112 protein-coding genes, 1 tRNA gene, 1 pseudogene and 1 other annotated feature (1 of these 115 running past the window's edge) are annotated in these 115,343 nt (G+C 33.2%); of the genes and pseudogenes, 95 read left to right on the forward strand and 19 right to left on the reverse strand.

Annotation, left to right across the window (positions count from 1 at the left end):
* From mgtE to Q0410_RS03395, 6 genes are all read left to right on the forward strand, one after another.
* On the forward strand, positions 1–1,056 hold a 1,056-nt coding region (gene mgtE / locus Q0410_RS03370), incomplete at its 5' end, for a magnesium transporter (RefSeq protein ID WP_299032831.1).
* A gap of 289 nt (positions 1,057–1,345) precedes the next feature.
* Positions 1,346–1,579: a binding site (T-box leader), on the forward strand.
* Between the two features lie 57 nt (positions 1,580–1,636).
* On the forward strand, positions 1,637–2,827 hold the full coding sequence (locus Q0410_RS03375; protein ID WP_299032833.1) for an ABC transporter substrate-binding protein: 1,191 nt from the start codon (positions 1,637–1,639) through the stop codon (positions 2,825–2,827).
* Positions 2,828–2,919: 92 nt separating this feature from the next.
* Positions 2,920–3,807 carry a branched-chain amino acid ABC transporter permease gene (locus Q0410_RS03380; protein WP_299032835.1) on the forward strand — a complete coding sequence of 296 codons (888 nt, stop codon included), beginning with the start codon at positions 2,920–2,922 and terminating at the stop codon, positions 3,805–3,807.
* 124 nt (positions 3,808–3,931) lie between these two features.
* Complete coding sequence (locus Q0410_RS03385) at positions 3,932–4,786, forward strand: branched-chain amino acid ABC transporter permease (protein ID WP_367178697.1); 855 nt, start codon at positions 3,932–3,934, stop codon at positions 4,784–4,786.
* Complete coding sequence (locus tag Q0410_RS03390; protein ID WP_299032839.1) at positions 4,779–5,561, forward strand: ABC transporter ATP-binding protein; 783 nt, start codon at positions 4,779–4,781, stop codon at positions 5,559–5,561. Before Q0410_RS03385 ends, Q0410_RS03390 begins: the two co-directional genes overlap by 8 nt.
* 8 nt (positions 5,562–5,569) lie before the next feature.
* Entirely contained in the window at positions 5,570–6,283 is a 714-nt protein-coding gene (locus Q0410_RS03395) for an ABC transporter ATP-binding protein (RefSeq protein ID WP_299032841.1), read from the forward strand.
* 195 nt (positions 6,284–6,478) lie between these two features.
* Here Q0410_RS03395 and Q0410_RS03400 read toward each other — a convergent pair whose 3' ends face one another.
* Complete coding sequence (locus tag Q0410_RS03400; RefSeq protein ID WP_299032843.1) at positions 6,479–7,846, reverse strand: leucyl aminopeptidase; 1,368 nt, start codon at positions 7,844–7,846, stop codon at positions 6,479–6,481.
* A gap of 94 nt (positions 7,847–7,940) precedes the next feature.
* Between Q0410_RS03400 and Q0410_RS03405 the strand changes: the two genes are divergently transcribed.
* From Q0410_RS03405 to Q0410_RS03440, 8 genes are read left to right on the forward strand one after another with little or no spacing between them, the layout of a single operon-like run.
* A complete protein-coding gene (locus Q0410_RS03405) occupies positions 7,941–8,642 on the forward strand; it encodes an alpha/beta fold hydrolase (RefSeq protein WP_299032845.1) in 702 nt (233 codons plus the stop codon).
* The gene (locus Q0410_RS03410) at positions 8,639–10,417 is read left to right on the forward strand and encodes a phosphatidylglycerol lysyltransferase domain-containing protein (RefSeq protein ID WP_299032847.1); all 1,779 of its coding nucleotides are present in this window, start codon (positions 8,639–8,641) and stop codon (positions 10,415–10,417) included. Before Q0410_RS03405 ends, Q0410_RS03410 begins: the two co-directional genes overlap by 4 nt.
* Positions 10,418–10,424: 7 nt before the next feature.
* Positions 10,425–10,700: a DUF503 domain-containing protein gene (locus Q0410_RS03415; RefSeq protein ID WP_299033013.1), complete on the forward strand. Its 276-nt coding sequence runs from the start codon at positions 10,425–10,427 to the stop codon at positions 10,698–10,700.
* Between the two features lie 38 nt (positions 10,701–10,738).
* Complete coding sequence (locus Q0410_RS03420) at positions 10,739–11,089, forward strand: Spx/MgsR family RNA polymerase-binding regulatory protein (RefSeq protein ID WP_299032849.1); 351 nt, start codon at positions 10,739–10,741, stop codon at positions 11,087–11,089.
* A 56-nt stretch (positions 11,090–11,145) separates the two neighbouring features.
* Positions 11,146–12,489, forward strand: coding sequence for a branched-chain amino acid transport system II carrier protein (gene brnQ / locus Q0410_RS03425; protein WP_299032851.1), 1,344 nt, complete (start codon positions 11,146–11,148; stop codon positions 12,487–12,489).
* Between the two features lie 50 nt (positions 12,490–12,539).
* The gene (locus Q0410_RS03430; RefSeq protein WP_299032853.1) at positions 12,540–13,427 is read left to right on the forward strand and encodes a DegV family protein; all 888 of its coding nucleotides are present in this window, start codon (positions 12,540–12,542) and stop codon (positions 13,425–13,427) included.
* Positions 13,428–13,473: 46 nt separating this feature from the next.
* Entirely contained in the window at positions 13,474–14,100 is a 627-nt protein-coding gene (trmB, locus tag Q0410_RS03435; protein WP_299032855.1) for a tRNA (guanosine(46)-N7)-methyltransferase TrmB, read from the forward strand.
* Between the two features lie 54 nt (positions 14,101–14,154).
* Positions 14,155–14,751 carry a DUF4230 domain-containing protein gene (locus Q0410_RS03440; protein WP_299032857.1) on the forward strand — a complete coding sequence of 199 codons (597 nt, stop codon included), beginning with the start codon at positions 14,155–14,157 and terminating at the stop codon, positions 14,749–14,751.
* A 72-nt stretch (positions 14,752–14,823) separates the two neighbouring features.
* Here the strand turns inward: Q0410_RS03440 and Q0410_RS03445 are convergent, their stop codons facing one another.
* Complete coding sequence (locus Q0410_RS03445) at positions 14,824–14,955, reverse strand: glycerol-3-phosphate transporter (protein ID WP_299032859.1); 132 nt, start codon at positions 14,953–14,955, stop codon at positions 14,824–14,826.
* A 71-nt stretch (positions 14,956–15,026) separates the two neighbouring features.
* The gene (locus Q0410_RS03450; RefSeq protein ID WP_299032862.1) at positions 15,027–15,734 is read right to left on the reverse strand and encodes a heparan-alpha-glucosaminide N-acetyltransferase; all 708 of its coding nucleotides are present in this window, start codon (positions 15,732–15,734) and stop codon (positions 15,027–15,029) included.
* Between the two features lie 62 nt (positions 15,735–15,796).
* Here Q0410_RS03450 and Q0410_RS03455 point away from each other — a divergent pair, with 62 nt between their 5' ends.
* From Q0410_RS03455 to Q0410_RS03475, 5 genes are all read left to right on the forward strand, one after another.
* Positions 15,797–17,071, forward strand: coding sequence for a folylpolyglutamate synthase/dihydrofolate synthase family protein (locus tag Q0410_RS03455; protein ID WP_299032864.1), 1,275 nt, complete (start codon positions 15,797–15,799; stop codon positions 17,069–17,071).
* 77 nt (positions 17,072–17,148) lie between these two features.
* Positions 17,149–18,222 carry a BMP family protein gene (locus tag Q0410_RS03460; RefSeq protein ID WP_299032865.1) on the forward strand — a complete coding sequence of 358 codons (1,074 nt, stop codon included), beginning with the start codon at positions 17,149–17,151 and terminating at the stop codon, positions 18,220–18,222.
* Positions 18,223–18,314: 92 nt separating this feature from the next.
* Entirely contained in the window at positions 18,315–19,844 is a 1,530-nt protein-coding gene (locus Q0410_RS03465) for an ABC transporter ATP-binding protein (RefSeq protein ID WP_299032866.1), read from the forward strand.
* On the forward strand, positions 19,837–20,946 hold the full coding sequence (locus tag Q0410_RS03470; protein ID WP_299032867.1) for an ABC transporter permease: 1,110 nt from the start codon (positions 19,837–19,839) through the stop codon (positions 20,944–20,946). The genes Q0410_RS03465 and Q0410_RS03470 overlap by 8 nt, the downstream gene beginning before the upstream one ends.
* Positions 20,939–21,877, forward strand: coding sequence for an ABC transporter permease (locus Q0410_RS03475; RefSeq protein ID WP_299032868.1), 939 nt, complete (start codon positions 20,939–20,941; stop codon positions 21,875–21,877). The genes Q0410_RS03470 and Q0410_RS03475 overlap by 8 nt, the downstream gene beginning before the upstream one ends.
* A 51-nt stretch (positions 21,878–21,928) precedes the next feature.
* Here the strand turns inward: Q0410_RS03475 and Q0410_RS03480 are convergent, their stop codons facing one another.
* Complete coding sequence (locus Q0410_RS03480) at positions 21,929–23,725, reverse strand: ATP-dependent helicase (protein ID WP_299032869.1); 1,797 nt, start codon at positions 23,723–23,725, stop codon at positions 21,929–21,931.
* A 95-nt stretch (positions 23,726–23,820) separates the two neighbouring features.
* On the opposite strand from Q0410_RS03480, the gene Q0410_RS03485 reads away from it, so the two are divergent.
* The 5 genes from Q0410_RS03485 (at position 23,821) to Q0410_RS03505 (ending at position 29,223) form a co-directional block, all read left to right on the forward strand.
* Positions 23,821–24,618 (forward strand): nitroreductase family protein, encoded by a 798-nt coding sequence (locus tag Q0410_RS03485; RefSeq protein WP_299032870.1) that lies wholly within the window; start codon positions 23,821–23,823, stop codon positions 24,616–24,618.
* Positions 24,619–24,659: 41 nt separating this feature from the next.
* Entirely contained in the window at positions 24,660–25,478 is an 819-nt protein-coding gene (map, locus tag Q0410_RS03490) for a type I methionyl aminopeptidase (RefSeq protein ID WP_299032871.1), read from the forward strand.
* Positions 25,479–25,604: 126 nt separating this feature from the next.
* Complete coding sequence (licT, locus tag Q0410_RS03495; protein ID WP_299033015.1) at positions 25,605–26,465, forward strand: BglG family transcription antiterminator LicT; 861 nt, start codon at positions 25,605–25,607, stop codon at positions 26,463–26,465.
* A 65-nt stretch (positions 26,466–26,530) separates the two neighbouring features.
* Entirely contained in the window at positions 26,531–28,387 is a 1,857-nt protein-coding gene (locus Q0410_RS03500) for a beta-glucoside-specific PTS transporter subunit IIABC (RefSeq protein ID WP_299032873.1), read from the forward strand.
* Positions 28,384–29,223 carry a PHP domain-containing protein gene (locus Q0410_RS03505; RefSeq protein ID WP_299032874.1) on the forward strand — a complete coding sequence of 280 codons (840 nt, stop codon included), beginning with the start codon at positions 28,384–28,386 and terminating at the stop codon, positions 29,221–29,223. The genes Q0410_RS03500 and Q0410_RS03505 overlap by 4 nt, the downstream gene beginning before the upstream one ends.
* Before the next feature lie 50 nt (positions 29,224–29,273).
* Here Q0410_RS03505 and Q0410_RS03510 read toward each other — a convergent pair whose 3' ends face one another.
* Positions 29,274–29,897, reverse strand: a complete 624-nt coding sequence (locus tag Q0410_RS03510; protein WP_299033017.1) for a thymidine kinase — start codon at positions 29,895–29,897, stop codon at positions 29,274–29,276.
* Complete coding sequence (ychF, locus tag Q0410_RS03515; protein WP_299033019.1) at positions 29,890–30,987, reverse strand: redox-regulated ATPase YchF; 1,098 nt, start codon at positions 30,985–30,987, stop codon at positions 29,890–29,892. Before ychF ends, Q0410_RS03510 begins: the two co-directional genes overlap by 8 nt.
* 196 nt (positions 30,988–31,183) lie before the next feature.
* Here ychF and Q0410_RS03520 point away from each other — a divergent pair, with 196 nt between their 5' ends.
* From Q0410_RS03520 to Q0410_RS03570, 11 genes and pseudogenes are all read left to right on the forward strand, one after another.
* The gene (locus Q0410_RS03520; protein ID WP_299032875.1) at positions 31,184–32,953 is read left to right on the forward strand and encodes an aminopeptidase P family protein; all 1,770 of its coding nucleotides are present in this window, start codon (positions 31,184–31,186) and stop codon (positions 32,951–32,953) included.
* Positions 32,950–34,800 (forward strand): excinuclease ABC subunit UvrC, encoded by a 1,851-nt coding sequence (gene uvrC / locus Q0410_RS03525; RefSeq protein WP_299032876.1) that lies wholly within the window; start codon positions 32,950–32,952, stop codon positions 34,798–34,800. Before Q0410_RS03520 ends, uvrC begins: the two co-directional genes overlap by 4 nt.
* Before the next feature lie 2 nt (positions 34,801–34,802).
* Entirely contained in the window at positions 34,803–35,804 is a 1,002-nt protein-coding gene (gene hprK / locus Q0410_RS03530) for an HPr(Ser) kinase/phosphatase (protein ID WP_299032877.1), read from the forward strand.
* 125 nt (positions 35,805–35,929) lie between these two features.
* Positions 35,930–39,430: pseudogene (gene nifJ, locus Q0410_RS03535) on the forward strand (pyruvate:ferredoxin (flavodoxin) oxidoreductase).
* 306 nt (positions 39,431–39,736) lie between these two features.
* Complete coding sequence (gene nifJ / locus Q0410_RS03540) at positions 39,737–43,264, forward strand: pyruvate:ferredoxin (flavodoxin) oxidoreductase (RefSeq protein WP_299032878.1); 3,528 nt, start codon at positions 39,737–39,739, stop codon at positions 43,262–43,264.
* 194 nt (positions 43,265–43,458) lie between these two features.
* A complete protein-coding gene (locus tag Q0410_RS03545; protein ID WP_299032879.1) occupies positions 43,459–43,812 on the forward strand; it encodes an Asp23/Gls24 family envelope stress response protein in 354 nt (117 codons plus the stop codon).
* A gap of 7 nt (positions 43,813–43,819) precedes the next feature.
* A complete protein-coding gene (locus Q0410_RS03550; RefSeq protein ID WP_299032880.1) occupies positions 43,820–45,388 on the forward strand; it encodes a DAK2 domain-containing protein in 1,569 nt (522 codons plus the stop codon).
* A complete protein-coding gene (locus Q0410_RS03555) occupies positions 45,381–47,372 on the forward strand; it encodes an ATP-dependent DNA helicase RecG (protein WP_299032881.1) in 1,992 nt (663 codons plus the stop codon). The genes Q0410_RS03550 and Q0410_RS03555 overlap by 8 nt, the downstream gene beginning before the upstream one ends.
* Complete coding sequence (gene rsmD, locus Q0410_RS03560) at positions 47,372–47,914, forward strand: 16S rRNA (guanine(966)-N(2))-methyltransferase RsmD (RefSeq protein WP_299032883.1); 543 nt, start codon at positions 47,372–47,374, stop codon at positions 47,912–47,914. Before Q0410_RS03555 ends, rsmD begins: the two co-directional genes overlap by 1 nt.
* Complete coding sequence (gene coaD / locus Q0410_RS03565; protein ID WP_299032885.1) at positions 47,911–48,393, forward strand: pantetheine-phosphate adenylyltransferase; 483 nt, start codon at positions 47,911–47,913, stop codon at positions 48,391–48,393. Before rsmD ends, coaD begins: the two co-directional genes overlap by 4 nt.
* 8 nt (positions 48,394–48,401) lie before the next feature.
* Positions 48,402–48,887, forward strand: coding sequence for an ATPase (locus Q0410_RS03570; RefSeq protein WP_299032887.1), 486 nt, complete (start codon positions 48,402–48,404; stop codon positions 48,885–48,887).
* 13 nt (positions 48,888–48,900) lie between these two features.
* Here Q0410_RS03570 and Q0410_RS03575 read toward each other — a convergent pair whose 3' ends face one another.
* Positions 48,901–50,067, reverse strand: a complete 1,167-nt coding sequence (locus Q0410_RS03575; RefSeq protein WP_299032889.1) for a nucleotidyltransferase family protein — start codon at positions 50,065–50,067, stop codon at positions 48,901–48,903.
* A gap of 156 nt (positions 50,068–50,223) precedes the next feature.
* On the opposite strand from Q0410_RS03575, the gene efp reads away from it, so the two are divergent.
* From efp to Q0410_RS03705, 26 genes are all read left to right on the forward strand, one after another.
* On the forward strand, positions 50,224–50,781 hold the full coding sequence (gene efp, locus Q0410_RS03580) for an elongation factor P (RefSeq protein ID WP_299032891.1): 558 nt from the start codon (positions 50,224–50,226) through the stop codon (positions 50,779–50,781).
* 9 nt (positions 50,782–50,790) lie between these two features.
* Positions 50,791–51,120, forward strand: coding sequence for an Asp23/Gls24 family envelope stress response protein (locus tag Q0410_RS03585; RefSeq protein ID WP_299032893.1), 330 nt, complete (start codon positions 50,791–50,793; stop codon positions 51,118–51,120).
* Positions 51,120–51,506 carry a transcription antitermination factor NusB gene (locus tag Q0410_RS03590; RefSeq protein ID WP_299032895.1) on the forward strand — a complete coding sequence of 129 codons (387 nt, stop codon included), beginning with the start codon at positions 51,120–51,122 and terminating at the stop codon, positions 51,504–51,506. Before Q0410_RS03585 ends, Q0410_RS03590 begins: the two co-directional genes overlap by 1 nt.
* Entirely contained in the window at positions 51,503–52,687 is a 1,185-nt protein-coding gene (xseA, locus tag Q0410_RS03595; RefSeq protein ID WP_299032896.1) for an exodeoxyribonuclease VII large subunit, read from the forward strand. The genes Q0410_RS03590 and xseA overlap by 4 nt, the downstream gene beginning before the upstream one ends.
* Positions 52,680–52,865 carry an exodeoxyribonuclease VII small subunit gene (xseB, locus tag Q0410_RS03600; RefSeq protein ID WP_299032898.1) on the forward strand — a complete coding sequence of 62 codons (186 nt, stop codon included), beginning with the start codon at positions 52,680–52,682 and terminating at the stop codon, positions 52,863–52,865. Before xseA ends, xseB begins: the two co-directional genes overlap by 8 nt.
* Complete coding sequence (locus tag Q0410_RS03605; protein WP_299032900.1) at positions 52,855–53,685, forward strand: polyprenyl synthetase family protein; 831 nt, start codon at positions 52,855–52,857, stop codon at positions 53,683–53,685. The genes xseB and Q0410_RS03605 overlap by 11 nt, the downstream gene beginning before the upstream one ends.
* An 8-nt stretch (positions 53,686–53,693) precedes the next feature.
* Positions 53,694–54,146: an arginine repressor gene (locus Q0410_RS03610; RefSeq protein ID WP_299032901.1), complete on the forward strand. Its 453-nt coding sequence runs from the start codon at positions 53,694–53,696 to the stop codon at positions 54,144–54,146.
* Complete coding sequence (recN, locus tag Q0410_RS03615; protein ID WP_299032903.1) at positions 54,146–55,834, forward strand: DNA repair protein RecN; 1,689 nt, start codon at positions 54,146–54,148, stop codon at positions 55,832–55,834. The genes Q0410_RS03610 and recN overlap by 1 nt, the downstream gene beginning before the upstream one ends.
* Positions 55,827–56,375, forward strand: a complete 549-nt coding sequence (locus Q0410_RS03620) for an NUDIX hydrolase (protein WP_299032905.1) — start codon at positions 55,827–55,829, stop codon at positions 56,373–56,375. The genes recN and Q0410_RS03620 overlap by 8 nt, the downstream gene beginning before the upstream one ends.
* Positions 56,365–57,060 (forward strand): ScpA family protein, encoded by a 696-nt coding sequence (locus tag Q0410_RS03625; protein ID WP_299032907.1) that lies wholly within the window; start codon positions 56,365–56,367, stop codon positions 57,058–57,060. The genes Q0410_RS03620 and Q0410_RS03625 overlap by 11 nt, the downstream gene beginning before the upstream one ends.
* A 2-nt stretch (positions 57,061–57,062) precedes the next feature.
* Positions 57,063–57,587 carry an SMC-Scp complex subunit ScpB gene (scpB, locus tag Q0410_RS03630; RefSeq protein WP_299032909.1) on the forward strand — a complete coding sequence of 175 codons (525 nt, stop codon included), beginning with the start codon at positions 57,063–57,065 and terminating at the stop codon, positions 57,585–57,587.
* Positions 57,574–58,269 (forward strand): pseudouridine synthase, encoded by a 696-nt coding sequence (locus Q0410_RS03635; protein WP_299032910.1) that lies wholly within the window; start codon positions 57,574–57,576, stop codon positions 58,267–58,269. The genes scpB and Q0410_RS03635 overlap by 14 nt, the downstream gene beginning before the upstream one ends.
* Before the next feature lie 27 nt (positions 58,270–58,296).
* Positions 58,297–59,511: an NAD(P)/FAD-dependent oxidoreductase gene (locus tag Q0410_RS03640; protein ID WP_299032912.1), complete on the forward strand. Its 1,215-nt coding sequence runs from the start codon at positions 58,297–58,299 to the stop codon at positions 59,509–59,511.
* Complete coding sequence (cmk, locus tag Q0410_RS03645) at positions 59,508–60,161, forward strand: (d)CMP kinase (RefSeq protein ID WP_299032914.1); 654 nt, start codon at positions 59,508–59,510, stop codon at positions 60,159–60,161. The genes Q0410_RS03640 and cmk overlap by 4 nt, the downstream gene beginning before the upstream one ends.
* Positions 60,151–60,756 carry a 1-acyl-sn-glycerol-3-phosphate acyltransferase gene (locus Q0410_RS03650; protein WP_299032916.1) on the forward strand — a complete coding sequence of 202 codons (606 nt, stop codon included), beginning with the start codon at positions 60,151–60,153 and terminating at the stop codon, positions 60,754–60,756. Before cmk ends, Q0410_RS03650 begins: the two co-directional genes overlap by 11 nt.
* Positions 60,743–62,809 carry a bifunctional 4-hydroxy-3-methylbut-2-enyl diphosphate reductase/30S ribosomal protein S1 gene (locus tag Q0410_RS03655; RefSeq protein ID WP_299032918.1) on the forward strand — a complete coding sequence of 689 codons (2,067 nt, stop codon included), beginning with the start codon at positions 60,743–60,745 and terminating at the stop codon, positions 62,807–62,809. Before Q0410_RS03650 ends, Q0410_RS03655 begins: the two co-directional genes overlap by 14 nt.
* Before the next feature lie 56 nt (positions 62,810–62,865).
* On the forward strand, positions 62,866–64,221 hold the full coding sequence (gene miaB, locus Q0410_RS03660) for a tRNA (N6-isopentenyl adenosine(37)-C2)-methylthiotransferase MiaB (protein WP_299032921.1): 1,356 nt from the start codon (positions 62,866–62,868) through the stop codon (positions 64,219–64,221).
* Positions 64,222–64,366: 145 nt separating this feature from the next.
* Positions 64,367–65,347: a V-type ATPase subunit gene (locus Q0410_RS03665; RefSeq protein ID WP_299032923.1), complete on the forward strand. Its 981-nt coding sequence runs from the start codon at positions 64,367–64,369 to the stop codon at positions 65,345–65,347.
* 2 nt (positions 65,348–65,349) lie between these two features.
* A complete protein-coding gene (locus Q0410_RS03670) occupies positions 65,350–66,231 on the forward strand; it encodes a hypothetical protein (protein WP_299032925.1) in 882 nt (293 codons plus the stop codon).
* On the forward strand, positions 66,232–67,593 hold the full coding sequence (locus Q0410_RS03675) for a V-type ATP synthase subunit I (protein ID WP_299032927.1): 1,362 nt from the start codon (positions 66,232–66,234) through the stop codon (positions 67,591–67,593).
* 11 nt (positions 67,594–67,604) lie between these two features.
* The gene (locus Q0410_RS03680) at positions 67,605–68,036 is read left to right on the forward strand and encodes an ATP synthase subunit C (protein WP_299032929.1); all 432 of its coding nucleotides are present in this window, start codon (positions 67,605–67,607) and stop codon (positions 68,034–68,036) included.
* Between the two features lies 1 nt (position 68,037).
* A complete protein-coding gene (locus tag Q0410_RS03685) occupies positions 68,038–68,274 on the forward strand; it encodes a V-type ATP synthase subunit F (protein ID WP_299032931.1) in 237 nt (78 codons plus the stop codon).
* An 11-nt stretch (positions 68,275–68,285) separates the two neighbouring features.
* A complete protein-coding gene (locus tag Q0410_RS03690; protein WP_299032933.1) occupies positions 68,286–68,891 on the forward strand; it encodes an ATPase in 606 nt (201 codons plus the stop codon).
* Positions 68,875–70,617, forward strand: a complete 1,743-nt coding sequence (locus Q0410_RS03695) for a V-type ATP synthase subunit A (protein ID WP_299032935.1) — start codon at positions 68,875–68,877, stop codon at positions 70,615–70,617. Before Q0410_RS03690 ends, Q0410_RS03695 begins: the two co-directional genes overlap by 17 nt.
* Before the next feature lie 4 nt (positions 70,618–70,621).
* Entirely contained in the window at positions 70,622–71,995 is a 1,374-nt protein-coding gene (locus Q0410_RS03700) for a V-type ATP synthase subunit B (RefSeq protein WP_299032937.1), read from the forward strand.
* On the forward strand, positions 71,988–72,614 hold the full coding sequence (locus Q0410_RS03705) for a V-type ATP synthase subunit D (RefSeq protein ID WP_299032939.1): 627 nt from the start codon (positions 71,988–71,990) through the stop codon (positions 72,612–72,614). The genes Q0410_RS03700 and Q0410_RS03705 overlap by 8 nt, the downstream gene beginning before the upstream one ends.
* A 34-nt stretch (positions 72,615–72,648) precedes the next feature.
* Here Q0410_RS03705 and rodA read toward each other — a convergent pair whose 3' ends face one another.
* Positions 72,649–73,815, reverse strand: coding sequence for a rod shape-determining protein RodA (gene rodA, locus Q0410_RS03710; RefSeq protein ID WP_299032941.1), 1,167 nt, complete (start codon positions 73,813–73,815; stop codon positions 72,649–72,651).
* Positions 73,816–73,916: 101 nt separating this feature from the next.
* On the opposite strand from rodA, the gene nth reads away from it, so the two are divergent.
* The 12 genes from nth (at position 73,917) to Q0410_RS03770 (ending at position 84,544) form a co-directional block, all read left to right on the forward strand.
* On the forward strand, positions 73,917–74,561 hold the full coding sequence (nth, locus tag Q0410_RS03715) for an endonuclease III (RefSeq protein ID WP_299033022.1): 645 nt from the start codon (positions 73,917–73,919) through the stop codon (positions 74,559–74,561).
* The gene (locus Q0410_RS03720; RefSeq protein WP_299032943.1) at positions 74,554–75,396 is read left to right on the forward strand and encodes an HAD family hydrolase; all 843 of its coding nucleotides are present in this window, start codon (positions 74,554–74,556) and stop codon (positions 75,394–75,396) included. The genes nth and Q0410_RS03720 overlap by 8 nt, the downstream gene beginning before the upstream one ends.
* Positions 75,389–75,847, forward strand: a complete 459-nt coding sequence (locus Q0410_RS03725) for a tRNA (cytidine(34)-2'-O)-methyltransferase (protein WP_299032945.1) — start codon at positions 75,389–75,391, stop codon at positions 75,845–75,847. The genes Q0410_RS03720 and Q0410_RS03725 overlap by 8 nt, the downstream gene beginning before the upstream one ends.
* 11 nt (positions 75,848–75,858) lie before the next feature.
* Positions 75,859–76,785, forward strand: coding sequence for a thioredoxin-disulfide reductase (trxB, locus tag Q0410_RS03730; protein ID WP_299032947.1), 927 nt, complete (start codon positions 75,859–75,861; stop codon positions 76,783–76,785).
* A 65-nt stretch (positions 76,786–76,850) separates the two neighbouring features.
* Positions 76,851–77,858: a type I glyceraldehyde-3-phosphate dehydrogenase gene (gene gap / locus Q0410_RS03735; RefSeq protein WP_299032949.1), complete on the forward strand. Its 1,008-nt coding sequence runs from the start codon at positions 76,851–76,853 to the stop codon at positions 77,856–77,858.
* Between the two features lie 49 nt (positions 77,859–77,907).
* Positions 77,908–79,104 (forward strand): phosphoglycerate kinase, encoded by a 1,197-nt coding sequence (gene pgk, locus Q0410_RS03740; RefSeq protein ID WP_299032951.1) that lies wholly within the window; start codon positions 77,908–77,910, stop codon positions 79,102–79,104.
* Between the two features lie 10 nt (positions 79,105–79,114).
* Positions 79,115–79,867 carry a triose-phosphate isomerase gene (gene tpiA / locus Q0410_RS03745; protein ID WP_299032953.1) on the forward strand — a complete coding sequence of 251 codons (753 nt, stop codon included), beginning with the start codon at positions 79,115–79,117 and terminating at the stop codon, positions 79,865–79,867.
* Between the two features lie 12 nt (positions 79,868–79,879).
* Positions 79,880–81,172 (forward strand): phosphopyruvate hydratase, encoded by a 1,293-nt coding sequence (gene eno, locus Q0410_RS03750; protein WP_299032955.1) that lies wholly within the window; start codon positions 79,880–79,882, stop codon positions 81,170–81,172.
* A gap of 112 nt (positions 81,173–81,284) precedes the next feature.
* Positions 81,285–81,512 carry a preprotein translocase subunit SecG gene (gene secG, locus Q0410_RS03755; protein WP_299032958.1) on the forward strand — a complete coding sequence of 76 codons (228 nt, stop codon included), beginning with the start codon at positions 81,285–81,287 and terminating at the stop codon, positions 81,510–81,512.
* A gap of 51 nt (positions 81,513–81,563) precedes the next feature.
* On the forward strand, positions 81,564–83,687 hold the full coding sequence (gene rnr / locus Q0410_RS03760) for a ribonuclease R (RefSeq protein ID WP_299032960.1): 2,124 nt from the start codon (positions 81,564–81,566) through the stop codon (positions 83,685–83,687).
* Entirely contained in the window at positions 83,665–84,105 is a 441-nt protein-coding gene (gene smpB, locus Q0410_RS03765; RefSeq protein ID WP_299032962.1) for an SsrA-binding protein SmpB, read from the forward strand. Before rnr ends, smpB begins: the two co-directional genes overlap by 23 nt.
* Before the next feature lie 4 nt (positions 84,106–84,109).
* Positions 84,110–84,544 carry a GNAT family N-acetyltransferase gene (locus Q0410_RS03770; protein ID WP_299032964.1) on the forward strand — a complete coding sequence of 145 codons (435 nt, stop codon included), beginning with the start codon at positions 84,110–84,112 and terminating at the stop codon, positions 84,542–84,544.
* A 46-nt stretch (positions 84,545–84,590) separates the two neighbouring features.
* On the opposite strand, the gene Q0410_RS03775 is transcribed toward Q0410_RS03770, so the two are convergent.
* The 4 genes from Q0410_RS03775 to Q0410_RS08505 are packed head-to-tail and all read right to left on the reverse strand — an operon-like array spanning position 84,591 to position 86,669.
* Positions 84,591–85,478 (reverse strand): mechanosensitive ion channel family protein, encoded by an 888-nt coding sequence (locus Q0410_RS03775; RefSeq protein ID WP_299032966.1) that lies wholly within the window; start codon positions 85,476–85,478, stop codon positions 84,591–84,593.
* Complete coding sequence (locus Q0410_RS03780; protein WP_299032968.1) at positions 85,478–86,125, reverse strand: M20 family metallopeptidase; 648 nt, start codon at positions 86,123–86,125, stop codon at positions 85,478–85,480. Before Q0410_RS03780 ends, Q0410_RS03775 begins: the two co-directional genes overlap by 1 nt.
* Positions 86,122–86,283, reverse strand: coding sequence for a M20/M25/M40 family metallo-hydrolase (locus Q0410_RS08500; RefSeq protein WP_367178700.1), 162 nt, complete (start codon positions 86,281–86,283; stop codon positions 86,122–86,124). Before Q0410_RS08500 ends, Q0410_RS03780 begins: the two co-directional genes overlap by 4 nt.
* A gap of 35 nt (positions 86,284–86,318) precedes the next feature.
* On the reverse strand, positions 86,319–86,669 hold the full coding sequence (locus tag Q0410_RS08505; protein ID WP_367178701.1) for a M20/M25/M40 family metallo-hydrolase: 351 nt from the start codon (positions 86,667–86,669) through the stop codon (positions 86,319–86,321).
* Positions 86,670–86,751: 82 nt separating this feature from the next.
* Here Q0410_RS08505 and Q0410_RS03790 point away from each other — a divergent pair, with 82 nt between their 5' ends.
* The gene (locus tag Q0410_RS03790; protein ID WP_299032970.1) at positions 86,752–87,681 is read left to right on the forward strand and encodes a serine hydrolase; all 930 of its coding nucleotides are present in this window, start codon (positions 86,752–86,754) and stop codon (positions 87,679–87,681) included.
* Positions 87,671–87,973 (forward strand): DUF4298 domain-containing protein, encoded by a 303-nt coding sequence (locus tag Q0410_RS03795; RefSeq protein WP_299032973.1) that lies wholly within the window; start codon positions 87,671–87,673, stop codon positions 87,971–87,973. Before Q0410_RS03790 ends, Q0410_RS03795 begins: the two co-directional genes overlap by 11 nt.
* Before the next feature lie 36 nt (positions 87,974–88,009).
* Here the strand turns inward: Q0410_RS03795 and Q0410_RS03800 are convergent, their stop codons facing one another.
* From Q0410_RS03800 to Q0410_RS03810, 3 genes are all read right to left on the reverse strand, one after another.
* Entirely contained in the window at positions 88,010–88,747 is a 738-nt protein-coding gene (locus Q0410_RS03800; RefSeq protein WP_299032975.1) for an ECF transporter S component, read from the reverse strand.
* 138 nt (positions 88,748–88,885) lie between these two features.
* Positions 88,886–88,961: transfer RNA gene (locus tag Q0410_RS03805), tRNA-Lys, on the reverse strand.
* A 57-nt stretch (positions 88,962–89,018) separates the two neighbouring features.
* The gene (locus Q0410_RS03810) at positions 89,019–89,894 is read right to left on the reverse strand and encodes a C39 family peptidase (protein ID WP_299032977.1); all 876 of its coding nucleotides are present in this window, start codon (positions 89,892–89,894) and stop codon (positions 89,019–89,021) included.
* Positions 89,895–90,019: 125 nt separating this feature from the next.
* Between Q0410_RS03810 and Q0410_RS03815 the strand changes: the two genes are divergently transcribed.
* On the forward strand, positions 90,020–90,520 hold the full coding sequence (locus Q0410_RS03815) for a QueT transporter family protein (RefSeq protein WP_299032978.1): 501 nt from the start codon (positions 90,020–90,022) through the stop codon (positions 90,518–90,520).
* Positions 90,521–90,561: 41 nt separating this feature from the next.
* Here Q0410_RS03815 and Q0410_RS03820 read toward each other — a convergent pair whose 3' ends face one another.
* Genes Q0410_RS03820 through Q0410_RS03830 form a run of 3 tightly spaced genes read right to left on the reverse strand, consistent with a single transcriptional unit; the run spans position 90,562 to position 93,845 of the window.
* A complete protein-coding gene (locus Q0410_RS03820) occupies positions 90,562–90,978 on the reverse strand; it encodes an Asp23/Gls24 family envelope stress response protein (RefSeq protein WP_299032979.1) in 417 nt (138 codons plus the stop codon).
* A gap of 50 nt (positions 90,979–91,028) precedes the next feature.
* Positions 91,029–91,304, reverse strand: a complete 276-nt coding sequence (locus Q0410_RS03825; protein ID WP_299032980.1) for a metal-sensing transcriptional repressor — start codon at positions 91,302–91,304, stop codon at positions 91,029–91,031.
* Complete coding sequence (locus tag Q0410_RS03830) at positions 91,305–93,845, reverse strand: heavy metal translocating P-type ATPase (RefSeq protein WP_299032981.1); 2,541 nt, start codon at positions 93,843–93,845, stop codon at positions 91,305–91,307. It abuts the gene before it with no gap.
* Positions 93,846–93,936: 91 nt separating this feature from the next.
* Between Q0410_RS03830 and Q0410_RS03835 the strand changes: the two genes are divergently transcribed.
* Genes Q0410_RS03835 through Q0410_RS03895 form a run of 13 tightly spaced genes read left to right on the forward strand, consistent with a single transcriptional unit; the run spans position 93,937 to position 107,826 of the window.
* A complete protein-coding gene (locus Q0410_RS03835) occupies positions 93,937–94,206 on the forward strand; it encodes an acylphosphatase (RefSeq protein ID WP_299032982.1) in 270 nt (89 codons plus the stop codon).
* Positions 94,207–94,243: 37 nt separating this feature from the next.
* Entirely contained in the window at positions 94,244–95,566 is a 1,323-nt protein-coding gene (locus Q0410_RS03840) for a MurT ligase domain-containing protein (RefSeq protein WP_299032983.1), read from the forward strand.
* A gap of 5 nt (positions 95,567–95,571) precedes the next feature.
* A complete protein-coding gene (locus Q0410_RS03845) occupies positions 95,572–96,204 on the forward strand; it encodes a type 1 glutamine amidotransferase (RefSeq protein ID WP_299033025.1) in 633 nt (210 codons plus the stop codon).
* An 11-nt stretch (positions 96,205–96,215) separates the two neighbouring features.
* Entirely contained in the window at positions 96,216–96,530 is a 315-nt protein-coding gene (locus Q0410_RS03850; RefSeq protein ID WP_299032984.1) for a YerC/YecD family TrpR-related protein, read from the forward strand.
* 55 nt (positions 96,531–96,585) lie between these two features.
* On the forward strand, positions 96,586–98,781 hold the full coding sequence (locus Q0410_RS03855) for an ATP-dependent helicase (protein WP_299032985.1): 2,196 nt from the start codon (positions 96,586–96,588) through the stop codon (positions 98,779–98,781).
* Between the two features lie 2 nt (positions 98,782–98,783).
* Entirely contained in the window at positions 98,784–100,784 is a 2,001-nt protein-coding gene (gene ligA, locus Q0410_RS03860) for an NAD-dependent DNA ligase LigA (protein ID WP_299032986.1), read from the forward strand.
* A 1-nt stretch (position 100,785) separates the two neighbouring features.
* Positions 100,786–101,064 (forward strand): Asp-tRNA(Asn)/Glu-tRNA(Gln) amidotransferase subunit GatC, encoded by a 279-nt coding sequence (gene gatC / locus Q0410_RS03865; protein WP_299032987.1) that lies wholly within the window; start codon positions 100,786–100,788, stop codon positions 101,062–101,064.
* 8 nt (positions 101,065–101,072) lie between these two features.
* A complete protein-coding gene (gene gatA / locus Q0410_RS03870) occupies positions 101,073–102,485 on the forward strand; it encodes an Asp-tRNA(Asn)/Glu-tRNA(Gln) amidotransferase subunit GatA (protein ID WP_299032988.1) in 1,413 nt (470 codons plus the stop codon).
* Positions 102,475–103,893 carry an Asp-tRNA(Asn)/Glu-tRNA(Gln) amidotransferase subunit GatB gene (gene gatB, locus Q0410_RS03875; protein ID WP_299032989.1) on the forward strand — a complete coding sequence of 473 codons (1,419 nt, stop codon included), beginning with the start codon at positions 102,475–102,477 and terminating at the stop codon, positions 103,891–103,893. The genes gatA and gatB overlap by 11 nt, the downstream gene beginning before the upstream one ends.
* A gap of 31 nt (positions 103,894–103,924) precedes the next feature.
* The gene (locus Q0410_RS03880) at positions 103,925–105,187 is read left to right on the forward strand and encodes an amidohydrolase (protein WP_299032990.1); all 1,263 of its coding nucleotides are present in this window, start codon (positions 103,925–103,927) and stop codon (positions 105,185–105,187) included.
* Complete coding sequence (locus tag Q0410_RS03885; protein ID WP_299032991.1) at positions 105,187–106,365, forward strand: NAD(P)H-hydrate dehydratase; 1,179 nt, start codon at positions 105,187–105,189, stop codon at positions 106,363–106,365. Before Q0410_RS03880 ends, Q0410_RS03885 begins: the two co-directional genes overlap by 1 nt.
* A 2-nt stretch (positions 106,366–106,367) precedes the next feature.
* Positions 106,368–107,486 (forward strand): alanine racemase, encoded by a 1,119-nt coding sequence (gene alr / locus Q0410_RS03890; RefSeq protein ID WP_299032992.1) that lies wholly within the window; start codon positions 106,368–106,370, stop codon positions 107,484–107,486.
* Positions 107,476–107,826 carry a type II toxin-antitoxin system PemK/MazF family toxin gene (locus Q0410_RS03895; RefSeq protein WP_299032993.1) on the forward strand — a complete coding sequence of 117 codons (351 nt, stop codon included), beginning with the start codon at positions 107,476–107,478 and terminating at the stop codon, positions 107,824–107,826. Before alr ends, Q0410_RS03895 begins: the two co-directional genes overlap by 11 nt.
* Before the next feature lie 45 nt (positions 107,827–107,871).
* Here the strand turns inward: Q0410_RS03895 and murC are convergent, their stop codons facing one another.
* On the reverse strand, positions 107,872–109,278 hold the full coding sequence (gene murC / locus Q0410_RS03900; protein WP_299032994.1) for a UDP-N-acetylmuramate--L-alanine ligase: 1,407 nt from the start codon (positions 109,276–109,278) through the stop codon (positions 107,872–107,874).
* Positions 109,279–109,424: 146 nt separating this feature from the next.
* On the opposite strand from murC, the gene rpiB reads away from it, so the two are divergent.
* The 6 genes in view from rpiB to mfd are tightly spaced (at most 45 nt apart) and all read left to right on the forward strand, a layout consistent with a single transcriptional unit that may run on beyond the window.
* The gene (gene rpiB / locus Q0410_RS03905) at positions 109,425–109,868 is read left to right on the forward strand and encodes a ribose 5-phosphate isomerase B (protein WP_299032995.1); all 444 of its coding nucleotides are present in this window, start codon (positions 109,425–109,427) and stop codon (positions 109,866–109,868) included.
* A 45-nt stretch (positions 109,869–109,913) separates the two neighbouring features.
* The gene (gene deoD / locus Q0410_RS03910) at positions 109,914–110,633 is read left to right on the forward strand and encodes a purine-nucleoside phosphorylase (protein WP_299032997.1); all 720 of its coding nucleotides are present in this window, start codon (positions 109,914–109,916) and stop codon (positions 110,631–110,633) included.
* A gap of 1 nt (position 110,634) precedes the next feature.
* On the forward strand, positions 110,635–112,020 hold the full coding sequence (glmU, locus tag Q0410_RS03915; protein WP_299033000.1) for a bifunctional UDP-N-acetylglucosamine diphosphorylase/glucosamine-1-phosphate N-acetyltransferase GlmU: 1,386 nt from the start codon (positions 110,635–110,637) through the stop codon (positions 112,018–112,020).
* Positions 112,021–112,022: 2 nt separating this feature from the next.
* A complete protein-coding gene (locus tag Q0410_RS03920) occupies positions 112,023–113,006 on the forward strand; it encodes a ribose-phosphate pyrophosphokinase (RefSeq protein WP_299033002.1) in 984 nt (327 codons plus the stop codon).
* A complete protein-coding gene (gene pth, locus Q0410_RS03925; RefSeq protein WP_299033004.1) occupies positions 113,006–113,593 on the forward strand; it encodes an aminoacyl-tRNA hydrolase in 588 nt (195 codons plus the stop codon). The genes Q0410_RS03920 and pth overlap by 1 nt, the downstream gene beginning before the upstream one ends.
* On the forward strand, positions 113,586–115,343 hold the 5' portion of the coding sequence (mfd, locus tag Q0410_RS03930; RefSeq protein ID WP_299033006.1) for a transcription-repair coupling factor. Its footprint extends 1,734 nt past the window's final position; only the first 1,758 of its 3,492 coding nucleotides appear in the window; it begins with the start codon at positions 113,586–113,588; its stop codon lies beyond the right edge, outside the window. The genes pth and mfd overlap by 8 nt, the downstream gene beginning before the upstream one ends.

Consider the following 115,343-nt stretch of genomic DNA (forward strand, 5'->3'; position numbering starts at 1 on the left):
CAAGAGCTACCTGCTAATATGGTTAAGAAGCTTATGACAAGCCATATTGATAGTGCCAGAAGAGAAGTCATAAACGAACTTCTTGGTTATCCGGAAGATTCTGTTGGTTCTATAATGACAGTTAACTTCCTGTCAGTTAAGTCTAGTGAGACTCCAGTAGAAGCTATGAAAAAGGTAATGGAAAGTGACCTCGATGCGGAAAAACTGGAACAAATTTGGGTAACCAATGACTCTTTGGTCCTAACTGGTTTTGTATTTATAGCTGATCTTATTAGAAATAAAAAAGGAACTATAGATGATATTACCCAACAAATCACAGCGGCTGTTAGCCCAACTGATGATCAAGAGGTTGTAGCTAAGCTATCTATCAAGTACGACCTAGGAGAGGTACCAGTAACTGACTCTGAGGGTAGGCTTATAGGTATAGTACCAGCAGAAGACGTAATTGACGTAGTTCATGAAGAGTTACAGGAAGACTTTGCTAATATAACAGGTATTTCAGACCAGGCAGAATCTTATATAGATGAATCATCTGCAAAAATTGCCAAGAACAGGACAACTTGGCTTGTAATCTGTCTTATAACTGCGACTATGACGGGTTTTATCATTCAAAGATATGAAAGCCTCTTAGCTCAGGCAGTAGTCCTTACTGCTTACATACCTATGCTGATGGACTCAGGTGGTAATGCAGGAAGCCAAGCTTCAACAACTATTATGACCCAATTATATTCTGGACATCTTACAGCCAAGGATTTTTTGAGAGTCATTTTTAAGGAAGCAAGGGTGGGCAGCTTAGTTTCGCTAGTGCTTGTTGTTATTAACTTTGTAAGGATTCTTATAGTTGATAATGTAAGTCTAGCAGTAAATCTAACAGTGTCCATGACCTTGTTTTTGACTATAGTTATTTCAAATATAGTTGGTGGCCTCTTGCCACTTTTGGCTGATAAGTTAAATATAGACCCAACAGTAATGGCAGGTCCACTTATAACAACAATAGTAGATACAGGTGTACTTTTAATTTATTTTGAAGTAGCATCTTTACTGCTAGGTATATAAATTATTGGGGCTGTTGCAAATTATGAATAATTATCGTCCCATCATCATGAGGTTCTCTCTCAAAGTTTCATGTTTAGCCCGCCGGCTCAAGGAGGTGAAACTTCACGAGAGGTTCTCATGATGATATTGGGACGATTTATTCATTCTGCAACAGTCCCTTTTTTATTGGAGATATTGGAAAATAGTCTTTTTTAAGAGAGGATATTTATAATAATCAAGAAATTTTCATAAATATCAAAAAAATATTTGACAAGGAATATTTTTTGGTGTATATTTTACCTAACAACAAACAAAAGCTACGACATGGAAGAGTAGTTAGGAAAATCTTTTTAGAGAGGTATCGGTTGGTGGAAGATACCAGGATATCCTGATGAAAATCACCATGAAGCTGCCCACTGAGATGTAAGTGGTTGCCGGGAGCTCCCGTTACAGAGCTATTCATTAAATGAAAAAGTGCATCATTAGATGAAGAAGAGTGGTACCGCGGATGGTAAAAATATGTATATTACCCTTCGTCTCTTTATCCAAGTGGAGTGAAGAGACGAAGGTTTTTTTATTCCCAAAAATTTAGGAGGAAATTATGAAATTAAGAAAAAAATTAGCAGTTGGAATGTTACTTGCAGGTTTGTTTTTAACAGCTTGTTCAAATGATGGTGGAAATGAAGGTAAAAAAGCCGATGACGGTGCAAAAAAAGAAGCGAGTGAAACTGTTAAACTTGGAAACTCTGCACCATTAACTGGTCCAGTTTCAGTTTATGGTATCACAACCAACAATGGTATCAAGCTTGCGGTTGATGAAGTAAATGCAAACGGTGGAATCCTTGGCAAACAAATTGAATGGTTTGAATATGACGATAAGGGTGAGATCACAGATGCTGTTACAAACTACAACAACCTTATGCAAGATGAGGTAGAGGCAATTTTCGGTGGAGTGCCATCTAAGCCTTCCCTAGCCATAGCAGAGTCAGCAGCCAATGACGAGGTTGTCTATATAACACCTACAGGTACCCAAGCAAATATCACTGAGGGTAAGGAAAATGCCTTTAGAACCTGCTTTACAGATCCTTTCCAAGGAGAAGTACTAGCAAACTTTTCTAAAAATAATTTAGATGCTAAAAAAGTCGCTATCCTAAGAAACCAATCTTCAGACTTTTCTATGGGAGTAGCTGACGTTTATAGCAAAAAAGCTAAAGGCCTTGGTATGGAAGTTGTAGCTGATGAATCCTACGGCGATAGTGATACAGATTTTAAGGCTCAGTTAACAAAGGTTAGGAAAGAAAATCCAGATGTCTTATTTATACCAGATTATTATGAAAAAGTAGCCCTAATAGTGCCACAAGTTAGAGAAGCTGGAATAGAGGCTACCCTAGTTGGGGCAGATGGTTGGGATACAGTCTTATCTGTCATGGATAAATCAAACTTTGATGCTATAGAAGGTTCATACTTTGCCAACCAATTTACCCTAGAAGATCCAAGCGAAAAAGTACAAAACTTTGTAAAAGCCTATGAAGAAAAATACGGTGATAAACCATCAACATTTGCAGCAGAAGGTTATGACACAGTTTACCTTTATAAGCAAGCTGTAGAAGAAGCTGGCACAACTGAGTGGGATAAGGTGATAGAAGCCCTTAAAAATATCAAATTTGACGGTATAACAGGTTCCTTTACCTATGATGAAAACCACAACCCAATCAAAACTGCCAAGATGATGAAAATCGTAAATGGCGAGTACAAGTTTGACAGTGATGCTGGAGTAGAAGAAAGTAAGTAAAAAATCTCCCTTGCCGAAATTAAAATTTTCTTTTGAAATTGGCAAGGGAAAATTTTGCTAGTAGATTTATCCAAATTTTAAAGGAGATTTAAATGGATTTTATAACCCAATTATTTAATGGCCTCCAACTAGGTAGTATATACGCCCTGGTGGCCCTAGGATATACAATGGTTTATGGAATAGCTAAGTTAATTAACTTCGCCCATGGGGATATCATCATGGTTGGAGGTTACACAGTTTTTTTAGCAATCCAATTACCATTATTTAAGGCAGGCCTTCCATTATGGCTTGCTATAGTACCAGCAATCATAGTTTGTACCCTCTTAGGTGTAGTGATAGAAAGGGTGGCCTATAAGCCACTTAGAAATTCGTCAAGGATTTCTCTACTGATAACAACCATAGGTGTATCCCTATTTTTACAAAACCTCTTTGTTAAAATATTTACATCTAGTGCTAAACCTGTACCAGCACTTTTCCCACAAATATCTATAAACTTTGGGGGAGTTCATCTATCTTTTGCAACAATTATTACAATTTTAACAACAATTATTTTGACTTATGCCTTAAGTTTATTTGTTCATAAGAGTAAGCACGGCAAGGCGATGCTAGCAGTAAGTGAAGACTATGGAGCAGCAGAGCTTGTGGGTATAAATGTAAATCAAGTCATGACTATGACCTTTGCTATAGGATCTGCCCTTGCAGGTGTTGCATCTGTCTTATATGTGGCAAGCTACCCACAAATCCAACCCTTCATGGGATCTATGTTAGGGATTAAGGCTTTTACTGCAGCAGTCTTAGGTGGGATAGGTTCTATACCGGGAGCTGTTGTTGGTGGTCTTATCCTTGGTATAATAGAAGTTTTAACCAGGGCCTACCTATCAAGCGCCTATGCAGATGCTATAGTATTTGTAGTTTTGATAGTAGTTTTACTTGTAGAGCCTAATGGTTTATTTGGTAAATTAGAGAAAGAAAAGGTGTGATTATATGTCAAAAAACAGAAGAAAAACTTATTTAATCACAACAGGCTTAATAATATTATTATTTGTTATAATTCAGGGCTTAATATCTGCTAAACTTATAAGCAGGTATTGGCAGGGATTATTTATGTTGATATGTATAAACATGATCATGGCAGTAAGCCTAAACTTAACTGTAGGAGTCCTTGGTCAAATCAACCTAGGTCATGCAGGATTTATGGCTATTGGAGCCTACTCAGCAGCCTTATTTCTTAAAAGCGGGATTGTAAGCGGGTTTCCTGCCTTTATTCTAAGCCTAATAGTAGGTGGTCTTGTGGCAGCAGTATTCGGTGTTATAATAGGTCTACCGGTTTTAAGGTTGACAGGGGACTACCTAGCTATAGTTACTCTGGCCTTTGGCGAGATTATCAGAGTTTTGATAGAAAATTTAGACTTTACTGGAGGAGCTCAGGGACTTGCTGGTATACCTACTAGCAACGAGTTTGGCAGGTATTATTTCTTAGCAGTTTTTGTAATAACTATGATCTTTACCTGGGCGTCAAGTCGTCAAGGTAGGACAGTTTTATCAATAAGGGACAATGAGCTAGCAGCAGAGGCTTGTGGGGTAAACATAACCAAGTATAAGACCCAGGCTTTTACCCTATCGGCAGTTTTTGCAGGTATAGCTGGCGCACTTTATGCCCAAAGCATAGGAGTTCTTGCAGCAAATATCTTTAACTACAACAAGTCTTTTGACTATTTGGTAATGGTAGTTTTAGGGGGGATGGGTTCCATAACTGGGGCAATATTTTCTTCAATTGGTCTTACAGTTTTACCTGAGCTTTTAAAACCACTTGCTGAATGGAGGATGGTAATCTATGCTGTGATCCTAATAGTGGTAATGATTTTTAGACCTCAAGGTCTACTAGGTAGGAAGGAATTTTCTATAAGAAGACTGCTTAAAATAGATAAGTACAAGAAAGGAGATGTAGAAGGTGAATAGTAAAGAAGTTATAAGTGAAAATGTTCTTGAGATAAATAATCTTAGCATCTCTTTTGGTGGACTTAAGGCAGTAGATGATGTAAGTTTTAAGTTAAAAAATGGAGAACTACTTGGTCTAATTGGACCAAATGGAGCTGGAAAGACCACGCTATTTAATATGCTATCAGGAGTCTATACACCAACTAGTGGGGAAATTATCCTTGATGGAGAAAAGGTAAATGGAACAAGGCCTGATAAGCTTTCTAAGCTTGGTGTAGCTAGAACATTTCAAAATATAAGGCTTTTTGATAACCTAACTGTTCTTGATAATGTAAAACTTGCCATGAACCAATATATGGAATATGGCATCCTAACTGGTATGTTTAGGCTGCCGGCTTTCTGGAAGGAAGAAAATGATGCAACAGACAGGGCTATGGAAATCCTAAAATTATTTGACCTTGAAAAATACTTTAGGGCCTTTGCTGGATCTCTCCCATACGGGGCTCAAAGAAAGTTAGAAATCGCAAGAGCCATGGCCACTCGTCCAAAAGTCCTCCTTCTTGATGAACCTGCTGCAGGTATGAATGAGTCAGAAACAAGGGATTTGATGGATTCTATAAGGATAATAAGAGAGAAAACAGGAGTTTCAATCCTTCTAATAGAACACGATATGAACTTGGTTTTGGGCATTTCAGAAAGACTTATAGTACTAAACTATGGAGAAATCCTTGCAGAAGGTAATCCTCACGAAGTTATATCGAACGAGCAAGTTGTGAAGGCCTATTTAGGTAGTTAGGAAAGAAAATGAGTATATTAAAAGTAGAGAATTTAAGCGTTTCCTATGGAAATATCAAGGCTCTAAAGGGGATAAATCTGAGAGTTGAAGAAGGTGAAGTTGTGTCCCTAATAGGGGCAAATGGGGCCGGCAAAACAACTACCCTCCAAACAATATCTGGCCTACTTCCTGTTGGGGATGGAGATATTTTCTTTAATGGAAAATCGATAAAAAAAGAAAAATCTTATAAAATCACGAGAGACGGTCTGGCTCAAGTTCCTGAAGGCAGACGAGTTTTTCAAGGTTTGTCAGTTGAAGATAACTTGAGATTGGGTTCTCACTCTGTAGATAGGAGTCCAGAAGATTTGAAAAAAGAACTGGATAAGATTTATAAGCTATTTCCAGTGCTCAAGGAAAGAAAGGGTCAAAAGGCTGGCACCCTATCAGGTGGGGAGCAGCAAATGCTTGCTATGGGTAGGGCACTTTTAACAAATCCCAAAGTCCTCCTTTTAGATGAACCTTCTATGGGACTTTCTCCTTTATTTGTAGATAAGATTTTTGATACAATTAGGATTTTAAAAAAAGAGGGTAGGACAATTTTACTAGTTGAGCAAAATGCCAATCTTGCCCTAGATGTAGCAGATAGGGCCTATGTCCTAGAGACAGGTAAGATTGTAAAAGAAGGTAGGGCAGCTGACCTTAAGACAGATCCTGATGTAAAGGCAGCCTACCTAGGTATATAAAAAAATGGGGATGTTGCAGAATGAATAAATCGTCCCAATATCATCATGAGGTCTCAATGAGCCGACGGGCTTTTTTCTCGTGAAGTTTCGCCTCTATGAGCCGGCGGGCTAAACATGAAACTTTGAGAGAGAACCTCATGATGATGGGACGATAATTATTCACAATTTGCAACAGCCCCATTTTTATAGCAAAAATTAATATTTTTTAGCTAGTTCGTATAGAGTTTTTACATGGACCCCTGTGGCTCCCTTGCCATTTATGCCTTGTGGCGCTGAAAGATAGGCAGTACCTGCTATATCTAGGTGAATCCAAGGTGTATCTTCGATAAAGTTTTCTATAAATTGACCTGCTGTGATAGAACCTGCTAGAGGGCCGCCGGAGTTTTTGACATCTCCGTCTTCTGATTTGTTGTAAGTTTTAAAGAAAGGATCATTTGGCATTAGCCAAATTTTTTCGTCCATCTTCTTACTAGCTTCAAGGATTTTTTTGAAGGCCTCTTGGTCATTTGTAATAGACGCAGTGTAGGTTTCACCAAGGGCACCTAGGGCTGCTCCTGTAAGGGTTGCAAGGTCTACAAGTAGGGCTGGTTTATATTCTGTAGCGGCGTAGTTTACAGCATCAGCCAGGGTGATTCTTCCCTCTGCGTCAGTGTTATCTACATCTATAGTCATACCATTTCTCGCTTTTATAATATCACCTGGTTTGTAGGCTCTGCCAGAGATTAGGTTTTCACAAGCTGCTACTATAGCCACCACATTTACCTCAAGCTTATTTAAGGCAATAGCCTTCATAGCCCCTATTACAGATCCTGCTCCGCCCATATCTGAGTTCATGGTCTTCATGCCCTTGGATGTTTTTATTGAATAACCACCAGCATCATAAGTTAGACCCTTGCCAACTAGGGCAAGTGGGGCCTTATCTTTTTGTCCATGGAGGTATTCCATAACTATAAACTTTGGTTCCTTATCTGAACCCTTGGCTACCTCATAGTAGGCAGTAAGACCCATATCTAGGATTTGGTCCTTGTCGTAGATTTTAACTTCTACACCTAGGTCAGAGAGGTTTTCGTTTGCTTTTTGGGCAAGAGTAGCTGGATAAATATCATTTGACCTTAGATTTACAAGGTCTCTAGCTAAAAATTGTCCCTCTAGGATATTTTTTAGCTCCTCTATATCCTCTTCGTAGATTTTGAATTTCTCATCTAGATAAACTTCTTTAAATAAGTTTTCCTTCTTATCTGACTTATAATAGGAAAAGTCATAGGAAGCAACAATGATTGCTTCAACAAGTCTTAGGGCAAAGTCCTTATCGTTTAGCCCTGTAGGATTGTCTTTGATAGAAATACTTGGTACATCCTTATCTTTTAGAAAGTTTGCTAGACTAAGGAGAGCTTCTTTGAAAACTTCCTTATCAAACTTATCTTCACAGCCAAGACCTAAAATGATCTTGCCGTCATTAGCCTTTATTTCTCCCTTAGAACCTTTAAAATACTCACAATCTATTTGATCTTTAAAGGCAAAGAGTATCTGGTTTTTATCATTTGTTTTAAAATTAACTTGCATACTATCCTCCTTCTTTTATCATACAAGTAAAAAAATAATATTCATTTATTTATTAGATTAAAATAATAGGATATAATAGGAGCAAGGAGTTCTTATGGGAAGTGAAATAATTTTAAATGATGAGACAAGGATATATTATAAGGAGTACGGAAAGGGAAAAGACCTTTTTTTGCTCCACGGTAATGACGGAGATATGACTTACTTTGAGTACCAAATAGGCTATCTTTCTAGGTATTTTCACCTAATTCTAATTGACTTTAGGGACCATGGTTTTTCTACAAATACAAAAGATAAGCTTGATTTTAATATCCTGGCCAATGATCTAAAGGAAGTCTATGACAAACTTGGGATAAAAAAAGCAAGTTTATTGGGATTTTCTGGTGGGGCCAACCTTTGTCTGATTTTTAATAAATTATATCCCGACTACGTAGATAAGATGGTTTTAAATGCACCCAATGCAAGGTTTAAGGGGGTTACCCTACCTACAAAGATTGCCATGCTTATCGAAAACATATTTTGGTCTATCCTTCCTTTTTTTAAAAGAAATAAGAGGGTAGCAAGGCTTTTGCTAACAGATCTAAAAATAGACATCAAAGACTTAAGAGATATAGATAAGCCTTGCCTAATTATAGCAGGTTCTTACGACTTAATCAGGATAAGTCATATAAAAAACATAGCGAAAAATATAAAAGATTCTAAGTTAATTATAGTTAAAAACCAGGGTCACAGGCTAGCCAGGACTAGTCCAGAAATCTTTAATAAGGTGGTTTTTGACTTTTTGAAGGGAGATTTATGAAAAAATTACTAAAGTATAAACATAATTTAATTAATTTATTTATTTTATCCCTACTAGCCATAGGGCTTTATTTTGTAGGAAAATCTACCATAAATATATACCTAAGGGTCATTATAGGCCTTATCCTTGGTGGATTTTTTATAAGTGTATTTCTAAATTTTAAGGATGTTTTTCTAAAAATCAAAGAAAACTATGGAGATATGGCAGCGAGGCTTTTTAAGGAAGCCATACAAAAAATAAATTCGGTCTTTATAGGATTTTACGGTCTTAGCTTTATTTTAAGTGCGGATGTAAGCGAATACTTATCTTACTTTCCTTTTGATGAATTTTCCTTCGTGACAGTGGGTTTATTTAGATCTTTTGTAGAATTAATGATAGGTTTTATCTTTATAGTAGCAGCTAGGCTTTCTTTAGCCAGGCAAAAAAAGTTTGTAAATATTTTATATCCGACATTAATCTTTACTGGGATTTATCTATGTTTACTAGGAGAGCCTTTGATATCTCTCTTACCCCTAGCTATAATTACTTTAACTACCCATGTGACAAGGGATATCCTTATTAAGGAAAGTTTTATTTATAGTATAGAGGAGATCTCAATAGATTTACTTTTTGGTGTATTTTGGCTTATAATTTATTTTAAAAATACCTTTACTACAAGGCCCTTAACAAATTTTCCCCTAGTCTATAAAAGTCTATTTTTTGCCCTAACTTTTGCCGCTATGGCACTTAGCCTAAGGTTGATACTTTTATATATGAAGGGTAAAGAGAGTTTTTTTGAAAAACCTAACCTAGATGAGTACAGGGAATTTTTAGCAAATAATAATAAAAACTCATCTACAGCTGCAGGTCTGGGTCTTTTAGGAGATAAGTATATTTACTATTATGAAAAAGAAGATGAAAAAGTTTTAGCCTTCATATATCAGATAGTAAATAATAAGATAATAGTAATGGGAGAGCCAGTCGGGAAGAAGGAATTTTTAGAAGAGGGGCTTAATGACTTTATAAATAAGTGTCGTATTCTGTCTTTAAATCCTATATTTTATGAGGTAGGTAGGAATTTCACTCTCCTTCTTCATGATTATGGATTTGATTTTATGAAATTTGGAGAAAATGCCCTCTTAGATTTGGAAGGATTTTCTCTAGCCGGTAGGAAAAAATCTAGTCTTAGAAATATCTTAAATAGGTTTGACAAGGACGGATATGAGTTTAAGATAGTAAGTCCACCCTTGGATAGCTATACCCTTGATAGGTTGGAAGAAATCTCTAATATATGGCTTAAGGGTCGTGAAGAGAAGGGATTTTCTATGGGCTTTTTTGATAGGGACTATTTAAATATGTCAGAGATAGGCCTAGTGTTAGATAAGGATGGAGAAATAACAGCTTTTACAAGTCTTATGCCAAATTATGATGAAAAAATCCTAACCATTGACCTAATGCGTTATGATCTAGACATGAAGGCCAATTCTATGATGGACTACTTATTTTTGAACCTATTTATCTATGCCAAAGATAAGGGATATAAGTATTTTAATCTAGGCATGGCACCTCTTTCGAATGTAGGTATATATAAGTCGGCCTACCTGTCTGAAAGGATTGCCTCTTTTATATTTAAGTATGCAGATAGCCTTTATCCTTTCAAGGGTCTTAGAAATTATAAGTCTAAATATGCTACAAAGTGGAAGGCCAGGTATACCTGCTTTGGCAAGGGTAATTTTATTATTACTTCGATATTTGCTATAATGGCAGCAGATAAGGGAAAAATCAAGGAGGACTAATATTTATATATATCTATTAGAAATGAGAATCAGGATCTATGATAGTTTTTCGCTAAAGGATAAAAGGAAGACTGTAAAAGGTATCTTAGATTTTGGTAAAAATTTTAATGTGTCAGCTGCAGAAGTAGCTGATCAAGACATGCTAAACCTAGCAGGCCTTGCCTTTGTGGCAGTATCAAGTGACAACAAGGTGGCTAGGTCAATTCTTGAAAAAATAAGCATAAAGATTGAGCAAAGATACCAGGTCGAAATTTTAGAAAATCACATATCTAGATTAGGCTAAGTAAGCTAAGGGTAAGAGATTAATATATAGGAGGAAATATGAAAATAATTTGTTATAGCAAGTGTCAAACTTGTAAAAATGTACTAAAGACTATGGATGAGAAAAACTTATCTTACGAAATAAGGGATATAAAGGAAGATAATCCTAAGAAAGATGAGATTAAAAAGTGGCATGAGTCAACAGACTATGATATTAAGAGATTTTTTAATACTTCTGGGATGATTTATAGGCAGGAAAATCTTAAGGATAAGCTAAAAGATATGACTCTTGAAGAAAAGTACGAGAAGCTTTCCACAGATGGTATGCTTGTAAAAAGACCAATTCTTTTCTTAGATGACGGTAAAATCCTTGTTGGCCCTGACGTAAGAAAATACGTTGAAGCCCTATAAATTATTGCAAAATACATGATAAAGGCGTATCATATAAAAAACTTTAGGGGTTGGATATGAGAAAAAAATTAACTTTATCAGAAAACTTATTGATTGGCTCCTTGCTTTTTGGACTATTTTTTGGTGCTGGAAATTTGATTTTCCCACTAGAACTAGGCCAAAGATCTGGGGCCAATATTTCTTTAGTAACTATAGGATTTTTGCTATCGGCAGTAAGTCTACCAATTTTAGCTGTAGTTGCAACTGCGGCGAGTGATAGCGAGAGTTTATTTGACCTATCAAAGGCCGCTGGCAAGAAGTTTGCTTACTTTTTTACAACGATTTTGTATTTAACTATAGGACCGGGCTTTGCTATACCAAGGACTGCGACAACTACATATGAAGTAATATTTGAGGGAAGCAAGAGTTTTTATAATTCACTTGGTTTATTAATATTTTCCTTGGTATTTTTCGCTTTAGTATTATATTTTTCAATCAAAAAAGCGAAGCTTATGGATACAATTGGTAAATTTTTGACACCATTATTTTTGATATTACTATCATTTTTACTTTTATTTACGATATTTAAACCAATGGGTCCAGTTGGGGTAAACCCACCAGCTGCCAAATATACGTCAAGCCCTGTAGCTGTAGGGTTTGTAGATGGCTACAATACTTTAGATGCACCAGCTGGTCTTGCTTTTGCTATCATTATTATATCTAGTATAAAAGAGCTTGGTGTTACAGATAAGAAGTCCATGGCACTTGAAACATTAAAGTCAGGTCTTGTTTGCCTTATCGCAATGTCTATAATATATGCAGGTCTCTCCTTTATGGGTGGGGCTGCAGCAAATATTTTAGATGAATTTGAAAATGGGGCTGTTATTTTAGCAAGAATTTCTGAGTATTACTTAGGTAACCTTGGCCACATACTCTTGTCTATAATTGTTTTTACTGCTTGTCTTAAAACTGCAATCGGACTTGTATCAGCTTGTTCAGAAATGTTTGAAGATATGTTCAACCACAGGCATTCTTATAAAACATATTGCATAATCTTTTCCTTTGTATCTTTGCTTATAGCAAATTTAGGATTAAAGCAAATTATAGCCTTGTCCCTACCAGTATTGATGTTTATCTATCCTATATCTATAGTCTTAATAAGTTTATCTATTATTTCTATATTTATTGGTAAGAGAAAATTTGTCTACCAACTTAGTTTAGGGGTGACAGCAATTTTTGCCTTTTTAGACTTTTTAAAGGCAAGTCCTGACTTTATTAGCAAAGCAGGATTCGTTACAAAAATACTAGATTTTGCAGGTGGTTTTCTACCAGGGTTTGAAATAGGATTTGCATGGTTTATACCTGCCCTTCTAACTTTTCTTATAGCCGTTTTAATAGATAAGAAGCGTCTAAGAAATTGAATTTAAATTTATTATCAGTATGATATTATTTAGATTTATGAGAGGTAAATATGAGTGATTTTATACTAAGCGCAAGCTCTACTGTCGATATACCAAGAGAAGAGCTAGAAAAAGAAAATATTAAATGGATAGGATTTCCTTACCAAATCGACGGTGAGGATTTTATAGATGATTTAGGACAAACTATAAGCTATGATGAGTTCTACCAAAGATTAAATGATGGTGCCATAGCTAGAACTAGTCAGATAAATTATCTAACCTATATAGACTATTTTGAAAAATTATTAGAAGAAGATAAGGATATACTTCATGTCTGCCTATCATCTGGGCTTACAAGTGGAGTTCAACAAGCTTATATGGCTCAAAAAAATCTTGAAGAAAAGTATCCTGATAGAAAGATTTATATAGTAGATAGCCTTACTGCTACAGCTTGTGAGGGTTTATTTCTACTTGGAATAAATGAGATGCGTAAGGAAGGACATTCTATAGAAGAAGTTTACAAGTGGGCTCTTGATAATAGGCTCAAGGTAAATTCTATATTTTTCGTTTCAGACCTATCTTACCTTGTTAGGGGAGGTAGGGTATCAAAGGCTGCAGGATCTTTTGGCAATCTTTTAAATATTTGCCCTATTATGGATACAAACACAGAGGGTAAGATAATTGTAAGGGATAAGATAAGGACTAAGAAAAAAGCTATGAAGGCCTTAACTAAGAAAATAGCTGATCGTTTGATAAAAGATTTCCCATATAAAAATGAAATCTATTTAATCCATGCCAATGCGGTTGATGATGCAGAAGAGCTTAGGCAAAGGCTTTGGGATGTATTAGATGATTACCAAGGCGATATAAAAATATATGAAGTAGGAACAACAGTAGGAAGCCACGTGGGACCAGGCCTTGTTGGAGCTGGTTTCTGGGGTAAAGAGAAAGATGAGTAAGATAGTCGCTTAAAGCGACTTTCTTTTTTTACGAGGAGATATATATATGAGATTAAGACATAAACCAAATGCTATACCCATTATGAAGGAAAGCTCGTACATAATATTTGATCCAGAAAATCATAAGGGAAGCTTTAAGGACTTATTTAAAAATGATAATGATATAGAGCTAGAAATAGGAGCAGGTAAGGGTGATTTTATAGTAAATAAGGCAATTAGTGAGCCAGACAAAAATTTCCTTGCCCTTGAAATGAATACCAATGCCTTTGTATCTGCCTGTAGGAAAATTGAAGAAAATGAACTTTCTAATGTCTATGGCATAGTAGGTAAGGCAGAAGAGCTTAGTGAGATGTTTGATGAAAGAGAAATTTCAAAAATTTATTTAAACTTCTCTACTCCTTGGCCTAAAAAACGCCATCATAAAAGGAGACTTTCCCACGAGAACTTTCTAAAACTCTACCAAGTTATTTGTAATAAAGGTGCTGAAATAGAACTAAAGACTGATAATGAGGACTTTTTTGATTCTAGTCTAACTTATATGAAAGAGTTTGGTATGGATATAGTAGAGGTAGATAGAGATCTAAAAGAAGAAGATTCCGTAGTTACAGAATACGAGAGGAAATTTAGGGACAGAGATATGCCAATTTTCTTTCTAAAAGCAAAGTTTAAATAGAAGTTTATAAAAAAGAAAGTAAGGTTTTAGTAAATAAATAATAAAGGAGAAAAAATGAAAAAAACCGAGAAATGGATTTTAAGACTCTTACTTCTTGTAGCTATAGTTTTCGTTTCGTATTTTTTGGGAATGAAAGGTGGAGTTTTAAATTCAAAAACTAAAGTATCATCAGATATTATTAAAAATCAGATTCTTTCGGTAAAGGAACTCACAACACTAAAGTATAAGTATACCAATGTAGGATCTTTTGAAAATCAATCTGGATTTTATGGAATGAAGCTGCCTTTTACTCAAAAGAAATTTATTATTTCTTATGATGGGGAAGTAAATGCAGGTATAAACTTAGAAGAAGCCAAAGTGAGCTTAAATGATGAGACTAAGAAGATAGAAATTGAAATACCTAAGGCAGAAATTTTAAACCATGTGATAGATGAAGATTCTCTAACAATTTTTGATGAGAAAAATTCAATTTTTAATCAATTAGAGATAAAAGATTTTTCTGATTTTAGGAAAGATGAGATGAAAAAGGTCGAAAAAGACCTAGAAGCAAAGGGCTTTTTAGAAGAGGCTGATGAAAAAACCAAGGAAGCTATAGTGGATATACTAAAGATAAATCCACAGCTTGAAGAATATGAAGTCAAGTTCGATTAAAAAATGCGTTTAGGATAGTTTACCTATACTAAACGCATTTTTTATATACTTTAAAATCATGTTTTAAAGAGTTTATAAACCAATATTTGCAACAAATTTCCCAACTAGATAGCCAAATTTATAGGTAAGAAATAAAATCACAACTATAGCCAGTATTTTATAAGAAGTTGGATAAGATTCTTTATATTTTTTAATAAAATCCATATTTACCTCCAAAACGTAAGTCTTATTTATTATTAGTAATTATATGGTTTTAAATATTAAGGGCAAGATGGCTAGAGGGTCAATTTATAAATTAAAGTGACTAAGGGATAGAGGATAACTTGGTGGGCCGCGTAAATTAAGAGAGAATGTCTACCAATTTTAGCCAAGATATTTTCTCTTATGTCAAAGTTGTAGAAATCTCTCACCTTTAAGTATTTTCCCAAGGAAAAGCCTGTTAAAAAAGCAAAAAACCAAGGGATAAGTGGGAAATAGTCATTTGAATAAAAGTCATATGACGGAAAGCCCAGAGGAAATAAATTCAAATCATATAACCTTGCGAGAAAACTTGTATTTGCTAAAATACCTGCTGGTACTTTATAAGTAAAGCAAAAGACAAGTAAAAATATAGGCCAAAGTCTAGGACTAATTATATTTTGTAATAAACCGCCAAGGATCATTGACATACCAAGACCATTTAGAACGCCCCAAATTATTAGTTGCTCTTTGGCAAATAGATAGGTTATAAGACTTATAGAAAAACCTATAAGGCTTGTTAGAAGACCCCTTTTAATATTTTTCTTAGGACTGAGGAAAGTAGAGGTAATCCCCGATAGGGTAAAAAATGATATGGCTATAGATAGCTGCCAAATTTTGTTAAATATAGTGCCATTGTAAAAGTCTAGACTCCAGTAGTAGTTTATATTGTAAAATAAGTGGAAGAGGACCATGGAAACAATGGTAAAACCTCTAATCGTGTCTATTATTTGTATTCTTTTCATAAAATCTCCTCTCTTTATTATAACATAAGGTAAAATAAAATTAGAAAGTTTTTGGAGGAAAAATGAAAAATTTTGACGATTATTTAGATTACTTATATGGGAGAGGTTCTTCTGGAGGGGATCACACCCTTAAAAATATCACAAAAGTGATGGAAGAATTAGGAAATCCCCAAGATAAAATAAAAACCATCCATGTAGCTGGGACCAATGGTAAGGGCTCTACTGCAAAGATTATTGCAAATGCCCTAGGTAAAAAAGCAAAGTGTGGGATATTTACCTCGCCATATATGGTTAGAATTAATGAGGAAATATCCATAAACGGTAGAGATATCAGTGATAAGGATTTTTGTGACCTAATGGATAGGATTAAGCCAGTTGTAGAAAAGTGTGATGAGAAAGGTTATCATATAACTTATTTTGAATTTCTAACAGCTATGGTTTATCTTTATTTTTATGAGCAAAAAGTGGATGTGGCAGTAATAGAAGTTGGTCTTGGAGGTAGTTTAGATTCTACTAATATTATAAAAAATCCCCTTGCTTCTGTTATCTGCTCTATATCAATGGATCATATGAATGTTTTAGGGTCTACTATAGAGGAAATAGCAGCAAACAAGGCAGGAATTATAAAGAAGAATTCTCCAGTCTTCGTATATCCACAAGCTAGCAAAGAAGCTTTTGAAGTTATAAAAGAAAAAGCAAGGTTAGAGGAGTCCAAGCTTTATAGGCTAAATAAGGACGACATCCTTATAAAAGAAATAACAAATAGGGGTAATCTTTTTGATTATAAAACTTATAAGGATGTAAAAACTAGCCTACGCGGTAAACATCAAATCTATAACGCAAGCCTTGCCCTTATGGTTTTAGATTATCTAAAAGATGACTTTAACCTAAGCGAAGCAGATATAAAATCAGGTATATATGAAACTTATAATCCAGGTAGACTTGACCTAGTTTCAGAAAATCCAAGGGTACTCTTAGATGGGGCCCACAACATCGAATCTATTGACGCTCTTATAGATAACCTAAAAGAATTTGACTATGATAGGCTAATAATAGGGTTTTCAATCCTAAAAGATAAGGACCATAAGGAGATTATAAGAAAGATTGCAAGTCTTGCAGATAGGCTAATTATAACCTATATTGATGATAATCCTAGGGCTCTTGCCACAGAGGAGATAAAAAAAGAAGCCTCAGATTTTATAAGCGATATAGAAGTATACGAAGATAATAAAAAAGCTTATGAAGAATCACTAAAAAATGCAGGCGATAAGGATTTAGTCTTATGGTGTGGTTCTTTATATCTCGTGGGTAAGATTTTATCCTTTGTTAAAAACTAAATTAGCTTGCTACTAGACAATAATCTCTAAATATTATAAAATAAAGTTAAGAGTATGAAAAATTTTAAGGGGGAAATATGAAAATCAAGAAATTTATGACAGGTGCTTTTGCCCTAGCTATGGCAGTTAGCCTTACAGCTTGTGGTGGTGGAAACAAAGAAGTCGCTAATGAAGGAAGTGATAATAAAGAGGCTTCAAGCGAAGCTAAAGTATCTGCAACAATGATCACAGATGAGGGTGGTATCAACGATAAGTCATTTAACCAATCTTCTTATGAGGGTCTAAAGGCTTATGAAGAAGAAGGTAAGATTAAATTTGACTATATAGAAAGTCATAAGAAAACTGACTACCAACCAAACCTAGAAAGTGCTCTTGACAGTGAATCAGACATAATCTTTACAGTTGGTTACGCTCTTTATAATGACACAGCCAACGCTTGTGATGCTAACCCAGACCAAAAATATGCCATAATCGATAATGCAAACATCGATGGTAAAGAAAACCTAGTGGGTATTACCTTTGCTGATAATGAAAACTCATTTTTAGTAGGTTATATAGCAGGTATGACATCAGAGTCTAACAATGTTGGATTTGTTGGTGGCCAAAAATCTGACGTAATTGATAGGTTTGAATACGGCTATAGGGCTGGTGTTAAACAAGCAGCTAGAGAAAAAGGTACTGATATAGAAGTACAAGTACAATATGCAAACTCTTATTCTGACCAAGCAGCTGGTAAAAACATCGCTAACCAAATGTATCAAAACGGTGCTGATGTAGTATTCCACGCAGCAGGTGGTACAGGTATTGGTGTATTTGAAGCAGCTAAAGAAAATGATAAATACATTATTGGTGTAGACCGTGACCAAAAAGAAGAAGCTCCAGATAATATCCTAGTTTCTACAATAAAGGGTGTTGGTAGGGCAGTTCAACTAACACTTGACGACCTTATCGACGGAAATTACAAGGGTGGAGAAACTGTAGCCTACCACTTAAGTGATGGTGATGCTCTAGGAATCGCCTATGGAGATAACGACCTTGTAGCAGAAGATATCAAAGATGAGGTAGAAGAATTAAGACAACAAATCATTGACGGTGAAGTAAAAACACCTCAAAATGAAGAAGAATTTAAAGAAATGGGATATGAAGACTAATATTCTAATATAATATTTATAAGTCAATATTCTATAAAAAAGAGTAGGCTGGGTTCTACTCTTTTTTTATAAAAGTTTATGAGTGAGGAAATATGGATAAGTATTTTGATCAAGATCCAATTATAAAAATGAAAAATATCCATAAGAGTTTTGGAGATAAGGAAGTTTTAAAAGGTGTAGATTTTGACCTACACAAATGTGAAGTCCATGCCCTTCTTGGAGAAAATGGAGCAGGTAAGACTACCCTTATGAATATACTTTATGGTATGTTTGATCCAACAGATGGAGAAATTTATATAAAGGGTGAAGAAATTATCAATAATTCACCTAAAAAAGCAATAGCCCTTGGTGTTGGTATGGTTCACCAGCATTTTATGTTGATAGAACCATTTACAGTTACAGAAAATATAATCTTAGGTTATGAAGGAAAAACTGGTCTTTTCCTAGATAGGAAAAAAGCTAGGGCTGAAATAGAAAAATTATCCAAAGATTATGGCCTATATGTAGATGCTGATAGCAAGGTTGAGGATATCTCGGTAGGCCAACAACAAAGAGTAGAGATTCTAAAGGCCCTTTACCATGGGGCTGATATTCTTATCTTTGATGAGCCAACAGCCGTACTAACTCCTCAAGAGATTGAAGAATTTATAGAAATAGTAAAAAAATTAACTGACATGGGTAAGTCAATTATCATTATAACTCACAAATTAGATGAGATAAGGGCTATGGCTGATACCTGCACTATAATTAGACGTGGAGAATTTATCGACAAACTAAGGGTAAGTGAAGTTGACGAAAATATCCTAGCTGAGAAAATGGTCGGCAGGGATGTATCCTTTAATGTTACCAAGGAAGATATAGAGCTTGGAGAAGAAGTCCTTAGGATAGAAGATCTTTGGGTAAAGGATAATAGAAAGATAGATAAGGTTAAGGGACTTAACTTATCAATTAGAAAGGGCGAAATCCTAGGTATAGCTGGCGTTGATGGTAACGGTCAATCAGAGCTAATAGACGCTATCTATGGGATGAGAAAAATAGAAAAAGGAAGGGTCACCTTTAAGGGAGAGGATATTACTGACAAAAAGCCAAGAGAAATCCTAGATATGGGCATGACCCAAATCCCAGAAGATAGGCAAAAAAGAGGCTTGGTTTTAGAGTATTCTATTAAAGATAACCTAATTTTAGAAAGCGTAGATAAGGAAGAGTTTTCTAAAAATGGTATCCTAGATTTTAAAAAGATAGAAAAAAATGCAACAGACCTTATAGATAAGTTTGATGTAAGACCGAGGGATATAGATGAACTGGCAGGTTCCCTATCTGGTGGTAACCAGCAAAAGGTAATTATAGCCAGAGAAATTTCGTCAAACCCAGATTTATTAATAGCAGCTCAACCAACCAGGGGACTAGATGTGGGTGCCATAGAATTTATCCACCAATACCTAGTAGAGCTGAGAAATTCTGGTAATGCAGTCTTATTAATAAGCTTCCAATTAGATGAGGTTATGGATTTATCAGATAGGATAGGGGTAATCTATGATGGAAAAATTGTAGGTGAGCTTAACCCTAAGGATACAGACGAATTTGAAATAGGTAGATTAATGGCAGGAGGTAAAAATGACTAAGAAAAAAGAAAAGAAATTTAAGGGTTCAACCTTAATTTTTACCCTTGTTTCAGTGTTATTAGGCCTTTTAGTTGGGGCGATAGTTTTGGCCCTTGCAGGATATAACCCTATAGAAGCCTATCAAAAAATTATTGAAGGTGTATTTAAGTCTCCAAGAAATATGGGATGGGCCATAGTAAACTCCACACCAATAATTCTTACAGGACTGGGCGTTTGCTTTGCCTTCAAAACAGGATTATTTAATATGGGGGCTGAGGGCCAATTTATCATTGGTACTACGGTAGGATTTTTACTAGGATATGGTCTTGATCTACCACCAGTCCTTCATGTTTTGGTGACAGTTTTGCTAGCTATCCTAGCTGGTTTTATCTATGGGGGAATCGCTGGTTTTGTTAAGGCTAAATTTGGTATTCATGAAGTAATTTCAACTATCATGCTCAATTGGATTGCCTTTTACTTCCAAAACTTTATAGTATTTCGCTATAAGATGCCAAACTCAATGAATAGTTTTGAGGTAAAAGATTCTGCAAAGATCACCCTAATACAAAATGCAGCCCAAAAATATGATGGTTTTATGGGACAGTTTTTTAGGGCGCCAATTCACGCAGGTATCTTTTTCGCAATAATTTGCGCTATATTAATCCACTTCATCCTAAATAAAACAAGCCTTGGTTACAAACTAAAGGCTGTTGGTTTAAATAAAGAAGCTAGTGAATATGGTGGAATAAATGTAAATCGTAAGCTTATCCAATCTATGGCCATATCAGGAGCCATATGTTCTCTTGCAGGAGTAAGTCAGATTTTAGGTTATACCTACTCCTTGCCACAGCTATCTGCCATGGAAAACTTTGGTTTTGATGGTCTTGCTGTAGCTTTACTTGCTTCAAATAATCCTATTGGATGTATATTTTCTGGTCTATTTTTAGGGTCTCTAAAATATGCTGGTGGTAACCTTCAAAGGACAATGGGAGTACCAAGTGAGCTAATCTCAATAATTATTGGTACAATTATCTTATTTACAGCTATTCCTTTAATCTTTAAGATTATAAGAGCAAAGATAAACAAGAAGGCAAAAAGAAAGGCAGGTAAGGCTCGTGATTAATCTAGCAGTTTTAGGTTTAATAATAGGAAATACCCTATCAAATGCAGCACCTGTTCTACTAACAGGTCTTGGCGGTATGATGTCTGAAAAATCAGGTGTAGTTAATATCGGTCTTGAGGGGATGATGACAATTGGAGCCCTTGTTGGGGCAACAGTAGGATATTACAGTAAGAACCCATGGCTAGGATTTATCTGTGGGGGCCTTGCAGGCATGTTTTTTGGTCTAATCCACGCTTTTGTATCAGTGACCCTGGCAGGAGATCAGACCATATCTGGTATAGCTATAAATACCCTAGCACCTGGTCTTGCACTTTTCTTATCAAGGATGTTTTTTGATGGAGCAACTCAAACTCCTTCAATTGCTCTTGAAGATAAGATTCCAAGATTATTTGATGGAATGATCAAAAATCAAGCTTTAAAAAATATATTTTCCCAATATGCAAATGTTTATATAGCCATAATATTTGTTATCTTGGTTTATTTATTCTTATATAAGACTAAGTGGGGACTAAGGCTTATAGCTGTTGGCGAGCACCCAATTGCAGCAGAAAGTTTGGATATATCAGTAGTTGCCATAAGGTATGCAGCTGTTATGTTCTCAGGCTTTATGGCAGGATTAGGTGGGGCATCTATGTCTCTTGCAGTTGTTAGTGTATTTTCCCCAACCCTAATAGCAGGCCAAGGCTATATAGCCCTAGTGTGCGTTATTTTTGGTAACTGGAAACCTCAGGGAGTTTTAGTTGGGTCTTTATTCTTTGGCTTAACCCAAGCCATAGCAACTTATCTAACAGGTACAAGCATACAGATCCCTATGGAATTTATTTCAATGATTCCTTATATATCTATCCTGATTTTCTTAATATTATTTAATAAAAAATCATCTGCCCCTAAGGCAAGTGGTAAAGCTTATTTGAGAGAAGATATAGGATAAGAAAAATCGTCTGTGGACTTTTAAGCTTAGTTTTGAAGCCCGCGGACGATTTTATTTATTTAGATATTTAGCTCTTATATAAAACTCTGAAGGAAGGGCTTTTTTATTATTCCTTCTTTTAATAGACAGAAGGAATAATTTTTCCCTAGCACGGGTCATTGCTACATAGAATACCCTTCTCTCCTCTTCGAGATTTTTTTCTGGATCTTTTTCGTAGTCAATTATTGGAAACTCATTTTTGTTAAGATCTGTTATAAAAACTCTATCATACTCAAGGCCTTTGGATCTGTGAATGGTCTGAAGAATGAGGTTTGATTCGGGCATGAGTCTTATTTTATTTTTTAAAGATAGGATTTTCCTATCAAAATCATCAATTGTATCCAAATCCTTGATGAAATTTACCAAACTTTCTACGAAAAGGTCCTTATTTATTACATCTTCAGCAAACTTATTTGCCTTAAGGGATGAGTATTCCTTATAGCCTAGGTATTTATAGATGTAGGAAATTTTCCTAGCTAGGGGGAGTTTTCTGATATGAATAAGCTTTTTTTCTATATCATAGAGGGTATTACGCCTATCATAGTCGAGGATCTTATAGAAAAAATCAAAGACGTCTTGGTTAATGGGCTTGGCCCCTAATTTTTCGATTTCAGTCTTTTTAAGGTAGGTTTTTATCTTATAATAAATATTAACGAAAGCTTGGACATCGTAAAAATCTTCTGAAAATTTAATTATATCAAAAAAATCTTCTATTATTTGTGACTTAAAAAAGTCAAAAAAATCCTCATTTATCTTAAAATCAATCTCATCTTCTATTAGAAAACTAACTAGGTTTATGGCTGAGATATTATTTCTAAATAAAATAGCGTTAGTCTCATGAGTTTCTAGGTTTTCTTTGATAAAACTATACTGGTTATAAGAATCTTTTAGGGTCTTTATTACGATTTCTTCTCCCTTATCTTTATGGCTTAGGATAGATTTTTTGTAACGAAATTTATTTTCTTTGATAAAAGCTTCTGCGAGATCACATATATTTTTACTCGACCTATGGTTTTCATTCATGACAATAAGCCTTGCACCAGGATAATGAGCTTTAAAATTTAGAAGATAATCAGGTTCTGCTCCTCTAAATGAATAAATTGACTGATCGTCATCGGCCACAACCATCAGATTATTGTTTAATCCTACTATTTTTTTTAGGATTTTAAATTGCAAGAGTGAAGTATCTTGCCCCTCATCTAATTGAAAATACTGGTATCTTCTGTGGATGGACCTCAATAAATTAGGATTTTCTTCTAAAAGTTTTAAAGCTAGGGTCTGCATGTCATCAAAGTCAATATAGTTGTTAGATTTTTTAAAATCTTCATAGGTCTGATAGACTTTCTCTATATTTTTTATCCTAATATTCTTTAGGTAAGATCCATCAAGCATGGCGTTTTTCATGTAAGAAGTCTCAGTAAAAAAAGTCATCAAATCTTCCCTGGATATTTTCTTTTTATTTATATTAAGGTATATACGTCTTAATAGGTCGTATTTGTTATAGGCATCATCAGACTCTAAAAGACGCAATTCTCTGTGGGATTTTTTTAAATAATTTCTAATAATAAGGTAGCAAAAAGCATGGATGGTCATTATGCTAGTGTTATTATCGCCATAACGATTTTTCATATCAAGGGCCTGGTTTCTTGAAAAAGTTAGGGTTAAAATTTTTTCTGGCCTTGTAAATTTTGATAAAATTTTTATTCTTTCTAAAAGCATGGTAGTCTTGCCTGCGCCTGGCACAGCAAGGACTAGACAAGGACCATCTATAAAGTTTGCAGCCTCATTTTGTACATCTGTTAGTCTCATATTATCATGATACCATATATTTTTTTGAAAAATATGATAAAATAGAAGTTAAGTATAGTATAATAATACTAGTAGAATAAATTATGGGGGAAAATATGCTTACAACACAATTTTTAAAAACTAGAACTTCAACAAGAGATTTCAAAGATATGGATCTTAAGAAAGAAGATTTAGAAAAACTTGAGAAGATTATTGATTCTGAAATTATAAAATTAGGTAAAGATGACCTAGCTTTTGTACTTCAAACTGACGGAGACGCAGTCTATAAGGCCTTGGATGGAAAAGCAGGCTATAGGGGAGTTATGATCAAGGCTCCAGCTTATCTTGCTTTAAATACCCTAAATGATAACCCAGCAAGTCTTGTCAAGGGTGCTTATGGGGTAGAAGAAATAATCACAGAGTTAGATAAGATGGGTATCGGAAACTGCTGGATAACAGTAGCTGATGTAGAAGATACTGCGAAAAAAGCTGCCTTTGCTTATGATAAGGGAGAAGTAAGTCTACTTCTAGCTATAGGTTATCCTGTTGATGAAAGCCTAAGAGAACATAAGTTTGATGACAGGAAGGGTATAGGAGAATTTGTCTTTATTGACAAGCTTGGCAATAAAGCAACAAATGAAGAGCTTGAACAAAGAGGCCTAGATGAAATATTCTCTTATGCAAGGTTTGCTCCATCAGCTTACAATGCTCAACCTTGGAGATTTGTTTTAGTAGAAGACTTAATCAAACTTTATATTGAAGATTATAAGGGAAGTGTAAACTTATTAGATGCTGGTATAATAATGTACTATCTTGATAAACTTGGTGAATCCATATCTATGGGATCAAACTGGGATATAAAACCAGAGATTAACGACGAAAAATATGTCTATATAGCAAGTAAACAATTATAAGATAAAGGGCGCTAAGGCGTCCTTTTTAGGAGAGTGATATTTTGATTAGAATATATAATGAAAGTTATTTTGAAAAAATGAGGGCAGCAGCTGAGGTTTTATGTCAAACCCACCTGGCCCTAAAGGAAGTAATTAGACCAGGTTTTACAACAAAAGACCTAGATACCTTTGCCAATAAATTTATAGTAGACCATAAAAAGGCTATTCCAGCTCAATTAGGCTACCAGGGATTTCCATTTACTTTATGTACATCAGTAAATGATGAAATTTGCCACGGCTATCCAAATGACAGAGCCTTAGAAGAAGGCGACATCTTATCAATTGATAATGTGGTTAACCTAGATGGGGGACTTGCAGATTCTTGCTGGACTTATACAGTTGGTAAAATGAGCGATGAAGATCAAAAATTAGTTGATGTAAACCTAGAAGCCTTAAACAGGGCTGTGAAAGTTGCAAGACCTGGAAATAGGATTGGAGATATAGGAGCTGCTATCCAAGAATATGTCGAGGGAGAAAATGGATTTTCTGTAATAAGAGACTTTATTGGCCATGGCATTGGAAAAGAAATGCACGAAGACCCACAAGTACCTCACTACGGCAAGGCTCATAGAGGACCTAGGATTGAGGCTGGGATGGTATTTACAATCGAGCCAATGATTGCTTTAGGCGATTGGCATATGAAACTTGATGATAATGGCTGGACAGCAAGGACTGTAGATGGGTCAAAAGTTAGCCAATTTGAGCACCAACTTATAATCCACGAAGATGGTCCAGAAATAATAACAGATCAAGCAAAATATAAGCTAAGCGAAGATGACATAAAATTCATTAAAAAATATAAAGAAAAATATAATTTTTAATTAGCTATTGAAATTAGGCTTTGGTGGAGTATTATAATTATAGATATGGATTGTTAGGAAATTCCGCAAAACCTATCCCAAGCATTTTTTGGGATAGGTTTTTTCATTTTTAAGGTGGTGGTATAAATTTTAGTTAGAAAAGTACTCAATAATAATTCTATAATATCTGAAGATGCTTTCGAAAAAGAAGTAATCGTTATGGGTAAGGGCGTTGGCTTTAGTAAAAAAGTTGGAGATAAGATTGACGATAGTAAAATTCAAAAGATTTTTGTTCTAGAAGGTAATAAGAAAAACAATCAACTTGTTAAACTTTTAGAGGATATACCTGAAGAATATTTTGAATTGTCTCAGATGATTATAAATAGAGCTAGTCAAAGACTTGGGAAAGATTTGGCAGATAGTATCTATTTGTCATTAACAGACCATTTGTATATGGCTATAGCTAGATACAAGGATGGTCTTCATTTGAAAAATAAGCTTTTGTTCGAAATAGAAAACTTTTACCCTGATGAATACAGTCTTGGTCTTGAAGCTTTGAATATTATAGAATCGTTGTTTTCTGTAAAGATGTCGGAAGATGAAGCTGGCTTTATAGCTATGCACATAGTTGTATCTGAAAATGGTGATGATATAGAAGATTTCTATAAGTCAACAAAGTTGGTTCAAAATATTTTAAATATTGTAAAATTCTTTTTCAAAGTTAATTATAATGTTGAAAGTTTTTATTACCAAAGGTTTTTAAGGCATCTTAGGTTTTTCAGCTTGAGGATTTTATCAGATGATAAACATAAAAAATTATCATTAAAAAATGATTTGCTACCATTGATTAAAGATAGGTATATTGAGGCTTATCAATGTACTATAAAAATAAAAGACTTTGTATATAATTCTTTTGATTATGTATTAGATGATGAGGAAGTTTTGTATTTAACAATTCATATATCACAAGTAATAAGCGATATAAAGGAGGAAAAAGAGGGGAAATAAAGATCTAGTTAGGTAGTTACATTAAGTTGGCTAAACTTTCAATTATAAAAAAATTGGAGGTAAATATGAAATACGAAAAATTAGCAAAAAATATTATAGAATATGTTGGTGGAAAAGAAAATATTAGGTCTGTAGTCCATTGTTCTACGAGACTTAGGTTTGAGTTGGTGGATGAAGCAAAGGCTAATGATGCAAAAGTTCAGGCCTTAAATGAAGTTTTAACTCTTGTTAAAAAATCAGGTCAATATCAATTAGTTATAGGAAATGATGTTGACAAGGTGTATCAAGAAATAGCAAATAATTTAAATATTAAGGCAGCAAAAGATACAGCAACAAAGGATGATAGGTCCCTTGTAGATAAAGTATTAAGTGCTATTACAGGATCTATTGCTCCAGTAATTCCATTATTAGCTGGTGTTGGTATAGGTAAAGTTCTTCTTTTAGTCTTAAGTTTAAGTGGAATTCTGGCTGAAGATTCCCAAACCTATATCATGCTCAAATTTATATTTGACACAGGTTTTTATTTTATGCCGGCCTTTATTGGGTTTTCAGCTGCTAAAAGATTCAATACGAACCAATACCTTGGTGCTTTTCTTGGTTTGTGCTTGGTAAATCCTGTTTGGATGGATATTGTTAAGGAAGGAGAAGTATTTAAGTTTTTAGGAATTAGCGTTCCTTTAGTTAAATACACATCAAGCTTAGTACCTGCTCTTATGGGTGTCTGGATAATGTCATATGTAGAGAAATATGTCAAAAAAATTGTTCCAGATATGGTTAAAGTATTTGCTGAACCATTACTAATAGCATTAATTATGATGCCTTTAACATTTGTAGTAATTGCTCCAATAGGAAACTTTATTTCATCCTTTGTCGCTAAGGGTTCAATGTTTTTATATGATAAGGTAGGAATGTTTGCAATAGCAATATTAGCTGCCGTATATCCATGGCTAGTATCTGTAGGAGTCCACAAGGCCTTAAGCCCAATTTCTATAACCCTTGTTGCAGAACAAGGATTCGATCCAGTTATAAGAGTAGTTGCACTTTGTTCAAATATGAGTCAAGCCGCTGCTTCCTTAGCAGTATCTGTAAAGACCAAAAATAAAAGTCTTAAATCACTGGCTTTTTCATCATCTGTTACAGCATTTCTTGGTGGTATTACAGAGCCAGCTATGTATGGTGTTAATTTAAAACTAAAAAAACCAATGTATGCTGCAATGATAGGAGCTTTTGTAGCAGGTATTTTTGCAGGTCTTGTAAAACTTAAAGCATTTATATATGTAACGCCAGGTATCCTATCCCTAGCAATGTGGGTATCAAAAGAAGAAAATTTCTTTTTAATGGCTATTTTAACCATGATAATAGCATCAGTTGTAACATTCATTGCTACATTAATTATTGGCTTTGATGATTCTGATTTTGCTGATGAAGAAAATAAAGATAAAGAAAAAAGTTCAATCATTGAGCCAAAAGATGTAGTACTTTATTCTCCTTGCGAAGGAACAGTTAAAAATATTGAAGATGTTGATGATAGCACTTTTTCAAGCAAGGTAATGGGGGATGGACTTGCTATTAAACCTAGTAAGGGTCTCCTAAAGTCCCCAGAAAACGCAGAAGTAACAGCAATATTTGATTCAGGACACGCCATATGTTTAAAATGTGATAATGGCATGGAAGTTTTGATTCACATAGGTATCGACACTGTAAACCTTAAAGGAGAAGGATTTAAAGTCTTAGTTGAGCAAGGGTCAAAGGTTAAAAAAGGTGATGATTTAATTAGGTTTGATATAGAAACTATAAATAATGCTGGCTATGATGATGATGTAATAATAGTCGTAACTAATTCCGATTTTTATAAAAAATTTGAAATCGAGAAAAATAGAAAAGTTAATTTTGAAGATGTTTTGTTGGGAGTTGAAAAATGAAATACGCAGATTTGCATATGCATACAAATCATTCTGATGGTGTATGTGATATAGAAGATGTTATAAAAGATGCTAAAGACCATGGTTTAAAAGTGATTGCTATAACCGACCACGATACTGTAAATCATTATGATGAGATTTACAAATACGGAAAAAAACATGACATAAAAATTATAAAGGGTGTAGAGATGAGCTGCTACGATTTTGATGTTTATAAAAAAGTGCATGTGGTTGGTCTTTGGCTAAATGATGAAACTCCAAATATAGAAAGGCTCTGTAATCATACCTTATACTGTAGAAATGAATACCATAAGGAACTTATAGAAAAGCTTAGGAAACAAGGCTATGATATAAGTTACCAAGACGCTAAGAAATTTTCTCCTTATTCTATAGTTTTTAAGATGAATATTTTCCAAGCCTTGAAAGAAAAATATCCTGAAGAAATGACTCCACAGAGGTATAAAGAATTATTTGCATCAAAAACTAGCAAAGAAACAGATATGAAAATGGGTTATATTGATGTAAAAGAAGGCATAGAAGCTATTTTGAAAGATGGAGGAATCCCTATAATAGCCCATCCATGTCAATACCGTAATTACTCTGAAATTGAGAAGTATGTTTCTTATGGACTTAAAGGTATAGAAATTAATCATTCCAAAATGAAGGCCGAGGATTACCCTCTAACTCAAGAATTTGCCAAAAAATTCAATTTATTAAAGAGCGGGGGAAGTGACTACCATAATCCTGAATTAATTACATTCGGTGAATTTGGATTAACAAAAGAAGAGTTTGAAGAACTTGAAAAGAAGGCTCTTGATTTTAAGAATAATAAATAATTAGATAAGAAAGTCCTAGCTGATTTTTATAAAAATAGCTAGGACTTTTTTTATTTGATTTCTTCGATAGAAATTTGGTTTTTAGTTTTTTCTCTTTCGCTCATTTTTTCATTATAACAAGCCCTGCATAAAGGTTCGTAAACATCCTCTGAACCTATTTGTATTCTTGAGTCTTCACTAGATTTCCTGTAAGAAGCCCAGGCGTCTTCGCCGCAAGAGGCACAGATGGCATGGTGCTTGATTAATTCATCTGCCAGGGGCATTATTTCTTTGATAATTTCAAAGGGTCTTGTTTTATAATCCATATCAAGGCCTGATACGACTATAGTGATATTTTTTGCCATTAGCTTGTTAAATATATCAACTACTTCAGTAGGATCGTTGGGAAAAAACTGAAGTTCGTCTATACCTATGGCATCTACTTCATTTTCCCTAACGTAATCTAGTATTTCATTTAAATTAGAAACTTTTTTTGCATCAAGGGATAGATTGTCGTGGGAAACTATTTTTTTGTCACTATCCCTATTATCAACTGATGGTTTAAAAGCGACGGTTTTATAGTTGGCAATTGTCATCCTATAAAGCTCTCTCCATAGGGAGGTGGTTTTACCGGAAAACATTGATCCCGTATGGACTATAAGTTTACCTTGTCTTTTGATCATTTTTTTAAACATTAAATTTAAACTCAACTACATCGCCATCTTGCATGATGTAGTCTTTACCTTCCATGCGGAGTTTGCCAGCTTCTTTAGCCTTAGCTTCACTACCGGCCTCTAGCAGATCATCATAGGATACTATATCTGCCATGATAAAGCCACGAGCTATATCTGAGTGAATTTTGCCTGCTGCATCTTGAGCTCGGGTACCCTTGGTTATTGTCCAAGCTCGGGTTTCAATTTCTCCTGTTGTTAAGAAGGAAATGAGGTTGAGGGTTTTATAAGAATCTCTTATTACCCTGTCTGTACCAGATTCACTTAGGCCAATCATTTCTAAAAATTCAGCTCTTTCTTCTTCTGTTTCAAGCTCTGATATTTCTTGCTCAATTTTAGCTGATACAACAGAAACTTCTGCACCTTCTTTTTTGGCAAAGTCTCTTACCATGTCTACATATTTGTTACTAGCACCATTATCGGCTGCATCTTCTTCGTTGACGTTGCATACATAGATAATTGGTTTAGTTGATAGTAGTTGGTAGCTTCTTAAGAGTTTTTTCTCTTCATCATTTAAATCAAGAATTCTGGCTGATTTACCTTCTTCAAGGACAGCTATTATTTTTTCTAAAACTTCTACTTCAGCTCTAGCACTTTTATCAGCCCTAGCAACCTTTCTTTTCTTTTCAAGCACCTTATCTACAAGTTCAAGGTCTGACAAAATAAGTTCTAGGTTGATTGTTTCAATATCTCTTAATGGATCTACTGAACCATCAACGTGGGTTACATTAGGATCATCAAAGCATCTTAGTACTTCTACTATAGCATCTGTTTCCCTGATATTTGATAGGAACTTATTTCCAAGTCCTTCGCCCTTGCTTGCTCCTTTTACAAGGCCTGCTATATCGTAAAATTCAACGACTGCTGGGACTATTTTTTTGCTATTACTCATTTTTGCAAGTACATTTAGTCTGTTGTCAGGTACATTTACCAGACCCACATTTGGATCTATGGTTGCAAATGGATAGTTTGCAATAAGGGCACCTGCTTTAGTTATGGCATTAAATAATGTTGACTTGCCAACATTAGGTAGGCCTACTATTCCTAGTTTCATCTTATTCACACTCTCTCTTTTTTTATTTTTATAACGATTATATTATAATGGATTTGGAGAAAAAATCAATCATTTAGCTTCTTATAAAAGATTTTAAGTCTGGTATAATGGAAGATAGAAATAATATCAAAGTAGGATAAAATATTATTATAGACTTAGGCAAGCTTTTGCCTAATAGAATTAAGAGGAGACAGGGATGAATATAAATAATAGATTAGAACAATTGAGATCTTTAATGAGAGATAGAAAAATTGATGCTTATATAGTTAGAACTTCTGACCCTCACCAATCAGAATACCTATCTGATTATTACAAAACTAGGGAATTTATTTCTGGTTTTACAGGTTCTGCTGGAACTGCAGTTATTACACTTAAAGAAGCAAGGATTTGGACGGATTCTAGGTATTTCTTACAAGCTCAAAAAGAGCTTGCCGCTTCTGAGTTTGAACTAATGAAGATGGGAGTTGAAGGTTATCCAACAGTATTAGAATACTTGGATGAAAATATAGCTGAATTTGGAAAAATCGGTTTTGATGGTGAATGCTATTCAGTAACAGCTTATAAGGATTTATCTGAAAATATGGGGTCTAGGGTTTTGGTATCAGACCTTGACTATATTTCTAAAATCTGGACTGATAGACCTAGTCTACCAAAGGATAAGGTTTGGATTCATGATGATAAGTTTAGCGGGCTAACCCTTAAGGATAAGATTGGTATTCTAAGAGAAAAAATGCTTGATAATAATTGTGATTATACTTTTATAGGAGCACCAGAAGATATCTGCTACCTACTAAATATCAGGGGCAATGATGTAGACTATAATCCGGTAGTGCTTTCTTATATGCTTGTTTCTAACGAGAAAATAAGTCTATGTATAGATAATGACAAACTTGATGGAAATGTGCGTGAATACCTAGAGGAAAATGGGGTTAGCATCTATTCTTACGAACATATTTACACCTTACTTAAAAATATCCCAGGTAAAAATAGTATTTACTTAGACCCATCTAGGACAAATGTGGCTATATATGATGCCATAAATTCAAATGTTAAAATAAGCCAAGGCATAAATCTATCAACTTATATGAAGGCTATAAAAACTGATAGCGAGTTAGAAAATATCAAAAAAGCCTATATTCTAGATGGGGTAAGTCTAGTGAAATTCTTTAACTGGCTAGAAGTTGGAGCTAGGACTGGCTCATTGAATGAACTAGCTGCATCTAATAAGCTCCATGATTTAAGATGTGAAAATGAAAGTTTTATAGAAGATTCTTTTGAAACTATAGCAGGTTATAAGGAAAATGCAGCAATAGTCCACTATGCACCTTCAAAAACTGGTTCTAAGACCATAAGAGATGAGGGCATGATCTTAGTAGACTCTGGTGGCCACTACAAGGAAGGAACTACAGATATAACAAGGACCCTTGCCTTAGGTAGTCTTAGGGAAGACGAAAAAACTGACTATACTTTAGTTTTAAAATCATTCTTAAGTTTATTCTTAGCTAGGTTTAAAAATAAAACTAAGGGGTCAAGGTTAGATGCGATAGCCAAATACCCACTATGGAAGGCAGGGAAAGACTTCTTCCACGGTACAGGTCACGGTGTAGGTTTTGTTCTTACTGTTCATGAAGGACCACAGGCTATTTCTGAAAGAAATGAAGAAGAGTTTGTAGAAAATATGACTACCTCAATAGAACCAGGTCTTTATATAGAAAATAGCCACGGTATTAGACTTGAAAATGAAGCCTATGTTACAAAGGCCTTTGATAATGAATTTGGTCATTTTTTAAAATTTGAAAGTCTAACCTATGTTCCACTTGATACTAGACCAATAAAAACAGAAATGCTAAGTACAGAAGAAATAGACTGGATTAATGCTTATAATAGAAAATGCTATGAACTTCTAAGTCCGCACCTTGAGGGTCACGATTTAGAATATTTGAAAGAGAGATGTAAGGAAATTTGAGTTGTAAAGAGCTTAAAGAAAAATTAAAAGACCTACCAGCCAAACCTGGGGTCTATATTATGAGAAATTCTGAAGGAAAGATAATCTACGTCGGCAAGGCGATTTCTCTAAAAAATAGGGTTAGACAATATTTTGATAATAATAAAAATAAGGGAGCTAAGGTTTTAGCTATGGTTAGCCATATTGCTGATTTTGAATATATAATAGTTCAAAATGAAGTAGAAGCCTTGGTTCTTGAGTCAAACCTAATTAAGAAAAATAGACCCAAGTACAATATCGTTTTAAGGGATGACAAACAATATCCCTATATAAAAATCAATAAAGAAAAATTTCCAAGAATACAAAAAGTAAGGCAGGTCCACAAGGACGGGGCAGATTATTTTGGCCCCTATCCAGATGCCTATGCTGTAAATGATGCGATTGATCTTTTTCATGATTATTATCCCTTTAGGACCTGCAACCTAAATTTCGACAAGGGACAAAGTCTAGAAAGACCCTGCTTAAATTATTTTATAAAAAAGTGCAAGGGTCCCTGTATAGGTGCAGAAGATGAAGAAAGATACCTAAGATATATGGATGATGTCAGAAAATTTCTTGATAAGAAGGATATGACCATTCCTAATAAGGTCTTAGAGAAAATGAACGAAGAAAGTAAGAAGCTTAATTTTGAGATGGCTGCTAAGTATAGGGATTATTATAGAGCCCTATCTATTATCTCTGAAAGACAATATGTTACTGAGACTACAGGCGAGGATGTGGATATAATTGCCATTAACAAGGGGATATCTATTATAGTTGCCCAGGTATTTTTTATGCGTAAGGGTCATATTGTAGATAGGGAGCATTTTATTATCAAAAATGACTTCGCTGAGAAGGAAGACGAAATCATATCTTCCTTTATCAAACAGTTTTATTTGGACTTACTTTTTGTTCCAAAAGAAATTCTTGTCCAAACCATGCCAAGTGATCTTGAAACTATTTCTGATTACCTAAGTCAAAAAAAGGGTTCTAAGGTTACAATCCATGAGCCTAAGCTTGGCAAGAAATTTGAACTTGTTACGATGGCTGCAAGGAATGCCCACGATATGAGGGTTAAGTATGAAAAAAGAATCGATAAAAAAGAGAGAAATAAATCATCAGGCTTAACCCAACTAAAAGAAGTCTTAAATCTAGAAAAAATAAATAGGATTGAGGCCTATGATATATCTAATACTTCTGGTGTGCAGTCTGTTGGATCCATGGTTGTTTTTGAAAATGGGATTTCAAGCCCTAAAGAATATAGGAAGTTTAAGATAAAGACAGTAGAAGGGCCAAATGACTACGCATCACTTAAGGAAGTTTTAACCCGTAGGTTTACAAATGCTAAAAAAGAAATTGCCAAGGGTAGTACCCATACTGGTTTTGGTAAACTTCCAGATTTAATCTTAATGGATGGTGGTAAGGGACAAGTAACTATTGCCAAGGAAGTTTTCAAGGAAATGGATATGGACATAGAAGTAGCAGGCCTAGTTAAAGATGATAAGCATACTACAAGGGGGATTATTTATAACAATGAGGAAATTCCAATAAAAAGAAAGGATCCAGTTTATAAACTAATCTACGAAATCCAAGAAGAAGCCCATAGGTTTGCCATAAATTATCATAGGTCACTAATGAGAAAGTCTATGAAAAAATCAGAACTTGATGAGATAAAGGGAGTAGGTAAAAAAACTAAGACCAACCTTTATAAGCATTTTAAGACTATAAATAATATGAAAAAAGCGAGCGTTGAAGAGCTTATGGAAGTGCCCTTGGTTGGCAAGGAAGCTGCCCTTGAAATATATAAGTATTTTAGGTTGAAAGGATAGGTATGACAGAAGTTAATAACATAAATGATAAGAGCGATGAGATAATAGAAGTAAATTCAGGAGTGGAAGAAAAAACCATAAAGCTTCATAAGGTTGTAGAAAATTTGGGGCTAGAAATTATAAGCCAATCTACAGATTATTATGAAATTGACCTAGAGAATGCAGATGTTAATAGGCCAGGTCTTCAGTTTACTGGATACATGGAAGAATTTCCTTATAAGAGGCTTCAGGTTATTGGCTCTGTAGAGTTTAATTACCTAACAAGTCTTGATAGCAAGATGCAGTATGAGAGGTTTAGGGGGATTTTATCCTATGACATACCTGCGGTTATTTTTTCTTATAATAGGGAATTAAATAATGATATAGTGGACTTGGCTAGGTATTATAATATCACTCTTTTAAGATCTCCTGCCAAGACAACAAAATTAATTTCAGATATATCCGACCAACTTGAGTACCAACTAGCCCCTACTACAAATGTTCACGGTGAACTTCTAGAAGTTTATGGTGTGGGAATATTAATCATGGGTAAGTCTTCTGTTGGTAAGTCAGAAACAGCCCTTGAGCTTGTTTCAAGGGGGCACAGGCTTGTTGCAGATGATATGGTTGATATAACTGCTATAGATAAAAAAATAATAGGGGAGGCCCCAGAAAATATTAGGCACTTTATGGAACTTAGGGGTCTTGGTATTATAAATGTACGTAGGCTTTATGGTTCGGGTGCTATTAAGTTACAAAGTGAGGTTGACTTGGTAATAGAGCTTGAACAGTGGAAGGATGATTATGAATACGATAGGCTTGGTATAGATGAGCACTATATTGAGCTTTTAGGCATAAAACTTCCACACTTGGTTGTGCCAGTTAGGGCAGGTAGAAATTTAAGCTTAATCATAGAAGTAGCAGCGATGAACCAAAGAGAAAAGGCCTTTGGTTACAATGCAGCTAAGGTTATGACTGATAGCATTTTCCACTCAGAAAGACTAGATGATAATATAGAAAAATAGGAGCATGGCTTCTATTTTTTTATGCATAAATATTTGTCAAGGATAACTTTTTCCTATATAAAGGTGGAGAGGGAAAACCTCGAATAAAGTTTCTTTTATTTAATAAATATAGAGGAAGGTAAAAAATGACAATTAAAAGAGCAAAAAAACAATGGACTAAAATACTGCGGCAGCACATATTTCCTATGCCTTTACCGAAGTAGCAACTATATTTCCAATAACACCATCATCACCAATGCCTGAGTGCATAGATGTTTGGGCAGCCAATGGTAGAAAAAATATCTTCAGTAAGGAAGTTACAGTTAAAGAAATGGAATCTGAAGGTGAAGCAGCTGGAGCTATGCACGGTGCACTTGGCGCTGGAGCACTTACAACTACATATTCATCAAGCCAAGGACTCTTACTTATGATTCCAAACCTATATAAGATAGCGGGAGAACGTCTTCCAGGTGTATTCCATATAGATGCAAGAACTTTAGCAACTCACGCCCTATCAATTTATGGTGACCACTCAGATGTAATGGCCGTCAGACAAACTGGTGTAGCTATGATTGCTGCAAACTCTGTTCAAGAGGTAATGGACCTTGGAGCTGTCGCTCACTTATCTGCAATAAAAGCACGTGTTCCATTCTTACACTTCTTTGATGCCTTTAGGACAAGTCACGAAATTCAAAAAATTGATGTTTGGGATTATAAAGACCTGGCACCACTTGTTGATTATGACCAAGTTAAGAAGTTTAAAAATACTTCATTAAACCCAGAAAGACCAAAAACTATGGGTACAGCCCAAAAGAATATTTTCTTCCAAGCAACAGAAGCATCTAATACAATTTATGAATAGCTTCCTGGAATAGTAGAAGATTATATGAATAAAATCAATGAATTAATTGGAACAGACTATGGTCTATTTAATTACTATAGTGGTCCGAGGCTGATAGGATTCTTGTGGCTATGGGTTCTTGCTGCCAAGCTATTAGAGAAGCTATAGATGAACTAAGGAAAAAAGGCGAAAAAGTTGGTCTTGTTGAGGTTCACTTATTTAGACCATTCTCTAAAGACCACCTACTTAAATTTATACCAAAAACTGTTAAGAAGATAGCAGTGTTAGACAGAACCAAAGAAAAAGGCGCAGAAGGTGAACCACTATACAAAGATGTAGTAACAGCTTTCTATGATGAAGAAAATAAGCCTGAAATTATAGGTGGTAGGTTTGGACTTGGATCTAAGGATACTATCCCTGCAGATATAGAAGCTGCCTTTGATAACCTCAAAGGAGAAATGAAAAAGGACTTCACACTAGCAATTCATGATGATGTAACTCATAAATCTCTTGAAAGAACTGACCTAAGAATAAGGCATGAAGGTGAATCAAGATGTAAATTCTGGGGCTTTGGTTCTGATGGTACTGTAGGTGCTAATAAAGAAGCTATCAAAATTATAGGTGATAACACAGACATGTATGTTCAAGCCTATTTTGACTATGACTCTAAAAAATCAGGTGGTCTAACAGTTTCTCACTTAAGATTTGGTAAGGACCCAATACTTTCAACCTACCTACTAGACGAAGCTGACTTTATATCTTGTTCAAAACAAGCCTGTGTATTTAACTATGACCTTCTTGAAGGACTAAAAGACGAAGGAGTTTTCTTATTAAATACAGTTTGGTCAAAAGAAGAATTATAAGAGCGCTTACCAGGATCAATGAAGAGATACTTAGCTAAGCACAATATAAATTTCTATATAATAGATGCCAGCCACATAGATGAAGATATTGGTCTAGGCTCTAGAACAAATATGATTATGCAATCAGCCTTCTTTAACCTAACCAAGGTAATAGATACAGATGATGCTATGAAGTACCTAAAAGACTCTATAGTAAAATCTTATGGCCACAAGGGTGAAGATATAGTAGATATGGGAGCTAGCGCTTACGAAAAAATAGATATACCAGAATCTTGGCTAAATGCTAAAGATGAAGAAAAAGAAGAAGTAGAGCTTCCTGATTTTATCAAAAATATTGTAAAACCTATGGAAGAACAAAAAGAAGATGAAATTCCAGTTTCAGCTTTCAAAGATATAGACAACGGAGAATGGGAGACTGCTACGACCCAATACGAAAAAAGAGGGGTTGCTCTAAATGTTCCTGAGTGGCAAATAGATAAGTGTATCCAATGTAACCAGTGTTCATTTGTTTGTCCACATGCAGTAATTAGACCATTCTTAGTAACAGAAGAAGAAAAAGCAAAGGCCCCAGCAGGCTTTGAAACTAAAAAAGCGATAGGTAAGGGTATGGAAGGATATGATTTTAGAATTCAAATCTCTCCACTTAATTGTACAGGATGTGGAAACTGCGCTGATATTTGTCCAGCTCCAGAAAAAGCTCTCCTAATGAAACCTTTCGAAGAAGAAGTAGAAAAACAAAAAGATAACTGGACTTATGCTCACGAAGTAGTTGGTTATAAAAAAGATGTAATGGACGATTCTTCTGTAAAGGGTAGCCAATTTAAGAGACCACTTCTTGAATTTTCTGGTGCATGTGCAGGATGTGGAGAAACACCTTATGCAACAGTAATAACTCAATTATTCGGTGATAGGATGCTAATAGCCAACGCTTCTGGTTGTTCATCAATCTGGGGAGCAAGCGCACCATCAGTATCCTATGCTAAAAACTGCGAAGGTAAGGGTCCATCATGGGCAAACTCACTATTTTAGGATAATGCTGAGTACGGCTATGGTATGAAACTTGCAACAGATTCTAATAAGTACCTACTAGAAGTATATATGAAAGAATTTTTAGACCTTAAACTTGATAGTTCATTAAATAAGGCGTTTGAAAATTGGACTCGCAATAAAGATGATGTAAGAGGTACTAAGGAAGCAACTGCAGAAATCTTAAATTTAAAAGATGAAACAGTAGACGATGAAAAAGGTAAGGACCTTATAGAAAAAATCTTTGATCTAAAAGATTACCTAATTAAAAAATCTGTTTGGATTTTTGGTGGTGACGGTTGGTCTTATGATATAGGTTACGGCGGATTAGACCACGTATTAGCAAGTGGTGAGGATGTAAATGTTCTAGTATTTGATACAGAAGTTTATTCAAACACTGGTGGTCAAAGCTCAAAGGCAACACCTCTTTCAGCAGTAGCTCAATTTGCAGCCTCTGGTAAAAAGGTAAGAAAGAAAGACCTAGGTCTAATGCTATCTACCTATGGTTATATCTATGTAGCCCAAGTAGCTATGGGAGAAAACAAAATCAATGCTTAAAGGCTATGAGAGAAGCTGAAAGTTATGATGGACCATCAATCATAATAGCCTACGCTCCATGTATAAACCATGGTATCAGAGTAGGTATGGGCAAATCACAATACAGAGAAAAACAAGCTGTAGATGCTGGATACTGGCACTTATGGAGATATGACCCAAGACTTGAAGATGAAGGTAAAAATCCATTCTAATTAGACTCCAAGGAACCAAAGGAATCCTTCCAAGAATTTATCCAAGGAGAGGTAAGATACTCATCACTAAAGAGATCTTTCCCAGAAACAGCTGACCAGATTTATGAAGAAGCAGAAAAAGCAGCCAAGGCAAGATACAATACTTATAAGAGACTGGCAGGAAAATAATTTCAAATCCGGAAACAGGCTTAGGCTTGCTTCTTTTTTTGTTTCTATAATTTATCAAAATAAGGCGTTATTCAATTAAGAGTTGAATGTGAGAATATTTATGCATTTTAGTCCGCTAAATAAAAGACTTGTTTCCGAGAAATGAATAAACAATAAGGAGTAAAAGACGGGTTGAAATAGATAAAAAATAAATGGTATGAATAAAACATGAAAATATTTTCTTTTTCTCTTGACAAAAATTAAAATTTTATTTATACTATTATTAGTGTTAATGATAATTGTTTATAATAATTTTAGGAGGTCTAGATGACAGTTACTAGAGCAATGAAGACAATGGATGGTAACACAGCAGCAGCGCACGTATCATATGCGTTTACTGATGTAGCTACTATATATCCAATCACACCTTCTTCACCAATGCCAGAAAGCGTTGACGTATGGGCAGCAAACGGACGTAAAAACTTATTTGGTCAAGAAGTTAAAGTAAAAGAAATGCAATCAGAAGCAGGTGCAGCAGCAGCTATGCACGGTTCACTTGCAGCAGGAGCACTAACAAGTACATATACTGCAAGTCAGGGTCTATTATTAATGATTCCTAACATGTATAAAATTGCTGGTGAAAGATTACCAGGTGTATTCCACGTATCTGCAAGAACAGTAGCAACACATGCCCTATCAATCTATGGTGACCATTCAGACGTAATGGCAGCAAGACAAACAGGTTGTGCTATGCTTGTATCTAACTCAGTTCAAGAAGTAATGGACCTATCACCAGTAGCTCACTTAGCTTCTATAGAAGGTAGACTACCATTTATCAATTTCTTTGATGGATTTAGAACAAGTCACGAAATCCAAAAGGTAGCAGTTTGGGACTACAAAGACCTAGCTCCAATGCTTGACTACGAAGCAGTAGAAGAATTCAAAAACCGTTCACTTAACCCAGAAAGACCAAAACACATGGGTACAGCTGAAAAGAATATCTTCTTCCAAAGAACTGAAGCAAGCAACCACGCTTATACAGACATTGTTGGTATTGTAGAAAACTACATGAACCAAATCAATGAACTAATCGACACAGACTACAGTCTATTCAACTACTATGGTGCTGATGATGCAGAAAATATCATCGTTGCTATGGGTTCAGTTTGTCAAACAGCTAGAGAAACAATCGACGTTCTACTAGAAGAAGGTAGAAAAGTTGGTATGGTAGAAGTTCACTTATTCAGACCATTCTCTAAAGAACACTTACTAAAAGCAATACCTGCTTCAGTTAAGAAGATAGCTGTTCTTGACAGAACAAAAGAAAAAGGCTCTGTAGGAAGCCCACTTTACTTAGATGTTAAAGCAAGCTACTATGATGAAGAAGAAAGACCACTTATAACTGGCGGTATCTTCGGACTTTCATCAAAAGATACAATCCCAGCAGATATTAAGGCTGTATTTGACAACCTTGACCAAGATGAACCAAAACACGAGTTTACATTATCAATTACTGATGATGTTACTAATAAATCTCTTCCAAGAGATGACTTCAAAGTTAGACATGAAGGTACAAGTAGATGTAAATTCTGGGGATTCGGTTCTGATGGTACAGTAGGTGCTAACAAACAAGCTATTAAGATAATCGGTGATAACACAGACATGTATGCTCAAGGTTACTTCGATTATGACTCTAAAAAATCAGGTGGTCTAACCGTATCTCACTTAAGATTTGGTGAAGAACCAATCCTATCAACATACCTATTAGACGAAGCTGACTTTATTTCATGTTCAAAACAAGCTTACGTTAACCAATATGACCTATTAGCAGGTATTAAAGAAGGCGGTACATTCCTACTTAATACAGTATGGTCAGAAGAAGAACTTAAAGAACACCTTCCAGCTAAGATGAAGAGAGTTCTTGCTGAAAAGAACGTAAACTTCTACATCTTAGATGCAAGCCATATTGCTCAAAATATTGGTCTTGGTGGAAGAACAAACATGATCATGCAATCTGCATTCTTCAACCTAACAAAAGTTATACCAGTAGAAGATGCTGTTAAATTCCTAAAAGAATCAATAGTTAAATCTTATGGTCACAAGGGTGAAGATATTGTAAACATGAACTATAAAGCAGTAGACAAAGGTCTTAATGCTCCAGTTAAGGTAGAAGTACCTGCTGAATGGAAAGACGCTGTTGATGAAGTTAAAGAAGAAAAGGAACTTCCAGAATTCATCAAAAGCATCGTTAAACCAATGCTTGAACAAAAAGAAGACGATATTCCAGTATCTGCTTTTGAAGGTATTGAAAATGGTGAATTTGAATCAGGTACAACTCAATACGAAAAGAGAGGTGTAGCTCTTAACGTACCAGAATGGCAAATAGATAATTGTATCCAATGTAACCAATGTTCATACGTTTGTCCACACGCTGTTATCAGACCATTCCTAGTAACAGAAGAAGAAAAAGCAAACGCACCAGAAGGCTTTGAAACTAAAAAAGCAATTGGTAAGGGCATGGATGGATACGAATTTAGAATCCAAATTTCTCCACTAGACTGTACAGGATGTGGTAACTGTGCTGATGTATGTCCAGCTCCAGAAAAAGCTCTTCTAATGAAACCATTCGAAGAAGAAGTTGAAAAAGAAAAAGAACACTGGACATATGCTCACGAAGTAGTTGGCTACAAAGAAGATGTTATGGATGATATGACTCTTAAGGGAAGCCAATTTAAACAACCATTATTCGAATTCTCTGGCGCATGCGCTGGTTGTGGTGAAACACCTTATGCTAAATTAATCACACAATTATATGGTGATAGAATGTATATAGCTAACGCTACTGGTTGTTCTTCAATCTGGGGAGCATCTGCACCAGCTATGTCATATACAAAGAACCTTGCATCAGGTAAGGGTCCAGCTTGGGGTAACTCACTATTTGAAGATGCTGCAGAATACGGATATGGTATGAAACTTGCAGCTGAAGCAAATACACACCTACTTGAAGATAACATGAACAAGTTCCTAGAACTAGGTCTTGAATCTGAATATAACGATGCATTTAAAGCATGGTTAGAAGGGAAAGATGATGTAAAGGCTTCTAAAGAAGCTGCAGCAGCTATCTTAAACGTTAAAGAAGAAGTAGAAGGCGAAGACGCTAATAAATATCTAAACAACATCCTTAAACTAAAAGACTACATGATCAAAAAATCTGTATGGATCTTCGGTGGTGACGGATGGAGCTACGATATCGGATTTGGCGGAGTTGACCACGTACTAGCAAGTGGTGAAAACATCAATATCTTCGTATTCGATACAGAAGTTTACTCAAACACTGGTGGACAATCTTCTAAAGCTACACCATTATCAGCAGTAGCACAATTTGCTGCAGCAGGTAAAAAGGTTAGAAAGAAAGACCTTGGTCTAATGATGACTTCTTATGGTTATATCTACGTAGCTCAAGTTGCTATGGGTGCTAACCAAAACCAAACTCTAAAAGCTATTAAAGAAGCTGAAAGCTATGATGGACCGTCTATCATAATCGCTTACGCTCCATGTATTAACCACGGTATCAGAATTGGTATGGGTAAATCACAATACAGAGAAAAACAAGCTGTAGAAGCTGGTTACTGGCACTTATGGAGATTTGACCCAAGACTTGCTGACGAGGGCAAAAATCCATTCCAACTTGACTCCAAGGAACCAAAGGAATCCTTTCAAGAATTTATCCAAGGAGAGGTAAGATACTCATCACTTAAGAAATCATTCCCAGAAACAGCTGATGAGCTTTACCAAGAAGCTGAAAAAGCTGCTAAGGAAAGATACGAATCTTACAAAAAATTAGCTAATAAATAAAAATATAAGTAGATAAATGTTATAAGCAGGAAAAAATCGCCGATAATGGCGATTTTTTCTTTGCAAAAATACATAATTTTTATATGAAGTTTCGATATAATGCCATTATAGGTGTCAATAATTTATCAGCATGACAAAATTATGGTATAATAAAATAAAATGGATATATACTGTTAATACACTTTGGAGGTATTATGACGATCAGATATGTAAATAATTTAGGAAAAATAACAATCGATGATTCTGTAATAGCAAATATTGCTGTAGCAAGTGTTATGCAATCTTATGGGGTTGTAGGTCTTGCATCCAGATCTGCTAAGGATGGCATATATAAGCTTCTTGGAGTTAACAATATGCAAAGAGGCGTTGAGATTATTAGGAGAGATAACGGTACAGTAGCAGTCTATATTTCCCTATTTTTAGAATATGGAATAAGAATACCTGTAGTATGTCAAAATATAATCGAAAATGTTAAATATAATATTGAAAAATCTTTGAATGTTAATGTTTCAGAAGTAAATATCTATGTTCAAGGAATCAATAGATAGGAGAAATATGAAAGCAATTGATGCAAGTAAGCTCCAACAAATGGTCATTGGAGCCTATAAATATTTAGAAGAAAATAAGTCTCTTGTAGACGAATTAAATGTATTCCCAGTTCCAGATGGTGATACTGGTACAAATATGAACATGACCATGAAATCTGGTGTTGACAAAGTTAATCAAACAAGTGGTTTAAGCGTTGAAGAAATTGCAAAAGCCTTAAGCCAAGGTACTCTTATGGGGGCCAGAGGTAACTCAGGTGTTATTTTATCCCAACTAGTAAGGGGTATGTCCAAAGCCCTAAAGGGTAAGGATGAAATAGGGGCAGTGGAGGTAAGAGATACCTTCAAAAATGCCGCAAAAACTGCCTATAGGGCTGTAATGCAGCCTACAGAAGGTACTATCCTTACTGTTGCTAGAAAGATGGCTGAAAAGGCTGAAGAAGCTTTTGATGAAGCTAAGGACCTTGATGATTATCTTATGGAAATTATTACTGAGGGTCAAATAGCCCTTGATAATACACCTAAACAGTTACCAGTTCTTAAAGAAGCTGGAGTAGTAGACTCAGGTGGTCAAGGTTTAATTTTCCTCCTTAGAGGAGCTCTTAATGCTCTTAATGGGGATATAGATAGAGATATAGACCTATCTTCTAATGAAAATGTGGAAGAAGGATCCTACAAGATAAAATTTGAACTTTTAATAAAAGAAGATGAATTTGAAAATATAAGTGATTCTATAGACTCTCTTTCTACTAACTTTGATTATGAATTTGACGATGGCCATCTAAAGGCAGAAGCACGTTCAGAGCATCCTCAACAAATTATTTCTAAACTTTTAGTAGATGGTACTTTAGCTAAACTAGAAATTGAAAATACAAATCCTGACTTAGAAGTTAGTAAGGTAAAAGGAGAAAATCTCAAAAAATATGGATTTATATCTGTATCTAGGGGTGAAGGCTTTGATGAAATCTTAAAATCTATGAATATAGATAAGATTATCTCTGGTGGCCAAACTATGAACCCATCTACAGAAGATATTTATAAAAATATTGAAGAAGTAAATGCAGAAAATATTATTATATTCCCTAATAATAAAAATATAATTATGTCTTCTAAACAAGCTTGTGAATTAACTGATAAAAATGCCATGGTTTTAGAAACAAGGTCAATACCAGAAACTTTCACAGCCATGCTAGAATTTGACGAAGATAAGGATATTGAAGAAAATATCGAAAATATGGCAGAATCTATAGAAGATATGCACACAGTAGAAGTATCTATTTCTATAAGGGACACTAGTGTAAATAATATCGAAATAAAAAAAGATGATTATATCGGTATCCTAGATGGAGATATTGTTGCAACAAGGTCAAATATAGAAGAGACAGCTAAACAAGCAATTAAGAATGCCATCGATGAGGATGATGATATATCCTTAGTAACCATATACTATGGTGAGAAAGCTGATAAGAGAAGGGCAAAAGATCTTGTCAAAAAACTTTCTAAGGAATTTAAAGATATAGATGTTGAGCTAGTTTACGGCGGCCAGCCAGTATATTATTACCAAGCCACCCTTGAGTAAAGAAGTAACAAGTTTAAAGGGTATTGGCCCTAAAAAAGCCAAGGCCCTGGCTAAGCTTGATATTTATACAACTAGTGATTTATATTCCTATTATCCAAGAGAATACGAAGATAGGAGAGTTAAGGCTACCGTCTTAAAAGCTAAGGCATCTAGGTCTTATTATTTTGAGTGGAAGGCTATATCTAAAGCCTATGTTAAAAGACTAAAAAACATGACTATATCTTATATGTACTTTGCCGAAGGTAATTTTAAGAAAATCAGGGTTGTTTGGTTTAATGACAGATTTTCTATAAGAAAGATTAAGCTAAATAAGACATATAAGTTTTATACTAAGGTTAGTTATAAAAATGGATTTTATGAAGCAGTTAACCCTACATTTGAAAGTCTAGATGGGGATACAATAGGTGGAATTTATTCTATTTATCCTCTAACAGCAGGTATTAGTCAAAAAAACCTATCATCTTTTATAAAAGAGGCTCTAAAAGATTTTGACCCTAGGGAAGAAATACTAGCTAGTGACATAAAGGATAAGTTTGCTCTTATGGATAGGGAAAAGGCCCTAAGAGTGATTCATTTTCCTAGGGATATCGATACCTTATTTAAGGCCAAGGCTGATATTAAGATAGGAGACTTATTAAAAGAGTTAATTTTTTTAGATTATGTTGGTAGAATTAAGAGACCTAGGCAAGATATAAGTCTAAGCTATGATCTAGAAGAAATACTAGCGCATCTTGAATTTTCTTTGACTAGATCACAATTAAGATCGCTTAAAGAAATATTAGAAGATTCGTCTAAAAATATGTCTATGAATAGGCTGTTAATAGGTGACGTTGGATCAGGCAAGACCATAGTAGCTTTTATTGCTATGGTAGTTTTTGCCAAAAATTCTTACCAATCAGCAATGATGGTGCCTACAGAAGTCCTCGCTATCCAACAATATGAAAAGTATAAGGAATTTATAGAAAGTTTTGGTTTTAGCCTGGCACTATTAACAGGGTCTAGTAAAAATAAACTTGATATAAAACAAGGTCTTAAAGATGGCTCCATAGGTATGGTAGTGGGAACCCATGCCCTTATCGAGGAAGATGTTATATTTAAGAATTTAAGGTTTGTTATAAATGATGAACAACATAGGTTTGGAGTTAGACAAAGGCAAGAATTTGCAAGAAAAGGGATAAACACAAATTATCTTACAATGACTGCCACACCCATACCAAGGACCTTAAGTCTTAGGATAAATAAGATGCTAGATCTAAGCGTTATTGATGAACTACCCAAGGGTAGGGCAGAAGTTTTTACCGATATTATAAATGAAGATCATCAAGAGATTTTATTTGAAAATATAAAAACCAACTTAGATAGCGATAGACAGGTATATGTTGTTACGACAAATATAGACGCTGAAGATACTAATTCTGTAGAAAACCTTTATAAAAAATATAAGCAAATTTTTAAAACTTATAAAGTTGCAAAACTACATGGTAAGCTAAGGGCAAGTGATAAGGAAGAAATTTTAACTAAGTTTAATAACCATGAAATTGATATATTAATCTCAACTACCGTCATAGAAGTGGGGATAGATGTTGCAAATGCCAATACAATGGTTATTTATAACGCAAATAATTTTGGCCTATCTCAACTTCACCAACTTAGAGGTAGGGTTGGTAGGGGAGTATATGACTCTTACTGCTATCTTGTTAGCAGGGATACTAATTCCAATAGTAAATTAAAAATTTTAGTAGATTCTAACGATGGTTTTATAATTTCACAAAAAGACTATGAATTAAGAGGTGGAGGGAAAATTTTATCCCTTATTCAACATGGTAAGAATCTGTCAGAGATAGAATATTTAAAGATGACCGAAGAAGAAACAGATAAGACCTTTGAGATTTTCGATTATTTAAAAAAAGATTCATACAAGGGTGTGAACCTTGATTTTATAAGAGATTATTTTGATGAAGATAAGGATATTATTTTAAATTAATGAAAGTAGTAGCAGGAAAATATAAGGGCTTTAATCTATTAAGTCCTAAGTCAAAAACATCCAGACCAACAGATAACAAGGTAAAAGAAGCAATATTTGATATGCTTTATCCTTTTAAATACGAATTTAAAGCCTTAGACCTATTTGCAGGAACAGGGCAGATGGGTATTGAGTTTTTATCAAGGGGAGCAAAAGAAGTTTATTTCAATGAAAAAAACTATTCAAATTTTGCTATCCTTAATAAAAACTTAAATAAGGTTGGCAGAGATGGAGCCATTACATATAAAAAAGACTTTATAAGGTGTTTGAAAGATTTATATGGAGAAGATAAAAAATTTGATTATATATTTTTAGACCCACCCTATGAGACGGATTTTATAGATAAGGCCCTGTTTTGTATTATAGAATATGATTTATTAAGTGAAGACGGTATAGTTATTACTGAATCAAGTATGGATATAGATTTTTCTGAAAAATATGATTTACATATTTTAAAAGATAAGTCTTATGGAAGGAAATTTATTAAATTTTATAGAAAATGAAAGTGATTTATCCAGGTAGCTTCGATCCGATTACCCAAGGACATATGGATATTATAAAAAGACTAAGAAGTATGTTTGATGAGGTAATCGTAGCTATATTAAACAATGAAAATAAGAGCTCTCTATTTACTGTCGAAGAGAGAAAAGACATAATAGAAGAAGCAATTGAAGAAGAAAAGTTAACTAACATAACAATTCATTCGTTTGACGGCCTGTTAGTAAATTTTGCCAAAGATATGGATGTAAAATTGATAGCTAGAGGCCTAAGAGGAGTGACAGACTATGAGTATGAAAAAAATATTGCAAGGGTCAACTCTACTTTATATGAAGGATTTGAAACAATCTTTCTTTTAAGTAATCCTGCATATTCATTTGTAAGCTCAAGTGGTGTTAGAGAGATAGCAGCATTTAAAGGCGATGTATCAGCGTTTGTAAGTCCGAGCGTTGAGAAGAAAATTAAAGAAAAATTTAATTATTAGGAGGAAAAATGGCGAATAAAATTACTGATCTTATTCTTGAGATGGAAGATATAATGGACGAGGCAAGCTCTGTACCTTTTTCAAAAAAAATTGCTGTAGATCCAGATGAGATTTATGAAATTTTAAATGAGATGAAAGACAACCTACCAGAAGAAATTAAGCAAGCTCAATGGGTTACAGATGAGAAAGAAAGAATCTTATCTGAAGCAACTAGTGAAGCTGATAGTAGGTTAAGTCAAGTAGAAGGTGAGATTAAAAACTTCAAAGAGCAAGCTAAAAGTCAGTTCCAAAAAATGGTTAGTGAACATGAGATTACCCAACAAGCTAGAAATGAAGCTGATAAAATTTTACAAGAAGCAGCTGCTGAAGCTAAGCAAATCAGAAGCCAATCTTACGACTATGTCGATAGATTATTTTCAAGCTCAGCTGAAAACTTTGGTAAACTTGCCCAACAACTTGAGCAAAATAAAAACAAAATTTTAGAAAATAAATAAAAAATTAGACCTATCAATCGATAGGTCTATTATTGTGGGTAAAATCGTAATCCAGATTCCTACCTATGCCAAGGCTATAGAGATTAGAGGCCTCCACCATTTTCTTATAGATTTCCAAGTTTTGTTTATTTAATGTGCTAGCGTCTTTTTTATTTATTACAATATCTAGGTTTCCTTTGATTTTTTTAAAGAGACTTGTTGATTTTTTATTATAGGCTAAAATCTTTATAAAGTCTATATCGATATCATTTAAAGAAGAGTCATTATTTAAGATATAAGATAGAACATGTCTTTTAATCCTCGATCTTGTGTACCTTTGGGAAGAGGCTTGATCTAGAAAAGACTTATAAGAAGAATTAACTTTAGCAAGTTTTTTTAAATAGTTATCAAGTCCTTGTTCATATCCTAAAATATTTTCCATGGGTGATTTTTCTATAAATAGTTTATATTTAAAAATATTATATATATAATTTTCATCAAAAGCTTTATAGTTATTAAGAAAATAAGTTAAAGCCTGGTAGGATGAAAGAGGTATAAGGTTTTTTATATTAGAATCCAAATTATTTCTTATAGCAGTTGATGATGCATAAGTCTTATCTTTTATGACCAGGTCTTTATTCTTTGTTTTAATTCTTTTTATTGGATAGGGTTGTATCTTTGATCTTAATTTATAGATTGCTTTTATATATTCTAGGGCTAAGATATTATTGCTTGATAAAAAGTCTTCTCCTACATAGGAAGCAAGGAGTAGGCTTGATGCCTTGGGGTAGGATAGACCTTTATCAAGCAAGGTTTTTATATCCTCATCTATTGATTTTTGATTTTTAATAATTTTATTTACATCATTTAAGAATTCATCGGGATTAATATTTTCAATACCAAAAACTAAATAATCAATATCGATTTTATCAAGGATGGCGACTGATTTTAGGGCGAAAAATTCAGCTGATTGAAGAGATATAAAATTTGGCATTTCTATAACCAAATCAAGCCCGTTATTAAGAGCCGTCTTAGCTCTAGAATACTTATCTATTATGGCTGCTTCACCTCTTTGAACAAAGTCTCCGCTCATAATTGAAACAGATAAGTCAGTTTTTAGTTCATTTTTTGCTTTTTCAATTAAATATTTGTGCCCATTATGTAAGGGATTAAATTCTGCAATAATTCCTAAACTTTTCATAAAATACCTCTAATAGTTTCTAACATTATACTAATTTTAAACAAAATATGCATTAAGTAGAAAAAATTATGTAAGAAGTTCTACTAGTTTGAATAAAATTTTCAATTAAGGGGCTTATATGGTATAATAATTGAAGAAATATAACTAGGAGGAATTATGATTTCAGCAAATGATTTAAGAAAAGGTGTAACTTTTGTCTATGATAATGATGTATATCAAGTAGTAGATTTCCAACACGTTAAACCAGGTAAGGGAGCTGCTTTCGTAAGAGCGAAAATCAGATCTGTTATGAACGGGGGGGCAAAAGATGTTACTTTTAACCCTAATGAAAAATTTGAAAATGCGATTATCTCTACAAAAGAAATGCAATATTTATACAATGATGGACAACTATATTACTTCATGGATCCGGAAACTTTCGAGCAAATTGGGATAGAAGAAGAAAACGTAAGAGATGCCATTATCTATGTTAGAGAAAATGATGCTGTATTAATCAAATTTTATGAGGGTAAACCATTCTCAATTGATCCACCAAACTTTGTAGAATTAAAGGTAGAAAAAACAGAACCAGGTATCAAGGGAGATACAGCTACAAATGTTACAAAACCAGCAACTGTAGAAACAGGAGCAGTTATAAATGTACCTATATTTATAAATGAAGGTGATGTAATTAAAATTGATACTAGAAGTGGCGAATACCTATCAAGAGCTTAGGAGCAATAAATGTCAAGAAAATTCAAAGACGGTTCAGTAAAAATTGCTGACGAGGTTATAGATCAGATAGCTATCCAAGCAGCAAATGATATTTATGGTGTCTATGAAGAGAACTCTGACGAGAGTTTTATTCATTCACTTCAGGCAAAAACTATTAAAACATCTATTAAAAATGTTGCTGGCAATTTAGTTATAGATTTAGATCTTTCTCTGGATAAAAATGTAAATGTCAGAAAAACAGTTAAAAAAATCCAAGAAAATGTTAAAAATGTAGTTGAAACTATGACTGGTCTTCATGTTAGTAAAGTTAATGTAAATATTAATAAATTAGAAATCTAATGAAAAGAACAGACCAAAGAGAATGGGTGTTTAAACTCATATTTCAAGATACAATCAATAAAATTGAAGATTCAAAAGAGATTTTAGTAAATCATAAGCTAAGTGATGATGAAAAGTTTATACTCGATTCTATTAATTCTTATAAGAAAAATTTTGATAAGATTGATGAAAAATTAGCAGCTAACATGCCAAAAGGCATGCCTAAACTTAGCAAGGTTATAAAATCTATAATTTACTTATCTATAAATGAAATTTATTTTTTGGATATACCCGTTTCTGTGTCTATCAATGAGGCAGTAAATTTAGCTAAGAAATTTTCTGGAGATGACGATTACAAGATAGTAAATCTAATTTTGGGCAATATCGTAAGAAATGATAATAAATGAGAAGACCTTTAAGTGTAAAGCAATTTAACGAATATATAAAATCAAATATTAAGCATGACCCTATCTTTCAAAGGGTAAACTTATCAGGAGAGCTTTGCAATGTTAGGATAAATAATTACCACCTCTATTTTTCCCTAAAAGAAGGAAGCGATATTATAGATGCTGTAATTTATTATTATGAAGATAAGGATATAAGCTTTGACTTTAGCCCTGGTAAGGAAGTTATTATCAGGGGCAACCTTTCTTTTAATAATTACTCGTCAAGGCTTATTATAGTTGCAAATGAAATAGAAGATGTGGGTCTATCTAAGCAATATTTAGAGTTTCTTAAGATGCAAGAGGAATTTAAAGAAAAAGGTTTTTTTGACAGAGAAAACAAAAAGGAGATTCCTAAACTTGTTAAGACTATAGGTCTAATTACTTCTAAAGAGGGAGCTGCTATCGTAGATTTCCTTGCTATGATAAATAGTAAGCCCAATAATATACATATATATTTAGACCCAGTTAAGGTTCAAGGAAATGATGCTGAGGATATGATATCTGAAGCTATTAAAAGACTAGATAAGCTAAATTTAGACGTGATAGTCATCACTAGGGGTGGTGGTTCAAATGAAAATTTATCAAGTTTTAACAAAAGAAAAATAATAGAAGCAGTATTTGAAGCTAAAGCTCCTATTATCTCAGCTATAGGACACAATATTGATACAAATTTAATTGATTATACAAGTGATTTAAGTCTGCAAACTCCAACAGAAGCAGGAACTTATCTTATAGATTCTTATACAGACTATGATAAGTATCTTACAGATAAATTTATGAGGGTAAGAAATTCTATATTAAATAAGATAGAAATGACTACACTCAGTCTTAGCCTAATAGAGGCTAAACTATCAAATTCGTCACCACAAAAGCTTATAGAGAGTAAAGAAAGTGAACTAAAATCATTAAATAAGTCTTTAGATAAGGCTATGGTAGACGCTCTGTCCTACAACGAAACTAGGAAGAAAAACTTAACCTATAAATTTTCCTATGTGGAAAAGTTAATTGATATGAGAAAAAAACAAATTGAGATAAGGGCTGGTGGAGAGAGTATATACTCAGCTCATAGCTTGAGAAGAGATGATGAGATTGAATTAGTGTTTAGTGATGGAAGTTTAAAGGCGAGGATAATAGATGGATAAGTCATTTGAAGATCAGTATAAAAAAATAGAAGAAATCTTAGATAAAATTGAAAATAATAAAGAAAATCTGGACGAATCAATAAAATTATTTGATGAAGCAAAAAAAATGTATAAGAATCTAGAAGATAAACTCAAAGACTATAGGGCTAAGGTGGAAGTTATAAAAAATGATGAATGAAGAAAAGTTTTTAGCAATTCTAAAAGAAGACAAAGATATAATAGATAGGGAAGTTAAATCTTATTTTAATCCAATAAATAAACTAGAAGAAGCCATGGCTTATGCCACAGGTGGGGGTAAGAGGATAAGGGCTTTTCTGTATCTCGAAACTAAGAAAATGTTTTCACAAGAAATAACTGAAAATGATTATAAATTAGCCTTAGTTATAGAGTTTATCCACGCCTACTCTTTAGTTCACGATGATCTACCAGCCATGGATGATGATGATTATAGGAGGGGTAAAGAAAGTGTACATAAAAAATTTGGTGAAGACATTGGAATTCTCACTGGAGATGCCCTTTTAAATGAGGCTTGCCTTATACTTTTTGACCTTGGCATAGAAAATGAGTCTTATTTAAAGGCAGGGTCTTATATACTAAATAAAGCTTCAAGGTTTGGTATGATAAAAGGTCAGGTTTTAGACCTTTATAGAGATAAGACTTATGATGTGGCTTATCTTTTAAATGTTTATAAGAAAAAGACTTCTGATTTATTTAAAGCTAGTTGCCTAGCTGCTGCTATTGTCGAAAATCAAAATCAAGAGAAATGTTCAAATATTGAAAAATTTGCAGAAAACTTAGGTCTGGCTTTTCAAATTCAAGATGATTTGTTAGAAGATACCTTCACAGATGAATTAAACATTTTAAATGTTATGAAAAAAAAGGAAGCTAATATTTTATTGGATGAAGTAAATAAGAAAGCCAAGGATGCTATAAAAGATTTTGAAAAGAATGAAGTGTTGACTTATTTAATAGATTACCTATCAAGTCGAAGTTATTAGGGGAAATTATGAAAAAATATACTAGACAAAGATTAATATTAGATATTATTCAAAATAATGATGTCAGAACTCAAAGCCAACTTTCCGAAATTCTTAAAAACCAAGGGGTAAATGCTACCCAAGCTACTATATCAAGGGATATTAAAGAATTAAGGATTTCCAAGGTTCAAAGTGATGATTATGAATACAAATATACGGTAGTAGATGCCGTTTACGATACGCTTACTGAAAGGATAGAAAAAATATTCAAGGAAGCTGTACTTTCAGTTGAGAAATCTGCCCAACTTATTGTTATAAAGACTATTTCTTATTGTGCTACAGTATGTGGCCAGTATATTACCAATGCTAAATTAGAAAATGTCGGCGGTATAGTTACAGGTATAGATACAATTTTTATAACACCTAAGGATTTTGAATCAATCGATGAGCTTGTTGAAGAGATTAGGAACCTTGTTAAATAATGCTTGCTGAGGTTTATATAGATAATTTTATTATTATTAAAAAAGACCATATCTTCTTTGAGGATAAGTTCAATGTACTTACAGGTGAGACAGGATCAGGTAAGTCTATAATCCTTGAGGCTATAAACCTTCTTTTAGGAAAAAGAGCTAGTAAGGATGTTATAGGTAATTTTAAGGATAAAACTATAATAGAGGCAGTCTTTATCCTTAATAACAAATCAATTAGGAAACTTGAGAATCTCGGTATAAGTTTTGACGATGATAAACTAATTGTAACAAGATATATTAGTAAGGGATCATCTAGCATAAGGATAAATGGCAGATTATCAAATTTAAATATTTTAAGAGAAATAAGTGATGATTTGATAGACATATATAAGCAGGGTGATTCTAATATTTATATGAACAAGGCTAATTATATAGACCTTATAGACTCCTATCAAAATGATAAGGAAAGTAAAAAACTAAGGGAAAATCTTTCTAAACTTTCTAAACAAAAAAGTGACTATCTTAAGAGATATAAGGATTTTGACCTATCTGATGAAGAGCTAAGCAGGGAAAGAGACTTGGTTAATTATCAGATAGATGAAATCGATAGTGTAGATCTTTTTAATATTGACGAGGAAGAGTTAGAAAGTGAATATAAGAGGCTAAGCAATGTCGAAAGTCTAAAAGATGGATACTATAAGATGCTTGAATATATAGATTCAAGCGATTTTGATATGCCTTCAACAAGTAAACTTCTTAATGAGAGTGCATCAATTATAGCGGGTTTTGTAGATATAGATAAGAAATCACAAGACTTATACAATAGACTTATATCCCTATCTGATGAGCTTGATGATATCTACTCAGAGGCTAATTCTTATGTGGATTTCTTAACTACCGATCCAGAAAAATTAGAGACCCTAGAAGAATTAAATAAAAAGATTTTTGACCTAAAAAGAAAATATGGCAATAATATAGAAGATATCAAAGCCTATTATGAAAAGATGAAAGAAAGGCTTAATGAATTAGATCAGATAGATAATTTAAGAAGTAACCTAACAAGTATTTTAGCAGAAATAGATGAGAAAATGCTAAAGTTTGCTGAGGCTATTCATGAAATTAGGATAGGGAAAATTAAAAGCTTAGAGAAGTCTCTTAATAAAGAAATAGTGGAATTAAATATAAAAAATGGTAAGTTTAAAGTCGACCTTACTAGAAAAGAAAATATCGATAAAGCAGGTTTTGATGATATAGATTTTCTTATTAGAACTAATAAGGGAGATAATCTCACATCCCTAACAAAGACTGCTTCAGGGGGAGAAATATCAAGAATTATGCTTGCCTTTAAAGAAGTATTTGCAAGCTTTGATGATATGGATACTATGATATTTGATGAGATTGACACAGGCATAAGTGGGAGAACTGCACAAATAGTTGGGGAGAAAATCTTAGACCTATCAAAGAAAAGACAAGTGATAGCTATAAGCCACCTTCCTCAGATAGCATCTCTTGCTAATAACCACATACTTATAAGCAAGGAGGATGATGGTGATTTTACTGTCTCAAGTTCTAAAAATATTGATGGTGAAGATAGAACTCTTGAAATAGCAAGACTAATTGGTGGGGTCGATATTACTGATACTACTATTAAATCAGCCAGAGAGATATTAAAAATGGCGGAGGATCTAAGAAATGAATGAAGAAAAATTTTATGAAAAAACTATAAAGTCTGATACTATTTACGATGGTAAAATACTTAAGTTGAGAGTCGACACCGTAGAACTTGAAAATAAAAGATATTCAAAAAGAGAAATAGTGGACCACCAAAAAGGTGTAGGCATCATAGCCTTTGATGGTGATAATAAACTTTGGATGGTAAGTCAATACAGAAAGGCAATCGATAAGGTAACCTTAGAAATACCAGCAGGTCTAGTTGATCCTGGCGAACTTCCTATAGAAACTGCTAAAAGAGAATTACAAGAAGAGGTAGGATTTTACCCAGAAAAAATAAGCTACCTATTTGACATGCATGCCTCTCCAGGGTTTACCAACGATAAGTTATCTTTTTTTGTGGCAGAAGATTTAAAAGAATCTAAGCTTGAGCAAGATGAAGATGAGAATGTTGAAAGTAAATCTTATCCAGTAGAAGAACTCTATCAGATGGTTGAAAACGGTGAAATCACAGACGCTAAGACAATAATAGCTATTTTCTATGCTTTAAGAAGGCTAAATGAAGCTTAATATTAAGCTAGATGACTTTGAGGGTCCCTTTGACTTACTTCTCAAGTTAATTGATAGGGAAAAGATAGATATCTACGATGTAAAAATTGAAGAAATTACTAATCCGTTTTTAACAGAGATGGCTAAGATGGATATTGATATATCAATGCTATCTGAGTTTATTTATACTTCTTCTATTCTTTTAACTATTAAGGCTAATAAATTATTACCAAAGCCAGAAAATGAGAATTTAGAAGAAGATTTTCTTGCCTACCTTATTGAATATAAGAAGATAAAGTCAGTTCAAGATGATTTTAAAATCTTAGAAGAAGAGGCTAGGAAAATACATGCCAAATACCAGGAAGATCTTTCAGTTTTTCAAAAAGAAGATTTAGTACTAAACCAAGATGTAGATATTTTATCTAGGGAATTTTCAAAACTAATTAAAAGGCTCGATAAAGAAAAAAAGAGTGAGGAAAAAATTTTTGAACAAGTAAGGATGCCAGATGTTAATTCCTATTTAATTAGTCTTAGAAAAACCTTGAATTTCTCAAAAGAACTTAAGCTTGTAGATATAACAAGGAGAATCAATTCAAAGGCTGAGTGCATAGCTACCTTTCTAGCCTTGCTAGAATTGGTCAGACTAAATGAAATATATTTAAAACAAGAAGAAATAAATTCATTTAAGATTTTTAAGAGGGTTTGATTATGGATAAGTACCTAAAGGGTCTTGTAGAAGAAGTCCTATATATATGGGCAGATCCTATAGATATAGACGAAATAAGTAAGATTTTATATGATTTTAAAAAAGCTGATATAAGAAAATGCCTAGAAGAAATGGTTGATGAAAGAAAAGAATTAGATAGTGGACTTATTATAAGAAATTTTAATAATTCTTATCAATTCACAACAAGAAAGGCAAGTGATAAGTATTTTGAATCCTTGCTTTCAAAATCTGACAAAAAACTTACTAATTCAACACTAGAGACCTTATCGATAATAGCCTATAAGCAGCCAATAACAAGAGTTGAGATAGATAAAATTAGGGGAGTAAATTCACAATCAACTATTGATTCTCTCTTAGAAAAAAAATTAATTATTGAAAAAGGAAGGCTTGATAAGATAGGTAAACCCATTATCTATGGTACCACCGATGCTTTTTTAAAGTATTTTAACTTAAATACTTTAGAAGACTTGCCTGAAATTAGGATTGATCAAAATGAGGATAAATAAATACATAGCTCACTCAGGCTATACTTCTAGGCGTAAGGCAGATGATTTAATTTACGAGTCTAGAGTGAAAGTAAATGGAAAGATAATAAGTGAGCCAGGCTATAAAGTTAAGGATGGAGATAGGGTAGAAGTAGATGGAAAGCTACTTTCTCTAGAAGAGAAGTTTTATATAAAACTATATAAACCCGTTGGTTTTATTACATCAAACTTTGATCCATTTAACGAAAAAGATTTAAATGACCTAGTTGACATAAACCAAAGATTTTTTGCTGCAGGAAGGCTTGATAAGGATAGCGAAGGACTACTTATCATAACTAATGACGGAGAGTTTACCAATAACTTAACTCATCCAAAGTTTAAACTTGATAAAGAATATATAGTAAAAATTGATAGAGGACTTAACAAAGCTCAAGAAAAAGTCTTCGAAAAAGGTCTAGATATAGGTAGGGGCGAGAAGACATCTGATGCTAAGCTAACCTACCTAGGAGATAGGACCTATAGAGTAAATATCCACCAAGGTTATAACAGACAGATAAGAAGGATGTTTAAGGTTCTTGGTGCTGAAGTTATTAGTCTAAAGCGAATAAGGATTGGAAAAATAAAACTAGCAGACCTTAAGAAAAAAGAGTACAGATATTTTAATGATGAAGAATTAAAATTTGTTGATGAAATTAGAAGATAGGCGACTATCTTTTTTTGTGGGATAAATATGAAAAAAATTGGAATAATTGGTGCCGGACCTGCTGGTCTTATGGCGGCTATCAGTGCAAAAAATGAAAATAACCAAATAATTATATTTGAAGGGAATGAAAGTATAGGGAAAAAACTATTAATGACCGGTGGAGGTAGGTGTAATATTACAAATACAGCCTACTTTGAAGATTTCCTAGATAATGTTGTAAGAAATAAAAAGTTTATGTACTCTGCCTTCACTAGTTTTGATAACTACTCCCTAATTGATTATTTAAACATAAATGGCATAGAAACAATTGTCGAAGAAGATGGCAGAGTTTTCCCTAAGTCTCAAAAAGCAAGTGACTTTGTTGACTTTTTCCATAGTCAATTAAGGCAAAAAACTATTAACTTAAAAACCAGTGTGAAAATAGAGAAAGTTTACAAGGATAAACTTTTTTATCTAACTGATCAAAAGGGCAAAACTTATAGTTTTGATTACCTAATAGTTGCTACAGGAGGTAGGTCATATCCACAGACAGGCTCAAATGGCAATGGTTATAAAATTGCAAGTAAGCTTGGTCACAATATAATAAAACCGGAGCCTGTCCTTGTACCTATTTTTATAAAAAATAAATTGAATTTAAGGGCCCAATCCTTTAAAGGTGTAGAGATTCTCATAGATTTAGGTAAGGAAAGTCAAACCATTTGTGGAGATATACTTATGAATACAAACTTTTTAACTGGACCAGCTGCTTTAAAAGCAAGTTCTTTTATAAGGGGTAAGGATATTAAAGCTCTTGCTATAGATTTTTTGCCTAAGCAAACCTATAATGATTTAGAAGAAAAGATATTAAATGACATTAAAGAAAACCCAAAAAAATCTGTAGGAAATGCTTTGAAAAATCTAATAAATTCATCTTTATTAGATGAAATATTAGCCTTATCCAAGATAGATATAAATAAAAAATCAAGCGAATTAAGTAAAGATGAAAGAAAAAACATTATTGGGAAAATTAAAAGATTTTCTTTAGACTTTGACCACCTAGGGTCTTTTGAATCAGCAGTCGTAACTAGGGGAGGAGTCGATATAAAGGAGATAAATCCTCAAAGCATGGAATCTAAACTCGTAGATGGTTTATTTTTTGTAGGAGAAATTTTGGATATAGATAGTTTGACTGGAGGCTATAATTTACAAACTTATCTTTCAACAGCCTACCAGGCTGGAAGCTTTATTAAGGAGAAAAAATGACATACATTATTGCAATTGATGGGCCAAGTGGATCTGGCAAATCAACCATATCACAAATATTAGCAGACAAATTAAAGATCGAATACCTAAATACTGGTCTAATGTACAGGGCTGTTACTAAATACTTTTTAGAGAAGGCTTGCAATGAAGAAAGCTCAGATCAAGTTCTAAAAAAATTACTAGAGGAAATCACTATTGACTTTAAGGATAACAGGTTATTTTTAAACAAAATTGATGTCACTGATGAACTAAGAAATGATGACGTAACAGCAAATGTATCTTGGGTTTCAGCAAGGACATTTGTTAGAGAAAAAATGGTTGATTTACAAAGAAAAATTGCTGAGGATACATCTTTTATCCTAGACGGTAGAGATATAGGAAGTGTAGTTTTTCCAGATGCTAAGTATAAATTTTACCTAACAGCTTCAGCTCTTACTAGGGCCAAAAGGCGTTTTGACCAAGGTGAATCAGATATGAATATAGAAGACATTGAAAAGGCTATAATTAAAAGAGATAATTATGACTCTAATAGAAAGGTTGCCCCTCTAAAGGTAGCAGATGGAGCGATAGTTATAGATAGTTCAGACCTTTCTATAGATCAAACAGTAGAAAAAATTCTTTCCTATATGGAGCATACAGATGTTTTATAGGGTAGTAGCAGCAATTCTTAGAGTTTTATTTTTTCCATTTTTTAGGATTAGGGTTCATGGTAGGGAAAATATCCCAGATAAATCAGATATCATAGTATGTGCCAACCACTGGTCAAACTTAGATCCTATCTTTCTAGCCATATCCCTACCAATTAAATTCAAATTTATGGCGAAAAAAGAACTTTTTGAAATCTCTATTTTAAAAAATATCCTAAAAGCTTTGGGAGCCTTCCCTATAAACCGCCAAGGATCTGACCTAAAATCCTTAAGATATGCTATAGGACTAATAAAGGACGGTGAGACTTTAGGAATTTTTCCAGAAGGAACTAGGGTTAAGGAAATCTCTAGAGATAATATGCATGAAGGGGTAGGCTTTATTGCCCTTAAGGCAAAGGCTGATATTCTACCTATAGAGATAAAAACCTCTTATAAGATTTTTTCTAGGGTTGATATTTATGTAAAAAATCCAATAGAAATTGAAAAATATGCAGGTATAAAAAATAAGGTAGCTATGAATCAAATTAGTGATGAAATTTTTGAAAAAATTTATGAAAATACAAATATTTTAGAAAGGGAAGCAAATGCAAATAATTGAAGCAGAAAATTCAGGTTTTTGTTTTGGAGTCAAAAGAAGTGTAGACCTAGCTGAAAAAGCTTTGGATAGTGGAAAAAAAGTATATAGTTTAGGCCCTCTAATCCATAACCCACAATTAGTAGATAGTTTAGAAAAGAGAGGCTTAAGTGTTATTGACCATGAACAAGCCCTAAACATCAAAGATAGCCTTATAGTAATAAGGGCTCACGGAGAGAGAAAAGACTTCAAAGATAAGCTTATTGAAAATGGTAATGAGCTTGTAGATGCAACATGTCCTGTCCTAAATAATATATATAAAAAAATTGTAGAAAAGGAAAATGAAGGCTATCAGGTCATAATTGTTGGTGATAAAACACATCCAGAAATAATTGCTATGGACTCTTGCATAAATAATGGTATAGTTATAACAGATGAGACTGAAGCAAAAAATATTAAGAATTACAATAAGCTGTATGTAGTAAGCCAAACTACTAACAGATTAGAGTTTTTTAGAAATATTGCTAACAAGTTAGAAGAAAATAATGATAGTGTAGTAATAGAAAACACAATCTGCAATGCAACTAAATTAAGGCAAGACTCTGCAAAAAAACTTGCAAGTCAAGTGGATTGCATGATTGTAGTTGGTGGTTTTAATAGTTCTAATACAAACAAGCTATATCAAGTAGCTAGTTTGTGTTGTAAAAATGTTTTAAGGATTGAAACTGTTAAAGATCTACCTTTGCAAAATCTCTCTAAATTTAAAAAATTAGGAATAATCGCAGGAGCGTCTACGCCTGAGTCGATTATCGAGGAGGTAGTAAGTAGTATGGATGAATTCACAAAAGAAGAATTTATGAACAGTCTGGAGAATAGTTTAAGGAAGATTTACCCAAAAGAGGTAATCACAGGTACAGTAATCAACGTAAAAGATGATGAGGTATTTGTTGACATCCAATATCGTGCAGACGGTATTGTTAAACTAGACGAAATGACTGAAGAGGAACAACAAGATCCTAAAAACAATTTCGAAGTTGGTAATGATATAGATGTATATGTTATCAAACTTGATGACGGTGAAGGTAATGTTTCCCTTTCTACAAGAAGAGTAGAAGGAATGAAAGTTTGGAAAGAACTAGCTGAAAAATACGAAAGTGAAGAACTAGTTCATGGTAAAGTTACAGGCTTTAACAAGGGTGGCCTTAACGTAGAAGTAGAAGGTGTTAATGGTTTCATACCAGCAAGCCAAATTGCAACATACTTCGTTAAAAATTTAAAGAAATTCGTTGGTGAAGAATGGGATCTTAAGATCATCAGCATCGATGAAAGAAAAAATAGACTAGTTTTATCTAGAAAAGATGTTTTAGAAGCTGAACTAGATGACCTTTGGGAAGAGCTTGAAGAAGGTCAAGTAATAAAGGGTAAAGTTGCAAGACTTACTGACTTTGGTGCTTTCGTAGAAGTAAACGGACTTGACGGCTTACTTCACGTATCTGACATTGCATGGACAAGAGTAGAACATCCTTCAGATGTTTTAAATGTTGGAGATGAAATTGAAGTTAAGATTCTAAAACTTAATAAAGAGAAAAACAGAATATCTCTTGGACGTAAACAACTTCTTGAAAAACCATTTGAGAAATTTGCCGGTGAACACGCAGTTGGCGATGTTGTAGAAGGTAAGGTAGTAAACCTACTTGACTTTGGTGCTTTTGTTGAAGTAGCAGATGGTGTTGAAGGTCTAGTACACGTTTCTGAAATTTCATGGGAACACGTAGAAAAACCATCAGACGAACTAACTGTAGGTGATACAATCGAAGTTAAGATTATCTCAATCGATAAAGATGAAGAAAAAGTTGGTCTTTCAATCAAAGCACTTAAAGAAGCACCAGAAAGAGCTGAGAGAAAGCCAAGAAGACAAGTTAGAAATAACGATAGACCAAGAAGAAAAGTTGAAAGAGATAACTCAAGAGCATTCGGAGATGATGCTCTAAATAACAACCTTGGAGATATGCTTGCACAAGCCCTATCTGAACAAGGAGATGGTTTATTAGATTCTATCGATGAAGACGCAGAATAAACTAATAAATAAAAGGGGATGACTTAGCTCATCTCTTTTTTTACTTAAGGAGTAGTATGGTAAATAAAAAATTAGAAAAATACCAAGATTATTTTAAGGGTAAGACTTACAATATAACAACCTTTGGCTGTCAGATGAATGAGCATGATTCTGAAAGAATTTCTTATATCTTAGAAGATTTGGGATATACCTATGAGGAAGATAGGAAAAAGGCAGATTTTATCTTATTTAATACCTGCCTAGTTAGAGAAAATGCAGAACTAAAATTATATGGACAAGTTTCATCCTTAAAGAAGATCAAACAGGATCATCCAGAAAAGATTATCGCTGTATCAGGTTGCATGATGCAAACTGAAGTAGCTAGACAAGTTATAATTGATAAACATAGGGAAGTTGATATAATTTTTGGAACTAAGAATATAAACTCCCTAGCAGATTTGATTTTTAGGTATCTTGAAACTGGAGAGAGAGTTGTAGATATATCTACTGATGATGTCAAGGACGATTTTGTAAAATACAATACGCCTAATCACTTCCAAGCCTATGTAAATATCATGACAGGTTGTGACAATTTTTGCTCTTACTGTATAGTTCCAGAATCAAGAGGCAGAGAAGAATCTAGAAGACCTTCTTCTATTATAGAGGAAGTCGAATATTTGGTAAATAATGGTTACAAAGAAATAACCTTATTAGGACAGAATGTAAATTCTTACGGTAATAAGGCTGACTTTAAACATACTTTTCCAGAACTTTTAGAAAAAGTTGCTCAAATTCCAAACCTTAAAAGACTTAGGTTTACCACAAGTCACCCAAAAGATCTATCTGATGAATTAATCCAGGTTATTAAGAGAAATGACAATATTTGTAAGTACTTCCACTTACCTTTACAATCCGGATCTGATAAGGTCTTAAAAGACATGAACCGTAAATATACTCAGGAGAAATATCTTGAAAGAGCACGCAAACTGAAAGATGAAATTCCAGAAATTGCCATATCTACAGATATAATTGTGGGTTATCCTACAGAAACTGAGGAAGACTTCAAAGAAACACTAAAGGTTTGTGAAGAGGTAGGTTATGATACAGCTTTTACCTTTAAATACTCACCAAGACCAAAGACAAGGGCTGCAAAATTAACACCTATAGCTGATGATATAGTACAAGATAGGTTTGATAGACTCCTAGATGTCTTATATCCAATCTTTTATGAAAAAAATAAAACATATATAGGTAAAACTGTAGAAGTACTACTAGAATCAGAAAGTAAAAATAATCTTGAAGTCTTAACTGGTAGGACCGATGATTATAAATTAGTCCATGTAAGAGCAGATAAAAGCCTTATTGGAGAGCTTGTAAGGGTAAAGATAACAGATAATACATCATTTACCATATCTGGTGACCTAGTAGAATAATATTTCCCAGCATTGCTGGGATTTTTTATTTAAATGAAAAGCTTTGCAAAATTTTAACTTTATATATGATTTATATTAAGTATTTTAAAAACTTTTTTTATAAAAAATTATCGGGTACAATATATTTTGTCAGGAAGGAGGTATTATGAAAGATGTTTCTGTAAAAACTAAGGCAAAACTTTCTAATATTTTGGATGATGATTTGCTAGATGGCTTGATATGGGAAAATGACCTAACAGCTAAGGCTACTTATCTTAGAAAAAACTACGACTTTATTAATTCCGATGATGATAAACTCATTATGGAAGATAAGTTAAGTAAGCACTTCTACAAAGAACTAAGGAGTCTAGAGTATTTTCTAACAGGTCTTGAAAAAAAGTTTTACCAGCTGTATTTTTCTATTTACAAAATATATATGATTCAAGAAATAATTACAAGTATTCTAAATGGGTCATTGGCTGAAAACTTAGGCTATTTTAAAAATAGCCCTTATTATAAGGGAATGAGCCTTGATTTAGACACAAGCTTTAGAGATTTTATAGAAAGCCTTGATGATTACCATATAAAAAGAGTTCTTGAGCCTTTTTTAAATGAAAACATGGATAAGGATTCAATTATATTTTTATCATCAAACGCTCTTATAAAATCTTATTATAGAGAGCTTCTAAAATTAAGCGAAAAGTTTCCGTCTAAAGAAGCAAAACTTATTAAAAATTTCTTGGCAGAAGAGATAAATTTACTCAACTTTGAAATGCTTTATAGGCTTAAATCATTTTTTGATGTAAATGATAATGAAATCTTTAATTACTTAATTGAAGGCGGATACCTATATAATGGTCAGAGACTAAAAAAGATATCCGAGCTTAGTAAATATGAGCTTATAGAATATTTTAAAGCTAGTAAGTACAAATCTATATTTGAAGATGAAGATTTATTTTACAAAAATTTGCAGAATAAGAGGCTTAAGACTTTCAAAGATGAAATAATCAAAGAAAGATCTGAAATGCTCTATATAATTTCTGCTATGAATCTTTTATATTTAAATAAGAAAAATCTCATAGCTATTTTAGAAATGGATGATAAATACACTTATAGCCAAAAAGAAGAGTTGTTAATAGGAAGGTGAATATGGCAGTAGAGAAAATGCACCTGGTAAATATTACATCTAGGTTGGAAAATCTTAAAGATTTGCTATTAGATGTGGTAGATATAGGTCAAATTGAACCAATTGATGCTTTCAATCAGGTTGCCAGCAGAGCTTTTTCAGTTAAAGCGAATACAGAAAATATAGAGTTAACTGAAGATATGAACAATATTACAAGCTTTGAGGGCCTATCTAAGTCAGATAATGAAAAGATAACTTATCTAAAGAAATTTCTTGAAATTCATGATGATGAGGATTTAAATCAAAATAAAAAAGTTATTTCTATACAAAGACTTGAAGAATTATATGGTGATCTAGCTCCTTTAATAAAAAGGAGAGAAGAGCTTCTTGAAAAAAAGAAGGAGCTTTTAGATTTTAGAGCTAACTTGGAAGTACTTGATAAGGCTGATATTGATATAGAAAAAATAAAGGATCTTAAGTATTTTGATTATAGGTACGGTGAAGTATCTAAAGATGGTAGGTTCATCCTTAAAAATAATTATGAAAATATACCATCTCTTATAATCCACTTAGATAGTGAAGCTAAAAAGTCTGCTGATGCTTTAAATGAAATTTTCGAATTAGATAAGAAAACAAGTATCAGACGTGATGAAGTAGACAAGATAATCTTAAATGAGAGGGAAGAAAGTCTAAAAGCTGCATCCAGGATTGATTCTAAGTATTCTAATAAGATTCAAGATGAGATTATTAAGATAAATACAAAATATGACAGTGAAATTGCTGAACAAAGTGAAAAAATTAAAAGTGAATATAATAAACTTAGAGATGGAATAGATAATGTTTATAACAAGGAAGTAGATTCTCTAGTAGATTATGCTTTTGATATAGTTATAAAGGGGGATTAAATGACAGATAAGATAAAAAAATCAAAAGAAAATTATTTGTTAGTCTACCCTAAACAGGTTAAAGAAGATATAGGAAGAGTTGTTAATACTATGGGCTTTATTGATAAGGAAATACCTGATGATGATTTATCAGCAATCAATAAAGACTTAGGTGATATTGACTTAGAACTTAAAGAGCTAGAAACAAGTATCGAAGATATCAAATCTAAAAATAAAGATGTAGTAGATAACTTATCTAATTCTTTAGAATATTATGAAAAAAGTGATGAGTTAGTAGCAAAAATGGCTAAGGGTGATAAATACCTTTATCTATCTGGTTGGGTTCCTGATTCAAAAATTAATGATTTTGAAAATTTATCAAATAAATACGATGACACAACTGTTACAGTTAAGGAGGAATCAAATCAAGAACCTCCTACTAAACTTAAAAACAATAAATTATTTAGGCCGTTTGAATTTTTGGTAAACATGTATGGGGCACCAAATTATAACGAAATAGATCCAACCCCATTTTTTGCAATATCATACATGCTGTTGTATGGAATGATGTTTGGTGACTTAGGCCAAGGTTTGGTTTTCGTCCTCTTAAGTTTTTTAGTCGACAAGAAAAACAAAACTTTTGGTGCCCTTATCAGAAGAGTAGGATTTTCAGCATGTTTCTTTGGTTTAATGTACGGCTCAGTATTTGGTATAGAAACCCTCATACCAGCTATCCTAATAAAACCATTTGACAATATTATGAAAGTTCTAATTGCTTCAGTGGCCTTTGGTATAGGCTTACTTGTGATATCTTACTGTATGGGTATTTACAATAAACTTGTTAAACAAAAAAATATTGAAGAAGGTATATTTGGCAAAGAAGGTATAGCAGGTCTTATGATGATGGCTTCTTTTGTCTTATTAATTTTAAATATTGTAGGTAAAAATCCTATGCCTAAATCTGTTGGTATAACAATACTTATAGCTTCTATAGTGATGATAATTTTTTCAAAACCTATAGCAGCAAAAATAGAAAAAAGAGATGAGGTTTTTGAATCTAGTGCTTTTGACTATTATGTAGAAAGTTCATTTTCAATCATAGAAGCCCTACTATCTGTTTTTTCAAACCTTGTATCTTTTACAAGGGTTGGGGCCTTTGCTATAAACCACGTTGGTTTGTATATGGCCTTTGAAGTTATGAGTAAAATTGCAGGTGGAGGAATTAAAGGATTAATTATTTTAATTCTTGGTAATATACTTATCATAGGACTTGAAGGCATGATAGTATTTATCCAAGGTTTAAGACTAGAATTTTATGAAATGTTTAGTAAATATTACCAAGGTAATGGTCGTAAATTTAGACCGCTTAAAGAAAGTAAATAAAAGGAGAAATAATGATTAAATACACAGCAATGCTAGCATTAGCAGTAGTAATAATAACAATATATTCAGGTTTATACTTATTAAAAAATAACGAAGACTCATCAAAAAGCAAGATTAAAAAAGCTTTAAAGATGAACTTATTTACCTTTGTACCAATTATGATGATGATAGTAGTACTTATGATTCCATCAGGATCAAAAGCGGCAGAAACAGCAGCAACTGCTGGAGCAGCTTCTGATGGTCTTAGATATATAGGCGCAGCCCTTTCAACAGGTCTTGCAGCCATAGGTACTGGATACGCAGTAGGTACAGTTGGTTCTGCAGCTCTTGGAGCTATTTCAGAAGATCAATCTATTCTAGGTAGGACAATCATATTCGTAGGTCTTGCTGAAGGTATAGCTATCTTTGGTGTTATCATTTCAATCATGATTCTAAACGCATAAGATGAAAGCGAAAATATTAACTAATTCAGATAGTTTATTAACAATGTTTAGGCTCGGTGCAATTGAGGGTGAAATAGTAGGTCCTCATACTTTTGAGAATATCTTTGATAAATCTGTTGAGGATACTAATCTTGCAATTTTAATTATAACTAAGTCTGTTTATAAGGAAAATAAAAATAAAATTGATAATTTTAGGAAAGAAAATTCTATGCCTTTAATTGTAACCATTGATGGTTGAAAGGATGAAATATGCTAGATATAGAAGCAAAATTATCAAGCTTTAGAAAAATGGTTTGGGATGAAGAAAAAGAAAAGACAGATCAAGAATTATTCCAATCCACAGAAAAAAATTCATATTTTTTAGATAATAAAAACGAAACCCGTAAGGAAGATTTTGAAAAAAGAGTAAAAGATAGTGACGTTTTTCTAGAAATAAGAAAAAATGAAGAAATCTCCAAAATAAGCAAGGAAGAAAAAAATATGTTTTTCGCTTATAAGGAGCAATTGCTTGATGATTTTTATGAGAAATTAATAGATAAATTAAAGAATTATAGGAAGACTTGTGATTATAAGGATAGGCTTCAAAAAGAGATTGAGGGTAAAATCGTAGACCTTAATCTAAGTGAAGATGATATCATAGTTGCAGTTATTGAAGATGACCTTGATTTAATTAATTTTAAGCATGTAAAAAACATCGGTAAAAATAATATCGGTGGCTTTATGCTTATAGATATCAATAAAGAGTTTAGGTACAACTTTACCTATAAGCAAAAAATAAGAGAAAAGAAGTATGAATTTGGTAAAAAATTATACCAAGTTCTTGAAAGTGAGAGTTTTAATGAATCCAATAATTAAGACAATAAATGGGCCTGTTGTTTATGCCAAAAATGCTAGAAGTCTTAAAATAAAAGAGATGGTCTCTGTTGGAGAATTAAAGCTAATTGGCGAGGTTATATCAGTTGATGGTGATATAGCAACAATTCAGGTATACGAAGATACTTCAGGACTTAAGGTTGGAGAAGATATTATTTCAACATCTATGCCCCTATCAGTAAGGTTAGGTCCAGGTCTACTTGGAAATATGTTTGATGGTATCGAAAGACCCCTTAAAGATATAATGGATAAACATGGAGCTTTTATCCCATCTGGTATTGGTTTTGACAACCTAAATCTCGAAAAACAGTGGGATGTAAAGATCAAGTATAAAACTGGTGATAAAATTAAAAAATCAGATATCTACGCTACCATTAAAGAAACTGAAGTTATAGAACATAGATTATTATCAAATGTAGAAGGTAGAGTAATAGAAGCCAAAGAAGATGGTCTTTACAAACTTGAAGATACAGTTTTAAAGGTTGAAAATGACGAGGGTGTCCATGAATTAAAGCTTTATCAATATTGGCCAGTTAGAAATCCAAGACCAGTTAAAAAAGCTCTTGGACTTAAAAACCTACTTGTTACTGGCCAAAGGGTTCTAGACGTATTTTTCCCAATAGCAAAGGGTGGTACAGTTGCAATTCCAGGTGGTTTTGGTACAGGTAAAACTATGCTTCAACACCAACTAGCTCAGTATTCTGATGTAGACATAATTGTATATATAGGATGCGGTGAGAGGGGAAATGAGATGACCCAGGTACTTGAGGAATTCCCTGAACTTATTGACCCAAATACAGGCAAAGACCTCATGCAAAGGACAATACTTATTGCAAATACCTCTAACATGCCGGTAGCATCAAGAGAGGCTAGTATTTATACAGGTATAACAATTGCCGAGTATTTTAGAGATATGGGTTATGATGTAGCCCTCATGGCCGACTCTACTTCTAGGTGGGCAGAGGCCCTTAGAGAAATTTCTGCAAGACTTGAAGAAATACCAGCTGAAGAAGGATATCCAGCTTACCTTGCATCTAGGCTTTCTAAGTTTTATGAAAGGGCTGGTTATTTTGAGAACCTAAATGGTTCTAAGGGATCAGTTACCCTTATAGGTGCTGTTTCACCATCAGGTGGAGATTTCTCAGAACCTGTTACAGAAGCAACTAGAAGATCTGTAAATGTATTTTTAGGTCTTGATAGAAAACTTGCTTATTCAAGGCATTATCCTGCTATAAACTGGCTAACATCTTATACAAACTATCTAGATAAGATGAGAGATTTCTATAAGGAAACTTATAACTTGGATATAATCGGAGTAAGAAATAAGCTTATGAATGTCTTAATCGATGAAGAAGAGGTTAAATCAATCATGATGCTTGTAGGTTCTGACGCTTTATCTGATGAACAAAAAAATGTATTAGATGTGGCAAGCCTTATTAGAAATGGTTTCTTACAACAAAATGCCTACAATGATATAGATAAGTATGTACCAGTTAAGAAACAAATAATGATGCTAGATGTAATTAATAAGTACTATGATGTAAGTATTAGAGCTCTAAAAGACGGTGTTAGCTACAAAGATTTTTATGATTCAAGCTTATTAAATGACATTAGTCAGATGAAATATAACGTAGAAAATGATAAGATTGAAAAACTTAATGACTTAAGTAGAAAGATCGAAAATCATTTTGCAAGGTTAAGGGGGTAGGCTATTGAGAAAAGAATATACTAAAATTAAGAAAATTGAATCATCAATAATTGAAGTAGAAAAAGTTTCTGATATCGCTTATAACTCCCTAGTTTCAGTACATGCTGAGGGGATGGAATTTGTTGGTTCTGTTGTAATGGTAGATGAAGATACTGTTACCATAGAAGTTTATGCAAATACAGATAATTTTTCTATAGATGATATAGTTGTAAGTTTTCATGAAAAACCGCTAGAACTTCCTCTTAACGAAAATATATTGGGTAGGACCTTTAATGGTATAGGTGAACCTATTGATAATGGTGGAGAGATTTATTCTGATGATACCTACCCGGTTGAAGGCCTTGCTCTAAACCCAGTTGCTAGAGAATATCCTAGAGATTTTATCCAAACAGGTGTATCAGCTATAGATACTCTTACAACCCTCATTCGTGGTCAAAAGCTACCAATATTTTCTGGCTCAGGCCTACCTCATAATGAAATAGCAGCACAAATTATAAGACAAGCAAAACTTAAAACTGATGAGGACTTTGCCTTTGTCTTTGCAGCTATGGGCATAAAGAAAGATGAAGCTTTATTTTTCGAAGATGCTTTTTCTAAGGCTGGTGTTAAAGATAAGCTTGTAATGTATCAAAACTTAGCTGATTCGCCAATAATGGAAAGGCTTCTTGCGCCTAAGTGTGCGCTAACAGCAGCAGAATACTTAGCCTATAAAAAAGGCTACCATGTTCTTGTAATAATTACAGATATGACTTCATACTGTGAGGCTTTAAGGGAAGTATCCTCAATTAGAGGTGAAATTCCATCTAGAAAGGGCTATCCAGGCTACCTATATTCAAACCTAGCAAGTCTTTATGAAAGAGCAGGTATGATTGAAGGAGTAAAGGGATCAGTAACCCTTATTCCAATTCTTACAATGCCAAATGATGATATTACTCACCCAGTACCAGACCTTACAGGTTATATAACAGAAGGTCAGATAGTTATCGATAGAGGACTTTCAAGTAAGGGAGTTTATCCTCCTATAAATGTTCTTCCATCCCTATCAAGACTTATGAAAGATGGTATAGGTGAAGGCTATACAAGAAGTGACCATGAAGATGTGATGAACCAGCTTTATGAATCATATTCAAAGGTAATTGATGTTAGAAATATTGCACAAATTGTAGGTGAAGAAGATTTATCAGATGTTGATAAAAAATACCTAAAATTTGGAGAAGTTTTTGAAAATAAATTCTTATCCCAAGGTCAAAATGAAAATAGAGAGCTTGAAGAGAGCTTAGACCTTGCTTGGGATATATTAAAGATCCTACCAAGAACTGAATTACACAGGGTATCTGAGAAAAATCTTGATAAGTTTATAGGTAAGATTGATGAATAACGAAACAATAGCTAGTAAGGCAAATTTAATCAAGGCAAAAGATGAGCTAAAACTATTAGAAGTTGGTCTAGATATACTAGATAAGAAGAGAAAAGCTTTGATGAATGCTCACGATAGCATAATTAAAGAAAGAGATGGGCTAAACATTAAGGTTAATGAAACTATGGCAAGGGTAAGCCATAGTTTTAATAAGGCCCTTGCAAGTATTGGTGAAGAGAAGCTAGAAAACCTAGCTGGTCTTATCCCGATAGATAACTCTATAAGCCTTAAGGCCATTAAATTTATGCAGACTGATATGGCTAAGATAGCATTTGAAGACAAAAAGTTAACCCTATCTTATTCCTTTTATCAGACTAACGCGCTTTTAGATAAGGCTATTATAGATTTTAATAAACTTAGGTCAGATATTTTTAAACTTGCTGAGCTAGATAGTGCTATAAACAATCTAGAAATAGAAATTAGAAAAGCAAACAAAAAAGTTAACAGTCTAGAAAAAATCCAGATACCAAATAAAACGGATCTTATCAAAAATATTTCACAAAGCTTGGAAGAGAAAGAAAGAGAAGAATTTTCTAAAACAAAAATTGTTAAAAGAAATAAAATTAAAAAGTCATCGTAGGAATAAAACTACGATGACTTTTTGTTTACAATTTTTATTTTCTCTTAGATGGTCTTACCATATTTACTTCTAAAGGGGCAACCTTATCGTGGTCTATAATACCATCATCATATTGATTTTTTTGCATGGATGCTGAAAGAGCAAAGCCAATACATACTAAAATTAGTAATTGGAAGGTACCTCCATTTGAGAAAAATGGTAGGGGGATACCCGTAACAGGCATGATACCAATTGTCATACCAATATTTTCAAAAATATGGATAAAGATAAGCCCCGCTATACCAGTTACTAAAAGGCTTATAAAGGTATTATTAGATGATTTTGCTATATTAATTAGTCTTAATATTAGGATTGTAAATAAAATAATCATAATTATAGCACCAATAAAACCTAATTCCTCAGCTAAAACTGAAAAAATAAAGTCGGTCTCTTTTTCAGGAATATAGCCATACTGGGACTGGCTGCCGTTTAAATAACCTCTTCCATTTAACATACCAGAACCGATTGCTATCATTCCTTGTTGTTGTTGCCAGTTAGATCCTGACGCATCCCTAGAAGGGTTTAAGAAGTTTTCAATCCTATCTGCCCTAAAGCCGCTTAGGTTTGCCAGTAAGAAAACCGCCAAGGCAATTCCGATAGCTGCTAAAATACCAATCCATTTCCAAGATAATCCAGCCACAAAGATCATAGCAGCTATAAAAAATACGTATACCATAGATGTACCAAAATCTGGTTGGAGTAGGATTAGTCCGATTGGTAAACCTACAAAGACTATGGTTAAAAGTAGAGTAAGGGGTGAGTTGATTGTGTACTTATACTTATCTAAAAAGGCAGCTAAGCTAAAGATAAGGATAATTTTAGATATTTCTGCTGGTTGGAAGGAAAAAGATCCAATATAAATCCAACTTCTTGCACCCCATTCATCAAGGCCTCGTCCAATAAACAAGGTAATTATTAAGACAAGGATCATAAGTCCATAAAAGACCCAATAGGGTTTTTTAACTACATCTAAATCCAAAGTACAGATGGCAGCTATTAGCAAAAATCCCAAAATTGTTGAAATAATTTGAGTTTTGATAGCAGCGAAGTTACCACCATAGGCCGAATACAATACAACTAAACCAAATACTGATAGGGCCAAAGTTGCAAGGAATAACAGGATGTCAAAATCCTTAAAATTTTTCTTTTTTAAATTAAACATTATATCACTCCAGTTCCTATACATTATATAACAGATTTTAAGCAAATACAATTTTAGCAGTGAAAAATAAGACTAGTATAATATTTAAAAAGGTTGGTGATATTATTTTAAGTAGAAAAGAAATAGGAGAAGTCCTAGAAATAATAGATAAAATGTATCCGGATGTTGATCGTTCTATGCTTGAATTTACAACATCATTTGAACTTTTGGTAGCTACTATCCTATCGGCACAAGCTACTGATATTAGCGTCAATAAGGTGACTAAAGAGATGTTTAAGATAGCTAATACTCCAGAAGATTTTGCAAAAATGGATATAAAAGAATTAGAAAATCACATTAGGACTATAGGAATTTATAGAAACAAGGCTAAAAATATTAAAGCAGCAAGCAAAATCCTTATTGAAGATTATAATTCAGAAGTTCCTGCAGATAAGAAAGAACTGCAAAAATTGCCTGGTGTAGGGAGAAAAACTGCCAATGTAGTTTGTGCTAATGCCTTTGGCATACCATCTATAGCAGTAGATACCCATGTATTCAGGGTAGCAAATAGGATAGGTCTTGCCGAAGCCAGCAATGTAGATAAGACTCAAGATCAGTTAGAGGAAAATCTTGATAGGTCAAGATGGTCTAAAACTCACCATCAACTTATAACCCATGGCAGGACCCTTTGTAAGGCTAGAAATCCACTATGTGAACAATGCGATATAAATAGGTTATGTTTATATTATAGGGGGGACCATGATTAAATTATTTGCTTTTGACCTAGATGGTACGGTTCTTGGTAATAATTCTAAGCTAGGTAAATCAAGCATCGAAGCTATAAAAAAACTTGATGATGCTGGCATAAAGGTTGTCCTAGCAAGTGGTAGAGTTTTTTCTTCTATAAAACATATTCAAAGTTTGCTAACAATTTCTGGGCCAATAGTTTCCACAAATGGTAGTCTTATAAGTTTAGATGGAGAAGAAATCTATAAGACTTATTATATAGAAGATGATCTTTTAATAGCCTTATATAATTTTTGTTTAAAGCATAAATTAGATTTTCACTTTTATGATGAAGACACCTATTACACAAATAGATTAAATCTTAGAAGAATAAAACACTTAAAAATTGATAATGATTATGGATTGAACTATCAAGTTGGTTTAATAATTAAAAATGACCCTGTTTCTTATATAATAAGCCAAGGGAAAAAAGCTCTTAAATTTCAGATTATAGGTATAGATGAAAATGACCTGTCTAGAGATAAAATTATTGATATGTTAAAGAATGAAATTGGAGAAGAACTTTATATTACTGCATCTGGTGATCATTTATTAGAGATAGGAAATAAAAATGCTACAAAATGGTCTTCTATTGAAGAGATTTGTAAAAAATTGGGTATATATAGTAATGAGGTTGCAGCTATAGGCGATGCTTATAACGATCTACCAATGGTTATGGGCGCTGGCCTAGGTTTTGCAATGGGAAATGCTAAAGATAAGTTAAAAGAAGTAGCAGATGTTATAGTAGGTAATAATGAGCAAGGTGGAATCTTAGAGGCTGTAAATTATGTTTTAGAGGTAAATAAAAATGTTTAATATAGTACTTCTAATGCCGGAGCATCCTGGCAATGTAGGTAATATTGCTAGAACTTGTGTCCTGACAGAATCAAGGTTACACTTGGTTAGACCCTTTAAGTTTAACCTATCAGACAAGTATCTTAAAAAAGCTGGTATTGACTACCGGGATCAAGTAGATCTTATAATCCATGATAGCTTAGATGAGTTTATGGAATATTTAGAGGGTAAAAATTTTTATTTACTAGAAACACCTAGTGAAAATAGGTATGTAGATGTGGAATTTAAAGACGGTGATTATTTAATATTTGGTCGTGAAAAAGAAGGCATAGATGAAAGTTTTATTAAGGCTTATAAAGATAAAGTAATTACTATACCAATGACACCTAATATAAGTAGGTCTTTAAATCTGGCGAATTCTGTATCTATAGTTTTATATGAGGCATTAAGACAAATAGATTTTAAATTTTAATAAGGAGATATATGTACGATATAATTATAATTGGTGGTGGTCCAGCAGGTTTAAGTGCGGGCCTATACGCTGGTAGAAGTAAGTTAAAAACACTTATTATAGAAAAAGACATATCAGGCGGTCAAATATCTGGAACTGCCTTTGTAGAAAATTATCCAGGTTCTATAGAAGATCCAACAGGTATGGGACTTTCTGAAAGAATGGAAGAACAGGCCAAAGAATACGCTGATATTGTTTTTGAAAACGTGGAAGAGGTTAATCTTGACGGTGAAGTTAAAACCGTAAAGACTGACTCTAATGAATACCAAGCTAAGGTTATTATAATTTCAACTGGAGCTAAACCAAGAAAACTTGATGCCCCAGGTGAACAAGAATTTGCAAATAGGGGAGTGTCTTACTGTGCAACATGTGATGGTCCTTTTTACCAAGGTTTAGATATTTATGTTGTAGGTGGTGGAGATGCGGCTCTTGAAGAAGCAAATTACCTTACTCGTTTTGGAAAATCAGTAACAATCATTCACAGAAGGGATGAATTTAGAGCAAGCGGCGTTGTTGTAGAAAATGTTAAAAATAATCCCAAGATTAAATTTGAGTATGACAGCGTAGTAAAAGAAATCAGGGGTGATAAGGAAGTAAAGGAAATAGTCTTAGAAAATGTTAAGACTAAGGAAGAAAAAATCATTAAAAAAGAAGATGGGTCACCTATAGGAGTCTTTGTATTCATAGGTAATATTGCTCAAACAGACTTATTTAAAGATAAGGTTAGGATGGAAAATGGGTATATAATTACTGATGAGGATATGAAGACTAATATAGAAGGTGTCTTTGCAGTTGGTGATACTAGGAAAAAAGCTGTTAGACAAGCGGTTACTGCAGCTAGTGATGGTTGTATAGCAGCTATCATGGCTAATAAATATATAGAGAGTAAATCCTGGTAAACTAATTGACAAACTAATAACAAAATGTATATTAATTGAGTAGAAAGAATTTTTAGGAGGCAATAATGACAACAAGAGTAGCAATTAACGGATTTGGTAGAATTGGACGTCTTACCTTAAGAAGAATCGCAGCAGTAGAAGATAATATCGAAGTAGTAGCAATAAACGACCTTATTGACAAAAAAGGTCTACTATATGCTTTCAAATATGATACTGCTCAAGGTAGATTTGACGGCGATGCTGAATTAACAGATAACGGATTTAAAATCAACGGTAAAGACATCAAAGTTTTTGCTGAAAGAAATCCAGAAGATCTTCCATGGAAAGATTTAGATGTTGATATCGTTCTTGAATGTACAGGATTCTTTACAGAAAAAGAAAAAGCTGAAGCTCACATCAAAGCAGGAGCTAAAAAAGTTCTTATTTCAGCACCAGGTAAAGGCGATTTAAAAACTATAGTTTATGGTGTAAACCATGAAATCCTTGATGGTTCAGAAACAGTTGTTTCAGGCGCAAGCTGTACAACAAACTGTCTAGCACCAATGGTTAATGTACTATTAAAAGAATTTGGATTTGTTTCAGGACAAATGTCAACAATCCACGCATATACAGCAACTCAAGCTATCCAAGATACACCTGCAACTAAAAAAGACCTTAGAGGCGGAAGAGCAGCAGCTCAAAACACAATCCCAGCTTCAACAGGTGCAGCTAAAGCAGTTGGTAAGGTAATACCTGAAGTTGATGGTATCCTTGATGGATCAGCTCTAAGAGTTCCAACAATCACAGGCTCTGTTACTGAACTTTACTCAGTTCTTGAAAAGAAAGTAACTGTTGAAGAAGTAAACGCAGCTATGAAAAAATATTCTAACGATGCTTTTGCATATGAAACAGATGATATAGTTTCAAGTGATATTATCGGTTACCCAGCAGGTTCTGTATTTGACTCTCAACTAACAAAAATAGTTGAAGGTGAAAATGGAGCACAACTTGTTAAAACTGTTGCTTGGTATGATAACGAAATGGGATATGTTTCTAACCTAGTTAGAACACTTGATTATCTAGCAAATCTTTAAGAGTATTAAACAGGCGAGATAATATCTCGCCTTTTTTACGAGGTGAATAATGAATAAAAAAACAGTAAAGGATTTAGATGTAAAAGGTAAAAAAGTCCTAGTTAGAGTGGACTTCAATGTACCTTTATCAAAAGAAGAAAAAGGAAAAATAGCGGATGACGCTAGGATAAAGGCAGCTATTCCTACAATTAACTACCTATCAGAAAATGGAGCTAAGGTTATCCTTATGAGCCACTTAGGTAGACCAAAAGGGGAAGCTAATCCTGAATTTGCGTTGAAACCAGTAGCTGATTACCTAGAAAATTTTTATGGCGGTCAATTTAGATTTATACCATCTCCTGAAGTAGTTGATGAAAAAGTTAAAGAAGAAGTTAGCAAGCTCGAAGATGGTCAAATTGCACTTCTTGAAAATACAAGATATAGAGCTGAAGAAACAAAAAATGGAGAAGAATTTGCTAAAGAATTAGCATCACTTGCTGACTTATATGTAAATGATGCCTTTGGTACAAGCCACAGGGCCCACGCTTCAAATGTTGGTGTAGCAAGTATTCTTCCATCAGCAGTAGGTTTCCTAATTGAAAAAGAAATAGAAGTTATGGGTAAAGCTCTAGAAAGTCCTGACCATCCTTTTGTTTCAATCTTAGGTGGAGCAAAAGTTTCTGATAAGATTGGTGTAATAGAAAATCTTATAACAAAAGTAGATACAATCCTAATCGGTGGGGGTATGGCTTATACCTTCCTAAAGGCTATGGGTAAAGAAATAGGTCAGTCACTTCTTGAAGAAGATAAGATGGATTTATCCTTGGAATTAATGAAAAAAGCAAAGGCCAACGAAGTAGAAATCCTTCTACCAATTGATGTTGTTATCGCTGATAAAATTGAGGCGGGTGTGGATACGGAAATAGTAGACATAGATAGCATACCTGAAGATAAAGAAGCGTTAGACATCGGACCAAAAACAGCTGAACTTTTTGCAGATAAAATTAAGGACGCAAAGACAGTTGTATGGAATGGACCAATGGGAGTATTTGAAATAAAAGAATTCTCAAACGGTACTAATGAAGTTGCAAAAGCCCTTGCTGAATCAGAAGCTGTTACTATCGTAGGTGGCGGAGATAGCGCCCTTGCTATAGAAATGGCCGGCCTAAAAGATAAAATAACCCACGTTTCAACAGGTGGTGGAGCAAGCTTAGAGTTTCTAGAAGGTAAAGACCTACCAGGTATAACCGCTATTGAAGATAAGTAAGGAGAAATAAATGCGTAAACCAGTTATAGTTGGAAATTGGAAAATGAACAAGACACCTAGTGAAGCTAGGGCTTTACTTGAAGAAGTAAAGGCACTTGACCTTGATGAAAATGTTGAAAAAGGATTTTGTGTACCAGCAATAGACTTGCTTGTAGCTAAAGAAGTACTCGAGGGTACAGGTATTAACTACGGTGCTGAAAACATGTATTTTGAAGAAAGTGGTGCATTTACAGGTGAAATATCCCCACTAATGCTAAAAGATGTTGATGCAAAATACGTAATCCTAGGTCACTCTGAAAGAAGAGAATATTTTAAAGAATGTGACTGCCTTATAAATAAAAAGGTAAAATCTGCACTTGATCATGACCTAATTCCAATCCTATGTGTAGGTGAAACTCTTGAAGAAAGAGAAGAAAACAAGCAAGAAGAAAAAGTAAAAGACCAATTAATAAAAGGTTTAAAAGATGTAAGTGAATCTGATATAGAAAAAGTAATTATAGCTTATGAACCAATATGGGCTATAGGTACAGGTAAAACAGCTTCAGCAGAAGATGCTGATGATATGTGTGGTTTTATAAGAAACTTCATCAAAGAAACTTACAGTGAAGAAGCAAGCGAAAAGATTAGAATCCAATATGGTGGTTCTATGAAACCTGCAAATGTAAAAGAATTACTTACCAAAGAAAATATAGACGGTGGTCTTATTGGTGGAGCAAGTTTAAAAGCAACTGATTTCGAACAATTAGTTAATTTCAAAAAATAAAAGGAGAATAGTATGAGCTTAATAACAAGTATATATGCAAGACAAATTATCGATTCAAGAGGAAACCCAACTGTAGAAGTAGAAGTTGAAACAGAACTTGGCGGTTTCGGTAGAGCAAGTGTACCATCAGGTGCATCAACAGGTGAATGGGAAGCTGTTGAACTTAGAGATGATGATAAAGACTATTTCCAAGGAAAATCAGTTCTTAAAGCGGTAGAAAATGTAAACGAAATTATAGCAGAAGAATTAGAATACAACTTTGATGTAACAGATCAAATTGGTGTTGACAATGCTATGATCGAACTTGATGGTACAGAAAACAAGGCGAAACTAGGTGCTAACGCAATCCTTGGCGTATCACTTGCTGTTGCAAAGGCAGCTGCTGATGAACTAGGTATGCCACTATATAACTACATTGGTGGAACAAATGCAAAACTTCTACCCACTCCAATGATGAACATCTTAAACGGTGGTGAACACGCAGATAACTCAGTAGATATCCAAGAGTTTATGATTTTCCCACTAGGTGCAGAAAACTTCTCACAAGCCCTACAAATGGGTGCAGAAGTATTCCATAACTTAAAATCAGTTCTTGCGTCAAAGGGATATTCTACATCAGTAGGTGATGAAGGTGGATTTGCTCCAAACCTTAAATCAAACGAAGAAGCGCTAGAAACAATAGTAGAAGCTATCAAAAAATCTGGATATGAACCAGGAAAAGATATCTATATAGCTATGGACTGTGCTTCATCTGAATTCTACAACAAAGAAGATGGTAAATACCACTTAGATGGAGAAGGAACAGTTAAAACAGCAGACGAAATGATCGAATGGTTAGAACAACTAGTTGACAAATATCCAATCATCTCAATTGAAGACGGCCTTGACGAAAATGACTGGGAAGGTTGGGGCAGACTAACAGAAAGACTTGGAAAGAAAGTTCAACTTGTAGGTGATGACCTATTTGTTACAAATACTGAAAAACTTCAAAAAGGTATTGAAGAAGGTGTAGCTAACTCAATTCTTATCAAAGTAAACCAAATTGGTACACTTACAGAAACACTTAACGCTATTGAAATGGCTAAAGAAGCTGGATACACTGCAGTAGTTTCACACAGATCAGGTGAAACAGAAGACGTAACTATTTCTGATCTAGTAGTAGCAGTTAACGCTGGACAAATTAAAACTGGTGCACCTTCAAGAACAGACAGAGTTGCAAAATACAACCAACTTCTAAGAATTGAAGATGAACTTTGGGATGATGCTAGATTTAAAGGTCTAGATGCCCTATATAATTTAAAATAAGATTTTAGTTTTAGGCTTGCTTTCTTAATTTAGAAAGCAAGTCTTTTCTTATTTATATTGAAAAATAAGGCAACTTGTGGTATTATAAAACAGTATGAACGGAGGTGTCTATATGTCAAATTTTCTTGCAGTAATCATGATGATTGCATCAGCAATAGTTATAGTTGCAGTTACATTACAAGATCCTAAAACTGACGGACTGGGAGCATTGTCTGGAACAAAGACTAATGTTTTTGGTAAAAGTGCACATAAATCAAAAAACGAAATGTTAGATAAGGTTGTTATTTTTGGAGGAGTACTTTTATTTTTAGGAAGTATAATATTTATAGCAATAAATTAAGAGGGGGTCAAGGGTGACTCCTTTTTTTATTATAGGTGGCAAGGAGCAAGTATGAACGTAAAAGAACTAATAATAAATTTAATATACGATGACGATTATAGCCCAATGACTTTAAAGGAATTAGAACTTTATTTGAAGGCTGATAAGTATACAAAATCTGCTGTAAAAGACATAGTAGACGAACTCGTAAAAGAAAATAAAATTAGAATATCAAATAAAAAAAGAATACTACCCCTAACTGAAGAAGAAATAAATCTTAAAGGAAAGATTTCAATAGCAGCAGGAGGCTATGGTTTTTTCATATCAGATAACAAAGATTTTGATGATGTATATATATCTAGAGATAAGCTTAAGGGTGCTCATAATAACGACAAGGTAAGAATAAACATCATAAGAGAAAAACATAAGGGCAAAAATGCTGAGGGAGAAATAGTAGAGATCCTTGAAAGGGCTAATGAAGAGCTCATAGGTACCTTCCAGTCCAGTAAAAAATTTGGATTTGTAATATGCGATGATAGGTCACACCCTGATGATATCTATATTGAGAAAAAATATTCCATGGGTGCCAAAAATGGGGATAAGGTAGTAGTAGAAATAATATCTTATCCGAAATCAGGAAATCCTGAGGGAAGAATTGTAGAAATAATTGGTGGTAAAAATGATAAGAATATAGATGTTCTATCAATAATTAGACAAGAAAAAATCCCAACTGAGTTTTCCAAACAAACTAAGAAAGGATTATTATTTATAAATGATGTAGTAGGAAGCGATGAATTAAAAGATAGAACAGATTTTTCTCAGTCATATACAGTAACCATAGACGGTAGGGATTCAAAAGACTTTGATGATGCTATATCTATAGAAAAAAACGGTAATAATTACGACCTATATGTACACATAGCAGATGTAAGTCATTATGTAAAAAGGCATACAGCCCTAGATGATGATGCTTATGAGAGAGGAAATTCCACCTATCTTTATAATATAGTAATTCCTATGTTACCAGAAAAACTTTCTAATGGAGTTTGCTCCTTAAATCCAGGAGAAATTCGCCTTACTCTTACAGCTAAGATGACCATAGATAAAAGGGGCAAGGTTCTAGATAATAATTTCTATAAATCCTATATTGTATCAGATAAGAGACTTGTCTATGACGATGTAAATAATTTTCTAGAAGGGGATAAAGAAGTCTATGATAATGAAGTCCTAAAAGAAAAACTAGAGCTCTTTGATGAACTTTACAAGATATTAAGAAAGTCTCGTGAAAATCGTGGATCTATAGATTTTAACTTTGAGGAAAGCCAGATTGATGTCTCAGAAGATGGTAAAGTTTTAAGTATCGAGGCACTTGAAAGAGGCCCAGGCAATAAGATGATTGAGGAATTTATGCTTATAGCTAATGAAACTGTAGCAAGTTTGTTTGCTTATATGGATTTTCCATTTATCTATAGGATTCACGAAAAACCAAGTGAAGAAAAACTTGATGGTTTTAAAAGAGCATTAAATGCTATGGGCTACAATATCAAGGGAAGTGAGCTTCACCCTAAAGACTTCCAAAATATCTTAAAAGAAGTGGAAGGGAAAAAGGAAGAAAAAATCATTAATATGCTCATGTTAAGGACTATGAAAAAAGCTAAGTATGCAAACTATAATGATATACATTTCGGCCTTTCTACAAAGTTTTACACTCATTTTACAGCCCCTATAAGAAGGTACCCTGACCTAATAGTGCATAGGGTTTTAAAATATTTTATTGAAAATAGGTTAAATAAGATAAATCAGACAAGCTTAGAGTCAAACCTTGAAGAAGCTTCTGAGCACTTATCTATAACAGAAAGACGCAGTGAAGAGGCTGAAAGAGCTGTAGAAGACTTAATGAAATGTAAGTATATGACTCGCTTTATTGGAGAAAAATTTGAAGGAAAAATCTCTTCTATAACTGAATTTGGGATGTTTATAGAGCTTGATAATACAGTAGAAGGTCTATTTATGTATAAGTTTTCTGACCATAGGTATGATTTTTTAGAAGATAGTCTAAAAGCTTTTGATGTAGACACAAAAAAATATTATTCAATTGGTGAGGAAGTTAAAATAAGGGTCATAAATGTCGACCTAGTTAAAAGAGAAATAGACTTTTATTTGGAGGATTGTGATGAAATTATTAGCCAACAATAAAAAAGCCTTTCATGATTATTTTATAGAAGAAAGATATGAAGCAGGTCTTGAACTAAAGGGAAGTGAAGTAAAATCCATAAAAGCAGGTAAGGTTTCAATCAAAGAAGCCTTTATATCTGACCATAAGGGGGAGATGTTTGTCTATGGTATGCATGTAACTCCTTACAAGGAAGGATATGATAAGATTGATCCGACCAGAACGAGAAAACTTTTGCTCCATAAAAAAGAAATAAATAAACTAATAGGCAAGAAAACAGCGGATGGTTATACCCTTGTACCACTTAAAGTTTATGAAAATAATGGTCTAGTTAAGATAGAAATCGCCTTAGCCAAGGGTAAAAAACTCTACGATAAAAGAGAATCCATCAAAAGAAAAGATGATAAGAGACGCATGGAAAGAGCTATGAAGAATTATTAAAATTATGAATTACATTAGAATGAGCGAAAAAGATTTGGATATTATCACAAGTCTTTATGTAAAATACTATAATGAAAATGAAGATGGAATTTGGACTTTTAAGAAGGCCTACAAAAGGATTAGGCAAGTACTATTAACTCCTGATTCCTATTGCCTTATCCAAGAAATTAATGGCCTTTATACCGGATTTTTGATGGGCTATATAAAAGAATATGATGATTTGAAATCTTACTTTCTAGAAGAAATTGTCGTTTTTAAAGATTTTCAAGATAAGGGTCTTGGGTCCTTATTAATTAATGAACTTGAAAGACAATTATTAGATCTTGATATAAGTATGATTGAATTAATGAGTGTAAATGATACCAAACACTTACATTTTTATGAAAAATTTTCATTTGAGAAGTCAAATAACCTATTAGTTATGAGTAAATTTCTATAAATATTAAAAATCCTCTTCTTAGTTAAAACTAAAAAGAGGATTTTTTTTATATTTCATTTTCTAAATATAAAAATTGTGGATTTGGCATTTTTATATTATTTTTTCTAAATTCGTCAAAAATAGTATTTTGCATTATCATTTTATTTTTACCAATCTCATAGTAGGCGGTAAACAACTGGACATAAATTTTAAATCCATTATTTGCAAGCTCTGCTCTTACAGTAGGTTTTGATACCTCACCATAAGAATCCATTGATTCTTGAAATACATTAACGTCTTCCTTATCGTAATTATGTATTATTTGCAGGCATTTATCATAAGCCACTTTGCCTGCGAGCTTTATAGCCTCATCCCTATCATCAAAATCAACTAAGATTGAGGTATCTACAAAAACGTATTTATAGGTGTGGTTATAATTTAGTACAGGATATTCAAAAATATACCTATTAGGGACTGACACATATCTACCAGTATGGGTCTTAGTTGTTGTTAGATCTCCCATCTCTAAGAGATTAAATTGTAAGAAGTCCAAGTCTATCAATTCTCCAACTATACCATTAACTTCAATAACTTGGCCCATACTGAAGGGTTTTCTAGCCAAAATATAAAAGTAGGCTACTATATCAATAATTAAATCCTTAGCTGCAAGGGCCACAATAGCAATGATTAAGGAAACAACAACACCTAGAGCCCTGATGTCTGGAAAATATATTAGAAGAAATAAGATGAAGTTAGCTGCAATAACCACAACCCTTAGAACTCTCATAAGCTTTGATACCTTAGCTTCATCCTTCATGATTTTTCTAAAAAATTTACCTATTATTTGCATTAGGATGTAAGAAGCGTAAATAATAACTAACAATATAAGGCTCTTTTTTAGAACCATCTCTGCATCAACATTATCTCTTTCTAAATATCTTATAAACTTATCCATTAGTTTTCCTTTCGTAAAAATCTATATGAAACTTCTGCAAGAAGTCCACTTCCAATATAAAGGGTATCTTCATATATATCAAATTTTGATGAATGATGAGGGTAGGTACGTCCGTCAACATATGGTTTCAGGTTATTTAAGGAAATATATGCTCCCTTTGTCTTCTTTAAGAAAAAGGCGAAATCATCCGCTCCCATAGTTGGCTTTGAAAGAGTAATTACCCTACTAGCTCCAAGAAGGTCCGTTGCTGTATCTTTTACAAATTTAGTAAAATCAGAATCATTGACTAGGGATGGATAGTATCTCTTGTAGGTAAACTCAGCCTTAGCCCCATAGGCCTTTGAAATATTTGAGGAGATTTCTACCATTCTTTTTTCTAAAAAATCCCTAGTTTCATCGTTAAAACACCTGACTGTTCCTTCTTCGAAAACTATTTCTGGTATAACATTCTGGTTAACACCTCCATGAATTTGACAGATAGAAATTAAAGCAGGATTTAGGGGGTCCATCTCTCTTGAGATTAACTTATAAAAAGCGTTGTTAATTTCACCAATAATTGATATAGGATCTATGAATGATTCGACTCTTGCACCGTGGCCACCCTTACCAATAACTTTTAAACTAAAGGCATCCATACTTGCTATCATTTCACCATTTTCACGGCTATAGTTCCTTTTGTATATGATCCAAAAAGACCTCTCTCATGGATAGCAATAATCCTATCTACCTTAGGATTTTCCAGACAGCCTTCTCTTATCATAGGCTTTGCACCACCAGGTATTTCTTCTCCCGGCTGAAAAAGCACCTTAACAAGACCTCCTAACCTATCCTCATTTGCTTTTAAAATCTCACAGGCGCCAAAAGAGCCATGGCTACATGTCCATCATGGCCACATGCATGCATAAGCCCCTCATGCTCTGACTTATAAGCTAGTTTTGTATCCTCTTTAATTTCTAGGGCGTCCATATCAGCTCTTATAGCTATACATTTACCACGATATTTCCCTATATAAGCAACAATAGATCTACCACCCATTAGCATATGGTAAGGAATATCCATTTCATCAAGTCTATTACAAATATAGGAGGTCGTTTTAGGTAGGTCCAATTCTAGTTCTGGAATTTTATGAAGATTTCTTCTGTCACTTATTATTTTTTCTTGATTCTCTTTAGCTAAATTTAACAAATTCATATTTTTCTCCTAAGTTTAATTATATCATAAATCTAATACTTTATTTATAATTTGACACTTGTATAGTGGTATAGAGGTAAATATGACAGAAAAGATTTTAAATTTAACCAAAATTGATATGGATTCTTTAATAATTTATTCTAAAAGTGAGGGTATCCTATTTGAAAAATTCAGTGATGAAAGAATCAACGTTAGGTCTATTGCAAAAGTAGTAACAAGCCTTGCTTGTGGAATTTTAATTGAAAAATCTCATGGAGATTTTAATGAGGATACTCTAATCTATGATATATTAAAAGATAGGGTAAGCATAGCGAATAGAAAAAATATACCAAAATTAAAAAAAATCAGGGTAAAAGATTGTTTAACCCATACTATGGGTTATAGGGATATAATTTTGATGAGTAAGGATATAATAGATTTAAATAAGGACAAACTTCTTGATTACACCTTATCATATCCTTTATATTATGAACCAGGAAAAGAGTTTTTATATTCAAATGCTGGTTATTACGTTTTATCAGCTACTATGGAAGAGTATTTGGGATATGATTTATATGATTTTATAAATGAAAATCTTTTTAAAAAATTAGATATTTCATCTCCTAGATGGGAGAGTTACGGTAAATATCTTGTAGGTGCTAGCAAATTATATTTAAATTCTCAAGACTTACTTAGGTTAGGAAAACTTATTTTAAATGAGGGATTGTATGAAGGGGAGAGGATTGTTTCCTCAAGCTGGATAAGAAAAATGTCATCAAGTTTATACAAAAACGATAAAGATTATATAGATAGGTCTGCTTTATCAGATGATTACTATGGTTATAGCCTTTGGACTGGAAAAGACGATCTTGTTTATGCATCAGGTACTGGTGGCCAATATGTTATATTTTTAGAAAAAGAGGGTATTATCATAGTGACTACAAACGGAGGGGACTCTAATAAGGCGCCTCTTATAAAGAGTCGAATTACTACTATTATTCAAGATTTTAGAAAGGAATACAATGGACTATAATTATTTAATAAAACACACAGAAACTTATGAAAACTACAAAGACCTTATAGAAAAAGTTAATGAGTTATTAGACAAGCTTGAAAATGACAGGAAAGATTTTAATAAGCTTGTAGAGTATTACTATAGCGAGCAATTTCAAAAAGATTATGATGCCTCAAACCAAGGCAAGATTGATTCTTCAATCAATCAAGGTATTCTTTCAGAAGATGCTATCTATGACTTGATGGGAGACGATTACTACCTAGCCTTAAGATTTTTAGACCTAGCAAATAAAATGATTCAACAGAAATAAAAAATGCACTCAAGCTTAGGCTAGAGTGCATTTTTATTATCTTCTTCTCTTGCTAAAAGAAGTAACAACAGCGCTTGCAACGAGTATTGCAACTATTGATTCTGGTATAGCGTTGGTAACAAAAGCAGAAAATATTGTTTTTGCAGCAAGATCTGGGCTAATACCTATAGCTAGAGCATATTTTTGTGCGTAAAAAATATAGATTAAACTTAGTACAAGTCCAGAATTTGTAAGAGTTCCCATAAAAGAACTTACAGCTATGGCAAAATTTGCCTTCTTATTTTTAACAGATAGGTAGAGCATCACACAGGCAATTAATAAAAATATTATGGAAAATATTTTATTAATTAAATCTACATCTGACCTAAAAGATTTTACTGTAACTACTCCTAGAACGATTACAATTACTGCCCAGAAGATATTCATAAATAGTCTTAATTTGTTATTATCTTTGTTTTTTAGTCCCTTATATACAAGACCTGTTACTACACCGATTAGGATCCTTGGAACTATCGATATAAGTGGATTATAAAATACGAAAGATATAGGTGTTGGTCTTGTCATAGCATTAAATAACGAGAAAAAACCAAATATAAGTCCGACTAAGCCTCCTACTACAGGCCCTTCAAGAATACCTGCTATTATTACTGGAATATGTAGACTAGTTATCGTTAAAATTCCTAGTGGAATAAAACCTAAAGGGGTTAGGCCTAGCATAACAACTATGGCTCCTAGTATACCAACAGTGGTGAGATTTTTTGTTTCTAATTTCATTAATTCCTCCTAAATCTCAATTCTTTTTTATATTATACGAGAAAAAATAAAAACACAAGTCTTATTTTTATATAAATCTTCAAATATTTAATATTCCATTTAGACATAAAAAAAGAGGCAAAGGCCTCTTAAAAAATTTGGTGCACCATCAGGGATTCGAACCCTGGACGCCCTGATTAAGAGTCAGGTGCTCTACCAACTGAGCTAATGGTGCATATCGTCTCTCAACTGCTTTTATAGTATATCACCATATCTAGCTTATGTCAAGTTTTTATTTCGAAAATTTCCAAATTTTTAATATTTGGTCTGAAATGTCGTCATAGTCCCATTCTATGATAGAATTTTTAACACTATTTGGGTCATTTATAATAAATTTTCCATCTTTATAGGAATCTATTACTAAAATATGACCATAGAGTGTAAAATATCCTCTACCAACAGATATCAAAAGAGGAGAATCTTTTAGAGCTTCTATCATTTTATCTTTATCAAGGTTTACATCACTAACTTTTACATTATATTCCTTAGCAACATGGTCTATAAAAGCCCAATCCATACCACCATTATTCATGAATTTAGAAGCTTTTTGAGCCATCTCATTTGGATATATCAAATTATCAGTTAATCTAGACATAACCATGGATAAGGAAGTTGGGCCACAACCTGAAATCCCTATGTTAGTAGGGTAGAGGTTATCGTAAGCCCACCTATTATCCCATTGGAGGAAGTAGGGGGTTTTTCTCTTTAGTTTTACTGACTCACCCTTGTAGAAGTCAAAGTCAGTAAAGTTATGATTTTTGTTATAAATAAATTCTATAGTATCTGGATCATTGCCTGTCAAATATGCATCTATGTCATTTAGGTTATAGTAATTATCATAGACCCACTGGGCTTTTTTATCCTTTTTAGCGGCCTGTTCAACATTTTTTATTAAATCTTCTTTTATGTCAGATTTCTTTTTTGGTTTCACCTCGTATTTAAAGTCTAAGAAATTTTTTCTTTTGAAGGTGTCGCTAGCAAGAGATTTTATATCTTCAATTATTTTTACACTTTCTTCATCTATAAAGCCCTTTATATCGATGTCATTTTTCTTGGAACATGAAGTTAGGCATAATAGAGATAAAAGTACTATTGATATCTTTTTCATACTTTCATTTTACTAGAAATATATTTTGCTTCAATCAAATAAAACTTTAAAAAATCTAATTTTAGCATATAATAACTGGGTAATGTTTCTTGGCACCCATTACTAAAAAAAATCAAGGAGAAAAAATGAAAGAAAAATATTTTAGTTTAGATGATACTAATTTTTTAGTAAAATCTGCAGTAGTCGCAGCTTTATATGCTGTTTTAACGCTCTTATTACCGGTTGCATCCTATGGGCCTATCCAATTTAGGTTTAGTGAGATCTTAGTTTTATTAGTTTTCTATAATAAGAGATTCATACCTGGTCTTGTTTTAGGATGTGCTATTGCAAATTTATTTAGCCCTATGATGGTATTTGATGTTGTTTTTGGAACACTTTCATCATATATTGCTTTTAAACTTATGCAAAGAGCTAAAAATTTATATGTTGCATCGATATTTCCAGTTTTATTAGTTTCGGTTCCTGCTATAGGTACTTGGCTAATTCTTGCTAGTGATGAAGTATTTTTAGTACTACTTATGCAATTTATGCTTAGTGAATTTGTGATGGTTTCAATTATTGGTGTAATTATCTTTAAATTACTTGAAAAAAATGAAGGATTTATGTCCTATATTCATAATTTTTAACTAAAAAACTCCTCCGGCTTTTAGCTAGAGGGCTTTTTAAATTAGTCAATTTTGTTTTCTTCTTTTGCTTGTTTTTTCTTAGCAAATTCTTCTTTGGTTAGTAGGTCTACAATATCTAGTTTTACAGCTTGAACCTTAATACCTGTTAGTTCGTAAACTTCTTTTTTAATTAACTTATCAATTTCGTTAAATACTTCATTAGCTTTTTTTCCATATTCTAAAATCATTGAAAGTTCTACCAAGCATGTAGATTCTTCTTGGTTTATGGATATACCACTTGTTGAATTTTCCTCATTTGAAAATGTGGAAGTAATAGAGTTTAAAATACCACCTTGAAGATCTAAAACTCCATCTACTTTTTCAACTACTTTTTTTGTTATTTTAGCAAGTACCTTATCAGCTACTGTGTATTCGCTAACTTCATCTTGGAATGGTTTTTTGTTGATATTTTCTGTCATAATAACTCCTTTTCTTTTTATAGGTATACCCAGATTTTTTAGATTTTAGACTATATCTTATTGAGTTTATCAATAATTTTTTCTATCTCATCTATCTTAGCCTTGATTTCTTTTTCATTTTTTTGTTTTAAACTATCATAGACACAGTGTTCAAGATGACCTCTTAGAACATCTTTATTTACATTTTTGAGGATAGAGATAGATGCCATAACTTGGTTAGAGATATCTATACAATACCTATCTTCTTCTATCATTTTAATTAAACCGTCGATTTGACCGCCGACGGTTTTTAATTTTCTGATAGTTTTTTGATTATCAGCCTTCATTTACTTGCTTGAGATTCCTTTGTATTCATATCCTGCTTCTGATATAGCATCTTCTATTGTTTTTTCATCAAGATTTCCTTCATAGCTTATTAGGGCATTTTTATCATCAAGACTTACAACTGCTTCGCTTACACCTTCTATTCCTTCTAGGGCATTTTTTACGTGTTTTACACAGTTATTGCAGCTCATTCCTTCTACGTTTACTAGTACTTTTTTAACTTCGTTCATTTTATTCTCCTTTAAGTTTTCTTTTTTATTTTCTTTACTTTCCTTAACTTCATACTCGTCTGCCTTTGTTTTAAACTTTCTTAGTCTGAGTGAATTTAAACAAACAAAGACTGATGATAAACTCATCGCAAAGGCTGCAAACATTGGATTTAAGGTTAGACCAAATTTTGGATATAAAATTCCTGCAGCAAGGGGAATTAGAATTATATTATAAAAGAAAGCCCAAAATAAGTTTTCTTTTATCGTTTTTATTGTAGCCCTTGATAGGTCAATTGACTTTACAAGGTCAAGCAGACTATTTTTAACTAATACTACGTCTGCTGAATCAATAGCTATATCCGATCCCTTTCCTATAGCAAGACCTATGTCAGATCTTACCAAGGCAGGTGCGTCATTTATACCGTCTCCAACCATGGCGACCTTTTTATTTTCAGCTTGTAGTTTCTTTACCACCTTATCCTTATCTTGAGGAAGGACTTCTGCAAATTTTTTGTCGATATTTAGATTTTTCCTTATGGCTTCTGCGGTTATTTCGTTATCGCCAGTAACCATTGTGACTTCAAAACCTTCACTTTTAAGCATATCTATGGCAATTTTAGAAGAATTTTTTGCTAAATCTTTTGCGGATATTATTCCTATAACCTCATCTTGATTTGCAAAATACATTGATGTTTTGCCATCTTTGGCAAGTTTCTCACTAGTTTCCTTATAGCTATCAAGATTTATCTTGTTTTCTTCCATAAGTTGTAAGTTACCAGCATAATAAGTTAAATTATCAATTTTCCCTTTGATACCTCTGCCTACTATTGATTCAAATTCATTAACTTCTAGAATTTCACAACCCTTATCAGCAGCATAATTATTTATAGCATCGGATAGGGGATGTTCAGATAAATATTCTAGTGAAGCTGCAATTTGTAAGAATTGATCTTCATCTTTTTCTGTGACTATGTCTGTTACAACAGGCTTACCCTCGGTTATTGTTCCTGTTTTATCAAGAAGAATGGTATCAACCTTGTGTAAGTTTTCAAGGCTTTCGGCATTCTTAAACAAAAGTCCAAGTTCTGCTGACTTGCCTGTAGCAACCATAATTGCCATTGGTGTAGCAAGGCCTAGGGCACATGGGCAAGATATTACTAAGACTGAAATCATCAGATTTAGGGCGAATTCAAAATCTTTTGTAAAAATATACCAAGCTATAAATGTTATTAGAGATATTATAACAACAGCTGGTACAAATATAGTTGATATCTTATCTGCTAATTTTGCAATTGGAGCCTTGGTTTCATTGGCCTCATTTACAAGATTTATTATTTGTGAGAGAGTAGTATCTTCTCCTACCCTTGTAGCTTTAAATTTAAATGACCCTTGCTTGTTTATAGTTGCAGATATTACTTCATCACCTACATTTTTGCTTACAGGGATTGATTCTCCTGTAATAGCAGCTTCGTCAACTATTGATGAACCTTCTATGATTTTTCCATCAACAGGTATTCTTTCACCTGGTCTTATTACAATTATATCATTTTTCACAATTTCTTCTGTACCAATTTCTACTTCTTTATTATTTCTAATTACTCTTGCCTTTTCTGGTGCAAGATCCATTAGTTTCTTTAATGAAGATTTTGTTTCTCCCTTACTTCTAGCTTCGAAATACTTACCAAGTGTAATTAGGGTAAGGATCATAGCGGAAGACTCAAAGTAGAGATTATGTCTGTAATAATCTATAGTTTCAAAATCAGATATACCTGCCGCATGGGCCATCCTCATTATTACAAATATACCGTAGATAAGTGCCGAAGCTGATCCCAAAGATACCAGAGCATCCATGTTAGGATTTCTATTTACTAGAGATTTAAAACCAGAAATAAAAAACTTTCTATTTACAAATATTACTGGAATTGCTAGAAGAAATTGGACGAAAGCAAAGTTAATTGCACCCTCACTTCCTTCTAAAAATCTAGGAATAGGTAAGCCTACCATAGGCCCCATGGCTATATACATAAGAAGGGCCATAAAGAAAAATGAAACCTTAAGTCTAAACTTAGTGTTTTCTTCTTCAGCTTCTTTTATATCATTTTCCTTAGTCTCCATATTTTTGGTCTTATTTTTAGGCCTTGCTTCATAGCCAGCCTTTGATACAGCGTTTATGATATCTTGATCAGAAATTTTATCTACGTCATATTCAACGCTCATAGATTCGTTTATTAGATTAACATTTACATCATTTACACCAAGCTTTTTTACAGCCCTATCTACTGCTGCCTGACATGATGCACAAGTCATTCCATAAACGTCAAATCTTTGTTTCATTTAACCTCCTTCCATACCCCCAGGGGGTGTATATATTAATTATATTTACTCAAAGTATTTTTGTCAAGTATAATGAGATAAAGGAGTAAATATGAAAAGATACCATATTATTTTTAAGGGAAGAGTCCAGGGAGTAGGATTTAGATTCCAGACTAAGATGCTTGCAGATAGCTTAAAGCTTACAGGTTCTGTTAAGAATATGGATGACGGAAGTGTAGAGGTATATATACAGGGGAGTAAAGAAAGTATCCTAGATTTCTTTAAGGGGATTGAAAATTTAAAGTTTGCTGTTATTGATAATAAGGATATAGATGAAGTTTCTCTAGTAGAAGATGAGACTGATTTTCAAATGGTTTATTAATTTTGAAATATTCGTAAAAAAGGTATATAATAATGCCATGAGTTTAAAAAGCAAATGGGTTAAAGTATTAGCCAAATCAATTAGAGGTTTATTAAAACTATTAAACAAAAAAGCGACATCCCTACCAGGTTATGTTGCCTATAAATTAGATAAAGATATACTAAAAGAATTGTCTAAAAATACAAAGTTTATTTTTGTAACTGGTACAAATGGAAAAACAATGACAACTCATTTTTTAGTATCTGTCCTAAGAGAGCACTATCCAATAGTTCTTACAAATGAGTCTGGATCAAATATGGTCCAGGGTATTATAACGTCACTTTTAGATAATCCTCCTGATAAGGAAACTGTTGCAGTCTTGGAGGTAGATGAGGCAAACTTAGTTAGGATTGGAGATTACTTAAAGGCTGATTATATAGCTCTTACAAATATATTTAGAGACCAAATGGATAGGTTTGGTGAAATCTATAATATTCTTGATAAGATAATAGAGGGTATAGATTTAATGCCCGAAGCTAAGATAATTGCTAATGGCGATTTGCCAATATTTTCTTATGACAGTCTAAAAAAATTCAATCCAATATACTATGCTATTAGAGATGATCAAAATGATGATTATGACAAAGATGCTGAATTTAATTCAGATGGCATAATTTGCCCTAACTGCCATAGTGTTCTTAAGTATAGGACTGTAAATTATTCATCTTTGGGAGATTTTAAGTGTCCAACTTGCGACTTTAAATCTCCAAAAATTAAGTATGAGATAGAAGAAATCACAGGCTTGAGTCCAGATTATTCAAAATTTCTTATAGATGGAAAGACATATGAGGTAAACGTAGGTGGAATATATAATATCTATAATGCTTTAACAGCTGTTTCCGTAGCCTATGAACTAGGTCTAACTTATGAAGAGATTGATAGGGGACTTAAAAAGCAAAAAAATGTATTTGGTAGACAGGAAAATGTAGAAATCTTTGGTAAGAATTTAGTAATAAACTTAGTAAAAAACCCTACTGGACTTAATCAAGTAATTGATTTAGTAAGTCTGGAAAAGAAACCAATAAGTTTAATTTGTCTATTAAATGACAATTATGCTGATGGCTTAGATGTAAGTTGGATTTATGATTCTTACTATGAAAAATTATCCTCTCTAGATATAAAAGATGTCTATGTATCTGGAAAAAGAAAAAAAGATATGAAGAGGAGACTTGAGATAGCAGAGATTTATAAAGGGGATATAAGAGAATTTGATTATCAACAGGATATAAAAGATGTTATAAAAAATGCAAAGACTAATAACATCTATGTCCTATCAACTTACACAGCTATGCTTAGACTAAGGGAGGTGCTTGCCTTATAAGAAAGATAAGAATATGCCACTTATATGGAAATTTATTAAATACCTACGGTGATGTAGGAAACTTGATGGCTTTTGAGTATGAATTAAAGAAAATGGGTATAGATTCAGAAAGAGAGATTATTTCTATAGGAGATGATTTTAAGGCTACCGATTACGATTTTATATTTTTTGGAGGTGGCCAGGACTACGAGCAAAACATTGTAAAAGATGATTTGCTAAAAAAGAAAAAAGAGCTTGTAGACTATATTGAAAACAATGGATTATTCCTTGCTATATGTGGTGGCTACCAACTTTTAGGTAAATACTACTATAACTCTGAAGGAGAAAAAATAGAAGGCTTAGGAGTATTTGATCACTATACACTAAACCAAACTTCTAAAAATCGCTTAACAGGTGAAATTAAGATTCATACCGATAAATTTGATGAAACCTGTGTAGGATTCGAAAACCATGGAGGAAGAACTTTTTTAGCTAAGGGTCAAGAACCCTTTGGACAAGTTATTGAAGGCAATGGTAATAATGGAGAAGATAAGACCGAAGGGTTTATTTACAAAAATACAATAGGGACATATTTGCACGGTCCAATTTTAGCAAGAAATGAGAATTTGTGCAAAAAAATCATAAAAGAGATTATATAAGGAGAAAGACTATGACCGAATCAAAACTAAGAACAAATGAAACAGATGAATTATTTGAAGCTATCTTGATGTTAAAAGATGTTGAAGAATGTTATCAATTTTTTACAGACATATGCACAGCTAGAGAAATCCAATCAATTTCTCAAAGACTTCATGTAGCAAAATTACTAAAAATTAGAAAAACATATTCAGTAATTGAAGAAGAGACAGGAGCATCTACTGCTACCATATCAAGGGTAAACAGATCACTTAACTATGGTGCCGGTGGATATGATTTAGTATTAGAAAAGCTAATTGAAAAAGATTTGAAAGAATCAAAAGAGTAAGTCCACTTACTCTTTTTTTTGAGGTATAATGTTATGGTTAAGGAAGGATGTGTAGATGAATTTAGATAGGTTAAACGATAGGCAAAAAGAAGCCGTATTACATAGAAAAGGACCTCTTTTGGTCTTGGCAGGGGCAGGCAGTGGAAAAACTTCAGTCCTTACTTCTAGTATTGCCTATAAGATAAGAGAGGAATCTGTAGATCCTAGAAATATATTAGCTATAACCTTTACCAACAAGGCTGCTAATGAGATGAAAGTGAGGGTAAGCGACCTTCTTGGCATGGACGTATCTAACCTATGGATAGGGACCTTTCACTCCATATGCGCCCGTATTCTTAGGATGAATATAGATAAGATAGGTTATTCAAATAATTTTACTATTTATGATACCCAAGATCAGAGAACTTTAATTAGGGATATTATAAAAGATTTGGGATATAAAGATGATATAAACCCAAGACTTGCTCAAAGTGTAATATCTAATGCCAAAAATAAGTCTCTTAGTCCTGAGGATTTTTTAAAGATGAATTTCTACATGCAAAATGCAGGTGAAATTGCCGAAATTTTTAAAAAATACGAAAAAAAGAAATATGAATACAATGCTTTAGACTTTGATGATTTAATAGAAAAAGTATTAGAACTTTTTGCTAAAGACAAGGAAACTTTAAAATACTATCAAAATAAGTTTGAATATATTTTTGTAGATGAGTTTCAAGATACAAACAATTCGCAATATGAATTAATTAGATTTATTGCAGGAAATAATCAAAATGTCGTGGCGGTAGGCGATGCTGATCAATCAATATATTCTTTTAGGGGAGCAGATATTAGAAATATACTAAATTTCGAAAAAGACTTTCCTGGTTGCAAAACTATAAAACTTGAACAAAACTATAGGTCAACATCTAAGATTTTAAATGCTGCTAATGAGCTTATAGCAAATAATCTTGAAAGGAAAGAGAAAAATCTTTGGACTGAAAACAAAGATGGGTCTGATATAGTTTATAAAGAAACATCTGTTGAAAGTGAAGAGAGTAAATTTGTAATTGATACAATTAAAGATTTGCTTAACCAGGGTTATAAGGAAAGTGACATAGTTATCCTTTATAGGACCAACGCTCAGTCTAGACCCTTTGAAGAGGCTCTACTTAAAAATCTCATAGACTATAAGGTAATAGGCGGACTTAAATTCTACGATAGAAAAGAAATAAAAGACTTAATTGCCTATTTAAATATTTTGGTAAATAGCAAAGATGATGTAAGCTTAAAAAGGATAATAAATGAACCTAAACGAGGAATTGGTGATAAATCTGTAGAGCAGTTAGAAAATATTGCTATAAGCCATGGTATATCCATGCTTGATTTAATAATAGAACCTAACTTTTCTGTTTTACTTACTGATAGGTTAAAGAAACTTGCTGATAAGTTTTATAAACCACTTGAAGAAATTTTCTTAAATGTAGATAAGTACCAAATAGTAGATTTAATCAATGATGTCCTTGATAAAACTGGCTATCTAAGGAATCTTGAAAAATCACTCTTAGTTGAAGATAGGGCAAGAATTGATAATATAAATGAATTTATTTCTTCTGCTGCTGACTACCAGGAAGCAAATCCTGAAGATACTTTGAGAGATTATCTAGAAAATCTATCACTCTTATCAGAAATTGATAAAACAGAGGAAAGCGTAGAATCTGTATCGCTTATGACAATGCACCAGGCAAAGGGACTTGAATATCCAGTTGCTTTTATAGTAGGACTTGATGAAGGACTTTTTCCAGGTAAGAGAAGTTTAGATGAAGGAAACCTTGAAGAAGAAAGAAGACTTTTTTATGTTGGTATAACCCGTGCGGAGGAGAAGCTATATATGACAAGCTCCCAAGTAAGGAGAAATTATGGAAAAGTCAGCTACTATAAACCTTCACGATTTCTAGATGAGATTAGGGATTTAATAAAAAAGGATTCTAATAAAGAATTTATAAACTACAATTCTAAGTCTTATGAAAGGGCTATGAATGAAGATTATATGAGAGAAAAAGCAAGGCAATCTGTTCTTAACCTAAAGAAAAAGACTGTAAAAAAGGATGACTCAACCTATCAGGTTGGAGATACAGTAGAGCATAGCAAATGGGGTAGGGGCATGGTCGTACAAGTTAAAGAAAGTCCTGATGGTAATGAACTTGTCATAGCCTTTGATAAAAAAGGACTTAGAAGGCTAAACCAATATTATGCGCCAATTACAAAGGTATAGATATGAATAAATTAGATGAACTTAAAAATTTAATAGACAAAGTAAATGAACTTGACTACCATTACTACACCCTTGATAAGCCTCTCGTATCTGATGGAGAATATGACAAGCTATACGATAGGGTAGTTAACTTACAAAATGAATTGGATTTTATACCTGAAAACTCACCAACAAATAGGGTTGGCGGACAAATATTAGATAAATTTGAAAAACACTTTCATATAACTAAATTATTAAGCCAGGATAAGGCCCAGTCTTATGATGAGGTTAGAGATTGGATAGATAGGTGTGAAAGACTAAAAAAAGCCTATGAAATAGAAAGTGGAGAAAAACTTCCCAATCTCGAATTTATAATGGAATATAAGTTTGACGGACTTACAATTAATCTTACCTACGAAGATGGCTTACTTAAAACTGCTGCCACCAGAGGTAACGGTACTGTGGGCGAAGAAGTAAAAGCTCAGGCTGAAACTATTAGATCAATTCCCTTTACTATCAAAGAAAATTCTCTGCTTGAAATCCAAGGTGAGGCTTTGATGCCCTTATCTGAACTAATTAGATATAATAAGGAAAATCAGGTTCAGCTTAAAAATGCTAGAAATGCGGCAGCTGGAGCTATAAGAAATCTGGACACAAAGGAAACTGCTAAAAGACGACTTACAGCATATTTTTATGCTGTTCCAACCAATAATCTTGATTTCAAAAGCGAAGAAGAAATGCTAGATTTTTTAAAGGATATGAAGCTAAATGTTCATCCCTACCATAAGAAGGTAAAAAGTATAGATGAAATAATAGAAGAACTTGAAAGAATTGGAAAAGAAAGAAAAACTATCGATGTCCTAACAGATGGTGTAGTAATAAAGATAAACGATAAGAAAACCCAAGAGGTCTTAGGCTATACAAATAAATTCCCTAGATGGTCTATAGCCTTTAAGTTTGAGGCAGAAGAGTTTACTACCAAACTACTTGATGTTGTATGGAATGTAGGTAGGACTGGAAAAGTCACACCTTCAGCTATTCTTGAACCTGTGGATTTTTCGGGTGTAACAGTGGCTAGAGCCACTCTAAACAACTATGATGATATAGAAAGGAAAAAAGTAAGGATAGGGTCAGATGTCTTCATAAGAAGATCTAATGACGTTATCCCTGAAATCCTAGGCGTAGTAGATGAAAATCAGCCGGGTACAAAAGAAATTGAGAAACCAAAATATTGCCCATATTGTCATAGTGAATTAATTCAGGGTAATGTTCATATTGTTTGTCCTAACTCTATATCATGTACCCCACAACTTTTAGCAAGGATGGTTCACTATACTTCAAGAAACGCTATGGATATTGAAGGTCTTTCAGAAAAAACCATTGGACAACTGATAGAAGAGTTAGGCATAAAAGAAATATATGATATCTATGATTTGACCTATGATGATTTAATAAAACTTGATAGGTTCGGACCAAAGAAAACCCAAAACTTGCTTGATGCTATAGAAAATAGTAAAAATAGAGACTTAGGTGCCTTTATATATGCGATTGGTATACCTAATGTAGGAGAAAGAACCGCAAGAGACCTTGCTAATAAATTTAAATCTTTTGATAAGCTTAGAGAAGCTAAAGTTTATGAATTGGTAGAAATTGACGATATTGGTGAAATAACCGCTGAAAATATAGTAGAATTTTTCCATGATAAAAATATAGTAGACTCTATAGATATGCTTTTATCAAAGGGTATAAAACTAATTAATCCTAGTAATGATAAATCTTCTAATATATTAGAAGGAGTTAATTTTGTGATTACTGGCACTATTGATGGATACAATAGAGATGATATTAAGAAGATGCTTGAAGATAATGGAGCCAATGTCAGAAGTTCTGTATCAAAAAATACAGATATAGTTCTGGCGGGTCTAAAGGCTGGTTCTAAAAAATCCAAGGCAGAAGAATTAAATATAGAAATATATGAAGATAAGAAATTATTTGATTTTTTATCAGAGCTAAAAGGAGAGTAGGATGGATGTAAAAGAAGTTGAAAGAATCTATAACCTAAGTCATTTAAGTTTGGAAAATCAGGATAAGGAAATGATTTCTCAAAAATTTAATAGGGTCTTAGATTTTATAGAAGATATATTTGAGGTAGACACAGACGAAGTATGCATGACAGAATATATAAGTACTCATGACGCAGTTTTTAGAGAAGATAAACCAAAAGAATCCCTAGCTAGGTCAAAGGCTCTAGAAAATGCAAAAGATACTGAATTTGGGTATTTTAGATTAGACTGGAAACTATAGGAGCGGTAATGGATATTAAGGCTATTATAGAAAAATATAAAAATAATGAAGTGAGTGTAGAAGAAAATACAAAAAACATTCTAGAAAAAATTAAAAATGATGAAACTAATGCCTATATAGCTTTTGATGAAGAAGATTCGCTAAAAAGAGCGAAGATGCTTGATCAAAAGTTAGCAAATGGAGAAAAACTTGGATCTTTATTTGGAGTAGCTGTCGCAGTTAAGGATAATATATCATATAAAAATATGAATATGACTTGCGCTTCAAAAATGCTTAAAGATTTTAGGCCTATGTTTGATGCCAAGGTAGTCGAGAATCTTTTAAAAGAAGATGCTATTATCATAGCAAAAACTAACATGGATGAATTTGCTATGGGTGCAAGAGGTAAAACTTCAGTTTTTGGACCGGTTAAAAATCCGGTTGACCACAGCAAAGTAACAGGTGGTTCTTCATCAGGTTCTGCAGCTGCAGTAGCTAAAGAAGACGTTCTAGTAGCGCTTGGAACCGATACAGGTGGGTCAGTAAGATGTCCTGCAAGTTATTGCAATATATTAGGGTATAAACCTACTTATTCAATGATGAGTAGAAATGGTGTTGTATCAATGGCAAATACCTTAGATCAAGTATCTGTATTTGCTAAAAATGTTTCTGATATAAGATCCATTGCCCAAGTAATAGAAGGCCCAGATAATAATGACATGACAGTAAGGCTTAAAGACTATGAGTATATGATAGAACCTTATGATTTTAAAGGCAAAAAAATTGCTTATATACCTGCTGATGATGATATGCACAAAAACCTCGACTCTACAGTAGAAAAAGACTATGAAAGTGCTTTAGATAAGCTAAAAGAACTTGGGGCAGATCTTTCTCCAATAAATTTAGAGTATTCTAAATATGCCAACCAAGTATACAACGTCGTTATGTCTAGCGAAGTATCATCTAACATGTCAAGGTTTGATGGAATAAGGTTTGGTTACCAAAGTGATAAATACACCTCAGTTGATGAACTGTTTATAAATTCTAGATCAGAAGGCCTAGGTGAAGAAGTACAAAGAAGAATAGCCCTTGGAACCATGTACCTATCAGCAGATGATAATCAAAGAGTTTATAAACAAGGACTAAAACTTAGAACTCTAATTAAAAAAGAATTAGAAGAAGTTTTTGCTTCTTACGACCTAATAATAACACCAACAGTTACCAACCTACCACCTTCTCTTGATGATGATTATATGGATCCATTAAGTGATTTTAAATCTGATGGCTTTAATGTAATAGTTAATTTAGCTGGTATGTGCGGACTTTCTCTACCAGTAAGGGAAGGAATATCAGGTTCTGTACAATTAATAGCAAATGCAAATGAAGATAGTAAATTATTAAATGCTGGCGAAGAATTTTTAAGGAGAATAAATGAAAACTAAAACAATAATAGGTCTTGAGATCCACGTTGAGTTATCTACAGATACAAAAATGTTTTGCTCCTGCAAAAATGAATTCGGAGCAGTACCAAATACCAATGTTTGTCCTATATGTCTAGGACACCCAGGAACCCTACCTCTAATGAACAAAAGAGCTGTAGAATATGCTGTAATGGCGGGTCTCGCCTTTAATTGCAAGATTAGAAATGAACAAAAAATAGACAGAAAAAAATACTTTTATCCTGACCTTGTTAAGGGCTATCAGCTTACTCAATTTGATAAACCATACGCCTATGAAGGTTACCTAGAATTATCTAGCGGCAAGCACATAAATATAAGAGAAATCCATATGGAAGAAGATACTGGGAAATCAAATCACAACGACGATGATACTGTATTAATGGACTATAACAGGGCTGGAGTTCCTCTAATTGAAATAGTAACTGACCCTGATATATCCTCACCAGAAGAAGCTAGAGAATTTGTAGAAACCCTAGCATCAACCCTTAAGTTTTTAGATGTATCTGATTGTATAATGGCAGAAGGATCTATGCGTGTTGACGTAAACGTAAATATAAAAGACGAAGATTCTAATCTAAAAACAGAAATCGCTGAGATTAAAAATATAAACTCCATTAAGGCAATAGAAAACGCCCTAAGCTATGAATTAAAAAGACAAACTGCTTTATTAGAAAAGGGCGAAACTGGAGTAAAAGAGACTAGAAGATGGGATGATATAGAGCTTAAGACTATCCATATGAGAAATAAAGAAGTAGGAAACGACTATAGATTTTCTGCAGATGGTGATATACCAGATATCTATTTATCAGATGAATTTATTGAAGGAATAAGAAAAAATCTACCAGAATTACCTAGCAAGAAACAAGCTAGATATATGAAAGAATACAAACTTTCTGAATATGACGCAAATCTTCTAAGTCATGATAGAAGCCTTGCAAATCTTTTTGAAGAAACTAATAAATTAGTTAAGGACCCTAATACAACAGCCAATTGGATTTTAACCGAATTATCTAGAAGACTTAATGAAGCTGAAGAGACAGCAGATGAGATGGCTTTATCAATAGAAAATTTTGCTAAATTAATTAACCTGGCTAAAAATAACAAGGTTAATAATAATGTTGCTAAAAAACTTTTAAGAGAAATTTATACTTCTGATCAAGACCCAGAGAAACTTGCTGAAGAAAGAAATTTACTTCAGATTTCTGATTCATCTTTCTTAGAAGATGTTGTCAATGAAGTTCTTGAAGAAAATCCACAATCTACTGAAGATATAAAAAATGGTAAGGATAGAGCCTTTGGCTTCTTAGTTGGTCAAGCTATGAAAAAAACCAAGGGTAAAGGAAATCCTCAAGAAATAAATAAACTGTTAAAAGAAAAGATAGGAGAATAGGAAGTGTGCAAGCACTTCCCTTTTTTTAAAAATGAAGATATTAATAAAAAATGCAAAAACACTTTCAATGAGAACTCCTGAAATATATAAGGCTGATCTTTTAATTGAGGGAAAATACATAAAAAAAATCGAAAAAAACATTAAAAATAAAGGATATAAAGTTATAGATGCTGATGGCATGCTTTTAATGCCAGCCTTTATAAACTGTCATACTCATGTTGGAATGAGTCTTTTTAGAAATTACGGTGAAGAAGTTGAGCTTGAGACTTGGTTAAATGATTATATTTGGCCATTAGAAGATAAGTTAACAGAAGAAGATGTACATACTGCATCTCTTATGTCTTTTGCTGAAATGGTTAAAAATGGTATAGGATCTTTTGCAGACATGTACTATTTTTCTGAAGCAACAATTAAGGCGGCAAAAGAAATAGGTCTTCGTGGCCAAATCTCAAGAGGCTTATCATGCCCCGATCAAGATTTTTATAGACTCAAAGAAAATATATATTTAGAAAAAAAATATAAGGATGATGAGCTTATAAGTATAGGCCTTGGTCCGCACGCAGTCTATACAATAGATTTAGACTACCTAAAGAAAGTATCAGATATAGCTTATAAATATAAGATGCCAATTCACATCCACTTATCTGAAACAAAAAAAGAAAATGATGATTGCATAAAAAGATTTAATATGACACCAACAGAAGTATTTGAAAAATCTGGGATATTTAATTATAAAACCATAGCAGCCCACGGTATATATCTAACAGATAATGACTTAGATATTATAAAAGAAAATAATGTTAGTATAGTCCATAACCCTGCAAGCAATCTAAAACTTTCTTCAGGTTTTTTAAACTTATCAAGACTTTTTGATAAAAAAATTAATGTTTGCTTAGGTACTGATTCCTCAGCTAGCAATAACAAATTGTCAATTTTAAGAGAGATGGAAATAACTGGTCTGGTTTCAAAATTATACGCTGATAAAAATATAGAGGCATATGAAATATTAAAAATGGCAACCGTTAACGGTGCAAAGGCCCTAGGCATGGAAAATGAATTAGGGACGGTAGAAGAAGGTAAGCTTGCTGATTTAATTTTAATTGATTTTGATAATATAAACCATAAACCAAATCAAAATATCTTGACCTCACTTATTTACTCTACCTATGAGTCAGACATAAAATATACTATAATAAACGGAAAAATTGTTTATGAAAATGGAAATGTTGTAAGTTTAGAAAGAGATAAACTTAATGAAAATATAAAAGAATCATCAAAAAGGCTAGGTCTTTAATGATAGGTATTGACATAATATCGGTTAAAAAAATCAAAGAGAAGCCCGAAGCCTTTTTAGAGAGGGCATTTACTTCTTATGAGCTTTCCTACGCTTTTAAGAAAGAAAATCCCTATCAGTCTTTGGCAGGGATCTTTGCTCTTAAAGAAGCTGTTATTAAGGCATATAATTTAAGTCTTTCTTATATCAAAAATCTAAGGGTAGAAGTCCGTCATCAAACTAATAGACCTTATATATTAATAGACGGTATAAAAAAACAATGTGATGTTTCTATTTCCCATGATGGAGGGAAGGCTATTGGTATTTGCATAAGAAGAGATAGTGAAAACATAAAAATACCTACAGAGTTTAAAAAAATTTTACCCATAAGAAAAAAATCAAGTCACAAGGGCAACTATGGAAGAGTTGCTATTCTTGGTGGCTCATCAGGTATGGCAGGATCTTGCTACCTATCTTCTCTATCAACCTTGAGAGTTGGGGCAGGGCTTGTTTACCTTCTAGTGCCAAAATCAATTAGCGAAATTTTACAAATTAAATCTATAGAGCAGATAATTAACACTATTGATTCTTATAATTTAAAGTATAATGAAAATATATTTAATCAGATTTTAGGACACTTAGCTGATAAGGATGTTCTAGCTATAGGTCCTGGTATGGGAAAAGACCCCAGTTTAAATAAATTAATAGGTAAATTACTTAATATATTTGAGGGAAAGATTATTATAGATGCTGATGGATTAAACGCCATAGCAAAAGATAAAAGTATATTACATAAAGAAAATATAATCCTAACACCTCACTTAAAAGAGTTTTCGAGATTAACTGGTTTATCTATCCAAGATATTAATAGGGATAGAGTTATGCTTGCCAAAGACTTTGCAAAGAAATATAAGCTTATCCTTGTACTAAAATCTGAAAATACTATTGTAACAGATGGAGAAAAATTATATGTAAATAAGCTTGGAAATCCTGGCATGGCCACTGCAGGAAGCGGAGATGTACTAACAGGCGTCATAGCTGGGCTTCTACCTATAATGAATGAATTTAGTGCGGCAAAGCTAGGTGTGTTTTTACATTCCTTGGCAGGAGATTTAGCAAGGGATGATTTATGTGAAGAATCTCTTCTAGCTAGTGATATTATAGCTTATTTACCTAAAGCAATTAGACTTTTGAGGTAGTTATGCAGGAAACATTTGTAGAAGTAAATTTAGATAAGATTAGAAATAATATTTATAAAATAAAAAGTTTGAGCCAAAATTCAAAATTTTGTGCAGTTGTAAAAGCCAATGCTTACGGTCTAGGATCAGATGTGATTTGTAAAGATATTGAGGATATAGTAGATTATTTTGCGGTTGCTAGGCTAAGTGAGGCTTTGTTACTAAGAAGAGTAGGAATAAGAAAACCAGTCTTGGTTTTAGGTTTCGTAGGCCTAGATGATATAGAAAAATGTTCTAAAAATAATATAGATATTTCAGTTTATGATCTTAAGCTTGCCCAAGCTATAGATGATTTGGGATATAAACTTAAAGGACATCTTGTATTAGATACAGGTCACGGCAGGATAGGTTTTAGGGAAAATGAACTTGATAAAATAAAAAAGCTAAGCGAGTTAAAAAATATTAATATTATATCTGCTTATAGTCATTTTGCGACAGCTGATGAAGATGACAATAACTTTACTATAAAACAAGAGGAAATATTTGATAGGATAATTAGCCAAGTTTATGAAGACTTTAATTTTGAATTTATTCATCTAGCTAATTCTGCGGCTACAATAAGGCAAAAAATTTTTAAAGGAATGAATAGGGTAGGTATATCTCTATACGGTCTATATCCGTCAGAAGTAGTTAAAAATAATACTGAAGTAGAACTTGAGAAAACTTTTAAATTTTATTCCTATGTTCATTTTATAAAAAATATCAAAAAAGGAACACCTATATCATACGGAAGGACTTTTGTAAGTGATAGACCAATGAAGGTTGCATCTATTGCTATTGGGTATGCAGACGGTTATAATAGAGCTTTTTCTAATAAGGGAGAGGTAATAATAAATAACAGGTCTTGCAAAGTATTGGGTAGGATTTGTATGGATCAGATGATGGTTGATGTGACTGGTCTTGACCTTAAAATAGGAGACAGGGTAGAGCTCTATAGGGATATAGATAAGGACGCTGAGCAAATTGGGACAATTTCTTACGAACTTATGACAGATATATCTATGAGAGTTAAAAGAGTTTACATAAAAAATGGAGTTATTATAGAGAAAAGAGATTATTTAGGAGAAATAAATGAAAGTTAAAAGAGGAGACTTATATTACGCAGATCTTTCTCCGGTAGTCGGTAGTGAACAAGGGGGAGTAAGGCCCGTTATTGTAGTTCAAAACGATGTAGGAAACAAATATTCTCCGACTATTATAGTAGCTCCCGTAACAAGTCAAATGAATAAAGCAAAACTTCCTACCCATGTGAAACTAAAAGGAAACAAGTACGGTCTTCCCAAAAACTCTGTAGCCTTGATGGAGCAATTAAGGACTATTGATAAAAAAAGGCTTAGAGAAAAAATTGGCAGCTTTTCAAATGATATTATGAATAAAATAGACGAGGCAATAGCTATTTCTTTGGCTATTGAACAGGATTAAAAAAACGGTCTTAAAACCTGCGTGTTTATAAGACCGTTTTTAAATTTATATATTTACTAGATTTTTATAGTCTTTAACTATCATCTTGGCAAGTTCATCAGGGTTACCACAGCCAGTGGTTATCACAAGATCATCATCACCTACAATTTCATAGATGTAATCTCTTGCTTCTTCAAATGTCCCTAGGTACTTGGCATTTAGACCTTTTTTCACCATGGCATCGACAACATCTTTTGAATGGATGCTAGGGTCAAATTTTTCTCTTGCTGCATAGATATCTGTAACTATAATCTCATCAGCAGAATCAAAGCTATTTAAAAAATCATTAAATAAAGTTTTTGTTCTTGAATAGGTGTGAGGTTGCCAAACGCATATCAATCTACCCTTAGTATGTTCAGCTAAGGCATCGAGGGTTACAAGAATTTCTGATGGGTGGTGACCATAATCTGTCATTATTGTAGCCTTGTTTACATAACCTAAAATTTGCATTCTTCTATCAAGGCCAGTGTACTTGACTATATTATCTCTTATAGTGTTAATGTCTATACCATTTTCATAGGTGGCAATTATAGAAGCCATAGCATTGTTTATATTATGTCTTCCAATTACTCCTAGTTTGAAGTGCTCTACACTACCATTTTCCATAATTAAATCAAAGCTTGGTCTACCTATTTCATCAAAGGTTATATTTGTAGCGTTGTAATCAGCTTCTGGATTTTCTTGTCCATAAGTTATTAATTCTCCTTGAACCGCATCAAGAATTAATTTATTATTTTCTTCATTTAGATTTAGGATTGTTTTTGAATTTTTATCTTGATTTCTTAGATAAACCTTGAAGGTTTCGACAATATCATCTAAATCTTTATAGTAGTCGAGATGGTCTTCATCGATGTTTAAGATAATAACTGTTTGTGGATAATAGTATCTTATATTACCTTTATATTCGCAGGCTTCTGTAACTAAAAAATCTTCATTACCGACCTTAACATTACCTTTCATGTCATCTAGATTACCACCTAGTAAGATAGTTGGATTCTCATCTGAATGTAGAAGTATCTTTGAAATCATGCTGGTAGCTGTAGATTTACCGTGGGAACCAGATATAGCAATTGAATTTTTATAATTTCTCATGAGAGTGCCTAAAAATACACCTCTTGTAACAACAGGTGCTTGTAATTTTCTTGCTTCAATTAGTTCTTCATTATCGTCTGAAATTGCATCAGTATAGACAACAAGATCAGGATTTTTAATATTTTCTTTTTTTTGACCTATAAACACTTCTATACCAATATTTTTAAGTGTTTTAACAGTATCGGATTCACTTCTATCTGAACCTGTTACCTTATAGCCTTTTTCATATAAAAGGTGGGCTAGACCACTCATTGATATACCGCCGATACCAATGAAATGAACATACTTATATTTATGTTCATCCAAATTAAATTCAAACATATATTTATAATCTCCTTAATAGTTAAGTCTTTAAGTATATTTACTATATTATACCATATTTAATAATGAAAACTTGTCAAGTTCTACTTTGATTATAAGTACACTTGACGTATATTTATATTAGAATGTATTAAAAAGGAGGGTCCATGAAATTTGTAGTAGCTAACGATCATGGAGGAATAGACTTAAAACCTGCAGTGTGTGATAAGCTTGAAGAGCTTGGACACGAAGTAGTTCATGTAGGAACCTATAATAAAGAATCATGTGATTATAGTGACTTTGCTGTTAAAGCTTGTGAAAAAGTTATCAATAATGAAGCTGATTTTGCAATTCTTATCTGTGGGACAGGACTGGGCATGTCTATGTCAGCTAATAAGGTTAAGGGGATAAGAGCGGCTTGTGTTTCAGAAACATTTTCAGCAAGAATGAGTAGAGCTCACAATAATGCTAATGTTTTATGTCTGGGTGCAAGAGTTATCGGTACAGAAGTTTGCAAAATGATAGTTGAAGAATTTGCAAACACTGAATTTGAAGGTGGCCGTCACCAAAGACGTGTAGATAAAATTTGTAAAATAGAAGATGAAAATTGAGACTATTTGGGTCTCTATTTTTGTTTATTTAAAAGGAGAGAATAAATGACAATACCAACACCTCATATTTCTGCAACTAGTAAAGATCAAATTGCAAAAACAGTATTAATGCCAGGAGATCCTTTAAGAGCAAAATTTATAGCTGATAATTTCTTAGAAGATGTAACCCAGTTTACTGAGACTCGTGGTATGCTTGGTTTTACAGGATTTTATAAGGGGAAAAGAGTTTCTGTAATGGGCAGTGGAATGGGAATTCCATCCGCTATGATTTATTATAATGAACTCTTTGATTTTTATGATGTTGATTGCATTATAAGAGTAGGCACAGCTGGTTCCATGCAAGAAAATGTAAAGCTTCACGATATAGTAATAGCTCAATCTGCATGCTCTGAGTCATCTATAAATGACAACCTTTTTGGTAATATTAATTTTTCTGTAACACCAGATTTTGACCTTTTAGTAAAGGCAGTTGAAAAATCAAATGAATTAGGATATAGGACTCATTGTGGTCAGGTACATTCTTCAGACCAATTTTATAATGAAATGGATCCTAAAGTTTTTGAAAATCTAAGAAAATATGGAATTCTTTGCGTTGAAATGGAATCATATGGCTTATTTATGGCTGCAAGAAAACATGGTAAAAAGGGGCTAGGGATATTTACAATTTCAGATTCTTTAATAGAGAATGTTGCTGATAGTGCTGAGAACAGGCAAAAATCATATACAAATATGATGGAACTTGCTTTAGAGGTTGCAGAAGCCTAGTATGATTAAAACAGTTATAATGGCAGCTGGTGAAGGAACTAGGATGAAATCAAAAACATCTAAAGTCCTTCATAAGCTTATAAACAAAGAAATAATAAAATATGTAAAAAAAGCAAGCGACTTTGAACAATCTGAGACAATAATAATAGCAGGTAAAAATAAGTCTCAATTAAAAGATTTATTCCCAGAGACAAATATTGTTGAGCAAAAAATAGGAGAAGGCATTCCTTATGGGACCGGTTATGCAGCAAGCTTGGCCTTAGATCACATAGAGGATGATGATCAAGTACTTATATTAAATGGTGATATACCCCTAATAAAAAAAGAATCTTTAGAAGAATTAATATCTTATCATAAAGAGTCTGGCTCTTCTTGTACTATTCTTTCAACCTTGATAGAGAATCCTAAGGGTTATGGAAGGATTATAAGAGATGAGGATAATAAATTTATAAAAATTACAGAAGATAGGGATCTAAAACCTGGCGAAAAAAATATAAATGAGATTAATGTAGGAATATATATTTTTAAAGCTAGAGATCTTAAAGAATCTCTTTCTAAAATTGATACAAATAATGATCAAAATGAGCTTTATTTGACCGATTGTATAGGCGTATTAAAAAATACTGGTAAACAGGTAAGTGCCTATGTAAGCGATGATTATGAGCAATTTTATGGAATTAACAATAAGTTTGAGCTAAACCAAGCCAGTAAAATCCTACAAAATAGGATTAATAAAGAGCATATGTTAAATGGTGTTATTATAGAAAGTCCAGAAACAACCTTCATAGAAGAAGGCATAAAAATTGGTAAAGATACTCTTATATCTGGTTTTGTTAAAATATACGGCAATTCACAAATTGGAGAAGACTGCATAATAGAGGGAAATACTAAAATTATTGACTCTACTATTGAAGATAGTGTTAGGGTAGATAATGCAGTTATTGAAAAATCTTATATGGAAAAAGATAGCGATATAGGTCCTTTTGCAAGACTTAGACCAAATAGTAGAATTGGAAAGAAAGTTCACATTGGAAACTTTGTAGAAGTTAAAAATTCTAGCCTAGGCGAAGGGACAAAAGCAGGTCACCTAGCTTATATTGGTGATAGTGATCTAGGCAAGGATATAAATATTGGCTGTGGAGTTGTATTTGTTAATTATGATGGTAAATATAAACATAGGTCAATTATAGAAGATAAGGCTTTTATAGGTTCAAATGCTAATATAGTAGCCCCTGTGAAAGTTAAAAAGGAAGGTTTTGTAGCTGCTGGTTCTACTATAACCCAAGATGTAAATTCTGGAGAATTAATAATTGAAAGAGCAGAGCAAAAACATATCAAAGGTTATGTTGAAAGAAAAAAACAAAGAGATAAAAATCATAAGGAGTAAAAATGTCATCTAAAGGTAATCAATATATTCAAAGAGGGGAATTAAAACTTTTAACAGGTAATTCTAATATTAAATTAGCAGAAAGCGTTGGTAAAAATTTAGGTATAGAGCTTACAAAAGCAGATATCAATAAATTTAAAGACGGAGAAATAAGTATTAAGATTAATGAATCAATAAGGGGCAAGGATGTATTTATAGTTCAGCCTACTTCTTCTCCAACAAATGATAATCTGATGGAATTATTAATAATGATTGATGCTTGTAAGAGAGCTTCTGCTGGCTACATAAATGCAGTAGTTCCATACTACGGTTATGCTAGACAAGATAGAAAAACTAGAGGTAGAGAACCTATAACTGCAAAACTTGTAGCAAACTTACTAACCGTAGCTGGGGCTAACCGTGTTATAACTATGGACCTTCACGCAGGGCAAATTCAAGGTTACTTTGATATACCAGTAGACCACTTCTCAGCTATCAGGCTACTATCAACTCACTTCCAATCATTTGCTTATGATAAGCCAGAAGAATTTGTTGTAGTAAGTCCTGACCTTGGTGGTGTAAGACGTGCTAGAGAATTTGCAGATTATCTTAAACTTCCTATAGCAATTATTGAAAAAAGAAGACCAATGCCAAATGTATCAGAAGTAATGTCAGTAATTGGTGATTTCAAAGGCAAACATGCAATTATAGTTGATGACATGATTGATACTGCAGGAACAATAACAAATGCAGCAGATTTCTTAGTTGAAAATGGAGCTAAAGATGTATACCTGGTTGCAACTCATGGAGTATTTTCTGGAGATGCTGTTAAAAAACTTGAAAAACCATCTGTAAAGGAAGTTATAATAACAGATACTATTGAACTAACAGATGAAAAAAGAATAGATAAAATAACTCAACTTTCAATAGCTCCACTTCTTGCAGAGGCAATAAATAGAATTAATACTTACGAATCAATAAGTGGTTTGTTTACGGTTATTGAATAATGTATTATATTGTAGGATTAGGCAATCCTGGATTACAGTATGAAAATACTAGGCATAATGTTGGTTTTATGACTATAGATTATTTAGCAAATAAATATGATATAGATGTAAGAAAATCAAAATTTAAATCGCTTTATGGTCAGGGAGAAATTTCTGGCCATAAAGTTATGCTTATAAAGCCTCAAACTTACATGAACAATTCAGGAGAAGCTGTAAGAGATTTAAGAAATTTTTATAAATTTGATATAGATAAACTTATTGTCATCTATGATGATATAGATATTGATTTTGGAACAATAAGAATTAGAAAAAAAGGTTCTGCAGGAAGTCATAATGGTATGAAATCAATTATATATCAAATTCAGGATGATAAGTTTCCAAGAATCAAAATAGCTATCGGTAAGAAACCAGAAAAATGGGACCTAGCAAATTTTGTTTTGAGTGGTTTTTCAAAAGAAGAAGTAAATATTCTTGAAGATGAGATAAGGCTAGCTAGTGAAGGTATAGAAATAATTCTAAAAGAAGATATAGATAAGGCAATGAATAAGTGTAATTCAGTCAAGTTGGTGAAAAACGATAATGAATAAATTAATTGAAAAATTAATTGAGATTGATCAAATAAATAAAATTAAATATCAACTAGATGATTATTCTCCACTATATATTCAAGGATTAAGTGAAGGGGTTAAGGCCCACCTTGCCCTAAGTCTTTTTAAATTATTGAATAAAAATGTGGTTTTCGTTGTAGAAAATCAAAAAAGAGCTGATAAATTTTTAGAAGATATTAATCAAATTGAGAATATAGCAAAGTTTTATCCAGCGCTTGATACAAATTTTTATAATATCAAATCTATAGATGATAAAAAAGTTAATCAAAGACTAGATACGCTAATAAGTCTTGCCAAGGGCGAGAAAAGTATTACTATAACAAGTATAGGAGCCCTTAAAAATAAACTAACAACTTTAACTCAATTTAATGAGTCTTTTGTTAGAATTAATGAAGAGAGCATAGTTGATGTAGATAACTTTATATCAAGTCTACTTGCTCTTAATTATAACCCATCAGATTTTGTTGAAGAGAAGGGAGATTTTGCAAAAAGAGGGTCAATCATTGATATTTGGCCAATTAATTACAAAAATCCTATAAGGATAGAACTTTTTGATGATGAGATTGACTCTATAAGGATTTTTGATAAAAATAGTCAAAGAACTATTGAAAAAATAGAAGAAGTAGAAATAGGGCCCGCTAGTGAACTTTTATATAATAAAGAAGACTATTCCAAGGTAATTAAGGGCATTTCGAAACAAATTGAAAACAAAAAAATCTCCGATAGTAAAGACCAAAAGCTTGTCGATAAGTATAAGCAAATCATTTCATTTTTAGATCAGAGTTTATATATTGCTAACAAAGATTTAATTAATGCTTATAGGTCAGATAACTATGACACCTTTATCGAATATCTGCCGGAAGAAACTGTTTTTATTTTTGATGATGTATCAAGAATCTATGAGTCAGTAGAAGAAGATGATGAAAAATTTGCTGAAGACTTAACTTATCAAATGGAAAATGGCGAAGTTTTTTCAAGTTTTTCTAAGTATTTACTTACTAGCAAAACTATATACGAAAAAATAGCAGAAAAACCAATTATTAACCTAACATCAATTCTTAAAAGAACCAAGTTATTTTCGCCTAAAAAGATTACTGAATTTAAGACTATAGAAGTAGAGAACTTCAATAAAAATGTTGAACAGTTTATTAATACAAGTATCGGACTTACGAATAATGGAGAAAAAATATTTGTATTTGCTGGGTCTAAAGCTAGAAAAGAAAAACTTTTAGAAAGTTTTGTAGATCATGATTATTTACTTGCAAGTGATGAAGATAATAATCTAAATTTTGATAAAGCTCCTATAATAATATCAGAAAAAAAATCAAGTGAAGGCTACTATTGTAAAGATTTAGATCTACATGTATTTACAAGTATTGAGATATACGGCAAATCATCAACTAGAAATCAGAGTCGTAAAAAAGTTTCATCTAAAAATATAATTAATTACTCAGATCTTGAAATTGGAGACTACGTAGTCCACGAGAACAATGGTATAGGAATCTACAAGGGCCTTACAAAAATCGAACGTAATGATGTCGAAAAAGATTTTATCTTAATTGAATATAAGGGAAATGATAAATTATATATCCCTGTAGATCAAATGAATCTGGTCAGCAAATATATTGGAAATAGGGGAGAAAAACCTAAGCTATCATCTCTTGGTTCAGTTCAGTGGCAAAAGTCAAAACAAAGGGCCAAAAAAGCAGTTGACGAAATAGCTGACGAT

Origin of the sequence: uncultured Anaerococcus sp., assembly GCF_937934665.1 — a bacterium.
Classification (GTDB): Bacteria; Bacillota; Clostridia; order Tissierellales; family Peptoniphilaceae; genus Anaerococcus.

What these genes read in the sequence shown, in the direction of transcription:
- gap (WP_299032949.1), top strand. Translation starts at nt 76,851, where the DNA reads ATGACAACAAGAGTAGCAATTAACGGATTTGGTAGAATTGGACGTCTT.
- eno (WP_299032955.1), top strand. Translation starts at nt 79,880, where the DNA reads ATGAGCTTAATAACAAGTATATATGCAAGACAAATTATCGATTCAAGA.
- rsmD (WP_299032883.1), top strand. Translation starts at nt 47,372, where the DNA reads ATGAAAGTAGTAGCAGGAAAATATAAGGGCTTTAATCTATTAAGTCCT.
- Q0410_RS03420 (WP_299032849.1), top strand. Translation starts at nt 10,739, where the DNA reads ATGAAAATAATTTGTTATAGCAAGTGTCAAACTTGTAAAAATGTACTA.
- Q0410_RS03590 (WP_299032895.1), top strand. Translation starts at nt 51,120, where the DNA reads ATGAAAAGAACAGACCAAAGAGAATGGGTGTTTAAACTCATATTTCAA.
- Q0410_RS03545 (WP_299032879.1), top strand. Translation starts at nt 43,459, where the DNA reads ATGACGATCAGATATGTAAATAATTTAGGAAAAATAACAATCGATGAT.
- Q0410_RS03920 (WP_299033002.1), top strand. Translation starts at nt 112,023, where the DNA reads ATGTCATCTAAAGGTAATCAATATATTCAAAGAGGGGAATTAAAACTT.
- Q0410_RS03650 (WP_299032916.1), top strand. Translation starts at nt 60,151, where the DNA reads ATGTTTTATAGGGTAGTAGCAGCAATTCTTAGAGTTTTATTTTTTCCA.
- Q0410_RS03395 (WP_299032841.1), top strand. Translation starts at nt 5,570, where the DNA reads ATGAGTATATTAAAAGTAGAGAATTTAAGCGTTTCCTATGGAAATATC.
- Q0410_RS03770 (WP_299032964.1), top strand. Translation starts at nt 84,110, where the DNA reads ATGAATTACATTAGAATGAGCGAAAAAGATTTGGATATTATCACAAGT.
- Q0410_RS03690 (WP_299032933.1), top strand. Translation starts at nt 68,286, where the DNA reads ATGCTAGATATAGAAGCAAAATTATCAAGCTTTAGAAAAATGGTTTGG.
- Q0410_RS03880 (WP_299032990.1), top strand. Translation starts at nt 103,925, where the DNA reads ATGAAGATATTAATAAAAAATGCAAAAACACTTTCAATGAGAACTCCT.
- Q0410_RS03895 (WP_299032993.1), top strand. Translation starts at nt 107,476, where the DNA reads ATGAAAGTTAAAAGAGGAGACTTATATTACGCAGATCTTTCTCCGGTA.
- Q0410_RS03445 (WP_299032859.1), bottom strand. Translation starts at nt 14,955, where the DNA reads ATGGATTTTATTAAAAAATATAAAGAATCTTATCCAACTTCTTATAAA.
- Q0410_RS03450 (WP_299032862.1), bottom strand. Translation starts at nt 15,734, where the DNA reads ATGAAAAGAATACAAATAATAGACACGATTAGAGGTTTTACCATTGTT.
- brnQ (WP_299032851.1), top strand. Translation starts at nt 11,146, where the DNA reads ATGAGAAAAAAATTAACTTTATCAGAAAACTTATTGATTGGCTCCTTG.
- pgk (WP_299032951.1), top strand. Translation starts at nt 77,908, where the DNA reads ATGAATAAAAAAACAGTAAAGGATTTAGATGTAAAAGGTAAAAAAGTC.
- Q0410_RS03400 (WP_299032843.1), bottom strand. Translation starts at nt 7,846, where the DNA reads ATGCAAGTTAATTTTAAAACAAATGATAAAAACCAGATACTCTTTGCC.
- Q0410_RS03790 (WP_299032970.1), top strand. Translation starts at nt 86,752, where the DNA reads ATGACAGAAAAGATTTTAAATTTAACCAAAATTGATATGGATTCTTTA.
- Q0410_RS03775 (WP_299032966.1), bottom strand. Translation starts at nt 85,478, where the DNA reads ATGGATAAGTTTATAAGATATTTAGAAAGAGATAATGTTGATGCAGAG.
- Q0410_RS03380 (WP_299032835.1), top strand. Translation starts at nt 2,920, where the DNA reads ATGGATTTTATAACCCAATTATTTAATGGCCTCCAACTAGGTAGTATA.
- Q0410_RS03720 (WP_299032943.1), top strand. Translation starts at nt 74,554, where the DNA reads ATGATTAAATTATTTGCTTTTGACCTAGATGGTACGGTTCTTGGTAAT.
- Q0410_RS03625 (WP_299032907.1), top strand. Translation starts at nt 56,365, where the DNA reads ATGAAGCTTAATATTAAGCTAGATGACTTTGAGGGTCCCTTTGACTTA.
- Q0410_RS03460 (WP_299032865.1), top strand. Translation starts at nt 17,149, where the DNA reads ATGAAAATCAAGAAATTTATGACAGGTGCTTTTGCCCTAGCTATGGCA.
- Q0410_RS03815 (WP_299032978.1), top strand. Translation starts at nt 90,020, where the DNA reads ATGAAAGAAAAATATTTTAGTTTAGATGATACTAATTTTTTAGTAAAA.
- gatC (WP_299032987.1), top strand. Translation starts at nt 100,786, where the DNA reads ATGGATGTAAAAGAAGTTGAAAGAATCTATAACCTAAGTCATTTAAGT.
- Q0410_RS03520 (WP_299032875.1), top strand. Translation starts at nt 31,184, where the DNA reads ATGAATATAAATAATAGATTAGAACAATTGAGATCTTTAATGAGAGAT.
- Q0410_RS03840 (WP_299032983.1), top strand. Translation starts at nt 94,244, where the DNA reads ATGAGTTTAAAAAGCAAATGGGTTAAAGTATTAGCCAAATCAATTAGA.
- Q0410_RS03825 (WP_299032980.1), bottom strand. Translation starts at nt 91,304, where the DNA reads ATGAAGGCTGATAATCAAAAAACTATCAGAAAATTAAAAACCGTCGGC.
- xseA (WP_299032896.1), top strand. Translation starts at nt 51,503, where the DNA reads ATGAGAAGACCTTTAAGTGTAAAGCAATTTAACGAATATATAAAATCA.
- miaB (WP_299032921.1), top strand. Translation starts at nt 62,866, where the DNA reads ATGGTAAATAAAAAATTAGAAAAATACCAAGATTATTTTAAGGGTAAG.
- Q0410_RS03640 (WP_299032912.1), top strand. Translation starts at nt 58,297, where the DNA reads ATGAAAAAAATTGGAATAATTGGTGCCGGACCTGCTGGTCTTATGGCG.
- Q0410_RS03820 (WP_299032979.1), bottom strand. Translation starts at nt 90,978, where the DNA reads ATGACAGAAAATATCAACAAAAAACCATTCCAAGATGAAGTTAGCGAA.
- efp (WP_299032891.1), top strand. Translation starts at nt 50,224, where the DNA reads ATGATTTCAGCAAATGATTTAAGAAAAGGTGTAACTTTTGTCTATGAT.
- Q0410_RS03550 (WP_299032880.1), top strand. Translation starts at nt 43,820, where the DNA reads ATGAAAGCAATTGATGCAAGTAAGCTCCAACAAATGGTCATTGGAGCC.
- Q0410_RS03470 (WP_299032867.1), top strand. Translation starts at nt 19,837, where the DNA reads ATGACTAAGAAAAAAGAAAAGAAATTTAAGGGTTCAACCTTAATTTTT.
- Q0410_RS03795 (WP_299032973.1), top strand. Translation starts at nt 87,671, where the DNA reads ATGGACTATAATTATTTAATAAAACACACAGAAACTTATGAAAACTAC.
- hprK (WP_299032877.1), top strand. Translation starts at nt 34,803, where the DNA reads ATGACAGAAGTTAATAACATAAATGATAAGAGCGATGAGATAATAGAA.
- Q0410_RS03885 (WP_299032991.1), top strand. Translation starts at nt 105,187, where the DNA reads ATGATAGGTATTGACATAATATCGGTTAAAAAAATCAAAGAGAAGCCC.
- Q0410_RS08505 (WP_367178701.1), bottom strand. Translation starts at nt 86,669, where the DNA reads ATGAATTTGTTAAATTTAGCTAAAGAGAATCAAGAAAAAATAATAAGT.
- Q0410_RS03575 (WP_299032889.1), bottom strand. Translation starts at nt 50,067, where the DNA reads ATGAAAAGTTTAGGAATTATTGCAGAATTTAATCCCTTACATAATGGG.
- Q0410_RS03585 (WP_299032893.1), top strand. Translation starts at nt 50,791, where the DNA reads ATGTCAAGAAAATTCAAAGACGGTTCAGTAAAAATTGCTGACGAGGTT.
- Q0410_RS03375 (WP_299032833.1), top strand. Translation starts at nt 1,637, where the DNA reads ATGAAATTAAGAAAAAAATTAGCAGTTGGAATGTTACTTGCAGGTTTG.
- murC (WP_299032994.1), bottom strand. Translation starts at nt 109,278, where the DNA reads ATGTTTGAATTTAATTTGGATGAACATAAATATAAGTATGTTCATTTC.
- Q0410_RS03810 (WP_299032977.1), bottom strand. Translation starts at nt 89,894, where the DNA reads ATGAAAAAGATATCAATAGTACTTTTATCTCTATTATGCCTAACTTCA.
- trmB (WP_299032855.1), top strand. Translation starts at nt 13,474, where the DNA reads ATGAGATTAAGACATAAACCAAATGCTATACCCATTATGAAGGAAAGC.
- rnr (WP_299032960.1), top strand. Translation starts at nt 81,564, where the DNA reads ATGAACGTAAAAGAACTAATAATAAATTTAATATACGATGACGATTAT.
- Q0410_RS03680 (WP_299032929.1), top strand. Translation starts at nt 67,605, where the DNA reads ATGATTAAATACACAGCAATGCTAGCATTAGCAGTAGTAATAATAACA.
- nifJ (WP_299032878.1), top strand. Translation starts at nt 39,737, where the DNA reads ATGACAGTTACTAGAGCAATGAAGACAATGGATGGTAACACAGCAGCA.
- rodA (WP_299032941.1), bottom strand. Translation starts at nt 73,815, where the DNA reads ATGTTTAATTTAAAAAAGAAAAATTTTAAGGATTTTGACATCCTGTTA.
- Q0410_RS03655 (WP_299032918.1), top strand. Translation starts at nt 60,743, where the DNA reads ATGCAAATAATTGAAGCAGAAAATTCAGGTTTTTGTTTTGGAGTCAAA.
- Q0410_RS03780 (WP_299032968.1), bottom strand. Translation starts at nt 86,125, where the DNA reads ATGATAGCAAGTATGGATGCCTTTAGTTTAAAAGTTATTGGTAAGGGT.
- alr (WP_299032992.1), top strand. Translation starts at nt 106,368, where the DNA reads ATGCAGGAAACATTTGTAGAAGTAAATTTAGATAAGATTAGAAATAAT.
- Q0410_RS03465 (WP_299032866.1), top strand. Translation starts at nt 18,315, where the DNA reads ATGGATAAGTATTTTGATCAAGATCCAATTATAAAAATGAAAAATATC.
- Q0410_RS03835 (WP_299032982.1), top strand. Translation starts at nt 93,937, where the DNA reads ATGAAAAGATACCATATTATTTTTAAGGGAAGAGTCCAGGGAGTAGGA.
- Q0410_RS03385 (WP_367178697.1), top strand. Translation starts at nt 3,932, where the DNA reads ATGTTGATATGTATAAACATGATCATGGCAGTAAGCCTAAACTTAACT.
- Q0410_RS03430 (WP_299032853.1), top strand. Translation starts at nt 12,540, where the DNA reads ATGAGTGATTTTATACTAAGCGCAAGCTCTACTGTCGATATACCAAGA.
- Q0410_RS03850 (WP_299032984.1), top strand. Translation starts at nt 96,216, where the DNA reads ATGACCGAATCAAAACTAAGAACAAATGAAACAGATGAATTATTTGAA.
- rpiB (WP_299032995.1), top strand. Translation starts at nt 109,425, where the DNA reads ATGAAATTTGTAGTAGCTAACGATCATGGAGGAATAGACTTAAAACCT.
- xseB (WP_299032898.1), top strand. Translation starts at nt 52,680, where the DNA reads ATGGATAAGTCATTTGAAGATCAGTATAAAAAAATAGAAGAAATCTTA.
- Q0410_RS03675 (WP_299032927.1), top strand. Translation starts at nt 66,232, where the DNA reads ATGACAGATAAGATAAAAAAATCAAAAGAAAATTATTTGTTAGTCTAC.
- recN (WP_299032903.1), top strand. Translation starts at nt 54,146, where the DNA reads ATGCTTGCTGAGGTTTATATAGATAATTTTATTATTATTAAAAAAGAC.
- Q0410_RS03610 (WP_299032901.1), top strand. Translation starts at nt 53,694, where the DNA reads ATGAAAAAATATACTAGACAAAGATTAATATTAGATATTATTCAAAAT.
- Q0410_RS03800 (WP_299032975.1), bottom strand. Translation starts at nt 88,747, where the DNA reads ATGAAATTAGAAACAAAAAATCTCACCACTGTTGGTATACTAGGAGCC.
- Q0410_RS03620 (WP_299032905.1), top strand. Translation starts at nt 55,827, where the DNA reads ATGAATGAAGAAAAATTTTATGAAAAAACTATAAAGTCTGATACTATT.
- trxB (WP_299032947.1), top strand. Translation starts at nt 75,859, where the DNA reads ATGTACGATATAATTATAATTGGTGGTGGTCCAGCAGGTTTAAGTGCG.
- scpB (WP_299032909.1), top strand. Translation starts at nt 57,063, where the DNA reads ATGGATAAGTACCTAAAGGGTCTTGTAGAAGAAGTCCTATATATATGG.
- Q0410_RS03830 (WP_299032981.1), bottom strand. Translation starts at nt 93,845, where the DNA reads ATGAAACAAAGATTTGACGTTTATGGAATGACTTGTGCATCATGTCAG.
- gatA (WP_299032988.1), top strand. Translation starts at nt 101,073, where the DNA reads ATGGATATTAAGGCTATTATAGAAAAATATAAAAATAATGAAGTGAGT.
- Q0410_RS03855 (WP_299032985.1), top strand. Translation starts at nt 96,586, where the DNA reads ATGAATTTAGATAGGTTAAACGATAGGCAAAAAGAAGCCGTATTACAT.
- ychF (WP_299033019.1), bottom strand. Translation starts at nt 30,987, where the DNA reads ATGAAACTAGGAATAGTAGGCCTACCTAATGTTGGCAAGTCAACATTA.
- coaD (WP_299032885.1), top strand. Translation starts at nt 47,911, where the DNA reads ATGAAAGTGATTTATCCAGGTAGCTTCGATCCGATTACCCAAGGACAT.
- Q0410_RS03410 (WP_299032847.1), top strand. Translation starts at nt 8,639, where the DNA reads ATGAAAAAATTACTAAAGTATAAACATAATTTAATTAATTTATTTATT.
- Q0410_RS03480 (WP_299032869.1), bottom strand. Translation starts at nt 23,725, where the DNA reads ATGAGACTAACAGATGTACAAAATGAGGCTGCAAACTTTATAGATGGT.
- tpiA (WP_299032953.1), top strand. Translation starts at nt 79,115, where the DNA reads ATGCGTAAACCAGTTATAGTTGGAAATTGGAAAATGAACAAGACACCT.
- ligA (WP_299032986.1), top strand. Translation starts at nt 98,784, where the DNA reads ATGAATAAATTAGATGAACTTAAAAATTTAATAGACAAAGTAAATGAA.
- gatB (WP_299032989.1), top strand. Translation starts at nt 102,475, where the DNA reads ATGAAAACTAAAACAATAATAGGTCTTGAGATCCACGTTGAGTTATCT.
- Q0410_RS03500 (WP_299032873.1), top strand. Translation starts at nt 26,531, where the DNA reads ATGAAATACGAAAAATTAGCAAAAAATATTATAGAATATGTTGGTGGA.
- Q0410_RS03635 (WP_299032910.1), top strand. Translation starts at nt 57,574, where the DNA reads ATGAGGATAAATAAATACATAGCTCACTCAGGCTATACTTCTAGGCGT.
- cmk (WP_299032914.1), top strand. Translation starts at nt 59,508, where the DNA reads ATGACATACATTATTGCAATTGATGGGCCAAGTGGATCTGGCAAATCA.
- Q0410_RS03685 (WP_299032931.1), top strand. Translation starts at nt 68,038, where the DNA reads ATGAAAGCGAAAATATTAACTAATTCAGATAGTTTATTAACAATGTTT.
- Q0410_RS03705 (WP_299032939.1), top strand. Translation starts at nt 71,988, where the DNA reads ATGAATAACGAAACAATAGCTAGTAAGGCAAATTTAATCAAGGCAAAA.
- Q0410_RS03510 (WP_299033017.1), bottom strand. Translation starts at nt 29,897, where the DNA reads ATGTTTAAAAAAATGATCAAAAGACAAGGTAAACTTATAGTCCATACG.
- Q0410_RS03570 (WP_299032887.1), top strand. Translation starts at nt 48,402, where the DNA reads ATGGCGAATAAAATTACTGATCTTATTCTTGAGATGGAAGATATAATG.
- glmU (WP_299033000.1), top strand. Translation starts at nt 110,635, where the DNA reads ATGATTAAAACAGTTATAATGGCAGCTGGTGAAGGAACTAGGATGAAA.
- Q0410_RS03665 (WP_299032923.1), top strand. Translation starts at nt 64,367, where the DNA reads ATGAAAGATGTTTCTGTAAAAACTAAGGCAAAACTTTCTAATATTTTG.
- smpB (WP_299032962.1), top strand. Translation starts at nt 83,665, where the DNA reads ATGAAATTATTAGCCAACAATAAAAAAGCCTTTCATGATTATTTTATA.
- Q0410_RS03695 (WP_299032935.1), top strand. Translation starts at nt 68,875, where the DNA reads ATGAATCCAATAATTAAGACAATAAATGGGCCTGTTGTTTATGCCAAA.
- Q0410_RS03440 (WP_299032857.1), top strand. Translation starts at nt 14,155, where the DNA reads ATGAAAAAAACCGAGAAATGGATTTTAAGACTCTTACTTCTTGTAGCT.
- Q0410_RS03455 (WP_299032864.1), top strand. Translation starts at nt 15,797, where the DNA reads ATGAAAAATTTTGACGATTATTTAGATTACTTATATGGGAGAGGTTCT.
- Q0410_RS03605 (WP_299032900.1), top strand. Translation starts at nt 52,855, where the DNA reads ATGATGAATGAAGAAAAGTTTTTAGCAATTCTAAAAGAAGACAAAGAT.
- Q0410_RS03485 (WP_299032870.1), top strand. Translation starts at nt 23,821, where the DNA reads ATGCTTACAACACAATTTTTAAAAACTAGAACTTCAACAAGAGATTTC.
- secG (WP_299032958.1), top strand. Translation starts at nt 81,285, where the DNA reads ATGTCAAATTTTCTTGCAGTAATCATGATGATTGCATCAGCAATAGTT.
- Q0410_RS03405 (WP_299032845.1), top strand. Translation starts at nt 7,941, where the DNA reads ATGGGAAGTGAAATAATTTTAAATGATGAGACAAGGATATATTATAAG.
- Q0410_RS03505 (WP_299032874.1), top strand. Translation starts at nt 28,384, where the DNA reads ATGAAATACGCAGATTTGCATATGCATACAAATCATTCTGATGGTGTA.
- Q0410_RS03670 (WP_299032925.1), top strand. Translation starts at nt 65,350, where the DNA reads ATGGCAGTAGAGAAAATGCACCTGGTAAATATTACATCTAGGTTGGAA.
- pth (WP_299033004.1), top strand. Translation starts at nt 113,006, where the DNA reads ATGTATTATATTGTAGGATTAGGCAATCCTGGATTACAGTATGAAAAT.
- Q0410_RS03725 (WP_299032945.1), top strand. Translation starts at nt 75,389, where the DNA reads ATGTTTAATATAGTACTTCTAATGCCGGAGCATCCTGGCAATGTAGGT.
- deoD (WP_299032997.1), top strand. Translation starts at nt 109,914, where the DNA reads ATGACAATACCAACACCTCATATTTCTGCAACTAGTAAAGATCAAATT.